Genomic DNA, 115,343 nt, shown 5'->3' on the forward strand with positions numbered 1-115,343 from the left:
TGGCTTTGGTTGAATTTGCTACACATTTTTAGTGGATAACTTGTAATAAAACGTTTGCTTCATAGAGTTGACAGAATGCAAGCAAAACAGGAAAGAGGAGTGAATACATCAAGGGGAACAAGTATTCACTGAGGCGAGTTCCCATCGCTAAGCCTTACTCATTAACGGCGAGCTACCTTTACCTCATACAATCGTAGAACTCGGAACTGCACTGTTCAATGTTTTTTCTGTCGTACGTTAGAGCATTTCTGATGTCACCAGCACAATACCAGTTTCAGATACGGTGTAGTGCTTTTCATCTTCTTCTCTGTCGTAACCGATAACACTCCCATCGGGGATAACACAGCCTTCACCAACGATGACTTTTTTTAGTTTACAGCGTTTACCAATATGGGAGGCAGGCAAGAGAATGGAGTCTTCTACGACGGTTTTTTCATTTATGTAGACGTCAGATGAGACTAATGTTCGAATAATGGATGCGCCTGAAATAATGGCTCCGGCACATGCGACGGAGTCAACGGCGCTGCCTTGACGTTCAGGATCATTAAATAGAAACTTAACACCAGGACGTTGAACTTGATTAGTCATGATTGGCCATTGTTGGTCATAAAGATTTAACTCTGGCGTTGGTGATAGTAGATCCATAGAGGCTGTGTAGTATTCCTCAAGATTACCCACGTCTCTCCAATAACCGTTGCCTCCAGGGTGCCCTTTATCCGTGAAAACATAACCCTTGAGTTTTGCTCTCCCAATTAAGCTAGGGATGATATTGTGGCCAAAATCATGTTTGTATTCTGGGCTTTCAAGCGCTTGTTTTAGCTCGCAATCTAGTACATCAATATTGAAAATGTAGATCCCCATTGAGATAAGAGCTTTAGAGGGGTCATTAGGCGTGGGCGTAGGGTTAGTCGGCTTTTCGACAAAATTAATGATGTCAGCCTCAGAGTTGAGTCCCATCACCCCAAATTCGGATGCTTGCTCTATTGGCTTCTCAATACAGGCTACGGTGACATCTGCACCACTTTCGACATGAAAGTTAACCATTCGAGAGTAATCCATTTTATAGATGTGATCGCCACCTAAGATAAGCACGCGCTCTGTTGATTCTTGGCGCTTCAATAAATCTAAGTTCTGATAGATGGCATCTGCCGTTCCTCTATACCAACTTTCTCCAACTCGCTGTTGTGCAGGGATAATGTGTACACCTTCTCCTAAAGCGGAGTAGCTTGACTGCCACCCAAATTGGATGTGGCTAATGAGATCGTGTGCCATATATTGAGTTAGAACACCAACTCGACGAATACCAGAGTTAATACAGTTCGATAGGGCAAAATCAACAATTTTAAATTTGCCACCAAATGATACTGCCGGTTTAGCGACACTTGACGTTAACCCTTTAAGTCTTGTCCCTTTACCTCCGGCCAGTATCATGGCCGTCGTATTTCTCAATCGTGCGTTACTCGAAATGTGAGAGTAGTTATTTCCTTTATTCATTTTCAATCCATTAAATTAGTGAGGGAGAGTCGGAGCAGTGTATCCATAACAATGTGGAGGGAGAGCCCTGGGCAATACGTTATCTAGCAATGTGGCCTTCATTGATAACAAGCTCGTAATCATTACAGAGCTGTATCAGTATTTGTCTTGCCCTTGGGTTTAACATTTTAACTCGACGGCTGGTCCAGTTTTCTGCAATGTATTTTCCTACTTCAACACCCGCCGCAGGGAAGTCACAGAAATATTCCATTAAGTAGGCTTCTGCTTCTTTTAAAGACAGTCCATTCTTATCCCAGTCGACCATTCTTTGCCCGGTGAGGCTATACCAATCGTTAAATGAATGAGAAGTGGCGTTCATCATATTTTCCTAATATTCAAAGCACTAAAAAGGCAGAGTCCTACTGCCAATATATCAATCTTATCGAGCATAAAGGTGTTGGTTCATTTCTTTTTTTGATTGACAACTAATGCAGTGTGTACACGTGACATCAAAGGCTAAGCGAGCCGGTTCGATGTCGTCACCACATGCCTGACAATACCCGTAATCATTCAAAGATACTTTTGCTTTAGCGAGAGTTAATGCATTTGCGCGTGCATTCAAACGACCCATAATCGTGTTGAGTTGGTAGTGGTGTTGCAATTGGTCAGCCGTATCGCAGCAATCGCTTGATTGAACGGCGGATTGGCTTAATTGTGTTCGGGTATCGTCGATACTCGCTAGAGCAAGACTAAGCTCTTCTTGAATACGAGCTTGAATGTGATTCAAATCCATGTGTTGTTTTCCTTTTATGCGCAAAAAGCTATTTGTCAAAATAAAGTAGCCCCGAGAAGTAAAACCATCATCGGGTCTAAATTGACGCAGTAGCCCCCATGCTACTTATGTTGCTCAATGCAAATCATCCTTAATGAGCGGGCTGTTATCGTCCAGCTCCTGGCTCCATTCGCTGTCCTAGCGTTGTCCTATGATTCCGTTCTGGTTTTTCTGTCCTCAAAAACCATGTCCGTCCCTAAAGGCATTCTTTTTAACTCGACTAGCCCCGTCGATGAGAGATATTTTACGTGCTCAGGAATTGAAATGGGTGTTAACGCTAGGTAAAGAATGATTTAACAGAGCAATGTACGGGTTGGTGGAACAATAAAACAAAGGGTTATGCGTATGGGCAAGTAGGTTTAGCGATGAATCCAGATGCATTATGTCCATCGCTATGGACGATCTCTTACAAGTTTTGCTGACACTATGCTGACATTGAGACTATAAGCAACTTATTTATGTTAGTCATAATTCACACACCCAATGATTTGAATTCAATGCATAGGAACAAGGCTTAACACCGAGTTGAGTTAATGATATTACCCTACTGATTAACGGTTCGGTAATAATACTTCCGCTGACCTTTGACATTAATGTAAGTCTCATTGATCAGCCACGAAGCAGCCACAGGCTTCTTTTTTCTGGGGGGGTGGGAATGAATGATTTCGCAGACCACTAGCTGGCGTGATTGCTATTTGTTTTTTGTATGATGCGATACAGGCCTTTAACTGCAAAGTGAGATATTTACCCTAAGGCTTGTGAGATAACGCTTACATTTGGAGTGGTTTTTCAGCGGTTGAGTATTGTTTTTTGTAAGCTAAAAATTACTAACTTACTAATAGTTATAGGTATGTTCATTGTTGGCGGTATTTTGTTCCGTTTTTTACATTTTTATGTCATTTATTCTAACTCTTCTCCTTTTATTATGTTGCGGTATCAAAGGACGAGCATTTTTTCGTTCTATTACTTGTACACCAATGGGCAAGATGCCCGAGCAAGATACTTCTTTTACCAATTTATTATATGGAAATGATGAATGGACTTCACTACAGCCAAAAATATTACTTGCTCTGAGTTAGCGCAAGTTACGCAAGACCTTTCAACATCCAAAGCACTATTAAGTGCCGTAACGGAAAGAGTCACTGATTCATGCGATGTTGCGGGCATAGCACAACAGCAAGCCGGTATTGAACAAAGGATGAGACGTTTAGTCACTCGTCTATCTGCGCTTGAGCAAACACTTATTAGTATCGACAACTATGATTTTGGGCTTTGTCAAAATTGTGGAGAAGCCGTTGAGTTAGCTCGGTTGCAATTTGACGTTACTTGCCGTTGTTGTGTGACTTGTCAGGGCATTATCGAGAAAAAAAGTCATCTATACGTAGACTAGCATTAGTCCGTTAATATCAGGCGAGATGTCAGGTGACAACAAAGACATTCAGCCCATTATATAATTATTATAATCTAATGAATACGATCTGATATTATCTTTCATACTTTAAAAGGAATATAAAAATGAGCGCCATAATTTTACCATCTACTAATTTAATTGGTAGGGGTTGCCTAGTTCAAGCGATGGATATCATTAAGAACCAGGAGTTTAAAAAAGTGCTAATAGTCACTGACTCAGTATTAAGTGAAGTTGGTCTGGTCAAGAAAGTAACGTGTGAACTTGAGAAAAGGGATATTGAGTTTCATGTCTTTGATGGAACTCAGCCGGATCCAACGATTAATAACGTAGAACAAGGGTTGGATGAGTTATCTAAACATCGCAGTGATTTAATTGTGTCAATTGGTGGTGGTTCGCCACATGATTGCGCAAAGGGCATTGCCTTGGTGGCGACAAACGGTGGAAGCATCCGTGATTATGAAGGATTGAATATTGCTTCAAAACCAGCAATGCCTTTAATTTCGATTAATACGACCGCAGGAACGGCGTCTGAGATGACAATGTTCTGTGTCATTACTGATCCTGTAAGGGGAAAGAAAATGGCGATTATAGATCAGAAAGTAACGCCATTAATTTCAGTTAATGACCCTCAATTGATGCTAGCGATGCCTGCTTCGTTGACAGCAGCAACAGGGATGGACGCTTTAACTCATGCTGTCGAAGCTTATGTATCAGTGGCGGCGAACCCAATAACGGACACTGTTGCGTTAAAAGCGATTGAAATGATTGCAACGTATTTACCTAAATGTGTTGATAATGGGAATGACATTGAAGCAAGAGAGCAAATGGCTTATGCCCAATTTATGGCAGGGGTAGCTTTCAATAATGCTCTTTTAGGTTATGTTCATGCAATGGCTCACCAAGTCGGCGCTACCTACCACCTGCCACATGGCGTATGCAACGCTATACTTTTGCCGCACGTACAGCGCTTCAATGCTCCTGCAAATCCAACAAAGTTTGCAGAAATTGCTAAGGCTATGGGAAAAGATATCGATGGCGTTGATATTGAACAAGCCAGTTTGTTAGCAGCAGATGCGATGGCTGAGTTGGCGCAGCGTACAGGTATTCCAGCAAAGTTGAGTGACTTAGGCGTGGATGGGAATGACATAGAAATGTTGGCTTCAAAAACTCTGGAAGATGTTTGTTGTATGACTAATCCTAGGCAAGCCTCGAAGAAACAGATTAAAGAGATATTTGAAGCGGCGCTATAGCACCCCGAAAGCTCTAGGTAAGATCTCTTTCATGCTTGATGCAGCCAATACGCTACATCAAGTATGAAAGGTATAAAAATATCATTTACATTAAGACCTCAATTACATCGTTCCATATAAGGAAGTGTGGTGAGTATATGTATCGAAGTCAACGGCTCTTAGCTCTTAGTCCTATCCACCCATCAAACCTATGGGTACGACCAGAGTGTGGTTGTACTGGCCGGGGGCGTATCGATGACGTATTTGACTATTTTTATGAGTGGAAAGTAGCCTGTATTATTTTTAGTAGTGGTAAATATGAGTAAAACAAGAAAAATAGCAAGTATTGAGATGGCTAGGCTAATAGCGTTTTTAGCAGTAGTCTTGATTCACGGTCAATTTCTTATGAGTATTGAAGTTGGTACTGCCGGGGAGCCTTGGCTAGGTTACATCGGAAATCAACTCGCTCGTTTTGCTGTACCGCTCTTTTTCTTGATGTCTGGTTATCTTATACAGCCGAAACTGTATTCAAAGCCTTTTGAAACTGCATCTCAATATTCTATACCTTTGATACGCTTGTGGTTGATATGGTCGGTTATTTCACTGGTGATGCCTTTTAACTTGGGCACAGTGATGGAACAAGGCTATCTCACCGAGAGGCAGGGATATTGGGATTCATTAATGATTAACCCTCTGAATTCAATCCTAGAGGGAGGGCTGGTCCATTTATGGTTCTTGCCTGCTTTGGTGATGGCAGTTTATATCATTGCGTTTGCCGTTAGCTTCAAAAATGTTCAATGGATTTTGGTGTTTGCTTCTTTATTATACTTGTATGGCTTGTTGGGGGGGAGCTATCAAGTAATGAGTGGCCATGAAGCGCCAGTGTTTACAAGAAATGGTCCATTTTTTAGTCTGCTGTTGGTCAGTCTTGGTTGTGAGATAAGACGTCTCAATATAAAGCTAAACTCGCGAGATGCGATCAAGGTAATGTTAGTTGGTTTAATGGTTCACTTTTTCGAGGCTAGCGTTTTACATCAGCTAGGCTATGAGTTTAGTTTAAACGATTATCTGGCCGGTACCGTACCGTGGGCGGTTGGCTGCTTTTTATGGTTGCTGGCTAATCCAGATTGGGGTAATTATCCTTTTGTATCTAAAATCTCAAATCGAATATTGTCACTCTATGTAGTGCATCTTCTTGTGATTATCGTCATGTTTAATGTATGTGGGATTTTAGGTCTGAATGGGTTGTCAAAGGACATTGTTGTATTGGTTGGGACATTAGCGTTGTCCTATAGCCTTGTCTGTTTACTCGAGCGAACGCCGTTATCGTTTATGGTAAAGCGTTAATTGCTATTATTGGAAAGAGTCATTATGACGCTATGACGTTTGTATGAACTATGTGGTTTGCAAAGACATCTACCTGCTGGTATACAAGTGATGGAGTTGGTTTTGCAATAAAAACGCCCTTTGCTGACAACAGAAAAGGGCGTTTTCGTTGGAGAATCAGTCTACTTTCGTTCTTATTCCTCGCTGTTCTTCATCCAAGATATTTTCTGATAGGAATTGGTCTATATAAGTCACGAAAATGTTTTAATGACCGATTTTTCAGTATCTTACTTCCTTACTTGAATTTGGTATTGAAGCTTGCTCGTGTGCAATTAGTTTTTTTATTGCCTGATTGATAACGATGATGTCGTCTAGATCTGTCACATTGTCGACGGCATCGAGTAACGACTCTTTACTGCAAGGTGGGATCCTTTCGATATTTTTTATTTTTCCGCGAGTGGTATTTTTAAGAAGAGCGAATGTTGAATGATTCATGTAATAAGCCTGTAAGACGTTGTTGTAGTATTAGGAGAACGTTTGCGCGAAATATATACATGTTCGTCAGATACTTCAAATACCGTTTGGGAATGTCTTTAAGTCTAGTATTTGCGCCATGAATGCTTTCTGGCTGTGTTTTTCGAGTGTGAATGTTAAGCCTATGAAGAACAAGAACTAATCAATGCTCTGTTTCGATATTTGTTTACAGACTTACTAAGTAATGAACTTATTATTGTGAACTTGTACTAGTTTTATTGGGATTGATGAGCCGTAGACGTAGGGTGGATAACTTGTAATAAACCGTTTACTTCACTGAGTTGATCGGTTGCAAGCAAAACAGCAAAGAGCAGTGAATACATCAAGGGGAACACGTATTCACTGAGGCGAGTTCCCATCGCTAAGCCATACTCATTAACGGCGAGCTACCGACTACCTTTCTTAACTTTAGTTTATGTGCAGAGAACTTCAAGGCATAAGCGGTCGTTTGGCATTTTCATGGTGACAGCGAGGCAATATGTTATCTAGTAATGTGTCCTTCAATGAGAACAAGCTCGTAGTCATTACAGACCTGTATCAGTATTTGTCTTGCTCTTGGGCTTAACATTTTAACTCGACGGCTGGTCCAGTTTTCTGCAATGTATTTTCCTACCTCAACACCCGCCGCAGGGAAGTCACTGAAATATTCCATTAAGTAGGCTTCTGCTTCTTTTAAAGACAGTCCATTGTTATCCCAGTCGGCCATTCTTTGTCCGGTGAGGCTATACCAAACGTTAGATGAATGAGAAGTGACGTTCATCATATTTTCCTTAATATTCAAAGCACTAAAAAGGCGAGTCCTACTGCTAATATATCAATCTTATTGAGCATAAAGGTGCTGGTTCATTTCTTTTTTTGATTGACAACTAATGCAGTGTGTACACGTGACATCAAAGGCTAAGCGAGCCGGTTCGATGTCGTCACCACATGCCTGACAATACCCATTATCATTCAAATCCATGTGTTGTTTTCCTTGGCTTGTTTGCCTTCCTTGTAACTCGTCTAGCCCCGTCGATGAGAGATGTTTTACGTGCTCAGGAAATGAAATGAGTGTTAACGCTGAGTAAAGATTGATTTGATTGATTAATAGAAGGGCTGGTAGAACGAAAAAACTGAGGATTATGTGTAAGGGCAAGTAGGTATGACTATAAATCCAGATGCACTATGCCATTGCTATGGACGATCTCTTACAAGTTTTGCTGACAATAGGCTGACATTAAGACTATGAACATCTTGCTTATGTTACCAGTGATTCACGCACTCAATAGCTTGGATTTAATGTATGGGCATGAGGTTTAACATCAAATTGAATCACGCGTCTATTGAATTAGGCAAATCACGCACGGTTCAATGCTAGCGCGTTACAGTGTATGATGAAATCTTGTCAGCGAGATCTTGATTAATATTGTTGCAGTGCTTGCTGAGGAATTGGCGTTCAGCGAAGGTTGCGTGATGAGATAGGTCAACATCACCATAAACGAACCAAGAATCTACGTTTAATTGATGAGAATGAGCTAATAAGCGTCTGACTGGGTCTGCATCATCAAGCCTCATTCTTCCTACCCAGTCGATATCCGGTGCTAAAGTATCATCAGGAAATACGAGGCTATTGATGAGATCTCTATATATGTCTTGGTTGTCGATAGGATAAAGTAAATATCCATGCTCTTGTGCTGCTGTGGTTAGTGCATTTACAGCCTTAACGTCGAACGGTATGGTTTTGAACAATTGAGGCTGAGTTAATCCAATGGTAGTCGCTCCAATTTCCGTCAGGTAGCTATAAGAATATAGAGTACGGCGGGCCATAAAGTATAGAATTCTCATAATGTGTACATCCTTAGTTTGAGTAGGCCATTGCCTTGGCAATGTCAGCGATTTTTTTTAGTTCTTGCAGTCCTCCGGTAAGCATCAAATCAAGAGCACTTGAACCACTTAGAGTGGGGTGAAGGTTCTTTTTTGATACCCAGCTGTAAACACTTTCCTTGCTCGAAAAAAAAAGACTTAATGATGAATGGATCGACAAAATGTAGCTGGCTCGTATCAAGCTGTCGTTTTCAGGCTTTTCGAAATGGTTTGTGTTCAGTAGTCGATCCACCTGATGTTGTGTACACCCCCATTTTTCTAAGATTTTGGTCGCTACTTTGAGTGATGTACGTCTTTCGGTGTGATGGATTTTAGCAAACATTTCAAAGCCCTTAGGTGGGTTAAACACAACTTGAGGTTAGCATAGGGCAAAGGGGGCCTCTAATAATATTGTGTTTCCAGCGTTAGATTGAAAGTTATATAAAAGTTAACTTTTTCATTTGGTTATGTATAATTTAAGGTTGTTTCGACACTGGTTGTTCTCTACTATTTCTACTAATCGTCGTTAAATTGGCTCAAGTGATAGAAATTAACAGTTGGTGTATGAAAAACGCGCACTCGCATTAAGCAGTATTTGCATTAACTCGCAGGCTTAGACTTTCTTCTGTTGAATTTAAAGGGGCATTCTGTCAGCATCTCGATTGAGCGATGTTGCTAGCTTTGGTTGAGTTTTGTACACATTTTTAGTGGGCAACTTGTAACAAACCGTTTGCTTCAAAGAGTTGATAGATTGCAAGCAAAACGTGAAAGAGCAGTGAATACATCAAGGGGAACACGTATTCACTGAGGCGAGTTCCCATCGCTAAGCCTTACTCATTAACGGCGAGCTACCGACTACCTTACTTAACTTTAGGTTACCAATAGCGAACTTCAAGGGATACGCGTTCGTTTAGCGTTTTCATAGTTACATCGAGGTGGCTTGTGAGTAGGGTATCGTAGATACTTTCAGTATATAGTTGTCGTTATATCAGCAATTAACGGCAGCGTGACTTGTGACCATTAATCAACTTAGGAAGACGTTTTGTTAGTATTCAATTGCACTAAAGCCGCTTCGGACTTTTTTACTGTTTCTCGTCGAGGTCAAAAGCAAACTCCTATTGAAGATAAACCCACCGAATCCATTTCCGACGTAGGTACTGCTCTTGAGCCCATTTCACAGTGGCTTGTGCATGTCATCAAGGTCCAGCGAAAAAATGTGATTGTAGCGATGCATGTAGATACGCGTTATGCGATGGTATTTTGCGGTGTGAAGAAGGGTGATTGGCTTGAATTTACGAACTTACTTGTAGAGCGCCTGTTTAACAATCTTCACTTTTTTATGGGGGAGTTTGAGTGGGGCGATGATGACAGCTTTCTTGAGATGTTTAACTGCTTCCTTACTCATCATCCACGTCCTTATTTCTGCCAGCGAGGCGACCGCAGCGTGCAAAGCCATGTCAATGATGTAGCCTGGCAATTTGAAGACCGTGTTTATCAAGTGGGCACGCTACCTGATAATGAGCTTGAATCCGCTTCGTTTGACGAGTGGGTGAATAGCTTGCTTCGCAAAACTAAAGCAAGTAAAGATTACTTTTATCCCGATGAAGAGATGTTCTTGCAGTGGGCAAGCCATTATGGCCAGTTGCACGACAATGAGTTGGAGCTCGTTCGTCCACTTTTCTCCTCCCTACGTTGTCAAATGATAGATAATATTCAAGATGAAGCAAAAATAGCGGAAATCCAGGCACAAATGGAAATGGTCGCGGCATCGATGACGAATGAAGCGTCACAAGAGAAAGCGACCATCCCAGATAACGTGGTTGATCTCTTTGCTTTCAAAAGTGACGTTAAGCATTAAGTAGAGACCTAGCATCTTAAATAGGTGTTCCTTTTAGGACTCCGATTCATCCCCACTATTTAGATTCATCATCATAATGCCCATCATATGGAATAAATGCAGCAAAAGCGGGGATGATTGCTTGGTCTTTGACTCATTATTCATTCGTGAACTTGGGTGTACTAATTCCAATCTAACCGCACCTTGTGCTTTTTTACTTCGACCTGATGGTTTTCTCTCCTTGTAAGTTTTAATACCTTTGAGGGCATCGAGCCATTCCGGTTTTTTTATGCTGCTATCGAGGTACTGCGTTGCTGCGCGCCAGTGAGCTTTGGGGATAAATAAGTGGGTGGTCTCCAGAAACTTGTTCAATTCAATGGGCGAATTGAAATGGATACCTGAGCGAGAAACACTCGCGTGCATGAGGGCATAGGTAATGGTATCGACGATAGCTGCATGGTGATGTTGGTAGTGTTCTTTTAACTCTTTTATGTATTGATTCTGCGTTTTGATTTCAATGGAAGTTTTGAGTGCTGAGGGAAGAAGCTTCTTCGAACGAGCATTAGAAAAGTGACGGGAGTATTGCTGACCAGCCGACTCCGTAGAGAATGCTTTGATGTGTTTGGCATTGCTGATCCACTTGTTGAGTGTTGCCTCGGTGATTCTTAGCCTCGAACAAATGTCGTCATGACTAAAGCCTTGCTGATAAAACTCTAAAGCACTTCGGCAGATTGGAACGGAACGGATTTCTTTATCCTCTTTGATATGGATCGTGGGCACAATACCATTGTCTATGTTTGTTGATAGCTCTTGAATAGTGAGTGTTTTCATCAAGTAAGGTAGGACATATCGTTTGAGTCTTTTCTCCACAGGGACTCTTTGAGGCAATAAGCCCACTTGGCTCATCGCGCCTTCAGGAAGTGAAAAGTCGATATTTTTCAATTTTTGCGCAACGATCCAGTCAGAAAAATGGAAATAATGCTCAAATGTCATCCGTGGCGACTCATGACCCGCCATTGCGGCAATGGCATCGTAGCCGTTCATAGCTGATCGTCCAAACACGATGCCTTTAATTTTCTTGAGCTGGCTTCGAGCGTACGGGGATAACTGTTGGGGTAGTGTGCTTAAGTTATCGATTTCCAAGATAAGCTGAAGTCGGCTTAAGCAGCTATGGCGCAGGTGATGAAACACAAAATAGTTCAACTGGGACAGGGATTTGAGTAGCTCCCCTACGAGCATAGACACTCGAAAGTTATCTACTGGAAGCTTTGCGTCGGCCCCAAACGAAAAGAAGGGGTGCTTTTCCCCAAGTTGTTGTTCCTGTTTGAGATGGTAATAGTCGTTGATGATTTTGGTTTCATGCTTAAGCAACATTGGGTAGAGCGGTACTTTACGTAAACTCGCCGCGGTTTTGTTTGTACCAAGGTGATTATCTCGGACGGATAGCCAGCCAATGTTGGAAGGCTCAATGTCCTTGATTCGTAACTTGGCCAACTCATTGAGCCTTAGACCGCATCGATAGGAGAGGATACACATTGATTTAAGGCATAGTTTATCGGCTTCACCAAGTCCTTTAGCAGAAGAGAAGCCGTTAAGTAGACCTGTTAATAGAGCTTCATCGACAAACGCGGCGCGAGTGTGGGCTTGAGTAGGGTCAGTGTGTAAATAATCGCTCGAGATAGGCGTAAGTACATTGGTTTCCACAGCAGAAGCGTGCAAGTCTTTGAGTCGACCTGCAAAGTACTTTTTCGACTTGTCGGTCGTGTGGTTGTCGATGGTTTGCTTATAGATCTGTTCTAACTCTTCACCGTTGAGTGCATTCAGTGGATATCTTTCGCACAGGTAAAGCCATTTTCGAGTCAGACTCGAATGGTACGCTTTTAATGTACCAACACTGCAAGTCTCTAGCTTATGGCGATACCACTGGATGAGTAAGCGTTGGTTTATTGCTTCTTCACTCGATATTTCCGCTATTAACGTTTCCAGGCTTTGCTTGAGTGTTGCTTTGCTGACTGGTTTGAGGGTTCCCTTGGGGCGCAAACAATCTTTTAGTTTGTCAAAGAGTTCAAGATGTTGTGACTTTGGTTTCGCATTCTTTGCGCTTAACTCAGAATCTGAGGAAGCCGAAGCGGGGGTAACGTCGATATCCGTCAATGAATAGACCATTGGGTGAATCAAGCGGGCAAGATTGCTCGTCGGAAGACCGTAAGATTTTGTTTTGCTCACTTGGTATTCAATGAGCGCCTGGCTGATTGCTAAATCAGATTGGTTTTCTGCCACGTATACCGAGGTTTGGCAAAGTTGACTCAAAGTCAGGTCGCATTGATTTCCTGTCAATATGGTGCCCAACTCTCCTTTATCTCTAGGCGCCTGCCAACTATGGCGCCGCCACCGTTTCCATAAACGCAGTAAGCCAAGTGTAATAGGGTGAAGGTAGCAATGAAATTGGGTAACTTTATTTCCCGCGACATCAACATTGGTGTTAAACCGTTCAGAGTCGATGGTCACGCTAATAAAAGGCGAGTAATTCCAATGGTTCACTTTGACGTTTGAGCTAACAATTAATCGTTGGAAGGCGTCTACAACATCAGGATTCGCTTTGCCGCTATGATAGATGAGCGAAAGGATTAGATTCCGAAAAGCTTGCTCTTTGGATTGAGCGGGTGACTTTAGTAGCTCACTGAAGTACCAATGTTGATAGAATTCATAGCCTTTCCATGCACTCTGCATCCAATCGAGTGTGCGTAGTGGCTTGGGTGACTTTTTTGGTGACAATGTAACTTGGAGGGTTGACCTTCCAGTTATGGCGTTTTTGATAACTGAGGACGTTTTTTACACCGATGTTAAAAGCGCGTCGGTAATCGCCAATTCGCCCAAATATGTTGGTGATGTCATCGATGAACTTCGCCCAGTCTTTATAAAAACGCTCTTGCTTGGGCACTATGACTGGGTTTGGGAAATATTTCTCATATACTTGCTGTGCTTTTTGATTGACTCGCTCTATCTGGTTCAGTCGATTTTTACGGCGAGCCTCGACACCAATCTCAGTCATAGGTGGCCTCCACGCCAATATCTAACAGATGTTCGTTAAGGATGTTTGAGATCGTCACCATATGTTGGCGGGTGAGAGTACTAAACTCGTGAAAACTGCGCTTAGATTGATTCATGTGTCCCATCCAGGCGTTAATGACTGAGGTGTCAACGCCCTTTGCCGTTAATAGTGACCGAGCGTGATGCCGTGCCCAATTAGCTTGGAGAGGGAAGACAGAGTCAATGAAAAATGTGTAGTTTGATGGTGTACACGGTTCATACTGACTTTCTCTTAAGTAGAAAAAGAGATGCGCCTCCCCTGCGAGTAAGCGTTGATATTCGAGTGATAACTCCGGTTGAGTGTTGGCGAGTTGTAATACTCGTCGCTTGCAATAGCACAAATAGTTGTCGAGGATTTTAATCGCGATGTCTGGAAGCTTGATGACGCGGCTATTATCGCCAATACCGGACTCTTTGTCCGAAATCCAATAGTCGCCTGTTTGCAGTGATAAGTGCGTGATTTTTCCAAACCAACCGGTGACGGGGCGATAGCCTGATGCAATCGCAAGAACAAGCTGAGTGTAAATTGTGATGTTGTTATGGAAGTATTCATCTTTTGGCTGCTTTGAGTTCAGCTTTGACTGAAGGTGGGAAAACATTGAAGACAATACATCCGTTTCAATAAATAGGGGTGAACCAAGCGATGAAGGGCTGGGAATTTCATCGAACAGAGTTAAGGCGGAGGGAGCTGGGGTTAAGTGTGACAGGAAGTCCAAGTAACGGTTGTAGGTTTGAAGCAGGTATCCATGAGAAAGCTGCAGGTAAAACACAGCAGGTATGGTGTTGATTACCTCACCTGTAAGCAAAGCAATAATGGTCGAGTCAACATTTTCATGCGACAGCTTCTGTCTGAGATAGGATGTTACTTTTCTCAGTGTTAGATGTGTATCATGCCGTTTGTTAATGTAACTGAGCAATCCACTTCAACAGTAATATAGGAATCTGACTCAGAGCCCTCTAGCGCCGTTAGTCTAGAATCGAGTTGTGAGAAGTTTTCGTTCACTTCACTTGCTAGAGCTGGTGAACCTGCGCTGAATGTGTTGGGTACAGCGGCGAAAGCGCCAACTGCGATGGTGTGACTGAACAGTGTTGCCAACATAAGTTTGTTTGAAGTTTCCATGATACTTATCCTTAAGGTTTCTAATCTTGTTTTGTCGCTACTGCCAGGTTGCGTCGTTCCAATTGGTTACGTTCCACGTGAGGTCAACGTTGTTGTCACAGGCATCACCGAGTCCATCTTGATCAAAGTCCGCTTGGTCTTGATTGGCGACAGTTGTACAGTTGTCGGTGTCATTTGCGATGGCATCATTGTCGGTATCATTGAGTGACTGATCATCTTCGTTGTCACCAAGCCCGTCGTTGTCATCATCGAACCATTCCGTAGCGTCGTTGGGAAAGCGGTCGATGTTATTTGCGTAACTGTCGTTGTCACTATCGTTGGGGTAGGGATCATCTTCGTTGTCACCGAGATTGTCTTGGTCGCTATCCACCCACTCTGTTGGATCTTGGTCAAAAGCGTCGATGGAATCGGGAATCCCATCGCCATCACTATCGGTTGGCGGGACCTGTGGTGGAATCGCGGCCAAATCCTGCTTGATCTCTTCGACCGTTTGTGAGTCAGAGACCGTATCGAGGATCTCTTTTATATCTTGATTCACAGCGGTCACGACGAGCTCAAATTTTGAGGATTCAGTCGAGGTCTGGTCTGCAGCTTCGGCAAGGTCATCTGGTGATTCAGGTAGCGCTCCCATACTGACGATTTGTTCTGCTGCATACGCTGCTTTTGGTTTACCTTCGCCTGCAATAAAGTCTCCTAAAACATCGTCAGACTCTATTCCCAACTCGTTAGCAAGCTTTTGAACCGCATCTTCTTTACTAAGTGAAGGATCTTTCTTCATCGAGTTATGAACAATGGTGGTCAGAGGCGTTACCGCGCTTTCTCCTGCAGGTGCTGACATCACAAAAGGTTCGGTTACTTCACCTTCTGTTTCATCGATGGCAGTGACGCTGTAAGCGTCTCCTGCACTAACATTACCGGTAGAATTGTTGTTGTCGCTATTACAGCCATAAATAGAGACGGTGAAGAATAAGCCTAAACTGACCTTGAATATTTTCTGCTTAATATCGTTATCCAGTTTGTTGTGGCAATATAAGTGATTAGTACAATTGATCAGTTTGTCAATAAGGAGGGGAATTGCATACGGTTTGAGTTTGTAAATTGTTCCAAAGATCACATTCGGTGCAGTTCTAAACAGCAGCTCGATTAAATAATCAGGTAGAAAATTTAGAGTAAATTAGTTGTCGTCACGTTATTAAGGTTGAACTGTTCGTGATATTCCTCGTTTATACGTTCGAAGAAGTGCGTTAACGGTTTAAAAGTTGCATGCAAGGATAAAAGAACGGTTATCGTGTAAAATAACTTCTGGATATTAACTCGCGAAAACAGAGAGATTGACCTTATTGATGGGGCTTCGATTTCAACAGCGCTTTTATCTCCTCTAACTCTTGATGCAATGATTGTACTTGTTGGTGAGTAGCAAATATCTGTCTTGTTTGGTGATCGGCTGTGAGCTGCGGTAGTTCGGATTCATTGTCTTTTTCAGCTAGTGCATGTTCTGCTGTCATAGTCTCAATGACAACACCTATCATCATGTTTAAAAAAACAAATGCGGTCAGGAAAATAAATGTTAGATAGTAGACCCAACTGATGGGGTAGACCGCCATAGTTTCGTACATGACATCTGTCCAGTCTTCAAAAGTTGCAATACGGAAAAGGGTGAGCATGGATATGGATACATCCCCCCATAGTTCTTCGTTGATGTCGGAAAATACCAAGCTACCGATGACAGCATAAATGTAGAAGATGATAAACATTAGAACGGCGATATAGCCCATTTTTGGGATCGCCTTAAATAATGCGTTAATAAGTAATTTAAGCTGCGGTACGGCAGAGACTAAACGTAATACTCGAAATACACGGAGGAGGCGAGCGATTAAAATGCCTTGTCCCGCCGTCGGTATTAAACTGCCGATAACAATAACGGTGTCAAAAAGGTTCCAACCACTTTTAAAAAAATTGAGCTTGTTTTGGTATGAGAAGAACTTGATGATTATTTCAATCAAGAAGAATAGCAATATGAAAACATCGAGCCATTGAATTGCTCCGCTTAAAGCATCGGGTAGCTCAAACGTTTTAGCGCCGATGGTCAACGCAGCAAGTATGATCACAACTACAGTAAATGCTTGGAAGTACTTATTGTTGTTAATCGCGTTTAATTTTACATGCAAAGAGGAGAGCATAGATATTGCTCCTTCATATCTGATTATCACTTGTTACGTAAATGTTATGCCCAACACTGCGATTTTCGCTAGAAAATAATTGCGACATTTTATTAACAATTTGAAACTGACGTCAGATTAGAAGAGAAAAAAGGGAAGCCGAAGCTTCCCTAAACGTGCGACTGACTCACACTTAACCAAGAGAAGAACACAACCATCTCCTCTCGATATTCTTATCAGTCTTATTGCTCCAAAAAACTGATCCAAGGGCTGACTGTTGGACGTAGCTCCTTTGAGCTTGCGGCCTTTTTCATTGAGTTGAGCGCGAGTTTTGGCTGTTTCATCTCAAAGTGTGCCATTCCTTTTATGTATTGCAGCTCTGCTACTTGATCCTTAGTTGCGTTAGGCGCATAAGTCTTAGTGTATTCAGAGGCGACCTTATACTGTTTGTCTTGAAGCATAAGACGAGCAATACGGATTTGACTCTTGGCTGTTGGGCTCATCTCGTACGCTTGTTGATAGGCCAAGATCGCTTGATCTACTTCTTGCGCTTGATGATAAAAAGACGCGAGCTTTTCAACATGCTTTTGCGTTTGCTCTATATTCCCTTGTTCCATCGCAAGCTTAAGTGTTTTCGCTGCTCGATAAGGGATGCCCTGATAAGCCATAAAGTTTACAAGCCTTAGGTACTCCTTTTCACTTTCCAGTAGGTTGAGCTCATAAGCAGCTTCGAGTGCTGCTAGTGAGTTTCGATCCTGGTTCATTTCCATGTAGATCCCAGAAAGCTGCATCCAATAACGCTTCTTCTGTGGATATTTGGAAGTGAGTGTCTTGAGTACACCTGCGGTGCTTTTGTACTGCTTGAGTTCATAATGAGAAGCAAGCAGTAACAGATACCAAGACTCACTTGGATCTTTAGTCATCGAAATGGCTTTTTTGGTCGGTGCAATGGCGTTTTTGTAATCCCCCATTTGCACATAAGCACTTGCAAGCGTGATGTAAGCGTGAGCGTTAGGCTTGTCTTCAGTGGTTTCTGCCACCTTAAACCAAGCCTTCATGGTATTAACCGACTTTTGATACTGCTCCTCGGCGAGATAAAGCTGAGCCAAACTGTAGCGAACTTGCTGCGCTACAGGCACGGGGAGAGCATTGACCTCGAGTGCCTGAGCAAAGTAGTTCGCCGCTTGTTTGTAGTCTTCGCGAAGTGAGTACAGAAACCCCATCTGTTGCAGCAACACGGCTCGGTCATACTTTTTCTTCTTGGTGGATTCAATGGCGCTTTCTAGCTTTTCTATGGCGTAAGCGTATTTTTCTTCAGCTATCCACTTTTGTACCTTATTGACGGTGCGAAAGGTCTTGTCGGAAAGCTGAGGTGGATCCTGAGCGATAGCTGGGCTGCTCAAACAGCCCGCTATAAGCAACACAGAAGCCATTTTTTGGAACGTATTCATGTTCGACTCCTTAGTTGGTAGAAAACTCAATTTCTTGTGACATACGAGTACTGACCGCCTGACCATCGACTTGCTTAGGCTTGAATGTCCATTTAGCGATGGTCTTCTTAGCCGCTCGGCCAAGGCCAAGTTTGCGTGGGCTCTCTTTGAGGACTTTGACATCTTCAACAGTACCGCGCTCGTTCACAGTAAACTCCACCAACACCAAACCTCTCTCAATTCCAGATCGCGCTGCTTTACGTGGCAATTGCGGCTGGAAAGTAGCCAGTGGTACAGGACCGTTATTGCCAAGCACTTGAGCTCCACCACCTTGGGTGTAGTGACCTAACACAGAACCCCCTGTGACATTCACAGGCAGATTAAGGTTAGGCATATCCATAGCGATCTGCTCCATCACCGGCTTGACCGTCGACGCCACTTTCATTTCTGGTGGCGGTGGTGGACGTTTCGGTGGTGGTGGTTTTGGTAGCTCTCGTTTTTTCTCCTGTACATTTTCTTGCGGTTTAACGCGAATGAAATCGACCATACGAAGATCGTCACTCGACGCTAACTCGTGGCGCTCTTTGTTTACCAGCTTGTCCATCCCCCAGAAGAGTCCGAGGGCGACAATGAGCGCCAGTGCTACAGAGGCCAGATAACGCATAGGTTACCCCTTATCTGTAGCGGCGATGGAGATGTTTTCTACCCCAGCCATTTTTATTTGATCCATCACTTTCACCACGACACCGGCACTGGCTTCCTGGTCTGCTTGGATCACCACGGCACCTTCCGGGCTTTCGGCTTTGAGTCGTTCGATGTTGGCACGTACGGCATCGACTTCGATACGGCGCTTATCTACCCACACATCGCCTGCCGCGCCAATGGCGACCATAATGTTGCCGTTTTTCACCACCTGCGCCGTGTTAGCGCTTGGTCTACTCACTTCGATACCGGCTTCTTTTACGAAAGAAGTGGTAACAATGAAGAAAATCAACATGATGAAGACAATGTCCAGCATTGGCGTCATATCGATCGCTGCTTCTTCATTGCTTTCGCTGCTATAGCGTCTTTTCATGACCTATATCCTTATAATTCCGTTTACTAAGCGACGTGTTTCAGCTGATCTTCCAGCTTTTGCGTGGTCACTTTGGCAAGATGATCCAATCGTGTACTAAAGAACAAACCAGACAGAGAGGCGACCATTCCCGCAAGGGTTGGTATGGTTGCCTTCGAAATACCTGATGCCATGGCTCGTGGGCTTCCTGTGCCTACCACTGCAAGGATGTCAAACACGTGAATCATGCCGACAACCGTACCCAGTAGACCCAGCAGCGGACACAGTGCGATAAGCACTTTAACGACCGGTAGCCCTTTTTTGTTCTCAATATCCTGAAGAGAAACAAGCTCTTGGCGGATCATTTTTGCATTCCAGCTTTGGTGCTCAGAGCGTGCAGTCCACTCTGCGAGTGTTTTCTTGGTCATGCGCGGAGCAACGGCTAAGAAATAGAACCAGCGTTCAAGTAGCACGCTCCAAAGCAAAAAGCTGAGAATAAAGATGGCGAATAGGACATCGCCCCCCATTCCTAAAAAGCGTCTTATCGACTCAAATTCTTCGACTAACCACCACATAGCCGCTCCTTATGCCTCTGATGAGTGCAGTTTTTCTTGGTAGCGAGCAATAAACCCAGCGCTTTGCTCTTCCAGAGTCTGAACCAGTCGACGTGCTTTGCTATGGACAAGGGTGTAGAAAAACAGCAGTGGAATGGCGACAACTAGGCCAAGCATGGTGGTCACGAGAGCTTCTGAAATACCGCCTGCCATGAGCTTAGGATCTCCAGTACCGAATAACGTTATGGCTTGGAACGTACCGATCATACCCATTACTGTACCAAGCAGGCCGAGTAGGGGAGCAACGGAAGCAAATAGCTTAATAGAGCCAACAAAACGTTCGATTCGCGGCGCATTGCGCATAATGATCTCATCCAGTTTCGCTTCCAGATCTTCAAGGTTGCTGCCTTTATGAGATTGGTAGGCTTCGATAACTTCGCCAAGAGGGTTACTCTTGAGTACTTGGTCAGATTTGGCTTGTTTGCGCATTTTTCCACCGATAACTATAAGGCGTAGGTAACAAGCGATCGCAATTAAGGCGCCAATAAGACCCATACCCAAAATGATATAACCGACGATGCCACCTTGGTCGACGCGCTCTTTAACTGTAGGGCTTTGCACTAATAGTGAAAGGATCACACCACGTGATGGGTCAACAAACAGCGGTTGATAACTGTCTGCAGTGCTTTCAAACGGTGATACAAGGGTAGTGATGTTGGTAGATGGCTGACGAGATAGCTCTTCAAACTTGCCCGTTTGTGGAACGTACGTGACGTACTTACCGTCAGCGATAGCATTGAACTCACCCACTAAAGTGATTTCAGTTTGTGCTTCGTTGCCTTCACCATAAACCACGGTGGCGTTAGCCTTTGATGTTTCACCAGAGGCCACAATTTGCTGAAGAATGGTGTACCAGAAACCTTCAAGCTCGGCTGTCGATGGGAGCTCTTTACTCTCAGCTAGCTTTGTCAAGAGTGCACCACGCTCTGGGAACTTAACCGCGTTTTGAGAGGCGTTAAATAGCCCTTTAAACTCACCCGCGTACTGTCTAAGGACACCAAACATTTCACCGAGAGTGCCTGAACGTTGGCGAAGAGTTTCAGTGAGCTCAGTGAGGAGGACATCGTTGTTATCAAATGTCGCTTTAAGTGTGTCGCCGCGAGTCGTTTCTTGCGCGAGTTGAGCTCGGGCTTTTTCAAGTAGCGCCTGCTGGTTATTTCGATCGGCTAAGAACTCTGCTTCACGCTCTTTGTTCTCTTTAGATTCTAGCGAGCTTTGCGATTTAACCGTTTTTAGAAGCTCGTTCATGGAAATCGGTTTGGTTTCTGCGCTCGCGACGCACGGCAAAAGCAATAGGCCAGAGAGCACAAGTGAGGCCATAGATTTAAATGCAGTCATTATTGTTTCTCCCCGGTGTAGATTGGTAGCTTGATCAGTGCTGGTGGCGCTTGCTTCTTAGCAACGCGTAGACCTTGTTGAACTGCGCCGCGATATTGCTCTGGGAGTGCCTCCCATTCGCGAGTTTGCTGATTCCACATGCCTGTTTCTAGACCGTCTGGAGATTGATAAAGAAGCGCTGTGCGACCGATGCGTAAGAAGTCATAAGTGACGACTTCGCCATCGCGCTCGAGGCTGGCTTTGTAAGATTCGATTGAGCGCGAGAAGCCTTCTTCAATTTGGTAGGCTTCCATTACCTTACGGTATTTCTCTGATGTCGTAACATCAGCACGATCCATTAGGCGTTTAAGCTCGGCAACACGTTTGCCACGCTCTTCGATTTGGAAGGGGAGGTCGAGCTCTATGAAGTCTTCGAGTGCTTGCACCATATTCAGCGTAAGCGGGACGACTTCCATTGCGGTTTGGTCAATCTGGGAGATCTGACTATTGAGTGAGTCAATCTCGACTTGTTGTGAGTTCACCATCTTTTCGATTTGCTGGTTATACGCTTTCATGCTGTCGATTTGACGCAACAAACCCTTGTATTCTGCTAGCATCGAGTCGGTATTCTCCGCGTATTTGTCGATTTTTGCCTGCGATGTTTGCGCGTTTTTGTTCGCTTTTGCTTGTGTAGCGACGACTTGGCCACTATCCGCAGCGTAGCTGGTTCCACCAATAGCGAGCATGGCTATGGTGAGACTACTCAGCGCGATATCCTTAATCTTCATGTGTGCATCCTTGTGTTATGTCAGTCGAAAAAAGCCGGCACGCGAACGTGCCGGAAACAGGAGGAAGGGATTAATTAGAATTTCATGTTTACATTGGCGTAGAAGTAACGGCCAATAACGTCATAGGTTGTGGAGTCTGTGTTACCCGAGATGGTGTCTAGGATAAGCGGTGGTGTTTCGTCAAACAGGTTGTTGACACCGCCAGACAGAGTGAAGCCGTTATCAAACGCGTAGCCAGCGCTCAAGTCATGGTAGAACATGGTAGGTACGCTAAAGTTGTATGTGTCTTGTGGGGCGTCAGCAGCCCCTGACAGTTCGTAGTCAACACCTGCGATCATGCGAGTATTCCAGTTCACACGCCATGCATCGCGAGTTACGCCCAAGTTAAGCGTTGAGCGGTACTTACTGTATAGGCCGATTTGGTCGCTGATGAATTTACCAGCGTAATCGACAACAGAGCCATCCGCTTGTGTGACTTCGTGCTTGAAGTTGTAGGTGTTGTCCCAGTTAGCTTTGAAGACGACGACGTCAAAGTCATGCACGTAGCGCAAGTTGAAGTCGATACCGTTTTTCTCAAGCTTACCTAGGTTTGTGGTACGAGCATCGATAGAAACAATGTCGCCGTTTCCGTCACGGGTGATCTTGTCACAGTACTCACCAGTTTTGGCACATTGATCCAACATCAACTGAGGGTCAACGTTGTCAATTAGGTTCTCAAGCTCTACCTGCCAGTAATCAACCGTTGCAGAGAAACCCTCTGCGAATGATGGTGACAAAACAAAACCAAGTGACGCGGTGTGGCCTTCTTCAGGCTGAAGTTCTTGGTTTGAGCCGTAGAATACAGGGAACTGCGTGCGGCCACTGGTATCTTGACCCGTAGGATCCGATAGAACATCCGCACTTTCTTGCGCCCCGCCGTACAGATCAGCAATTGATGGGGCACGGAATACTTCATTGTAGGTACCGCGAAGCATCAAATCGCCAATCGGTTGGTACAAGAAGCTGTAACCCATAGTGGTCGCGCCACCAAATGTGGAGTATTTATCATGACGAGCGGTGATCTTTGCTTCTAAATATTCTGCCATCGTCACTTCGGACAGAATTGGAACCAGTAATTCGCCGTAGAATGAGTCAACTGTGTAGCCACCCGAGGTTTCTGATTCTGCATTACCCGAAGCGTTACCGAGAACAACTAATGCATCTGGTTGGTTCGCACCTTGCTCATCACGGTTTTGGTAACCGGCAGCAAAAGCAATGGTGCCCATCTCGGTTTCGTAGATGTCGCCCGTTACGTTGAAGTTGATGATTTGCTGTTGGTTAAAGCCGGTATCTTGGCGAGTGAATGTCGCGTAATCCAGTGCTTCTTGGCTTACGTTTCCAAGAATGTCCATGGGCACACAGCCAGCAATCACGTTACCACCCGCATCAAGACATTGACCATTTGCAGATGGACCTACCGCGTTACTCACGCGATCTTTCATAAATACGCCATCTTCAATTTGCTTGGTTTTGGTTTTACCCCAGTTGTAGTTGGCATCCCACGTCCAACCATTTTGGAACTCACCATCTAGCCCTAATACAACACGGCCCGTATCTGACTCGAAAAAGCGGTTACGACCACCAGTCTCAACCATGCGTCGGCGCCAATCAACGATATCAGAACCTGTGTTGTTGAATTCATTGTCTTTTGAGATAGGGTCATAGCCATTGAACTTACCGAAGATAGGTTCAGCTGCAAGTAGATAGTTAGACTCAGAGTTCGAGTAGAGAGCTTCGAATGTCGCCGTTACTGGACCAAAAATACTGGTTTCACCAAGTAAGTAGTTACCTTGAGCAGCAAGATAGCGACGCTGCGCTGGGCGTTTTAAGTAGTTGTCCGGCGCATAGTTGTAGAGATCACCAGGCGCATTGAAGTCACGTAGAGTATCGCTGCCCTCTGGTCCAAATGTCTTACCATCGTAGTAACCCCATGGAGGAGCCGAGCTACCACTTTGGAACTGGCCGCCATAGCCATCATGTTGTTGGTCGGTATTGGCAAAACCACGATCACCGGCCATGATTTCATCTTCTTTGGTCATGCCTGCAGAGAAGGTAATATTACCGCGATCGTTTGATGCACCTGCGAGCATGCTGATGTCGGTCACCTGGCCATCGCTGTTTGATGTGGTGCCGCGCTTAGCATTAAGCTCGAACCCTTCAAAATTCTGTTTAGTGATGATGTTAACTACACCACCGATTGCATCAGAACCGTAGACAGAAGACGCACCATTTTTCAGTACTTCAATACGTTCTACCATTGCAGCAGGAATCATATTCAAGTCAACGGATGCGTCTGCCCCCGTGCCACCATTAACCATACGGCGGCCATTGACAAGAACGAGCGTACGTTCAGCGCCTAAACCACGTAAGTTGACCGTTGCTGCGCCGTTACTGCCGTTGTTTACAGATGTGCTTTGTACCGTACCACCCACGCCAGGTAATTGGTTCAAGACATCACCTATTGCAACTAGACCTGTATTTTCAATGTATTCTGATGAAAGGACTTGAACTGGCTCAGCGCCTTCCATCTCTACACGAGAAATGCGTGACCCAGTCACTTTCATTTTTTGAAGCTTTTCTACGTCCTGTTGTCCCGTTTCTTCAGCAAACGCTATAGGCACTGCGAATAAATTCGCGGTACCAAGCGCAAGACTCACTGCTACCGAGAGACATGTGCTTTTTTTTAACATCCTTGTACTCCGTTTCGCCAGATTTCCACTGACGTCTGTTGTGTATTGCATTTTTGGTTGAGTCGTTAATTCGGTGTTAACAACAAGCGCAACTTATGACGGGTTAAAAAAGTAATGTCAAATCAGCCAGTTAAAACGAATGCTAGTTTGTAAAAAGTATCATGTTCTTTAAATTGTTATTAAAACGGTGTTTTCTTGTAATTAAGTTGCAAAAACTAGTGTGATTTATAAAAATTTCCATTGAATCTAGCAATTGCCGTAAAAGCAGATCATTATTCGATCTTACATTAAACAATTGGTATTTTATTCTATAAATTAACATGAATTTGAACTTATTGGCTAATTGTAAAATTACACAATAATTCATCGCATAGACTCATCGTCTATAATTTAACCATTGGGGCAACAAAGCTTTAATGCATAAGCGATATGAGATTCAATAGTATACTTGGTTCATACTGCTCATCTGAATATTTATGCACAATTAATGGATCGATTCTTACATTTTTATGTAGAGTCAATGCTCTATCTTCCAGTTTGATATATTGGAGAGGGTTTTTTTATGAAATTTTGTTCTTTTTTTAAAATTATGAGTGTTATTAATTAAAAGTGACAGTGTTTGTGGTTTGTGATAAAAACGTTGTCGAAAATAAAGAGTGATAAAATTAATTGTCTGAGCAAGGAAGCCGAGTAATTAATTTTTAGCCAAAAATTAAAGGCTAATTAGTATCGCTATTTAGTGAACAGCAAACATGGAGAAGTTGATAAATGCTGTCTTATTTCCTTCGTCGTCTGGCACTCGTAGTGCCGACATTTATTGGCGTAACAATTCTAATATTTGCGATAACAAGGTTTGTCCCTGGAGGGCCAGTGGAGAGAATGTTAGCGAATATGCATTCTCAAGGAGATGGCGGCGGTTCCCTGTCCATGTCGGGCACAAACTCAGCATTATCTGAGGAGCAAATCCAAGAGCTTAATGCATTTTACGGTCTCGATAAGCCTGTTCATGTGGCCTATTTTGAGTGGCTGAGCAATTTAGCTAGCTTAGATCTTGGTGAGTCGACCCGATATTATGAGCCTGTATCGGATATGATTGCCGAGCGTTTACCTGTATCGCTGTTCTATGGAGGGATGACTTTCTTTATCAGCTATTTTATCTCTATCCCTCTTGGTTACTATAAAGCATTGAAACACGGCTCTATTTTCGATTCAGTATCTTCCGTAGCCATCTTCGTTGGCTACGCACTCCCGGGTTATGTCGTTGGCGTGTTGCTGATCACACTGTTTAGTTATCACCTCGAATGGACTCCCATGGGAGGTTTTACGAGTGATGATTTTGAAGACTATGAGTTATTGTCCGAGCAAGTAAAAGATATTATGTGGCATGCCATACTACCGTTAATTTGTTACTTGATTGGTGACTTTGCGACACTGACAATGACTATGAAAAACAATCTCATGGAGAACCTATCAGCAGACTATATAAGAACGGCAATTGCCAAAGGTTTACCGTTCAAACACGCAGTAAGAAAGCATGCACTTCGCAATAGCCTGATTCCTATTGCCAGTCACTTTGGTAACTCATTGTTATTTTTTATGACAGGCGCATTTTTGATAGAAGTAATATTTAATATAGATGGCATTGGATTGCTTGGTTATGAGTCCATTATGGAACGCGACTATCCGGTCGTAATGGGAATAGTCGCAATTAATGCCATATTATTACTGTTCGGAAATATCATATCCGATATATGCGTCGCGTTTGTTGATCCGCGCGTGAAGTTTGGGAGTTAGTTCATGGTTATTAGTCCTCTTACTAAGAAGAAGCTCATTAACTTCAGGCGAATCAAGCGAGGTTACTGGTCGTTTATTATACTGTCCACAATGTTAGTGTTGTCTTTATTTGCGGAGTTCTTAATAAATAGCAAAGCACTGCTGGTGAAGTATCAAGGTAGTTATTATTTTCCAGTTGTCAGTGATGTGCGATTAGGAATTGAATTCGGTCAAGACAGTGCTGGCGAGGCTAATTATCGCGCGTTACAACTCTCCTTTGAGGCGGAGGCGGGAGAGGATTTTGTCATCATGCCTTTAGTACCTTGGAACCCTTACGAGCAAGATTTTTCTGGCGAATACCCACCTAATGCGCCGAGCGTTGAGTCTAGGCACTTTTTAGGTACGGATGTGATAGGGCGAGATATTTTGGCTCGCCTAGTTTATGGCTTTAGGACGGCTATGGGTTTTGCGCTGCTTACTATGGCGGCGTCATACGCTATTGGGGTTGCTGTAGGCTGTGCCATGGGTTTTCTGGGTGGCAAGTTTGATCTGTTTGTTCAGCGTTTTATCGAGATTTGGTCAATGGTACCGTTCTTGTATGTGATTATGATTTTAGTGTCGATTGTGCAGCCGAGCTTCGCGTTGTTTGTGGCAATAAACGTGATGTTTGGATGGATGGGGATTACTTGGTACATGCGCACCATGACGTACAAAGAAGTCGCACGGGAATATGTATCTGCTGCCAAAGCATTGGGCGCTTCTAATATACGTATAGTATTCAATCATATCTTGCCTAACACCATGGTAATGATTGTCACTTTGGCGCCATTTACCATCGCTGCGAATATTACGGCGCTGACGGCGCTCGATTATTTGGGTTTAGGTCTCATGCCACCAACACCGAGTTGGGGAGAGTTGCTGCAGCAAGGAAAGTCGAATTTAGACTCCCCGTGGATAGTGACATCTGTCGTAACGGCTATTGTAGCGGTGTTGGTCATGGTGACGTTTATTGGAGAAGCAGTGAGAGCGGCCTTCGACCCCAAGAAGTTTACCCGCTATGTTTAAAATACACGGTTTGAATGCGGGCGAGTCTAGGACCGTATTAACCTTTTGAAAAAGGCGTTTGGGGCGTCTTGCGATTGGAAGTAAGGATAAGGATATCTCATGCATAAGAATACATTGTTGACTGCGGCAGTATTGGCTGCACTCTCTTTTGGCAGCAGCGCTAATGAACTCCCGTCCGGATTGACCTGGATTGATAATATGAATGAGCCGCTATTTGCTTCTGATGAAGCAAAGTTCGGTGGGACTTTGCGCACTCATATGTCGAGTTTTCCGCAAACGCTAAGAAGTGTGGGCCCCGATTCTAACTCGGGTTTACGGCACTACTTTATGGACGGTACTCCAAAACTTGCGGCGAGACACCCAAATACAGGTAATTGGATACCTCAATTAGCGGAAGCATGGGCCTATGGTGATGACAACCAAACGGTCTACTTCAAGCTCAACCCCGAAGCAAAATGGTCTGACGGTGAGAAGGTGGATGCCGACGACTACCTGTTCATGCTTACTTACAACCGTTCAAAAGACATTGTAGCGCCGTGGTATAACGACTTTTTCACTAACAAAATTGAAGACGTCAGCAAAATTGATGACTACACCATTGCCATCAAGTCAGCGACGAAAATGAGCCAAGAAGAGTTGATGATACAAATCAACTTGCCAAGCAATGGGCTTCAGCCAAGACCGGAGCACTTCTTTGCCAATCCTAAGAAGGATGAAAATGGTGATGGCATCGAAGACAATTTCGTGCGTAAATTTAATTTCAAGGCAGAGCCAACGACTTGGGCTTATTACATGTCCAATGTGAAAAAAGGCAAGAGCGTGACCTTTAAACACGTCGGTCAAGACTGGTGGGGTTACAGCAATCGCTATTACAAGAATCGTTACAATGTTGAGAAAGTGCGTTTAACGGTAATTCGTGACTCCGATATCGCACGAAAACACTTTGAGAAAGGTGATCTTGATGTGTTTGGTTTAGTGCTTCCAAGCCTTTGGCATGAGAAAGCGGATAGCAAACCCTACCAACAAGGCTATATCCAAAAATTTTGGGGTTACAATCAAACCGCTCAAGGTGCAGGTGGTCTTTGGATGAACACTTCAATGCCGCTGTTAGAGAGTCGTGATGTAAGAGCGGGTATTGTCTACGCCTCTGATTATGACGGCATGCTAAAAAAAGTGCTTCGTGGTGACTATCTTCGTATGCCTCACAGCATGGGGGCCGGTCATGGTGGCTACGACCGACCGAATAATCAAGCGCCAGCTTTCGATCCTAAAAAGGCAATTCGTTATTTTGAAGCCGCGGGCTTTAACAAGGTCGGTGCGGATGGAATTCGTGTCAATGACAAAGGTCAGCGCTTGAGTTTCGATATTACTTACGGCTACCCACCACATACTCCAAGAGTTGCATATCTCAAAGAGCAAGCGAAACAAGCGGGGTTGGAGTTTAATCTCAACCTAGTTGATGGATCGTCAGCCTTTAAGTTCATTTTAGAGAAAAAACACCAGCTTGCTTTCTTACATATGGGCGGTGGCGAAATCCCGGCGTATTGGGAGTATTTACATTCAGACAATGCTAAGCCGCAAACCAATAATCATACCTTCTATCAAAACCCAGACATGGACAATCTGATCGACCAGTATGTGGTTGAGTTTGATGTCGCGAAAAAGCAGCAACTGTCTCATCAGATCCAACAAAAAGTGTCAGATGAGTACTTAATTGTTCCTGGTTATATGGTGCCATACACTCGTGAAGCGCATTGGCGTTGGCTACGGGTACCAGAAAAAGGCATGACTAAGCTGACTGAAACCATGTTCTCGGTAACGGATGTGGCAAATTTTTGGATTGATAGCGATGTAAAAACACAGACCAAGTCAGCCCTGAAAAAAGGCGAAAGCTTTGAGCCTGTCACCATTATCGACGATACCTATAAACTGTGAAGAGTAGCGAGCAGGGAGAGGTAATAATGCAAGATGATGTGATATTAAGTGTAAGAGACCTCGCGGTACGTTTTTATAACGATGAGGGTAATCGTGAGGTACTGCACGGCGTGAGTTTCGATGTAAAAGCGGGGCGCACTTTGGGTATTGTGGGTGAATCTGGAAGTGGAAAGAGTGTTACTGCCATGTCTATTATGGGACTTTTGCCAAAACCATACGGAGAGGTCACAGCAGGACAGATTCTATATCGTGATACTGATTTACTTCAGTTAATACCTGAGCAAATGTACGCGATGCGGGGTGACCGAATATCGATTATCTTCCAAGACCCTATGACAGCGCTAAATCCAGTGCAGAGCGTTGGCAAACAGCTCAATGAGGTGTTGGAGCTGCATCGTCCGGAGCTGAACAAAGTCGAGCGTCGTGCTACGTCATTGGAGATGCTCACTAAGGTTCGGATACCACTTCCGGAAAAGCGTCTTGATGAGTATCCTCACAACCTGTCTGGGGGAATGCGTCAACGCGTTATGATAGCAATGGCGCTCGCTTGTAAGCCTGACATCTTGATATGCGATGAACCTACCACGGCGCTCGATGTCACTGTGCAGGCGTCTATTTTGGAACTTATGCAGGAGCTACAGCGAGAGACTGGTATGTCGATGATTTTTATCACACATGATCTAGGCGTCGTAGCTGAGATCTGCGATGACGTAGCAGTGATGTTCGCGGGGCGAATTGTCGAACAAGCCGATGTCTTTGAGCTCTTTGATCATCCTAAGCATCCATACACCGAACGTTTACTGGGTCTGATACCGAGCTTAGAGAATCCACCAAAACACAAAATTGATATTAAACCGATTACCGAAGACATGTTCCATTAAGGTAATCCTTTGAGTTACAGACTCTTAAGGTATTTAGATGAGTGAATTACTGAAGATAACGGACTTGAAGCAGTATTTTCGATCTGGCAGTGGCATTTTCCGTCGCGGCTACGTGATGAAAGCGGTGGATGGCGTTTCATTATCGATAAAGTGCGGAGAAACGCTGGGACTTGTCGGGGAGTCAGGATGTGGCAAAAGCACATTGGGCAGAACGATTTTAAAGCTGCTTGAGCCGGGTGATGGAAAAATATTCTTTGAAGGCAACGACATTACTAAGCTGTCGCCAAAGGCTATGCGTCCGCTTCGCAAAAAAATGCAAATTGTGTTTCAAGATCCAATGGAGTCATTGAACCCAAGGCACACTGTTGGGATGATTTTGGAAGAGCCGTTTATCATCCATAAATTAGGAAATCCGATCGAGAGGCAGAAATGGGTAAGAGAACTACTTGAGAAAGTAGGCCTGCCAGAAGACGCCATTGATCGATATCCCCATGAGTTTTCTGGTGGGCAGCGTCAAAGGATTGGAATAGCGCGAGCTATAGCGGTTAAACCTAAGCTGCTTATCTGCGATGAATCCGTATCGGCTCTCGATGTATCGGTGCAGGCGCAAATTCTCAACTTGCTGCTCGATTTACAGCGTGAACTCAATTTGGCCATTATTTTCATTTCCCATGATCTGTCGGTGGTGAGACACGTTTCGGATAATGTTGCGGTGATGAAAGCGGGCAGGGTCGTGGAATATGGCACTAGTGATGAGGTGTATCGCACACCAAAGCATGACTATACGAAGACTTTGTTATCCGCTATACCTATTACTCACCCAAAATATCGAAAATCAAGAAGCTAGATAAACTTCATTAATTACACAAAAAAGCTCGGGCAAAAATGACCGAGCTTTATGTATAAAAAGGGCTATTTACAACGCGTTTTCTAAGATCTGACGTGATACATCTATGGTGATGGCTTGATTTTCACCAAGCTTGAGATAGCCGTTGTCTTCGAGTTTCTTAATCACCGCTTCTACAGCCTCAGATTTGTCGCCTTCAACTTCTGAAAGGCGCGTATCTACCTTCAATTTGGCATAGAAAGCCTCGATTGCATTGATGGTGCGTTCGGCTAAATCGTCACTCGACGAGAGACCGAATACGTTTCGACCCATCTGCTCGATTTTTCCTTGCTTAAACTCCATTTGGCTGCGAAGTAGTGACGGCTGAACAATGGCTAGCGAACGTGCGTGATCCACGTGCCAAAGGGCAGTAAGCTGGTGGCCTATCATATGCGTCGCCCAATCTTGTGGCATACCAGTACCAATTAGGCCGTTTAGAGCTTGGTTCGCTGTCCACATTAGATTCGCTCGCCATGCATCATCACGTTGCTCAAACGAGTCTCCGAGCACTATTAGATTGCGAAGCAGCACTTCAGCATAACCTTCTTGAACCATGTGACCTGTTGGCGAGGTGATGTATTGCTCGCAGACGTGTACCCAAGCGTCAACTAAGCCATTGATCAGTTGGCGTTCAGGTAGAGTTTTCATAGCATCTGGGTCTAGAACAGCGAATGCGGGTCTGACAGTAGGCGATAGGAAACCGAGCTTTTCTTGGGTCGCTTTCTTAGTCACAACGGCGCCCATGTTTGACTCAGAGCCGGTAGCTGGCAGTGTGAGTACGACACCTAGCGGAATCGCAGTTTCTGGTTTGTAGACTCCGGTGATCAGATCCCAACTATCGCCATCGTGCAAAGACGCGGCGGCCACGTATTTGGTGCCATCTATGACGCTACCGCCACCCACAGCAAGCAAATACGTGACGTTTTCTGCTTTCACTATGTCGATGGCTTTATCAAGAGTTTCTTTTGTTGGATTAGCCTCAACGCCGGAGAACTCGAGCCACTCATGATCGCCCAGTGCCGCGGTTACTTGGTCATAAACGCCGTTCTTTTTGATAGAGCCGCCGCCGTAGATAACGAGGACTTTTGAATCTTTTGGGATGCTATTGGTGATCTGTTCAATCTGACCTTGGCCAAAGTGAATCACAGTAGGGTTTACGTAGCTGAATTTCATGACTTTGCCTTTTGACTAGTATAGGTAGCTTTGGATGTATTGCTTTGTATGTATAATCTGGAGAATTGATTCCCGGTTAATTTAATGCTGTTACTTATACTTGGGGCAAATAGATCAGGCTTCAAGGGGAAGCCTGAGTCAGATTGGTTTATTTCGAAGAGTGTGATGGTGTCAAATTAGCTACAATTTGGCGCGCTACCTGCGATTTGACGCTCTTGTTGAAGCTCTTTGTGTAAAGCTTCCAACTGGACTTTTGCTTGGTTTACATCGTTCATACTAGAGCTGAGTTTGACGTATTTGCTCACCGCTCTATCAACACCTTCTGTGTTGTCACGGTCGTAATCAATCAAGCCTTGCATGGCGACGCCTGCTTCTTTGTAGGATTGCTGTGACGCTTCCTCAGCTCTTAGTGCAGCACGGTAAGCATCATCATGCTGACAAGCTATCAATGCTGTTACGGAGCTTTCTAAATCGGGACCGAATTCAAGCGTTGGTTTTGCCGGTGGAGGTGGGGCGCTTTCCGACGCTTGCTTGGCTTCTGCCTGTTGGTCTTTGGCATACCCATCCACAGCACCTGCAGTCCCCCCAGCCAGAGCGCCAGCTGTTACGTTGCGGCTCAAACGATATGTATCGACTTCACCATCAACAATGAGGTCAGTTAATGCGCCAAGCATTCCAGCAGACACTGCGCCTACAGCTGCGCCTTCTGCGGCTCCTTGGGTTGTGTTGGCACCGCACCCCACTAGCAAACTAGCTGCGATAGCACTCGCTAAAAGCGATTTTAACTTCATGGTTTCCATCCTATGTAACCGACTGTAATAAAAGCATTATAGGACGATTTTGTTGAAAATAGATCGACAAAATCTGAATTGCTTTTTGACCGACTAAAAAACAGTATTTTTGTCTAGAGCGAAACGCTGTAGATGAAAGGTTATGTAACATTCTTCACCATCGAAAAATTGGGTTGTTGCTGCAAATTAAGTTCTAGTCATTTACATCTAAGTAGCAAATTATTGCGAGGCATTTCTTAATAAAACCTATTAAAAATCTCAATAAGCGCAAATTTCACCCACTTAATTTTCTTGGTAACTAAAGTGTTTGTGATTTATCAATCGGTCGCTAGCTATATATTCTTCAGGTGAATGGGCTTGTTGGGTATGGATGTCTAGTGTTAAACACTGCTTAATGGAAAATAAACCAATGGAAAATTCTATTCAGAAGGAGCTGGTGAATACTGGCAGTAAACTGAGTTTACTGGCTGTTATTTGCGCTGCTACGATCTACTCACCAATTTCAGCTGCAACTACTACGCAGCCTGACTGTCGACCTGATGGTCTCTATCAAACCCCAGGTGTTCAAGTTCCCTACTGCACGATTTACGATGCAGAAGGGCGCGAGATCATGGGAGCCGATCACCCAAGACGAGTGATTGGCTATTTCACCAGTTGGCGTTCTGGTGATGACCCGCAGGCTGCCTATCTTGTTAGTGACATACCTTGGGAGCAGCTCACTCATATCAACTATGCATTTGTCAGTATAGGCTCTGATGGCCAGGTTAATGTTGGTGACGTTAACGATCCGACCAACGTAGCAGTTAATAAAGAATGGTCTGGGGTAGAAATCGATCCCGCTCTTGGCTTTAAAGGACACTTTGGTGCACTGGCGACAGCTAAAAAGAAACACGGTGTAAAAACGCTTATTTCAATTGGTGGCTGGGCTGAGACCGGTGGTCACTTTGCTCCAGATGGTACACGAATCGCCGATGGCGGTTTTTATACGATGACGACCAACGCCGATGGATCTGTAAACACCCAAGGTATCGAGACGTTTGCCAGCTCTGCTGTTGAAATGATGCGAAACTATCAATTTGATGGTTTAGACATTGATTACGAATACCCAACTTCAATGTCAGGAGCGGGTAACCCAGATGATAAAGCCTTTGCCGAGTCCAGGCGCCCGCATTTGTGGAAGTCTTACGAAGTCCTAATGAAGGTGCTGCGTGAGAAGCTTGATGCGGCGAGTGCGCAAGATGGCGTTCATTACATGCTGACGATCGCAGCACCTTCGTCGGGCTACTTGTTACGTGGTATGGAAACCATGTCCGTTAATCAGTACCTCGATTACGTTAATATCATGACCTACGATTTGCACGGTGCCTGGAACGACCACGTGGGTCACAACGCAGCGCTCTATGATACGGGCAAAGATTCTGAACTTGCGATGTGGAATGTTTATGGCACTGCCGCTTATGGTGGGATTGGTTATCTGAATACGGATTGGGCGTATCATTACTTCCGCGGCTCGATGCCAGCAGGTCGAATCAATATTGGTGTTCCTTATTACACTCGTGGATGGCAGAACGTTACCGGTGGTACCAATGGCTTATGGGGTAGGGCACCGTTACCAAGTCAATCAGAATGTCCAGCGGGCACGGGTGAAGGTGAGAAGAACAACTGTGGCTATGGTGCGCTGGGTATCGATAACATGTGGCATGACAAAGATGCCAATGGCAATGAGATGGGCGCAGGCTCTAACCCAATGTGGCATGCCAAAAACCTTGAAAAGGGTATTTGGGGCTCTTACGCCGAGGCGTATGGCCTAGATCCAGTGAATGATCCTACCGATAAGTTTGTTGGTACCTATACGCGTAACTACGACAGTGTTGCAGTGGCTCCTTGGTTATGGAATGCAGAGAAAAATGTCTTCCTTTCCACTGAAGATGTCGATTCTATCAATACCAAAGCGCAGTACGTCATCGACAAGGAGATTGGTGGCATTATGTTTTGGGAGTTAGCGGGTGACTATAACTGCTACGTCCTTGATGCTAATGGTAACCGTGGTGCAGTTGATTTAACGGAGAGTGCGTGTGCGACGGGTAATGGTGAGTACCATATGGGTAACAGCATGACCAAGGCCATGTACGACAAGTTCTTGAGTGCTACGCCTTATGGCAACAAAGTTGCTACAGGAGGGGTGCCTGAAAAAGCGGTGGATATCACGGTTTCCATCAGTGGTTTCAAAGTCGGTGACCAAAACTATCCAATTAATCCGAAAGTGACCTTTACCAACAACACGGGCAGCGATCTTCCTGGTGGTACTGAGTTCCAGTTTGATATTCCTGTTTCTGCGCCAGATAATGCGAAAGACCAATCGGGTGGTGGTTTGAAGGTGATTGCTTCGGGCCACACGAGAGCGAACAATATTGGTGGTCTTGATGGATTAATGCATCGAGTAGCGTTCAGTTTACCAAGTTGGAAGAACTTAGCGGCTGGTGCCACTTACGATCTGGATATGGTGTATTACTTGCCAATTTCTGGGCCTGCTAATTACACCGTGAATGTAAATGGCTTAGATTACGCGTTCGCATTTGAGCAGCCTAATCTTCCGCTTGCAGACCTAAATGCAGGTGGCGGTAACGGTGGTGGTACAGGCGGTGGGGGTAGTGATACTTGTAGTCTTACAGGCGTAAACGAGTACCCGAATTTCCCTAACCTTGATTGGGAAGGCAAGCCAAGTCACGCCAGCGGTGGTGATAAGATGAGCTATCAAGGTGTCGTATATAAAGCGAAGTGGTGGACGAATTCGGTACCGGGAAGTGATGGAAGCTGGGAAAAAGTGTGTGTTATCTAATACACGAGAGTAACGAACACCCATGAACAAAAGCCGCTCGGGGGAGAGCGGCTTTTCTGTATTTTTTTAATTGGGTATTATTCAAGGAGAAACAATAGCTTAACTATTCAAAAACATAGCCTTCAGGGATCACTACAATGCCTTTCTCTGAAATATGAAAGCGTCGAGCGTCTTCTTTCGGGTTCACGCCGATCACTGTGCCATCAGGAATATTGACGTGCTTATCGACGATACAGTTGACCAACTGACAGCCTTCCCCCACCGTCACTTCACCAAACAAGATGCTATCGGCAATGGTTGCGCCATCATTGATACGTACATTGGATGACAAAATGGAATGGTGTACAGAGCCGCCGGAGTTCACCACGCCATTGGCGATAATAGAGTTAATAAAAATACCTTCGTTACCCGTCGCCGAAGGTACAGTGCGCGCTGGTGGAAGCTGAGGCTCGTAGGTGCGAATTCCCCAGTTTTCTTGATATAAGTTCATGGGAGGAACGGGCTCTAGCAAATCCATATTTGCTTCATAAAAAGAATCAATGGTGCCGACATCACGCCAGTAACAATCACGCGCTACACGACCCTTGTCATCACCAAAGTTGTATGCGTAGACTCCTTGCGAGTCGATAAGTTTAGGTATGATGTCCTTACCAAAGTCGTGACTTGAACTGTCGAGCTCCGCATCTTGCTCCAGTGCTTGTTGCAGCGCTTCCATTTCAAACACATAAATCCCCATAGAAACCAAAGAACGATTTGGATCGTCTGGCATTGAGGCAGGATCGCTCGGTTTTTCGTAAAAGTCGGTGACTTGCTTTTGCTCGTTGGTGGCCATAACACCAAAGGCCGTTGCTTCTTCTCGAGGGACGTCCATGCAGGCCACAGTGAGTTTAGCACCACTTTGTTTGTGTTCCTGGACCATGGCTTCGTAGTCCATGCGATAGATGTGGTCGCCGGACAAAACCACCACATGCTTGGCTTCACTTCGCGACAGCAGCCACATATTGTGATAAATCGCGTCCGCAGTTCCTTCGTACCAAGCTCCTCCCTTTCTCATCTGTGGGGGGACTACAGTAATGTATTCTTTGAGTTCTGGGTTGAAGATGGACCAACCATCACGGATATGTTTATGTAAAGAATGGGATTTGTACTGGGTCAGAACCAATATTTGACGAAGGCCTGAATGCAAACAGTTGGTTAGCGTGAAGTCGATGATCCGATATTTTCCGCCAAAAGGAACTGCTGGCTTGGCTCTGTCATCGGTTAGGGGGCTTAACCGTGAGCCCATGCCGCCCGCGAGGACGATGGTAAGAACGTCTTGCATCTTATTTCTCCCTGAAATTGTGCAATTAGAGTAGGTCTAGTCTTTTACCTTTCAAGAAACACGCCAGAGGCTAACGTGTTGAATATCAATGAAGAGCTTAGTTGTTGACGGTGTGATTGCACCAATTTAGGGATGAAGTATGACAGGATGCACGTTTGTTGTGCTTGAGATTTATTGATGTTTCAACTTGGTGCAAAACAAGGCAGATATTGGGGTTATTGCGTTGTGAGCAGCTATTTGTCACCAAACAAGATTAAAGCTGTACAGCACTTGTCTTGAAAGCCAATTGTGTTCTTGTTTTACATTGTAAATTGAAGCGGCGAATCGACACTAAAATTTGCGAGTTAGTGCCGATTCTCTAGATGAGTGATGTGCAATGATCAGTCGTTGAGATGCGCTGTGACTTTATTTAAGACCAGTTTAAACCAGGCGGTATAGGCTTGCGGCTGAGCGATTATTCCCTGTTCAATCGCACTGATCGTTTGCCATTCACACGTTTCTGCCTCGCGGGGGTTGATATCTAATGTGACATCGCTGCTTTGTGCAATCACAATATGATCCAACTCGTTTTCTGTAAGGCCATTGTCGAACTTGGCAAGATAGCTAATAGTACCGATATCGGTAAATGTTAAAGCGTCTCGGATACCGAGCTCTTCTTCTAGGCGACGTTTTGAGGCATGAATGATGTCTTCGTCGGGTCTAGGGTGAGAGCAGCAGGTGTTGCTCCAAAGTCCACCACTGTGATACTTGTTTGACGCACGTTTTTGCATTAGGAACTCAAGTTCACCATCACGATAGCGATACAGCATGACTGAAAAGGCTAGGTGACGAAAGCCCATTCGGTGTGCATCTAACTTATCTTCGGTTCCAATTGGGTTTCCAAATTTATCGACAACAACAACGAGATCTTCAAGCATAGGTACTCTCATGGTGTGGCAACCGCGACATCCACTGTTCGCTGTACCAGTTTAAAAAGCTCACTCAACTCCTGTTGTGAGCGCGAATCATACCACCAAAGATTTAAATAGCACACAGATTGAAAGTACGGCGAGAAAATCAGTAAGATCGTCTACATTCTCCGGTACTTACGGCTCAATTTTTGAACGTCGAATACTTTTACCGTCATATCTTCTGGCCAATAGGTAGGGTGCCAGCCAGCTTTTTGTTTGAGGTGCTGAAGAAAATGAATAGGACTTGGTAGCTGCTCCCAAACCTGAGGAAGAAACAGTGCGGCTTTTTTTTCATCAGACAACGTCAGTCCACATTTGTTATTGGTAAGATAAGCAATGAGTGCGGATTCAGAAACAACATCGAGGGATTTAGGCTCCGTCAGAACCGATATTTCGATCTCCAAACCATCGACTTGCGATTTTTGCAGTGGTAGAAACCGTTTATCCTGACAGCAACTCGCCCAAGCTTTGCGCATCACCTCTAGAACTAATGGCACTTTAGGGACTGTGGTTCCAATGCAGCCTTGAAGCTGGCCATCGACATGTAGACTGACAAAGCACGCGCCTTTTTCTGCTATGGCTTTTGGATAGTCGTCAAGTCGCACTTTAGGTAAAGGCTTTTCCGCCAAATAACAGCTCACGGTGACTTCAACCATATCGAGTAGCTTTGATAGTTCCTGATTGGTTAGCGTTTTATCTTGATATTGCGTAGCTGACATAACCTACCACCTTGTTTCTATCGCCATGAGGGCTGTCTCCTGAATTGGTGCGAGACAGTCGTTTTAATTGGCATCGTTGTTGTTTTATGAGCTTATTTGCTGCATTGATTCCAAGATAGCCGCAGGCTTCTTTACTTGTTAGCGGTTTACCAGCTTCTATTTTGTTACAGCTTTTAGTATCAATGTCGTCACACTCTTCGTAAGGATGGAAATGGCTGAGATCCGAGCTAATGACAAGGAGTGTTGTATCGTCCCAGTAAGGTTCGATTAGGTGAGCGACATCGATGGGATCTACCGTGCCAGTTAGCAAAGGAATCAACTCAAAATCGGACAAGCAATGCTGCAAAAAAGGTAGTTGCACCTCGAGGCAGTGCTCCTCAGCGTGGGCATGATCATTGTAGTGACAGTGAGGGTCGTTGACCATGTGTTCGATCGCCCTAGTGTCGAGAGGTATATTGCCAAGTGGAGTAGAAAAGCTGCGATGTTTCGGTAGCGCACAACCATGGAAGGCGACACGATGATTTGGACCCACTAAGAGTACTCGTTTAAATTGATTTTTCGTATCCTTTAGTAGGCTATAAGCCGCAGCTGCGGTAGAACCCGAGAAGATAAACCCTGCATGCGGAACAATCAGCCCTGACAACGGATGGTTGTCATCGAGTTTTGCGACCTCGTTATAAAGGGATAGCAACTGCGTGAGGTGTTGATGCAGCTGATTGGCATCGGCAAAGTAAAATCGACCCGCGACAGCGGTTGGTCGCACTTCCATGTCGCCTCCATAATCCCTGTAGGGCTAATCTATACTCTAATGAGTATAGATTTTGTGGAGCCTAGGTGCAGGCTGAAATAGCAATGTGATGGTCAAGGTGTGAGATGGGGTCAGTAGGTAGCATGTACCCGACAGAGTATTGGCAGCCGTTACCAGATGGCCGTATTCGTTGTACTTTGTGTCCGCGTTACTGCTCTTTAAGAGAAGGAAAGCGCGGTGCTTGCTTTGTACGTCAGGCACATCAAGGTGAAATTGTACTCACAACCTATGGCCGCTCCAGCGGATTTTGTATTGACCCGATTGAAAAGAAACCACTCAATCATTTTTATCCCGGTAGCTCAGTGCTCTCTTTTGGTACCGCTGGATGCAACCTCGGTTGTAAGTTTTGTCAAAATTGGAATATTAGTAAATCTCGTCAAATGGAGTCATTGAGTCGGCGAGCAACTCCTCAACAGATTGCAAACACCGCTAACGTTCATCATTGCGACAGTATTGCGTTCACCTACAACGACCCGGTTATTTTTTTAGAATACGCGGTCGAAACCGCTATGGCGTGTCGCGAAGTGAATATCCACACCGTTGCCGTGTCTGCTGGGTATATCAATGAAAAGCCGAGAGAGCAATTTTTCTCAGTGATAGATGCGGCTAATATTGATCTAAAAGCGTTTTCAGAACGCTTCTACAAAAAGCTTTGTGGTGGAGCGCTCGCACCTGTATTGGACACACTCAAATATTTGCATCAAGAGACATCTGTGTGGTTTGAGCTGACGACGCTATTGATCCCTGGCGAAAATGATAGTGAGCGCGAAATAGATCAAATGACTCAGTGGGTTGTCGAGCATTTAGGGTGCGATGTTCCACTTCATTTCAGCGCTTTTCATCCTGATTTTAAAATGATGGAAACGCCTCGGACACCTTCGAACACGCTTGTCATGGCGAGACATATAGCTTTGCGAAATGGGCTAAATTACGTATATGTAGGTAATGTCCATAATGAACAGTGCAGTAGCACCTATTGCCCAAACTGCGGTCATAAAGTGCTGAGTCGGAATTGGTTTGAGTTAGGAACTTGGGCGCTTACTGAAACGGGTCGGTGTAGTCATTGCGAAACTCAAATTGCCGGGCGTTTCGCCTCGAATTACAAACCCTTCGGAAGACGACGAATACCCGTTGATATTATTAAGTAAATCATAGAATTATCAGCAATAATTTAGAGCGTCTCAAAGTTGATAATGGAAATTATACTTTAGTCTTAAAGGGTTGATCGTTACCGATTGAGTCGCTAATGTAGTAGTTAAACAGACCGGAGTATCAGGAGATAGACATGGATGTAGTCGTAATGCTAACCAACGGACGTTTTGGTGTTCTTGAAGATTGTGACAAGCTTGAATTAGAAGGTCAGATGGTCGAGTGTTGGGTTGAGGAAGAAGAAGGCTTTGAACTAGCGACAGGTGAAGTGGAACGCGTTCTTTAGATTTTAATACCAACTAAATTAACAATAAAACCCCGCAATTGCGTTCGCTTTGCGGGGTTTTGTTATTTGCGCGTAGTAGTTTCTATTTAGCCGTTGTTGCTTAATAGCGTAATTAAGCTTGCTGTGCTGTTAGGGCACGCTTTTCAAGAAACTTAGCGATAGCAGTAACACCAGCAATGTACATCGCACCACCAAGAAGCGCTACAGCCATCCAAGAGAAACCGTGCTCAACAACGTGATCTTTGTGAAGAATACACATTACTACGTACGCGAATGTGATGTAGCTGAATGCAAAGTGAGCGATAGGACCCATGCCGATAGTGACAAGTACTACACCAGCAACGTAGATGTAGAATGCGTTCTCACCACCAACGACTGGAGCTAGCGCACCAAGTGTTGCTGGGATCAACATACCCATTGCGATACCAACGATACCCGCTGCAAAGATGTTCTTTAGCTTAGATAGGTCGAACTTCGCCTCAAAGAAGAAAATAAGCGCTAGGAAAGCAGGCCATTTGTCGTGGATACCTAGTTTCTGAAGGATAACAGTGCCAGCTACGATCCAGATCGTTAGCATAAGCGTTTTAGTCATGTGCGCTGAGTTGAATACTTGATTCATGATTTGTTCTCATAGGGTGTGTGTAAGAAGTTTGGGCGCGGAGTCTATAGTGTGTTGCGTGTTGGGTCACTAGGGAAAAAATGGCAACCATAGTGAATATTGGAAGTATGAAGGTCTTATTGATAGCTATATGAATTGGTGTCTAAAACTTGAGCGTTGGCTATTTTGGAGCTGAATAAGGCGTAGGCTTGAATTAAGGGCGTCTATTAGAGCAAAAAAACTAATCGTAGGCGCTAACGCAAAAATGGCGCGATGGAATGTGGGTGTTTTGTTTGAGAAATGCCCAATTGAATGAAACTTACCCTCTCAGCCACATTTGGAAACAATGCTTCACGGTTTTACACTAGCTCGAAACGGTTTGATAAACATCTTCGCTACCAACACGCGGGTTAGGGTGATTTAATGAAACCTGTGTTTAGTTGTTCTGTCCACTTCAATTAACCACACACATCCAACATTGTATTGATGTTTGCCCTGCTGTGAAAACAGCAGGGCGTTTTTTTATTTGATTAATGTGTTGCGTAATCGCAGCCTGCTTGGTGGGTCAATGTTTGGCGCTGTGGTTCAGGTAGAATAGTCCAATGAATACCTTCTAATGCTCCAGCTATGCAAAATAGTAGGTTAACTCCAGGGTGTTTGTCTTGACTGATACACACTGCCTTGAAGGCATTGACTGGACCGCGCTCTCTTAGCTCGTCAATAGAATGAATTCCTGCTTTGCGAAGCATACGCTCGGTTTTGTACTGCATGTTTGGAAGGTCTTTGATTCGCGTTGGAGTCTCTTTGCGTACTTTCTCTTTAAGTCCCGCGCTCCAGACTTCTTCGCATAGAGTCGCTACTTGCTTTTGACTGTGCGCGACGGTTTCTGGCAGTGAGTAGTAGTTCGATAGACTAGGGTAGTTACGTGAATGCGCCCGCCAGTTAAACTCATAAGGTGTGCACCCTAGCGCCTTAAACTCTTCCTTCAAACTTGAACTGCTTGCCCTAAGGTAGATATCGTCGCCCTTTATTAGTGCAAACATGATCCCACCAGAGAGCACCCCTTTTCCTCCAAAAACAGAACGAACGCTAATGTCGTCCAGTGCGGTATGAGCTTCGATAGACTCTACAAAGGTTTCCAACATCATATTTCTCTCCTTGAAATGTACTTAGCGTCTTCAAATGACGGCTATCAAACTAAAACTGTGATACATCTTGCATTAAGTGTTCCAACTTTTAGCTTGGTTACAAAATTATGAGAGTTTTGCTGTTTAATCCGCTGGATACAGGTATGAATGTGGCGGCGAGTCATCCTGTCAGGTTCAATGAGAATTTGTTCTGCTTCAAGTATACTATTCCAATTCCAACTCAGATTTTGACATCACAGAACGAGGTGATGTGCCAGGAGTAAAACATGCAGGCCGGAAACATGTTCAGCCAAATTCCATCTCAACTACCCGAAGAGATATTCGAGGATCTCCTCACCACTGACAACCTGAGAATAGAGCGCATTCTTTCTGATGGGCATTTTACCCCAGAAGGAGACTGGTACGATCAAGAGCAAAGCGAATGGGTCATGGTGATGCAAGGTCAGGGGATCATTGAGTATCATGATGGTGCTATGCTGACCCTAAATGTTGGTGACTACGTGAATATTCCCGCGCACATCAAACACCGCGTTAAATCCACCTCTGCTGATGCCGTCACGATTTGGCTGGCTATTTTTTACGGCTAATCCTTTTTTAGACAGACTATTACGCAAAGAGAAAACGGTAACCGAAATGCTTCAGAAAGAAAACTTAATAAAACTAGCCCGTATGCAAATGCCTTTCGGTAAGTACGCCGGGCGAGTACTCATCGACCTACCGGAAGAGTATTTGCTTTGGTTTCGAAAGCAGGGTTTTCCGGAAGGGGAGCTGGGGCTTTTGATGGCGTTGGCCCTTGAGATGAAAATTGAAGGGCTAGATAGTGTCATAAAGCCCCTAAAGCGAATGTAATTTGCCACAGACTTAAATAAAAGACTTACTATGAATTTTGATATCGAAGCATTGAGACTTCATCAACTGGAAGTAATCTGCTAACCCCCCCTTAGTTTCTCCCAAAATAAGTCTTTCTTCTATTGAAAGAGTCAGACCGCGAGGCTGACTCAGTTTTCCCCTTTTGGCGTTAGAGCATATAATCTCTGACCAATCGGAGCGATGTAATACTCGACTTACGCATGCACACTTCTCTGTCTATACTCAAGCTATTCGTTTCGAAGGATATAACGCTATGAGTACTAAACTGAGCATCGTCTTAGTGGTGATTCTGTCTGCATTTGCTCTTGTATCTTGCCGAGATAACTCTGACCCAGAAACAAGAACAGACATTTCTAATTTTATGACATTTTTTCAGTCTATTAGCGCAAAGTACAACCCTCTCGGAGAAGAGATAATACAAGAAAGTTGCACACCCAAAATATTGCAACCCACAGATGCTATGCACACCAGAGGCACAGTCATTATGCTGCATGGATTTACCGCATGTAACCAGCAGTTTCTTGATTGGGCTGAGTAGTTGATGCAAGAGGGATACTATGTCGTTTTACCTTTATTACCCGCTCATGGCATCGATTTTGGAACCAAATACACCGACAAAGAAGGCAGCCTTTTAGCCAAAGAATCAGAGGTTTACGAAGAGTTTGCTAAGGATATGGTCGAACTTGCTGAAAATGCGCCTGGCCCAGATAAGATAATTGTTGGGTTAAGTGTCGGTGGAGCTATAGCCACTAAAGCAACACTCATTGGCGATGGTTTGTTCGACAAATCAATTATTCTATCGCCTTTCTTGGCTATTCCGGACACATATTCCAGTAACACCAACGATGAAGAATTATTACTAACATTAAATGAAGAGTTATCAGTTCTGGAAAGTGCTCTTTTAGGTTTAGCTGATGTCAGCGCATTGGATATGTCTACTATTTGGCAAACGATAGAAGCTGGAATGCTCTCAGTGGTTGGCAAAATCGGTAGAGATGCAGTAAAAGTACTACGAGCAGCAGCTGTGGTTCCTACGATAGATGTTGGATGGGGAGACGCGTGCGAATTAGAGAGAAATAGTGGCCGGGCTGGATATTGTAATTTCGAAGTGCAGCATATCTTTGCGGTAGATCAATTTGGTGAACGCACGCTATTAGCCCTTGAATCAATAACAAGCCTGAACACTAGAATTCAAATAATAGGAGTCGAGAACGTTGGCGGAGCAGACTCACTCGCAGTCAAAGAGCTAGCTAATTTAATGAACACTCGAACCCCTCAGTCTAGTTTCTGTCTCTACCCAGAAGGAATCGTGCCACATTCCTTTATCTCCAAATACGACAATATTGACCTTGTTGGCGATGTGCACGAAGGCGAAGACGTCCACGAGCTTGCATTACAGGAGATGAGAGAGCGATGGCTGGCCACATTTGAATCCGAAATAATGAGCTTCATCACTTCTGAGGATGCAGATTATTTTGAGGCCATCGATGGAACCCGCATTCTTTAACTTGTTTCTATCTAATTCAGAAAGTGACGTTTAAGTACACCTTAATATAAGGCTGTGCTTTTTTATGAGTGCTGATGTATATATTTACTCAGTTCCACTTCATCAATTTGGCTTTCTGGCAGATACGTTTCCGCGTATCTGAGATAGATCCCGCTAGATAAAAAGAGCTTAAACAAGTCCATGTCAAAATGATCATCCAGTGCCATTCTATACATGATGTCAACTGCAACACTGATAGGTTTGGCTTTTTTGTATGGTCTGTCTGAAGCAGTCAAGGCTTCAAAAATATCTGCAATAACCAAAATACGCTCAGGAATTGAGAGGTCGTCACCTGTTAATTTTCTCGGGTAGCCCGTTCCTTTGAGTGTTTCGTGGTGGGTTGATGCATATCTTGGAACACGACTTAGTTCTGACGGGAAAGGCAATCTTTCGAGCATTTTAATGCCGCTTATCGTATGTTCATTGATTTTAAAGCGATCTTCTTCTGTCAGCGTGCCACGGCGAATCGTTAGGTTATAAACTTCACCCAAGTTATACTGATGCTCTGGTACTTTCACATTGATATTCAACGCGGGATCATACTCTCGTGGACCCGTACGAGGCGTTATATGATCGTCCCTATCTTGAAGCAGTTTTTCTTTGGTTGGAACTGGCGTTGAGGGCTGGGTAATCGCTAACTCTTCTTGAGGGGATAGACCCAGTCTATCATCAAACTGACGCGTCCAAGTCTGTTCGGCAATCTGCTTAATACGCTCTATCTTTTCATCATCCATAAACTCACCGCCAACATTTGCAGTTGCGATAAACTCAAAGTCATCTTTTAGCGCTTGTTGTAGTACAGCGAGTTTTTGACGTAACTGAAGTTCGTCATCTGGTGATTGCATTAACTGTTTCAACATATCAATCTCAGCATCTCTCCACAATACTTCAAACCGCATTCTAACCTCATGAATTCGGTTATAGTTCGCTTCTAGCTTGCTCCCTTTATCGATAATGTGCTCAGGGGTCGTGATTTTTCCACAATCATGTAACCATGCGGCAATTCTAAACTCTCTGCGTTCATCATCATTCGCGAATTTAAAGGTTTTAAACTTGCCATTATCACAAGCTTCAACTGCTTCAGCGAGCATGATTCCAAGCTCAGGAACTCGATTACAGTGTCCGGCAGTATACGGCGACTTGTCATCGATCGCTTCCGCAATAAGTTTAATGATCGCCTCGATTAAATCTTGTTGAGTTTTCTCATGAGCCTGTATCTTGAAGCCCAAATCATGAACTGCGGTTGAAAGATCCCAAATCTCTTTGATCGGAGAGTCAATCAGTTTAAGTTGATCATACTGCCTTGCTTGAATTTTCAACGTTTCCTCGCGTAACAAATTTATTGGACGGACAATTGGACTTCCAAATACCCAGGCTAACGGCAACAATAGCAACATAATGCCTGCTGTAATTGCGATAGACGTTTGCACACGGTCTTTTACTCGGTTGAGAACAATTTCCTCTGATACAACCACAGCAAAGTATTCTTGGATACCACTCGCGCTACCGACCGTTGTGACAAAGAGATATTGCGGTTTTCCACCAATTTCGGCATAGATGAGCTTGTCTAACTCGCTTTTATCATCCGCTACTTGTATCAGCTTTTTATATGGAACCATTGCAGAGAACGCCGCACTTGGCTTGCCAAACTCTGCTTCTAACCATTTTTGACTTAGCGCAGTTCGTTGCTCAGTTGAGATATTGGTAATTGCTTGATTGAGAATAGGCAGCAGAGCCGCATCCGCTTGTTTTAAGACCATATAGAACTGATTAGAAAATTGCTGATTAACATCGCGCAAAGGTGGATGCACTTGCAAATTATAGTCGAATGACTGTGCGGCTTTATGCTTAACAATAGCATCGCTTTCCAATACTGCATCAACATCTCCATTTTTTAGGGCATCAAAGGCGAGGTGAAGCGAAGGAAACGTCATAATTTGTACATTAGGGAAAGCGCGATTCAGATCAGGAATAATGGACCAGCCAGCTAACATGCCCACTTTTTTCCCGGACAAACTTTCAAAATACTCGATCGTTTTTGTGTTGGCTTGTGTCACTAAGCTAAATGGTAATTGGTAAAGTGGTTCAGTAAATACACCGACGTCTTGCGTGCTACTGTTTTTTTGTATGGAGTGCAAGATATCAATCGATCCATTTTGATAATCAGAGACCAGTTCTTCCCAACTGCGGCCGTTGATATATTCAAATTCCAGGCCAGTATCGTTAGCAATTATGTCTAATAAATCAATTACATAACCTTTTGGTTCACCGGCCAAAGTAAAATCAATGGGCGCCCAATCGTTCTCGTTTGAAACCTTAAGCGGTTGGGTAGACTCAATCAGTTGACGCTGCTTGTCCGTTAGCGCGAATGGTTTTGAACTCGGGATGATGGTTTCTGCTTCCAAGATTTGATTTGATGCGACAATTTCTCCATTTTCAGAGTATAGATACACTTCTGCCGCTTCATCTTTATTATTCACTTTAATGTTTTCGGAGAAATTTGCTGCCAGAGATGAGAGAACAATGTCAACACCTATTACAGCCTTTCGACCTTCTATGGGTAAAGAATAAGTTTGTCCTGTCACTTGCCAGTTATGGAACAAATACGGTTCCGTTTTGGTCGGTGTCTCGTTGTTTTGAACTTTGTACCAAGGACGCTTTGTTGGGTAATAATTACTTGGCTCCACTTTTGTATCACGAATCGTAAAATCATCATCTAAAAAATAGGACTTCTTAATGCGATTCCCGGCCTCATCATAAAGGTGTGTCACCATTGCCCACCGATCTTGAGTAATCGCATCGGTTTTATCGCGAATTAATATAGAGGCATCGAGATTGACCAGTTGAAAAAACTCATCTTTTTCATTTGCAACATAAATACTGTACAGATTGTTGTTGGCGCGAAGGGCTTCAGCAAATAACTCAGCTAGCGGAAAAATATCATCTGTTGCTTCAAAATGTTGTTCGGAGATCTTAGCAAACAGCTTGGCGGTGTATGAGGCATCGTAGTCAAGTTTATTAATATACTCAGTTATCGTCGCAGCGGTGCGATTGTATCGTGAGAAAATATGTTCTTTTGAAAGTTCTTTGGCAAAGTGATATTGAAGGAAAATAGCAACCGATCCGGTGAGAAATGTCGCGATGATAAACATCCCACTTACCGTTATTCGAATAGAGATTTTTTTTCTCTGTTTGCGCTGCATTTGTAGCTCCTAGCCTTAAAGTAAGGAAATCCTTTCAATTTTTACAGTGTAGCAAGGGATTATCATTAACCAAGTGCCCTAAGTAAAACGTGACCTTTCCTATACTTCAGCTAATCCGTTATATCCTAATTTAGTAATGTAACTGACAGGCTTTTGTCCAGAGCAGTGCTGACCGAGGCATGTAATACGAACTTGCTTCTTTCCGTGTTTCAAGTCATTCCCTTGCAAAAGGGAGTCTCATTCAGCGCGTTGCAAAGCTGACAGTCACTTGGTCGATGATTTGCAGATATCTACACGCGGTAAGAGAGCCTTACTTTTATGAGGATGACGAATATATTGAAGGAAGATGGTTTGATAAAAAAGGCTTCCCTAATAGTGAACTGGGTGACTTATTGAAACTCTGCTTAGCGTAAAAGATTGAAGGGCTGGATAGTCTGGTTAAGTCCTTAAAACGCATGTAACCTACCGAAGAAATACCATTTATTTAAATAGAAAGAGTGACTATGAATTTTGATATCAATGCATTGAAACACCACCAACTTGTCGAAGACGGCCCACTAGAGGGGTGTTACATTCATCAGCCAGCCAAAGGCAGTCAGCAAGACGACAAAGCGGTTATGGCGGAGCGTGAAGCGCTGGAAAAAATGGGGTTTAAAGTCATGCAGGTTCAAGCCAAGGGCGGAACAACCACCTTTGCCGAGGCGATGCAAAAATTCGCGACAAAGACCGGGCACCAGCCCAAGTAATAATTAAGGGCAGTCGAACTGGTTTTAATTGTTGCGGATTGAGTGCTTTTTGTCTCACATTGGAATCCAAGGGTATTTTCTACGATTTTAATGGCATTTTTCACAACGCTCCGTTCTGTAAATACTATCTTTATATGAAAGACTTAGTATCGAGCGGAGACCAAAGATGGTGCCAGTGCTTTATGTTCAGATGGGTAATGTGGTTTGGAAGGTGTTCCCCAACGGGACGTGGGAGCGCGCTGCGCCTGATGAGCCGTTATTGGAAGGTGTTCAGGTCGTTAATCAACCCATCGTTGAACTGGGTGATGAAGGCACGCTGTCCTCAGAGCAAGTTGCCGCGATTGAAAAAGCACTGTCCGAAACGCTTAACGACCTTACAAGCAATATAGTCAGCCAACAAGGACAAGTTGACCTCAGCTCTGGAGGAAGTAGCGATAGTGCTGGTTTTGTGGTTTCAATTAAAGCCACGCTAGATGAGACAATAGCGCGCGCCGGGTTTGATACGCGGCCTAGTTCGGAGCCAGACGACGAGCGAAATTCAGAACAAGCCTCACTAGATATCCTATCTGATCAAGCCAAATTAACAGTAGACATCCTTGATGGCGGCGACGGCTATGAAAACCAATTCGAAGTTCCCAGTGTCGTTATCCAAGGTACGGCAACAGACGTACGCGATGGGCGTATTGTGCTTATCACCGTCACTGACCAAGATGGCAATACCATTCAGTTGCAATCCATCACAAGCAATCAAGCCTACTCAGTTTCCGATGTTGATCTTTCTTCTTTGGTTGAAGGCCCTTTAACGGTCGATGCCATTATCTCTGATGATTTTGGCAACAGTATTACCGCTCAAGATGCGACGATTAAAGACACGTTAGCCACTATTAACGTTGAACTGGACGGCTTTGGAGATGAGTTTGTTAACGCAGCAGAATCTCCCAATGCAGCATTTACTGGTAAAACCGAATTTGTGGAGCTTGGGCAAACTATCAATTGGGTGGTGACTGACGAACTTGGCGGCACGGTAACAGGAACTGCGTCCGTCACCGAATCTGGTCTTTGGAGCATTTCTAATCTTGATGTTTCTGGGCTCTCTGATGGAGTACTTACGGTTGAAGCCTCCACCATAGACATAGCCGGAAATCCGGCCGTCGCTACAGATACGATTGTCAAAGACACGAAAGCAGACATCACTGTTCAGTTTGAAGATATCGACGGCATTGTGAATGAAGTTGAAATATCGGGTACTACGTTGTCAGGAACAGTGATCGATGTTGAAGATGGTCAAAGCGTCAATATCACCATATCTGGAAGCCAAGGTGACCCAATAAGTCTAACCACAACTGTGGTCAATGGCGGCTGGACAATACCAGACGTTGACTTATCGAGGTTTGAAGATGGTGAGCTATCTGTCACCGCAACGACAACAGACATCGCTGGGAATCCTGCAACGGCGACGGATACGTCTTTGGTCAATACCGTCAAGCCATTCATCGATATCGATACCTTGCAAGGATTCAATATTCTCGCTTTTCGCGGAGGTACCTTAACCAGCTTGCAAGGTACAACCAATCTTGTTGAAGAAGGACTTCCTGTTACTGTCGTGGTCAGTGATGGGGTTTCTACACTTGAATTTCAAAGCGCCGTTGATGCCAACGGCGACTGGCTAGTCGTTGATATAGACGTTTCTAGTTTGGATCTTTCTGTTGAGTGGACTCTGGACGCTAAAGTTACTAATGCGATAGGTAACTCAGCCATAGATGATATGCCGACGATAGTGTTACCTGAGTCGCTGGCGTTCAGTGATACGGTGATTGGTATTTTTGGCAATCAAGAGAAAGAATCGGATGTAAGAATTCAAGATGCTGAGTTTGTGTTCTTTGCTGATCAATCGCTGGTCGATGAACTGACATCTAACGGCCTTTCAATCACGGTTTCGGTATCTGATTATCGAGTTATTGGGACTCGAAGCGATGGTGAAGTGGTCTTTGAAGCTAGTTTGAGCGGCGATCAAGTCGATGTCGCGTTCAAGCAAGTTATCGACCAATCTCCAGATTTAAATTCGATACAGACAGCTCTTTTGATCCAAGGTACCCAAACGGATGCCGATGGCACAACAGAAGTCGTCATCGGGCATCTACCCATCAACATAGCCGATATAGAGCCCCTTATTTTTGACGATTTTGCCTTCATGATCGAAGGCGAAGTTAAGTCTGGTAATGTGCTGAACAATGATATTGATCTTGATGGAGCATTGATTGTTTCTAGGGTGATTATCGATGGCTCGGAATACCCAGTGTCGGGCAGCACGCCTACCTTGATTTCTCTACCTGAAGGTGAGCTAAGCGTATTTGCGAATGGTCACTACAATTTTTCGGCCAATCGAAATTTAGATAACTCTGCTGGAAGGCAGAGAGTGAGCTTTGATTATGTAGCAGGTGATCAAGAGAATGATTTTGGGCAAGGAACCGCGACGATATTTATCGATGATGGCGAGGCGGGGAGCATTGAATCTAGCAGTTACCAATATACCGAGCCCGACAGCAATCAAAGTCCACAAACTTTTGAAACCACCTTTTTAGTATCGCCAGGCTCTGACAATCCCGATCCCAATAGTCTCTATTTCTCGACTTCTACACTCAACGTGCTCGACAGTTTAGGGTTAACCAGCGGTGCCAGCCCAATTCCTCTCACATACCAACTAAACGATGCTGGCAACACCGTTACTGCATCCATCAGTGGCAATACCGTGTTTACTCTAAGTTTATCGGGGCAAGTAACACCGTCGGATGCGACTTCTGTGACCGCTAACCTGACCATTACACAAGAGCGGCCACTCAATCAGCCCAACAAGAACGATTTGCTAAAACTGCCGCTGCTTATTGGTGGTAGAGACACCGATGGCACTGAGCTAGAACAAGGTGAGTTCACATTAATTATCGCTGATGGCTCTGATCCTATTCTAACCAGTATATCGAACGTATCGGTGTCGGAAGCCGAGCTCGCTTTTAATCCGGTTGTCGATATGGGGCTATTTCGCGTGGAGCTCGGCGCAGATGACCTCGATACTAATATGTCTCTCAATCCGTCACTGTTTTTTGATATCCAGGATCAGCCACAGGTTTGGAGTGATGGCCAACTCATCACTTATACCATTGATGCAACAGGGGCGATTCTAACGGGCAGTATCTTAGATGAAAATGACGACAAAATTCCTGTTTTTGAAATCGGCTTTTCACAACCAAGTGCTGCTGTAGGAGGAGACGTTCCTTATACCTTTGTACTGCTACAAAATATCGATAATACCAGCGACCCACTGGAGATCCCCTTTATTGTGACCGCGAGAGATTCAGACGGCGATGAAGCGAAATTGACGCTCAACGTGAGTGTGTCTGATTCTGGCAATGCAACGCTTACAGGTTCTACGTTGACGGTTACCGAACTCCCGCAGAAAACGACAATAACAGAAAGCAACTCTGATACTGCTAGCATTTCGATTACCGCAACGCAAGATGACATAGTGGATATCGATCTCGCTATCACTGCTGCAAGTCTAGTTCTTGATAGCTCAGGCAACGCCATTACGAGTAATGGATTGGATATCTTATGGCGTAATAATGGTGACAACAGCTATGACGCCGTCGATGAGAATGGCATGGTGGTATTTAGAGTCGCACTACCTGCTGAAATCGATATACCTGCTTCTACGAATCAGTCTGTAGACATTGGGGTACGGCTTTTTAGAGAAATCGATCATGGCAGTGTGGGCGATATCGATGAGCTTTCCATCACTCTGCCTATTGTGGTAACGGATTTTGATGGCTCTCAGACCCAGCAAGATTCTACCTTAACCATATTAGACGGGCTTGATCCATCGATTGAAACCATTGCTCTGTCGGTAGCAGAAGCCAACCTCGAAGCTACAGGTGAAGTTGAGGTGATTCAATCGGATACGTTGACCTTTGTTCGTGGTTCAGATTCGATTGTTTCTTTTGACATCAATGTTAGTGATTTTGGCAGCTATCAAAGCGGGGGCGAAACGATTGCTTTGGCCGAGCGAGATATCGATGGCTGGTTTATTGGTTCCACACAAAATACCAACCAAGAAGTCTTTCGATTGCGGTTAAATGTCGATGGCTCTGCGGAGTTTTTGCTGTTTAAACCTTTAGACCATCCGGCAGGTGATGGCGCGAACCTACTCAATTTACAGTTTCCTGTAGTTGCGACCGACAAAGATGGCGATACCTCAAGCCCTACAATGTTAACGGTTGAAGTTACAGATGATATTCCAACGTCAGGTACTGAACAAACGCTAGAAATTACTGAGGGTGACAGCTTTAGCGGCAACCTACTCAGTGCAACTCGCATTGGTGTTGATGGAGGTTCAATTACTGAGGTTCTTTACGAAGGCGTTGATTACGATTTTAGTACCACTGACCTTATCTTCATTAACTTGACTAACGAGAACGACGCCAACTCAATATACGGCACATTGGAGTTAAAGTCGGATGGCAGTTACACCATCACCACAATCACCAATGTCGACGCTGATCCTGCTTTGGAAGATAGGATTCGTTTTACTGTAACGGACGGCGATGGCGATACGGTGTCTAACTTTGCCAACTTAATATTGGACGACATTGGCGGCTTTATCCGTGTCGAGAACACTGAAGTTCGCGAGGATGAGCTGGCTGGCGTCGATATCAAAGTGTTTGTTGGTGATATTGATCAAGGGGAAAATGTCACCGAAATCACCATTTCCAATTTACAAGGTGGAACCCTGTATTATGGTGGTGTTGAGCTCATTCCTGATGCTGGTGGGAGCGTTACCTTGACGGACGCGCAAATTATGCAGCAACCGGGACAAAATTATTTCGTGTCCGCTCTACCAATCACCTATTTGCCAAAACTTAATGAGTCGAATACCACGCTTACCTCAAATGTGGTGGCGCTGAGTGTTGGGGCGACCATTGCCAGAAATGGAATTGCGGATGAGATTGTCAGCAATCAAACTTTACAAGTGTCGGTACTACCCGTTGCCGACACGCCAGAGTGGGGCAGTTCTCAGCTTGAATACGTTTTGACCGAAGATATAGGTCGTACTTTCCCATTAGATATTGATGCGTTATTGGTCGATACCGACAGCTCTGAATCCCTGAGCTACCAAATCACCAATATACCGAGCGGCATCACGATAAAGCTGGATGGAAATAACATAGTCGAAGGCAAATCTTATACACAAAAGCAACTCGACCAAATGACGGTTACAGTGAAGAAAAACCTCGCTGGTGAGTTTAGTTTTGACCTCAAAGCCACCGCGACGGAAAAGGGCAGTGACTTTGCGCAAAGCTCAGATAAAACGGCCGACATTGACACTCCGGTAGTGATTAAAGTATCCCCTGATGCCGATACGCCAGAATTGTCGGTTCGTGACATTCGAGGGCTTGAAGACGTCAACATCGATTTGAGTGATGCGATTTTTGGCAGCTTAACGGATACCGATGGCTCGGAATCGTTGTTTTACGACATTGAAGTGCAAGATGGCTGGTCATTTACAGGAACGGGTTTTGTGCAAACAGGAACCAACTCTTATCGGGTTGAATCTGACGCGATAGCCAATGGCTCAGCGCTGTTAACACCAAAAGCAGACATTAGTTCCGTGACTGAGAGTTTGTTTATTAAAGTGTCTGCGGTTTCTGTTGAATCTACGATTGATGGTTTAACACCAGTGAATCAAGAAGCCAGCAGCGTAGAGAAAACCATCAACATTACCTTAAAAGGTGTCGTGGATGAGCCCATCGCTCAGGATGGCGGTAATGGCCATTGGCAGTATGATGCAGCCAATAGAACCATAGAAACAGCGGCGTCGTTCTACGAAGATGGCTTGGTACCACTCGACTTTCTGTTTGTGACCTCTGATGATGATATATCAGAGTCTTTAAATATCCTCATTACCAATATACCGGATGACATTGCCATTGTTGACAGCAGTGGGCAAGTTGTAGCACTGACAATCGCTGATCTAGACCCAGTAACTGGCCCTGTGTATCAGGTGAGTAATGCTGATTTAGCCAAACTGTTTGTAAAACCAAAATTAGACTTCAGTGGTCGCATTACTTTTGATGCCAATGTGGTTTCCACTGAGCCCGATGGTGATAGCGGCACATTCGACTACAAGGTACAAATTGATTTATTGCCAGAGGTTGACCAAAGCGATGGCGTCACTGTGGTGACAACAGGTCTTGAAGATAGGCAAATCGCTCTGGATTTAGAGCCTAGGATCAGCGGCGATAGTGATGGTAGTGAAACGCTGACAGGCTACTTCATAGACCCGCTGCCAAGTGACCTCACTTTACTGTTTGATGGATCTCCCATCTCTGTCCCAGCTACAGGCCTAGATCTTGAAGGGTTAATTGATAGTACGACACCAACTTTAGATTCATTACTTAACAGTGGGCGCTTAAGTGTGCAAGCCACCCAGGACTTGAGTGGAACCTTTGTTATTCCAGTGCGGTATGAAGTAACTGATACCTCTGAACTTGGTGAAATTACGACTAAAATGATTTCAGGGTCACTTACCGTGGTAGTGGATGCGAAGGTTGAGGGGGACACTCGTCTCGAAACGTCATCGGAGGTCTTTATTAGTGACGATGGCCGTCCGGTTGATGTATCCGCTGCTGTTAGGTTTATTGAAGAAGATATCGATGGATCCGAATACCTTGACTACATCTTACTTCAGGTGCCCCAAGGCTACGATATTGTTGTTAATAGCGGCACAAATGAGGCACAGCAAACGCCAGATGGTAATTGGATTATACCTGCAGCAGGCTTAACCAGTGACACAGTACAAGATGTGGCTGCGTTTATTCTCGACAATGTGACCATATCCAGTAATCAAGATACACCGGTTCTAGATATCGTTGTGCGAGCGAGAGTCATTGATGGCGAAGACTCGCGTTATATTGACGGGGAATTTCAAATTCAGATTACCGGACACAGTGGTGGCGGTACGCCTTGTGATCCCGTTGGTCCTCCTGGGGAGATCGAGTCTGAAGATGACATCACATTCGATGAAGGAACGGAAGTCTTAGATCTAGGGCAATACCTTGATCCAGACATTGCGAGCGATCCGGACAATGAGATTTCGTTCTTTATTCCGTCAGACTCGCTACCTGATGATGTTGAACTAGAAGGTGATGGTGTGATTGCTGTATTTGATAACGATGGCGATATCATCGGCTATTCAATCAGCCAGACAGGCCTGAGCAACCTTAAAATTACGGGTCTTGATGAAGATTTTGCAGGTTGTATTACTTTTGATATTGAAACGACTGAAACCTCAACTTGTAACGGCTCTAGCTTAACGACTACGCAGACAGTTAGCATTGCAATTCGTCCTATCGTCGATGACATTATTCTGTCAACGGCATTTAGCCGCATTGATGAGGACGTGGCTTCCGATCTTGATTTACAGTTGGTGCTTGGCGATTCAATTAAGCTTGATGGCAGTCAAACGGTCATCGGTGAAGGAGAATCGTCAACAGGTAAAGAAACCGCTAACTCGTTTACCATTCGGGTATCTGACGGAGCAACGCTCTCTGGCGACCCAAGCTGGTTAACCGACAACGGAGATGGCTCTTGGACTGTGACAGATGTGACACGTTTACCGGATGTAGTACTCATACCTCCTACCCACTTTAGTGGCGAAATAACGTTAACTGCCGAAGTAAACATTACCGACAAAACCGATTGTTTAGCAGAAACCGATACCCAAACTAAAGTCGTGACAAAGGTCATCGAAATCAATCCGATTGTGGATCCTGCCAGTTTGGTGTCTGCGGACTTCACTGGTGACGAAGATACTTATATTTCGCTGGCAAGTCTTGATGCAGAGCTGATTGACCAAGATGGCTCCGAAAATATGTCACTCAGTCTCTCTGGGGTTCCCGAAGGTGCAGTGGTTGTGGTTCAAGTGGGGTCAAGCTTTGAGTTAGTGCCAAACAACGGAGTGGACGGAGGCAGTTTCAATGGCAAGCCAACGTATGAGTGGCAGTTAGAGGCAAGCCAACTCGATAATACGTTTATATTACCGCCACTTGATTTTAGTGGGGACATTCCGTTGACACTCAAGGCCATTACTCAGGAGCTTGCAACCGGAGATACTAGGATTACAGAGTCAGCATTTACCCTAGGCGTTAATCCTATTGCCGATGAGATTGAGTTCTTTAACGCCCCAGAAAAGGTAAACGGCGACGAAGATGCCGTCATCGATATCCCTATTGATATCGTTTCCCAAGAGACCAATAGTGATGAATCTATCGCGCTATTGGTAACAGCAAAAGCTGTGAATGATTCCAGCTCAATTGATGATATCGCGAGTATTCGAATCGATGGAAAAACTGCACGATTTATCCAAGTTGGTGACAGTGCAACCGCTACTATTATCGTAGCGGCAAGTTCAATTAATAGCATTGAGCTATTCGCTGGCGATGCCTTTGGCGATATTGACCTCACTATTCGTGCAGACGCAAGAGACACGGCCACTGTACTCGGTTCCAATAAAGGCGACTTTGGCCCGATAAAACAAGAAACTATCCGATTAAAAATCACTCCGGAACCGGATGCCCCAATTTTAGATTTAACTCATGACAACATTCTCGCCGAGGCGAGTAGCGATGCACCTTTAGGGTTGAGTTTTAACCTAGTGAATCCTGCTGCCGATGAACAGGGAATGCTAACCATAGAAGGGCTTCCAGATGAGGTAGAGCTTACTGCTGGGCAGCGAGTAGGCGATGATTGGGAGGTCTTACAAGGCGAGATTGCAGACTTGGCGATTAAAGCCGATGACAATCTTCAAAATGATCTCAACTTTACCTTAATTCTAAAGCCTTCAGCAGAGCTCAACGGCAATACCGCGGATGGGGCGGTAGAGACGATAGATGTTGAATGGTTTATCAAAGGCGATCAAACGCTGATCGGAAACTACCAGCGAGACTATATTTCAAGTGGAAGCGGTGATGACACCATCACTGGCGGGCTAAGCGCCGATACATTTGCATTTACTAATGAAGATATTGGTCTGTTGGCGCACACGGATATCATCACAGATTTCAATGCCAGTGCGAATAGCGACAGTATCGACCTCAGCCGAATCCTGTCTGCTACTAATGCTTCAGATGCAGAAAAGCAACTCGACTTAGTTGAGGTTGGCACCGACCTACGTATCGATTTAAGACCAAATGAAGGTCTGATTAGGCATCATATAGTGCTCGAAAACACCACATTGAACGATTTGTATGGCGGGGATGCGGCGGGTGTTTCTGAGAGCGATATTATTCAAAAAATGCTGGATGACCAAAATCTTATTTTGTCGTCAAACTAGTAAGCAGTAAGGATGTGCAGTGGAAGTGTCAAAAAGGGACAATTGGCTAGAAGCGATTAAATGGTTGTGCCAGTACCATGAGGTGCGTTGTCACCCGGTTAAAATAGTCAGTGGACTACCGTTAGATGATGGGCAGCTATCAGAGCCCCTCTTTTTAAGAGCGTTGGAAAGCACGCCACTTCTGGCGCTTGAGCTCAATGCGCGTGAAGTAGCGAAAGCAAGCACGCCATTTGTGATGATAGACAGTAAAAACGAACAGCCTTTGATCATCACCAAAGTAACGGGGCAGCGCGTCACTTTACTTGAAGTCGCTGAGGAGTTTAAACAGAAGGAAATAACCCTAGATGCACTTCGCCAATTGAGTAAAGGGATACTGTGGCAAGTAAGTGGAGATTCCACTATCGATAGCCGAGTTGAGGAGCTTAAACCTTCTACACCCACCAGTTGGCTGTGGAAAACGATAAAGGAAGTTCGCCCTTGGTATCGTGACTTAATGTTGGCATCGTTTGTAATTAACTTGCTGGCTCTCATTGTCCCGTTATTTACCATGAATGTGTACGATCGCGTGGTGCCTAATCAAGCAATGAGTACCCTGTGGGTGCTGGCTGCAGGAGTAATGATCGTTGTTGTGTTTGATTGGATATTGAAAGAAGCTCGAAGCTCTGTGACAGATATGGCTGGGCGCTATATCGACAATAAACTCTCAGCGACACTGTTCTCAAAAACCATCGGTATGAAGTTAGAAAATCGTCCTCAATCAACAGGGGCGTTTGCGCGTCAGTTACAAGACTTTGATGCAGTAAAAGAGTTCTTTACTTCCGTGACGCTGGTGACCTTGGTGGATTTGCCGTTTACCTTTTTATTCCTAGTTTTAATTGGCTGGCTTGGCGGCGCCATGATGTGGATCCCTGTTGTGGTTATGGGATTGCTCGTCGGTGTCAGTGTGCTAATGAAACGTAATGTTGAGAGCACGCTAGAAGAGACATCGCGATTGTCTACTCAACGTCAAGCACAGTTGATTGAAACCCTAAACGCCCTACCTGAAATTAAACAAAACAATGCTCAAAGCTTGCTGCAAAAGCGCTGGGAAAGCGTTATTTCTTCCTTATCGACATGGCAAACGCGCTCGCGTACATATACCAATATAGTCACTCATTGTATTCAATCTAGCCAGCAAGTAGTGACGGTGTCACTTATCGTATTTGGCGTCTATCAGATAGGAGCCGGAGTACTCACCATGGGTGGCTTGATTGCTATTGTGATGTTGAGTGGTCGAGCGGGAAACGCAATTAATCAGTTATCGATGTTAGTGCTGCGCTATCAGCAGTCCAAAACTGCGTTGGTCGGTTTAAATCAAATCATGGAATTACCGCAAGAGGCCAGTGATCAACAAGTGATCGACCGAGGGGAATTTCAAGGCAACGTCAAACTCAGCAATGTGGGCTATCTATACCCGGAAGCAACCTCAGCGGCAGTGAGTGACATTAATGTCAACATTCAAGCGGGAGAGCGCATTGGTGTGATTGGATCTGCGGGTGCTGGTAAATCAACGTTATTGTCACTGCTTCTCAAGCAGGTCGAGCCTAGCAGCGGACAAATCTACTTCGAAGGACTTGATGCCAAATTATGGCCACATAGTGTGGTGCGCAAAGCATCCGGTTGGGTGGCGCAAAGTAGTGTACTGATGTTTGGATCGGTATTGGAAAATATTGTGTTTGGTGAGTCTAGTATTGATGAGCAGCGGCTCGGTTACGCTATTCAATACTCGGGACTAAATGACTATTTATCACGCCTTGAAAACGGCTTAGAAACTCAAGTTGGTGAGGGCGGCCGACATTTATCGGGGGGGCAACGTCAGGCGGTGGCACTAGCAAGAGCGCTCTACCGTCAACCTAAGTTTCTTGTTCTTGATGAGCCGACCAGCGCACTAGATAATCAAGCTGAACGACGCTTCTACCAAGCATTAGCACGTATGCCACGTAGCATGACCATAGTAATGAGTTCACATCGTCAGTCGCTCTTGTCGTTGTGCGACAGAGTTTTAGTGCTTGAGAAAGGCAAACTCGTCATGGACGGTCCACCAAAGTCTATTCTGGAAACACCAAGTAAGCAAAAACACAAAGTGAAGAACATCGCTATCGTCAAAGGAGGTAACGATGAGCACTAGTCATATCGAGTGGAGCAACACCCAGTTAGCGTACCGTTCACGCAGGCTTATTTGGATTATCGCCAGTTTATTTGTCAGTGCTTTGCTTTGGGCATCTTGGGCGACGCTTGAAGAAGTCGTCGTGGGAGAGGGCACTGTGGTGCCAAGCCAGTCGGTACAATCGATACAAAGTTTGGAAGGTGGGATTGTAAAAAACATACTGGTGCGTCAAGGGGACAGTGTTAAGGCTGGGCAAAGCTTAGCAGTATTGGATGACACTCGTTTTCGCGCTTCCTATCAAGAGACAGGCAAGCAATTTGATAGCCTGACTGCTCAGCGGTTGAGATTGGAAGCGGAGCTGGCGAGCGTCAAAGTAACCAGTAGCAACAACTGGCAAACACAAGTTCAAATTGAGCCTCGTTCAATCATCGGTGCAGATAACCCCAGCCCAGCTTTGTTTAATGCTCAAGCTAACTATCTGGAGAGATTGAGTCAGTTATCATCCGAACTTGAAGAATCAAAACTACGAATCGAGCAACAAGCCCAAGCCGTCAGTGATACTCAAACCTCTATTCGAACCTTACAAAGCAGTCTCGCTATTGTGGAAAAAGAGCGCGATTTGCTGCGCGTAGTAGTGGAAAGCGGTGCAGTAGCGGAAGTTGAGTTATTGAAACTAAATCGAGATGTCATTCGTCTTGAGGGCGATTTATCGAGTGCTCGTGTCACCGAGCAAAAGCAACGAGCGGCCTATTCTGAGGCGATTGCGGATCACCGTGGGATTGCTCTGGACTTTCGAACTAAAGCGCAAGGCCAATTAAATGAAATATCCGCCACACTTGCCCAACTGAATGAGAGCCGCCAGGCAATCGCTGATCAATTGAGGCGTACCGATGTCGTTGCTCCAGTAGATGGTACTGTGAAAGAAGTGTTTGTTCGCACCATAGGTGGCGTCGTTCGTCCAGGTGAACCCATTATGGAATTGGTGCCAGAAAACTCGGCACTCATCATTGAAGCTAAGATCGCGCCCCAAGATATTGCTTTTATTTCAGTAGGTTTAGAGGCAATGGTGAAGTTTTCGGCCTATGATTTTGTTATCTACGGCGGACAAAAAGGCAAAGTGACCTATGTGAGTGCTGATGCATTGCAAACTGAAGACGGGACGGCCTACTACCGAGCGCACATAGAATTGAATAATCAACAAGATCAAGAGGCGAACTTTTCTGTAATACCGGGTATGCAAGCCGCAGTGGACATTCTTACTGGCGAAAAAACGGTGTTGCAATATTGGCTTAAGCCAATCTTAAGAGCAAAAGAGAATTCATTGAGAGAAAGATAATAACCATAAGGAAAGCGTATGCGTGTGACAAAACTCGTGCTATCGAGTTGCCTTGCTATCACCCCTCTAGCGTTGACTCCGGCTGCGAGCGCTATTTCTCTGGAACAGTCTGTAGCGTTTGCGATTGATTACAGTCCAGAAGTTTTAGCGCAATATTCTCGATATCAATCCGTTATCAGAGATGGTGATGCTGCTGGTGGTGACCGATTACCACAAGTGAATTTGTATGCCGCAGCGGGTGTAGAGGAAACCCGATATAACAACGGTAACTTCATAGACCCAGACGATAGACGACTTAATCGAACAGAGATGGGTGTGCGTGTTTCTCAGCTTTTGTTTGATGGGTTTGGTACTAGCGCCAATGTTAAGCGTTTGGGCTATGAAGCTGAAGCAGAGCGCTTGACGTTGATATCCCGCGCTGAAAACGTCTCCCTGGATGTCACCAGAACGTATCTTGAGCTTTTAGAGGCTGAAACTCTGTTGCAATTAGCTAACCGCAACGTGCTTGAGCATCAAGAAATCTATAAAGATGTACTCGACAAAAAAGGCCAAGGACTAGCGAGTAATTCGGACTTAGCCCAGATTTCCGCTCGAGTGGCAACAGCACAATCGTCACAAATTGCGGCACAAAATAACCTGTTTGACCTCAAAACCCAATTTCTACGCCAAGTTGGCAAGCCCGGCAGTGACCTAGTCTTTCCCAAATTTGATAGCGCACTACTTCCCAGCACTTTAGATGTTGCTATTCAACAAGCGGTCGACAACCACCCGGAGATTAAAGCGGCCATGATAGACATGGACGCCGCGAGGCAAGAAATACGACGCGAAAAAGGGGACTATTTCCCAGAGGTTAAAATTGAGTTGCATGCCAACAAAAATCGCAACGTGGGTAATGTCATCGGGCCGGATGAAGACATGCGCGCCATGCTGACCTTAGATTATGACCTATTCAACGGCTTTTCGACCGATGCTAGAGTTGAATCTTCCGCATGGCGATTGGAAGAGGCGCGAGCCATACGTGTAAGAACTGAGCGTGAAGTGCGCGAAGGCACAGAACTCGCTTGGAATGCCTATTCGATGCTAGAGCAGCAAATAAGACTTTTGGAGCAAAATGTGGACGCGGCAAAAATAGCCGAGCTCGGCTATATACAGCAGTTCAATGTCGGGCGTCGCAGCTTACTTGATGTACTTGATGCCAAGGTGGAAGTGTTTCTTGCGAGACAAAACTACGTGAGAAGTAAATACGATAGAACCTTTGCAGCTTATCGATTGCTTAATGCGATGGGAGTGTTGACGTACGCGTTGCGCGTCGAGCATCCAGAAGAGTGGCAGAAAGAGGGGGAGTCATAATGAAGCTAACAGTGAAGACTTTGTCTTTCGTGCTAACGCTGTGTTTGCCCTTATCCCTGCTCATCGGTTGTGCTGAAACGCCAAACACACAAACCACTCGTCATCAGATTGATGATTTACGCGATCAAGACAGTGATGGCATCATCAATCAGCGTGATCGCTGCTTGGATACTCCAACTGGTGTTGTTGTCGATAATGAAGGCTGTGCAGAATGGCAGTTTTCAGAGAAGCCTGTTGTGGTTACGGTCAACTTTGATTACGACAAATCGCTGATACGTCCCGATCAAGAGCCAAAGGTATCTGAACTCTCAAATATGCTCAAACAAACTCCACAAGCTAGTGTGGTGTTAATTGGAGATACCAGTTCCGAAGGCACTAACGATTATAACCGCGCCTTAGCTAAGCGCAGAACGGCAGCGATTAAAGAAGCGCTGGAGCAGAAAGGCATTGATAGCATACGAGTCTCAGAGCAGGAGTTTACCGAGGTGACGTTTTACACCGAAAAGCTCAAGCAACGTAAACGCCGAACCATTGCAGTGTTCTATCATCCTGAAATGTCAGCCACTCAGCAGTGGGATATTTTTACTTCAGAGAAAAGTTTGACCAGTTCAAGCAGTGTGGAGGCGCCTCGTGACTAAGACTTTTAAAGCGTTTAGCGCTGCAGCACTCTCTTGTGGGATGATGGCCTCGCCATTGCTATCAGCAGAGACATTAGATGCGCAGCATTCTAAAGTGGCCGTTGAACCCAATCTCGTACCGCTTATGGAAGCCTTGATACAAGCTAGGAAACTTGATATTGATGTCCAGGCCAGTGAAGATATCGCGACAAGTTTAACCAAAGATAATCTGCTACTCGGTATCAGTTCACGTAAATGGCAAGATGATGAAGTGGCAAAGTTTACCCATTTGAGAGGTTACAAACCTACCGAGCTTTTTTTTACCGCTGACGTTATCGCCATTATTGCCAATCAAGACAATCCGGCCAAAGCCGTAACCCTTGCTGAGCTCAAGGACGTTTTTGGTTGCAACCAGCAGCTTAACGTCACTCGCTGGCGTGATAGTCAAGGTACAGAGCTTGGCGCCATGGTTCCATTAGCTATCGACAATCAACTAAAGGGGCATGGTACGTTTGCCAAGTGGGTTGCGTGCGACAATGCTGAGTTTTCGACGACTAATTTTGTTATCGACAAGCCTGCATTGCTAAGTGAAATCTCGGCGCAGTCAGATGCGATTGGTTACTCGGTTTACACCGACGATCTTAACGATCAAAACTTGCTAAATGTCATCAATAACTTTGGTGAGTCGTACGATGTGAATAAAGAAACCATTTTGTCGGGACGCTATCCACTGGCGAGTGTTTACTACATGTACCTTGACTTGCCACCGAACCGAGAACATTTTAATCAGCAGGAAGAATACTTTATCAGTCTGACGTTGTCTGATGAGCCAAAGCCAACATTAAACCAATTTGGCTTTATCAGCTTGCCGCCAGAGGCAATACAGCGCAATAAAGTTCGTCTGCGTTTAACAGAGTCGATGATTGAAGGCGGTTACAAATAATCAATCTGGTTATATTTATCACCGCAGTAAGACTAAGACAGCTTCTTGGATTCTCTCTTCAAGAGGCTGTTTTTGCGTTTAGCCTTCGCAGATAATCACAAAGAACTCTGGTGGCTACATCAATCTCTTTATGGCGTTTAGCCTTTCCAAGTACGCGCATCCCTTGCATTTGACAGATAACAAATTGTCCTATTGCTGTCACATCTTGCTCATCGCTGATTTCAAGGCGCTGCTGAGCGTGGGATAGCGAAGAAACGATAGCTTGCTCTAAGGTATCGAACAGCATGTTGCTTCGCTTCAATACCTCATCATTTTCACCAGCATGTTCAACGACAGCATTCTGAATAAAACAGCCACAGCTGTCTTGCTTTTGTTTGTCGGCAAATGCGCTGAGAAACTGACAGAGGGTGTCAATTCCAGAGTTTGAGCTTCGAAGCGGTTCAAGCTTGGGAAAAGACACCGAGGTTAAGTAGTTATCAAGCGCTTGGTAATAAAGCGCCTCTTTGTCACCAAAGCTGTTGTAAAGACTAAAGCGGTTGATAGCAAGAGTGTCAGTCAAATCGCTAATAGACGTATTGGCATAGCCCTTACTCCAAAACAGCATCATTGCTTGTTCTAGCTTTTCTTGCTTACAAAAATTGGCTTTTCTTGCCATGCGTCCCTCTAAGATAAAAACCGCATCAAACTGCACCTGCTGGTCATTGTACAAGTACTTGCCATTATCCACTAATTAATTCTTGACCGATCGTTTAGTTATTGCATAGAGTATATCTAAACGATCGGTTAGAAATCAAAGCTGATCAAAAAAACTCTCATAAAGATGGTAATTCTCTAAAAACATACGTGCCAAAAGGAATGAACACATGAAATTGTATGATCACTCGGTCACAGTCAGCTCGAAGCGCCTAAATCTATTTCTGAAAGAAATTGGTGTTACCGATATTGAAAGAGTGGAAGTGAATGTTAGGGAAGGGGGAAACCTAGCCCAAAGCTATCAGGACAAAAGCGTAAACGGTAAAGTACCATTGCTTGAGTTGGATGATGGCACTTACCTCAGTGAAACAGTAGCGATCAGTCGCTATTTTGATGAAATTACGCCGAACGATCTCAACTTATTTGGTGCTAGCACGTTAGAGCGAGCCAAGGTTGAAATGTGGAATCGCATTGTTGAAATTGATGGTATCCAAAACGCATTCCAAGCCTTTAGAAATCTATCGGGTATCTACGCCGACCGAGAGAATTGCGTTGAAGCATGGGGAGAAGAAGCGAAGCATCGAGTCGAGTTGTTCTTGCCTAATCTCGACAAGCAGTTGGGTCAGTCTAAGTACGTAGCGACAGACAATTACACCATCGCAGACATCAGTGCCTATATTTTTGTTTTTGTAGCGGTCAATGCGCTCAAGGTTGATGTATTTGAGACCAGCCAGAACATCAAGCGTTGGTTTGATGATGTGTCTTCTCGTCCAGCTCTACAAAACTAAATTTTAGGCCGCACTTTTGGAAAGTGTCCAATGGAAGAAAAAGGGATGAAGATTGCTCATCCCTTTGTATTTGAAAAATCTCAGCATTTCACTAGGTTTATAAAGAGCGCCTAATGGAGAGCAGAGAGTGAGCCAAAAAAAAATTCTGATGGTTCTAACATCACATAGTCGGATGGGAGAGACTGAACATAAAACTGGCTTTTGGCTTGAGGAGTTTGCCGCGCCTTACTATGTGTTCAAAGATGCCGGCTTGCATATCACCTTATGTTCACCCGCTGGTGGCTACCCTCCAATTGACCCAATTAGCCAACTAGACGAGCAGCAAACTCCCGCTACTCAACGTTTCGAAGCTGATGAGGTCGCGAAAACCCATCTGACTAACACCTTACGCTTGGTTGAAGTCCGAGAGGCCGATTATGATGCGGTGTTTTATCCGGGCGGTCACGGCCCGCTTTGGGATCTCACCTGTGATCCAGACTCTGTCACACTGATTGATGACTTTTATAGTGCTCACAAACCGATAGGGGTTGTCTGCCATGCGGCTGGTGTACTCATTAATGCCGCCAATGAAGACGAATCCCCAATGGTTGAAGGTAAACAGGTCACCGGCTTTAGTAACAGCGAGGAGCAAGCCGTTGGATTAACAGATATTGTGCCTTTTTCGCTGCAAGATGAACTTGTAAAGCGTGGTGCGAGCTTCTCTAAAGCACCAAACTGGCAAGAGTACGTTGTCGTTGACGACCTGCTCGTGACTGGTCAAAACCCAGCCAGTTCTGAAGCCGCAGCAAAAGCGCTGATAAAACTACTGTTAACCGACTAAATCTACCTATCATTTTAATTCCACCAAGTGTGATGGCGGCTACGATTCGAAGAAAATATAATGCCGCTATGACAGGATTCTGACATTGTCCTCAATATTACGTTTTTGAATACAAACAGTCCGTAACATTGTTGGAAGAAAAGATGTCGACAAGAACAGAACGAGAAAAAATGCTGGCAGGTGAGCCTTATCTAGCTTGGGATGAAGAGCTATTATCTGCGCGAGTTAAGTGCCGTCATACACTAAAGAAACTCAACGATAGTATTCCGAATACGCCTGAGTGGAAGGAAGCGCAAGAAGCGTTGATCCCAAACCGTAAAGGCAACCTATATCTTGAGCCGCCATTTCGCTGCGACTATGGTGAAAACATCCATGCTGGCAAGAACTTCTACGCTAACTTCAATTGCGTGATTCTAGATGTCAATGAGGTCGAAATTGGAGACAACGTATTGTTTGCACCAAATGTTCAAATATATACGGCAGGTCATCCGTTAGATGTAAAAGGCCGCGTTGAAGAGGAAGTTGAATTTGGCTTACCAATTAAAATCGGCAATAACGTTTGGATTGGCGGAGGGGCGATCGTTTGTCCTGGTGTTACGATTGGCGACAATGCGGTCATTGGTGCAGGCAGTGTGGTCACCAAAGACATTCCGGCTAACACTCTCGCTGTAGGCAACCCGTGTCGAGTTATCAAACAAATCAATAACGATTAGAGTTGCCTCCTAATTACTTTTTTGGCGCTTGCCAACTTGTCTTTTGATCACCTAATGTGGGTACATGTTAGGTGACTTTCTCTTTGGTTATCCAAATTAGCACCAATAGTTTATGGTGCGTCAAAAAACTGTTTCCAAATCATCGACTTTTTGACGTTTTATTTGATGTTGGTTCCATTAAACCCTATCATGTTCGCTTTGTAATACTCGGTAAAACACTAGTTGTAAACATGGCGTTGCATTATATGGATTTTGAATTGTCGTTAGGTTTGATGGAGTCTGCGTTAGAAAGCGCGTCTGTTGCTGTCATTATTACCGACGAACAAGCTCAAATTTGTTTCGTCAACGATCAGTTCGTCAAGCTAACAGGCTATGCCCGCGAAGAAGTCTTGGGCAAAAATCCGAAACTGCTAAAGTCAGGAAAAACCACATTAGCAACCTATGAGGATATGTGGTCGAAGCTGCTTCAAGGTAAAGATTGGGTAGGCGAACTGGTTAACAAAACGAAAAACGGCTCGCTGTTTATCGAGCATGCTCATATCAGTCCTTTCATCTATTTGGGCAAGTCCTATTACATTGCGGTCAAACGTGATGTGACGTCTGAAAAACACCTCAACGATAAGCTGAGCGATCTCGCTTATTTTGATCCGCTTACTCGTCTTCCAAACCGCACCTCTTTCTTTGAGCATCTGCAACGCTTTCTAGTCGAAGAGCAACAAGCGGAGCACCCGTATTCGTTGTTGTTAATCGATCTCAATGAGTTTAAGTCTATTAACGACAGTAAAGGACACGATTTCGGCGATCTGTTCCTTCAAGATGTAGCGAAGCGCTTTAGAGCGGCGGTAGGGGACAACGGCCTAGTCGCAAGGCTTGGTGGTGATGAGTTTGTCGCATTGCTACCCAATTGCTCACAAAGTCGAGCGGAACATTACGCTCAGCATTTGGTCGACGCGATCGCCTTCATAGAAGTTGGTAACAAATCTGAGCGAGGCTCTGCGTCTGTTGGTGTGACTACAAATGTAAGTCGCAACGTTCCAACGAGTTTGCTACTAAAGCAAGCGGATCTTGCGATGTACCGTGCCAAGCAGTGTCAAACTACCTGGATGAGTTATGACGAAGCAATGGGTGAGCAGTGGGGGCGTAAAACGGCGATGGCTCAACGTCTCTCGCAAGCTATCGAATCACACAGGCTAGAGGTCAGCTTCTTACCCGTAGTTGAGATTGAAACGCATCGTATTGTTGCGTTTAAAAGCCGACTAGAATGGAGTGACTCGATGTTCGGTGATGTTGATAGATTCGAGTTCATTCCTATCGCTGAAGAGTCTCAGCTGATCCGCAAACTGAATTTATTCACTATTGAGCAAGCCTGCAAGTACGCTTCGGTCGGTGAATTAAAAACGGTGGCGGTAAAAGTTTCCTCTAAGAACTTTGGTCATGGATTGTTTACTAAGGAAGTGACAGAGATTCTCAACAAGTATCATCTGCCACCTCATTGTTTGGTGCTTGAAGTGTTCGAGGACATGTTGTCTAAGAAACGTTGTGTGGATGAGTTGTACCAATTAGTGGCGCTTGGTTGTCAAATTACCGTGGCAGACTTTGGTATGGGGCACATTTCTATATCCGAGCTTCGCGAGCTACCATTGCAAAAACTTAAAGTTGGCGCGCAGTTGGTGGCAGAAATTGCACAAGATCGCTCGGTGGAGCAGGTGGCGAAAGCGATTGTAAGTCTCGCCAAAGTACTAAACATTGAGACCATTGCCGAAGGTGTTGAAACATCAGGGCAACTAGAGTCTCTAAAAGCTATTGGCTGTCATTATGCCTCTGGTCCCTACATTTCTGCCAATATGTAATTCGCGTAATCTTGTCCAAGTTAATCTCTAGATATCTGTGTCTTGAGATTACTTGGGTATGCTATTCATTACCTTGCATTCTCATCCTTTTTAGCAATCAGTTAAGCCCTATTTGTAGGCTGTGAAGTCGCTTTCATACCCCTTCTATCCAGTCAAAAATCTCGTTGAGTAGGAATTTGAATCTATTCACGAAAAATGCATCGAAACGTTTCGATGGGGCGATCTAAGTCACAGTTAAATGCTACCTCTCTCGATCTTTGTACACGCTACGCTAGGATTGCCATCGAAACGTTTCGATGATTGTTTTATCAACAGTGAATAGGTAGTGATGACCTCTACTTTTGCAACCGTTGTTTGACGGTTATTCAAGCCCTATAGATTTAATAAAGCCGCATGAAGCAGGTATAAAAATGAAAAAAAGTGCCCTAATAAATTCAGAACTTTCTTATTTGGTGTCGACATTGGGCCATACCGATGAGGTAACGATTTGTGACGCTGGCCTTCCGATTGCAGATGAAGTTCAGCGTATTGACTTAGCTCTGACCCATGGCGTTCCAGCGTTCTTGGATACGGTAAAAGTGTACCTTTCTGAAGCTCAGATTGAAGGCGTCATTTTGGCAGAAGAGTTTAAGCAGGTGAGCCCTGAGTTGCATGATGCTTTTTTATCCGTGATTGAGCAGGAGCGAGAAACAAGCGGTAAAGCAATTTCGATCTCCTATATTTCTCACGAAGACTTCAAGACAAAAACTTTGGACTCAAGAGCTGTCGTGAGAACGGGTGAGTGTACACCGTATGCCAATGTGATTTTCCAAGCTGGCGTCGTCTTTTAGAGCGCCACTTATTACGAGTTCAGTTCAGCGAAATATACAGGACATCCTCATGCTGCAACCCATTTTACAACTCAGCGAGATTGAAAAAGCTTTCCCGGGAGTGAAAGCTTTGGATAAAGCCAGCTTAAATGTGTACCCCGGAAAAGTGATGGCATTGCTTGGTGAAAACGGCGCCGGTAAATCGACGCTTATGAAAGTGCTGACGGGTATCTACTCGAAAGACTCTGGCGAACTTCGCTATCTAGACCAAGACGTCTCGTTTAAAGGTCCGCGTGATTCACAGCAAGCGGGCATCAGTATTATTCACCAAGAGCTTAATCTTATTCCTGAGCTCACTATTGCTGAAAACATCTTCCTCGGCCGAGAAAAAACCAACGCGTTTGGTCGCATCTTATGGTCGCAGATGTATGCCGAAGCGGATCGCCTACTGGCGAGGCTTAATGTGAAACACCGCGCGAAAACGCCGCTTGGTGAGCTTAGTCTTGGTGAGCAGCAAATGGTTGAAATTGCGAAAGCGCTGTCATTTGAGTCTAAGGTCATCATTATGGATGAGCCGACTGATGCGCTCACTGATACGGAGACGGAATCATTATTTAGCGTGATCAACGAACTGCGCGAACAAGGCTGCGGCATTGTTTATATCTCGCACCGCCTCAAAGAAATCTTCGAGATTTGCGACGATATTACGGTATTACGTGACGGCAAGTTTATTGGTCAGCGCACAGTGGCTGAAACAGACGAAGATACGTTGATCGAAATGATGGTAGGACGCAAGCTTGATGAGCAGTATCCGCGAATTGATGCCGTTCACGGTAAAACCAGTCTTGAAGTGAAAAACCTTTCAGGTTCTGGTGTCAATGACGTGAGCTTCACTCTGGATCAAGGTGAAATTCTTGGCATTTCAGGTTTGATGGGCGCAGGCCGTACAGAGCTGATGAAAATCATTTATGGCGCGCTAAAACGCCAATCTGGTGAGGTGATTCTCAACGGAAAAACGATCAATCCAGACAGCCCTCAAGAAGGTCTTGCCAATGGTATTGCTTACATTTCTGAGGATCGTAAAGGTGATGGCTTAGTTCTGGGCTTATCAGTAAAAGAGAATATGTCGATTTGTGCGTTGGAGCAGTTGTCGAAAGGCATGCAAATTCAACACAGCGAAGAAGTCATTGCTGTTGAAGACTTCATTAAGCTTTTTAATATCAAAACTCCAACACGCGATCAAATTATTGGCAATCTTTCCGGTGGTAACCAACAAAAAGTGGCGATTGCAAAAGGGCTGATGACCAAACCTAAAGTTCTGATTTTGGATGAGCCAACACGCGGTGTCGATGTAGGCGCCAAGAAAGAGATCTACCAACTTATCAACAAATTTAAAGCAGATGGCATGAGCATTATTTTGGTGTCATCTGAAATGCCAGAAGTACTTGGCATGAGCGATCGAATTTTGGTGATGCATGAAGGGCATATAAGCGGTGAGTTTATGGCTCAAGATGCAGACCAAGAGAAACTACTAGCATGCGCTGTCGGTAAAAATGTAAGTGAGGAAGCAGCATGAACAACAAAACCATCAACAAAGAGATGAGCGTTGAAATGGAAAACAAAAAGCCTCTTTTCAATAAAGAATGGTTGATTGAGCAAAAATCACTGATTGCGCTGATCTTCCTAATTGTCGTGGTGTCTTTTTTAAACCCGAACTTTTTCACCGTCGATAATATTCTGAATATTCTGCGTCAAACCTCTGTGAACGCAATTATCGCAGTCGGTATGACATTGGTCATTTTAACTGCAGGCATCGACTTGAGTGTTGGCTCGGTACTCGCACTTTGTGGCGCGTTTGCGGCCAGTTTGATAGCGATGGAAGTTCCGGTACTGATTGCGGTTCCAACCGCACTTCTTGCTGGTGCAGCTCTTGGTGCTATCAGCGGTATTATCATTGCCAAGGGTAAGGTTCAGGCGTTTATCGCTACCTTGGTGACTATGACACTTCTGCGCGGCGTGACCATGGTGTACACCGACGGTCGTCCAATTTCTACGGGCTTTACTGATACTGCTGACGCATTCGCATGGTTTGGCACGGGTTACGCTCTGGGCATCCCCGTTCCAGTTTGGATTATGGTCGTTGTGTTCGCATCCGTTTGGTATCTACTTAACCACACTCGCTTTGGCCGCTACGTTTACGCGCTAGGTGGTAACGAATCAGCGACTCGCTTGTCAGGTATCAATGTCGATAAAGTGAAGATTGGTGTTTACGCCATCTGTGGTCTGCTTGCTGCACTGGCTGGCATTATCGTTACCTCTCGTCTGTCATCCGCTCAGCCTACAGCGGGTATGGGATACGAGCTTGATGCTATCGCAGCGGTTGTTCTTGGCGGTACCAGCTTGATGGGTGGAAAAGGTCGAATTATGGGTACGCTTATTGGTGCTCTGATCATCGGCTTCTTGAACAACGCACTTAACCTATTAGATGTTTCCTCTTACTACCAAATGATCGCAAAAGCAGTGGTTATCTTGCTGGCGGTACTGGTAGACAACAAAAACAAGTAACTTCGATTAACACTAGATTATTTACAATAACAGGCTCGACAATGAGTTGAGCCGCCCCCTACACAAAGGACTAAAACGATGAAAAAACTAGCCACTTTAATCTCTGCTGCCGTGCTATCTGCTTCTATGTCTACAGCTGCATCAGCACAAGACACGATGGCGATTGTTGTCTCTACGCTTAACAACCCGTTCTTCGTAACGATGAAAGAGGGCGCGGAAGCGAAAGCCAAGGATTTAGGTTACAACCTAATCGTTTTGGACTCGCAAAATGACCCAAGCAAAGAGCTATCAAACATCGAAGATTTAACTGTACGTGGCGTTAAGGCAATTCTTATCAACCCTACAGATTCAGACGCAGTATCTAACGCTATCCGCATGGCAAACCGCTCGAACATCCCAGTACTTACGCTTGACCGTGGCGCTAGCCGTGGTGACGTAGTGAGCCACATTGCATCTGACAACGTAGTCGGTGGCGAAATGGCTGGTCACTACATCATGGAGAAAGTAGGTGAGAAAGCGAAAGTTATCCAACTAGAAGGTATCGCAGGTACGTCAGCAGCACGTGAGCGCGGTGAAGGCTTCATGAACTCAGTAAAAGGTTCTCAAATGGAACTTCTTGCTAGCCAACCAGCAGATTTCGACCGTACTAAAGGCCTGAATGTAATGGAAAACCTTCTAGCAGCGAACCCAGATGTACAAGCGGTATTCGCACAGAACGACGAAATGGCACTCGGTGCACTTCGCGCAGTTCAAGCAGCGGGGAAAGACGTGATGATCGTTGGTTTCGATGGCACTGAAGATGGTATGGCAGCGGTGAAACGCGGCAAACTAGCAGCAACCATCGCACAGCAACCAGACATGATCGGTGCACTAGGTGTGGAAACGGCTGACAAAGTACTGAAAGGCGAGAAAGTAGAAGAGTACATCCCAGTACCTCTAAAAGTAGTCGCTGAGTAATCGGCGAAGCGACGGTAGGAGCCAGCCGTCAGTAGTTCTCCCCCTTAATAAGGGGGAGTTAGAGGGGGTAAAGTGTGCTGTAGTATACCCCAAGTGCATTACTTAATGTGTCGACGGAACTTCAAGAGCACCCCTCCTAACCTCCCCTTATAAAGGGGAGGAACTAACGGATCACAGCGCATCGCCTTACAAAAACCAGATACCTTCGGCTTGCCACTCCAAGGCAACCCCAAGTTATCTATCAAACTGATACTAAAAAATCAGTAATAAACAAAAGAGTTAAAAGGAACAAAGTATGAATAAACTCATTGTGCTGGGTAGTGTGAATGCAGACCACGTTCTGCAAGTTCCTTCTTTCCCTCGACCTGGCGAAACGTTACATGGTGCTAATTACCAAGTCATTCCTGGTGGCAAAGGGGCGAACCAAGCTGTTGCCGCTGCAAGACTGGGTGGTGACACAGGTTTTATCGCATGTGTAGGTGATGATGCATTTGGTATTAATATTCGCGAAGCATTCAAAGCTGATGGTATCAACATCGCGGGTGTTCAATTAGAGCCAGGCACGCCAACGGGTATAGCTATGATTCAAGTAGTAGATAGTGGCGAGAACAGCATCTGTATTTCAGCGGAAGCCAACGCCAAGCTCACGACCGCACGTGTAGAGCCACACAAAGGTCTAATTGAAGGTGCGAACTACTTGCTAACGCAATTAGAAACGCCAATAGAAGGCATCGAATATGCAGCGAAAATTGCTAAGGCGGCAAAAACTAACGTCGTCCTCAATCCAGCGCCGGCTAGAGAGCTTCCTGATTCATTGCTGGGGTGTGTTGATGTCATTACTCCGAATGAAACCGAGGCAGAAGTGCTGACTGGAATAACGGTCAACGATGATGAGTCTGCGCAAGAAGCAGCGAACGCTCTACATCGAAAGGGTATTGAAATCGTCATGATCACTTTGGGCTCGAAAGGTGTATGGCTAAGCCAAAACGGTCGTGGTGAGCGAATCCCGGGCTTCAAAGTAGAAGCAACCGATACCACTGCGGCAGGTGATACCTTTAACGGCGCTTTAGTGACAGGGTTAATTGAAGGAAAGTCTATCGAAGAGGCAATTGTATTTGCTCACGCAGCTGCAGCTATCTCTGTAACGCGATTTGGTGCTCAGACTTCCATTCCAACGCTAGATGAAGTACAACAGTTTTTAGAGCAGCAAGCCTAAGTTGAGAAATTAACGCGCTCAATTATAAGAAGAAGCAGTGGAGACCCTTGCCCAATGGCAACGATGAAGGACATAGCAAGACTTGCGGGTGTTTCAACCTCAACCGTGAGTCATGTCATCAATAAAACACGATTCGTTAGTGAAGAGATTTCTGAGCGCGTTAACAGCGCAGCAAAGGAACTCAACTACGCGCCTTCTGCGTTGGCGCGCAGCTTAAAAATGAATCGTACACGAACAATTGGAATGTTAGTGACTACCTCGACCAACCCGTTTTTTGGTGAAGTAGTAAAAGGGGTCGAACGCAGTTGTTATCATCAAAACTACAACCTTATCCTTTGTAACACTGAAGGTGATACTGAGCGCATGAAAGCTTCCATCGATACCTTGCTTCAAAAGCGTGTCGATGGTCTGATTTTGATGTGCTCTACTTTGGAGGGGGAGAAGCTGGATATTTTCGATCAGTATCCATCCATTCCTGTGGTTGTGATGGACTGGGGACCAATGCATTTTGAAAGCGACAAGATCCAGGACAACTCGTTTCTTGGTGGCTATCTTGCAACGAAGCATCTCATTGAAAGCGGGCACACAGAGATTGGTTGTATCACAGGACCTTTAAATCGGCACCAAGCTTTAATGCGTTATGAAGGGTATAAGAAGGCGTTGAGTGAACGTCATATTGCGATTAATCCAGACTGGATTGTTGAATCGGACTTTGAATGTGATGGTGGCGCAAAATCGCTGGAGACATTAATCAACCGTGGGGCACTGCCTACGTCACTGTTTGTTTGTAATGACATGATGGCTATGGGGGCTATCAATGTTGCCCATGATAAAGGTATACATGTTCCCAACGATCTTTCGATCATTGGCTACGATGACATTCACATTGCCAAGTTCATGTCACCGTCTCTCACTACGATCCATCAACCTAAGTATCGCTTAGGAAAAGCGGCCGTTGAAACCTTACTTGCGAAAATTGAAAAAACCAGTCTTGCTGCAGATGTCGTGCAACTAGAGCCTTCGCTAGTCGTACGTGGCAGTGTCAAAAACCTTAAATAGTGTTTTGTGCGCAGCCTCTATTGAGGCTGAGCAACGCGAAAACCACGAACAATATTACTAAACGTCACCAATGCAAATAGCGTGATCACAATCGATAGGTGCCAAGGCTGACTTAGGCCGAGCTGAACCAACCCCATACTGACTAGCGATGAGACAATCATTTGTCCACCACCCGATAACGCTGCCGCGGCGCCAGCTTGTTTCTTATACGGCAGCATTACCATCGCCTGTGCGCAAGGCAGGGCGATGCCATTTCCCAGAATCATCAGCATTTGCCCTAGCATGATATATAAAGGCTCCATCGGGCAAACGAACAACCAAATAGCCGACGCAATGTGTAGAGCTGGAGTACACAACAGCATCTTCTTAGTACCGATGATAGGGCGAACGCGATTGCAAATAGTCGTGCCGCTGATCATACCGAACGCTGGAATGAGTACCCACAATGCGTATTCGTCTGAGTTCATACCGATTTGGTTTTGCATGATAAACGGCATGACCGATACCGCCGTGATCATCAGACTGAAATTGAGCCAACTGATACTGGCGAAACTGATGAAGTAGCTAGAGCGCAGAAGCTCGCCATACTGGTTCACGACACGTTTGAATGAGGGGATCGGTGACTTTTCAGCGACGGTCTCTTTAAACAGCATGGTGATGACAACCCAGGCAAGAGCGACATAGCTAAATAGTGACACAAACACCATGTTCCAACCAAAGTGAAAGTTAATAAACCCGCCCAAAACGGGTGCTATGACCGGCGTGATGGAAGCGGCCATCGCGATATAAGAGAGGGCAATAGGGAGCTGAGCCCCACTAAACTGATCGCGTGTTGAGGCTCGTGCGAGAACCGCGCAGCAGCCAGTACCAACGCCTTGCAGAAAACGGCCAAAAACCATGCCTTCAAACGAATGGTTCATAGTAATAATCAAGATAAGGCCGAGCAGGGCGATAACTAGACCAGCAAGCAGCACCTTCTTTCTGCCGATAGCATCAGAGATAGGGCCGTAAATGAATTGCGAGGGACCAAAACCCAGTAGATAAATACCGACGAGCAGTTGCGCTTGATCGAGGCTAATACCAAAATCTTTCGCTATCCAAGGCAGCGAAGGTAGCACTAGCCCCATACTGAGCTGACCGATACTGATAATGAGACACGCGAGAAGAATGACTTTGTAGCGAATTCCTTGAGCCATTAATAATCCATACTTAGAGAGGCGAATGCGAAGAACCCAAGATTTTGGCTACCTTTAGCCAATGCCCTTAGGTTGTTTAGGGTAAATCTAAATGAATCAAACTATATCATAAGGTTATTGGGCTTTATTGAGCTATCTTCGTATCATGACAACAAAATCACGCATCATTGCACGGAGTAGGATTGACGATGAGCGAACCAAAATCACCAAAGACGCTTAACTCAATAACCAATATGGATGAGTTTGCAAACACGGCAAGTTACTCGCTACTAGAGGCGCTTAATGCGGATCCTGGGGCAACAGATAGTGGTGAAGATTACTGGCCGCGACAAGTGTTTTCGGGTCACTATGTACCGGTGAAACCAACGCCTATCCGAAATCCTGCTTACATCAGCCACAGTGCAAGCTTATTTGATGAACTAGGGGTTGATCCTGCGTTGGCGCAAGAGAAACACTTTGCAGAAATGTTTTCGGGTGATTTGTCTGGAGTTCCCACTCCAATAAACCCGTTTGGCTGGGCAACAGGCTACGCGCTTTCCATTTATGGTACGGAGTACAACGAGCAGTGCCCTTTCAAAACAGGAAATGGCTATGGCGACGGCCGTGCACTCTCCGTCTTTGAAGGTGTACTGAATGGCAAACGATGGGAAATGCAGCTCAAGGGCGGCGGCACGACGCCATATTGCCGTGGCGCTGACGGCAGAGCCGTATTGCGCTCCAGCGTGCGCGAGTTTCTAGCTCAAGAGTTCATGCACGCGCTTGGTATTCCATCGACGCGCTCGTTATGTTTATTTGCTTCACAATCAGAAACCGTTGACCGCCCTTGGTATCGAGAAGGTTCGCATTCTGAAAACCCCGATATTATGGTTCCCAGCCCTGTTGCCATTACGACCCGAGTTGCCTCTTCCTTTTTGCGTGTTGGTCAAATTGAGTTATTCGCACGCCGAGCGCGCAGTCAAGCCCATTCCACGGCGATGCAAGAGCTTGAGCATATTGTCGAATACGCGATAGAGCGAGAATATAAACAGCAGATAGACCGAAGTTTACCCCTACCAGAAAAAGTAATCACGCTCGCCACCGAGTTTAGAGAGCGCTTGACCACATTAGTGACACACTGGATGCGCGTTGGTTTCTGCCAAGGAAATTTTAATAGTGACAACTGCGCCGTTGGCGGCTTCACCCTCGATTTTGGGCCGTTCGGTTTTTGCGAACGCTTTGAGCCATACTTCCAGCCTTGGACTGGCGGCGGCCGTCACTTCTCGTTTTTTAATCAGCCTTTGGCCGCAGAGAAAAACTTCGAGTCCTTTTGCTCTGCATTGATGCCCCTTATCGTAAAGGACGAAGCGGCGTTAGAAAAACTTGGTCTAATTCAGGATGAATTTTCGACAGTGATGCAAGCCAAACTCAAACATATGTGGTCGAGAAAGCTCGGCTATGAAGAGTTTGATAGCGACTTGCTACAAAACCTGTTCAAACTCATGATGATGACGCACGTTGACTACACGATTTTCTTCCGCGAACTGTCTCAACTACCTGACAATGCCTCTGCGCTTGCTGCAAGCTTTTACACCGAACCTGATGAAGACACGATGATCGAGTGGCAAGCCTGGCTAAATGAATGGCGTGAAAAGCTTCCATCTGCAAACACAGAGAAAGAAATTATGTCAAAAATGAAACAGGTTAACCCCAAGTACACGTGGCGTGAATGGTTAGTGGTACCGGCTTATAAGCAAGCGGAGCGGGGAGAATATTCTCTCATTCATGAGTTGCAGCAGGTGTTTGCTGATCCTTATGGCGAGCAAGGGGCAGAGTTGGAAGGTAAGTATTATCAGCTTCGCCCGTTGAAGCTTTTCGATGTAGGTGGGGTGACACATTATAGTTGTTCGTCGTAACTTCGAGTATTGGTTAAACGGTGTGTAATTGTGCTTATAAGCACAACTGCACACCGTGGTTAAGCTACTCCAAAGCACATACCAGTTGCTCTGATTTAATCCTTGTTCATCAAGTATTCTGCAACCGCCTGATAGGCAGGTAGTGAGGTAGGGTCGATTTTACTGTTTTTGGCACTTGGGAATGAGGAATAACGAACGATCACCATCTCAGCGGTTGGATCTATATAAATTGTCTGACCATGAACACCACGTGCAGCTATCGCGCCATTAGCGTTGTGAAAAATCCACCACATACTCTTATAACTACCACCAGGCAGAGTTGTGTATCCAGCTTTCGCAAAATCCTCTTTATCACCACCGGCCATGATGTTTTCAATCACTTCACTTGGGAAAAGGGATTGCCCCTCAAACTTGCCTTTATTGAGCACCAGTGACCCAATGCGGCCAAGATCACGAAGACTTGCGCTTAGACCACCCCCAGCGAATGGCATGCCTTTGGCGTCGACGGTCATATAACCATCTTGCTCCATTCCAATTTTCTGCCAGATTCGCTCAGACAATAGTTCAGCAACGTTTTTTCCGGTCGCTCTTGCGATAATCCAGCCCAGTGCATCTGTATTGATTGTCTTGTAGCCAAAAGCTTCACCATGAGCGCCGCTTTTGCCCACGGTTTGTAAGTACTCAAGATAACCATTTGGACCATCGTAGCCCTGCGGTTTTGGAAGCGGACTCGCTGCCTTAGAGTAGATCCAGATATCAGCATTTGGGTCGGCGTAGTCTTCGCTGTAATCAAGTCCTGTAGTCATATCCATTACCTGACGTACGGTGGCACTTCCAAAAGCGCTATCCTTGAGCTCTGGGACAATTGAAGTAACTTTTGCGTTTTCATCAAGAGTACCTTCAGCAAGCAGAATTTCAGCTAAAAGCCCTGTCAGAGATTTGGTCATCGACATAGCAGCATGCTGACCTAGTTCATCTAGGCAGCCTAGGTAACGTTCGTAAACGATCTGGCCTTTATGAAGAATAAGAATGCCATCGGTATAGTTTGCTGATAGCGATTCTTGCCATGTCATTTCTCGTTCGTTGTTGAGAGGCTGGAATGTAATGGCGTCGATATTGTCATCTTTGGCATACGTAAAGGGAGTGGGTGCGCCAATCCCACGGGTGACCTGCTTGGTAGGCATCAATTCGCGAATATGACACACAGTCCAACGCATTTTGGGGAAACTGAAAAAGTCGGATTCTGGCTGCATAATCAGCTTATCTTTTGGTGGCGGAAAGCCAACCATCCACTTCATCTTAACCGGATCTGAAGCTTCGGCATTTAAAGTGGCAGAAGGGATGCTATTAGCATAGCTGAGACTGCTTATCGCCAAAGTTAATAATGTAATCGCGATTCTCATTTTGGTCTCTCTTCAATTTTCGTTATGGCAAAGACACGAATTTAGGAATGTAACTTGCTAGGAAGTCTGATTTATACACGCCTAATCATTGTTTGAATAGTCCTTAAAGATAATAGCATTTCATACCAATTAGGTTATGCATTAAGTGAGTCTGAAAAGCGTTGTTTATTATTGATAGTTTAAGCTTATGTGAGTGGTGCAACACATTGTGCGGTTTGATCTATGTATATTTAGCCCCCGGGTAGGAATGGACTTACTCAAAAAAAATAATAGCGATATAGGTGTTTATTCAAATGAATATGAGAAAGCTGGTGCTTTGTGGTCTCGTCTCTGGGTTAGTTGGCTGCGGTGGAGGTAGTGATAGTGGGGGCAATGAAGGTGGTGCAAGTGTTACAAACCTCAGTGGGAAGGTTATTGATGGGTATGTCATTGGTGCGACTGTGTATCTGGATGTCAATTTCAACAATCAATTAGATAACAATGAACCGCGCGTTGTCACACAGGAACAAGGTGATTTTAATTTAGAAGTACCGCCTGTTTATCGCGAGTGCTCAAAATATGTTCCAATCGTGGTAGACGTACCCCAAGGTGCTATCGATACGGATTTCCCAGATACGCCAATTGAAGAAGCTTACACTATGGTGATCGCTCCGAAATATGCCCAGAGTACAGATTCAGATTTGTATAACCTAACACCTCTGACTTCTGTTGTCTGGAATGAAGTGGAGAAAGAGCTATATGAAAATGTCTCAACTGAGCTTTCTTGTGAATCAATACTACAGGAACAGGAGTTGCGAGAGGATATTGCCCAGCGTTTGGCAGAGCAAGAAGTTCGTATTGCTCGCCGTTACAATATTACCGTCGAGGAGTTGTATGGAGACTATATAGATTCAGGGAATAATGAAGTACATCAAATCGCGCAAGACATTGTCCCGGGTCTACAGAAATCTTATTCCGATACTCGCCAGTTGCATAGTCAATATCCACAAGCCAACTTAGCTTGGGTAGAGTACTTTTTAGGAAAGTGGGACAGTTCAAATAACAGCTATGACAACGCTTGGTATCGATATCAGTTTGTGCAAATGTCGAATGGTAATTTTGAATCACAAACCAATGAGATGTCGAATGACTTAACAACTGTTATTGGTCTTTATGATAAAAGCTCCATGATGACTACCGTTCGAGATGGGGTGAACATTGAACAGGTGGTTTCGATGGGTAAAGGCACAAACCAGTACGATTGTTCTGTTAGCGAATGGTTGGAAACCACGGTGCAACTGTCTTCTGGAGTTCGAAACACCGTTTATGGAAATGTAGGGGATTGGAGTGATTGCAGCAACACTGTTCTAGCTAATAGCTATACAACACAAGCATTAGTGACCAAAGATTATCTAGGACAAGACCTTATCAGCTACTCAGAGCATACGTATGAGCCTGGAAATGACAGCGGTTTTTCACATCTTGTGGGAGTGACTGACACAGTAGTTGCATCGGATCTTACTCCAGTTCGCAGTGCCGTTAACACGGATTTCTACAGCGAAGAAAGCCACGGCGCAGATTTCTGGAATAGAACCAAGAATGAGTTTGGTGATGATCCTAGTCAAATAATGACAAGCCATACCAGCGATGGGAAGTGGAAACGTATCATCAACTATAAGAATGGTACGCACAAAACGGAATGTGGTGCTTCTGAAGCTGATTTATCCGAAGCGAACTGTCTGAATTGATTCATTCATATTAAAGAGGTTTTTAATAAAACATTCTTACATAAAAATAGAGCCCAGCATTGAATCCAATGCTGGGCGTCATTTCTGCCTACTTACCACCAATACTCAACCGAGCAAACCTCACATCCGGCGCAAAGAAAGTTCGGCTGTCATTAATCAGTTGGCTATCACCAACTGCATCCACTTCTTGCAACATTTTGTAGAAGTTACCCGCAACCGTAATACCTCGTACCGGTTGGACTCTTACTCCGTCACGACACAAGAAACCGCTAGCGCCAAACGAGAAGTCACCGCTGACTGGGTCGGCACCAGAATGGACGCCTTGCAGTTCAACAAGCTCCAGATAATCGCCTGCTTTGACTTCACTAGCATTGCTTAAGCCAGAGGCGATCACTTTATGGTTGGCGGAAACGTCTAGGCTGGATTTCGCGCCACGTGCTGCACTGGCAGTGGATACTGCGTCTAGATAGCTTGCAGTATGGCTATTATGCAATAGCGTATTGAGCTTTCCGCCTGAGATTAGTACGTTGTCTTGAGTCGCAAAGCCTTCGCTGTCGAAGCTAGCGATTGCCATGCCGTTTGGCATATACGCCATATCTGTCAGAGTAATCAGCTCACTCGCAATTGACTCGCCTATCTTGTTGCCAAGTGGCGTAATGCCTTTCATGGCACTAACACCAGAGAATGCACTGCCAAAGGCTCCGAATAGGCTGCTTAATGCGTTGATATCGAAAATAGCCGAATACTCACCAGTAGCAACCGGAGCACCGTCGAGTAAGTCACGCGCAAGGTTGTAGCCTTGCTCGATACAGTAGCTAGGATTCAGCTCATCAAAGCGGCGCCCCACCGAGACTTTGCCCGCCATAGATTGCTTGCCTTCTTTCTCAAATAGCGTGTAAGCGTAACAGCTAAATGAGCGCTCAAAATGCTGGCAGAGTGTGCCTTGTGTGTTGGCGAGAATAAACTGAGTCTCTCCATCGGCATAACCGTTGTAAGGTGCGCTTGATGCGTGGGGTAGGGAAATAACCCCTTGCTCTAGCGCGAGTGAGAGCTCAATCTTCTCATCGACGGAAGCGGTATCTTGCTGAGCAATTTCTGCAAAATCTGTGGTGATTTTGCTATCGATACAGCTAATCGTTTGATGTTCGTCTTGCTTAGAAAAACGTGCGCTTTGAAGGGCGTTTGTCAGCATGAGGTCGAGACTAGCGGTCTCTAATGACTCCGAGTAGCTGGTGGCAATGCGTGCATCTTTGACTACGCGAACCCCAAGAACCTGGCTTGAGCTCACTTTGTACTCATCCAGTTGTCCTTGGTTCGCTTTCAGCGAAAAGCTGTTGCTACGATTGACAATGACATCAGCTTCAGCACCTTGGCGCTTGGCTTCAGAAAGGACGTAATCGACGGCATCAAGAAGTTGTTTGTCTTGGCTCATTAGTTACCACCTCCCACAAGAATGTTATCTACTTTTAACGAAGGCTGACCTACCGTTGTCGTGACAGCACCACTTACGGAACCACACATACCAGGGGCAAGTGCCATGTCTTTGCCAACCATGCTGATTTCCTTAAGCACCTTTGGCCCAGTACTAATTAGGGTTGCAGTTTTTAGAGGTTTGGTGATTTTTCCGTTTTCAATCAAGTAAGCTTCTCGAACGGCAAAGTTGAATTCACCTGTACCTGGCTGTACTGAGCCGCCGCCCATTTTCTTAGCATAAATTCCACGTTCAACACCGGCTAACATATCATCGAGAGAATGTTCACCTGTCTCAATGAAGGTATTACGCATACGTGACGTGGGCGCAAACTTGTAGTTTTGGCGACGACCAGAGCCCGTTGGTTTAAAGCCTGTCTTCATTCCGCCCATTTTGTCGACCATAAAGCTGGTCAGCTTGCCGTCTTTAATGAGTTGCGTTCGTTGAGTTGCCATGCCTTCGTCGTCAACATGGATAGAGCCCCATTCATTGGTCATAGTGCCATCATCAACGGCACTCACTGCTGTATGAGCAATCATCTCGCCCATTTTGTCATGGAACACAGAAGCCTTTTTAGCCACTGATGTGGTTTCAAGCAGATGACCACACGCCTCGTGGAAGATGACACCGCCAAAGCCATTACCAATGACTACCGGCATTTCGCCGGAAGGGCATGCATCTGCGCCGAGCTTGATCAATGCTTGCTGGGCAATAGTTTGACCAAGTTCCTGAGCATCAAGCTGTTCGCTAAACTCCCAGCCTTGCAGCGCACCAGGGCCTTCTGAACCAGAAGATTGCTCATTGCCTTTTTGGGCAACGGTGTTACCAGACACACGAATGTAGTGGCGCGTATCATCAACATGTAGGCCTTCAGAATTGAAGATGGAAACCTGCTGCTCGCGCTGTAAAACATTACCAATAAACTGAGTAATGTATTCGCTTTCGGCGCGTGCAGCTGCATCAGCTTTAAGTAAGAATGCGATCTTTGAATCTAGATTGGCGTCTTTGCTAAGTGGTAAACGACAACCATGCTGGATAGGGTAGCGATTAAGATTAAGCGCACCTGCTGTAGCTATTTGCTCACGTTTGTCTTTTGCAGCGAGCAATGATGTAACTCGCTTCAGTTCATTTTCATCCGTGCTATTCGTGTAGCCGTAGAGTACTTTGTGGCCGAAAAATAGGCGGATCCCGATACCAAAATCGATGCCTGAGTTTACTTTGTCCACTTCGCCTGACGCGATTTGGATCGAATTTGTCTGATGGTGCTCGACGAATAGTTCAGCAAAATCTGCCCCTAAGAATAGGGCGTGGTCAATCACTGCTTTCGCCGTTACAGAATTAAGCATGAAATCTCCTTGCTCGTGGAACGTCCGAGAGAGCCTCAATGAAAGTTGAGGCATATCAGAATGTTAACATTTATCAAACAAATGGTCTTGTGGAAAATAATGGCTTTATGTAAGGCTTTTCTTCATTCAATACGAGTAACTCATAGTACGAGCATAGTTATAAGTTTAGAATGGTTTAATGATGAGGAAGAAGGACATACCGTCGATTTTTCTGGTAAATAGTCGAAAAAACTAATCTGATATGTATGCGTGTTCGTAAGTTATTGAAAGCATCGACACGGAGCCCAGTATGTTCTCATTTTTAAAGCGCGATCCTGCTAGAAAACTTAAAAAACGCCATTCCATGTTGCTAGAACAAGCGATGCATGCCCAGAGAAATGGCGATATCAAACTGTACTCAAAATTAACCGCTGAAGCCGAAGAGCTCTTTGAGCAAATCAAAAAGCTTGCGGCTTCGAATAGCTAGGTTTGAGGAGGGGGGAGCTTTATCCTAAATGCCTTTTTGGTATTGTTGGTTGCTCGTGTGTTGGATAAGGTTACCAACGATACTGAGGTCGCCATCTAGAAGTAGTGCTTTGAACGCGTTAATGACTTCAAGTTTGTTACCGTCTACTTTTGTTTCTGTCTGAATATCTCTTAGGTCGATAAACACATCGGTAATAAGGTCGCGATGGTCAGTCAGTACCTCTAGGTTCAAAATATTGTGCTCGCTATAGAGACTGTTGTGCGAGCCTTTTTGCTTTTGAACCACATAAGGGTTGTCTTTAAGGTTGATAATCGACGTACGCTTGCTGCAGCGTCTCAGGCAGCCTTTGTTGACTTTGATTTTCTTGCAGCCTTCCGTTTGTTGGAACAGACACTGGCGACTAGTCAGTAACGTATTCGGATGATACACACTATAGAACGTACGCATGCCACTTGGTCTTCTAACGTAGCGAAGCTGTTTGTTACTCAGTTCATTAGATAGGAATGTACCAGAGGCAGAGTACTCCTCTTGAAGACACTTCAATGTGTACGAGTTGGTGCTATTCATGTGTGGCCCTGCTACCCAATCTAACCCTAGCGTTTGAGCGTGGAAACCGACACCTGAGTTATTGGTAATAAGTAGTGATGGCTTAATAGTTTCTAAGAAGGCTTTAGCCGCTTCAAAATCATCGCCGATGAGAATCGCTGGGAACCAAGGTTTTAGGTTAGGGTTAGATTCAAACAGCGAAATTATAGCGGGCAGTTCTGCACTTAGCCCCATTGGTAGTTGAAAATAGACCTCAACACCGCTTTCCAAACTGAGAACGGCATCTTCAGGGCTTGAAACTAATACTGATAGTGGTTTTTGGCGGTTTAGCTCTGAGTTTTGCGCTAATTTTTCTAACTCTGGCGCTTCAATCGCGCCTTTCAAGCTCGCTGATGGGCGGTCAGCGTTAATATCCATGGCAGCAATTTGTGCGTCAACATGTTGGATGATATCGGTTTTTTTGTCGTAAAGACGCTGCTTAACCGCTTGTACTTGCTCGGTACTGGTGCATTGATACACCTTAGAGAAATGCGTAACCGCGTTGTCTCTTGGGTTGTCGATATACATGCTTTTGCCGTATTCACCTTGTAGAAAACCGTTAGAGAAATCGCGGTTAAATACGGTGTAAAGCTCGCTAGTGTCTTCTGAAAGCGTTTCACCTTCGCACAAGCGATCTATTTGCTTGCGCCAGTTGTCGACAACGGTATAAACGTAATGCGGTTTTTTGATGCGACCTTCAACTTTGAGTGAATAGACACCCGCGTCGGCAAGCGCTTGAAGATCGCCAAATGCTGAGTTGTCTTTCAGGTTGAGTGGGTAGTCGTAGCCTTGCTTGGTGGTTTGGTATTGCTCACGGCATGGCTGACTGCAACGACCACGGTTACCAGAAGCGCCATTACGCGCCGAGCTGATATAGCAAAGCCCAGAAAAACCGATGCAGTATGAACCATGAACGAACACTTCCATTAACACGTCATGTTGATGCCCAAAATGAGCGAGATGCGCAATCTCATCAATGTTAAGCTCACGAGAAAGGTTAACGCGGCTGGCCGTCATCTGTTTGAGAAACTCGATTTGACCCGTGTTGTGAGTGTTGAGCTGCGTTGAAGCATGAACGTCTAAGCTTGGGAAGTGACGTTTAACCAAATACGCTAAACCAAGATCTTGAACGATAACGCCATCAATATCGGTGTTGACCAACTGCGCCAATAAGCGCATTACAGCGGCAATTTCACTTTCTAAGATCAGTACATTAAGCGTCAGAAACACTTGGCACTGATTAGCATGAGCAAGCTCAAGAACGCCCGCAAGGTTGTCGAGTGTTAAGTTCGCTGCACGGTTTCGAGCGTTAAAACGATCCAATCCGCAGTACACCGCATCTGCACCCGCTGCGATCGCTGCTTTGATTGACTCAACATCACCACCCGGTGCCAACAATTCAAACTGATCTCTTGTCACAACCATACCCTTACAAAAAATGAGGGCGTAGTCTACAGCAATTTGCCCCAGATTTCGTCTCAAATTCATATCTATCGATATTTATGTAATTAGTTGACTATGTGATCTTGATTCAAAATTATCAGTCTTTCCTCGACTAGCTTTAATACTAATCGTCAGGGTAAAGGCGTTTGCAGCGGTACTCATTTCAACTCAGAGAGCAAAACTCAATCCAGGCTCTGGCTCATTATTCATAATGGGAGGTCACAATGATCGTTATTTTTGTACATGGATGGAGTGTTACCGACACGAATACTTATGGGCTTTTACCGGAAGCGATTGCCAAACAGGCCGCAGATTATGGTTTAACGGTTGATATTAAGCATGTATGGCTAGGACGGTATATCAGCTTTGATGACGCGGTAGACATGGGAGATATCACACGAGCATTTGATAGTGCGCTGCGTGACACCATACCACAAGGCGACGGGATTGAGGCTTTTTCATGTATCACTCACTCAACGGGTGGCCCAGTCGTGCGTGAATGGCTAGACCGTTATTATGGGAGTGAGGAGCTCGCTCAAAGCCCTCTAAACCATCTTGTTATGTTGGCACCGGCCAATCATGGCTCACCATTGGCTGCACTTGGAAAGCAGCGAGTCGGGCGAATTAAGGCCTGGTTCAATGATATTGAACCAGGGCAACAAGTGCTTGACTGGTTATCACTGGGGAGTCAGCCACAAATAGATCTGGCTAAGGCCTATCTAACCTATCAACCAGCGAGTAATGGCTTTTATCCGTTTGTATTGACTGGGGAGAGTATTGATAAGGCTTTCTATGACTTTATCAACAGTTATCTTACTGAGCCTGGTTCGGATGGCGTGGTTCGAGTATCTGGTGCCAATATGAATTACTCCATCGCAAAGTTTGTTGAGACGGAAGAAAGAGCTGAGGTGAAACATGCCGAAGATGACTTGCCAGTGAGTTTGCTTTCTCTTGAGGGAGCAGTGCAGCGACCTCAGGCAGTACCACTAGGCGTGGTGCCAAAAGCCAGTCACTCGGGTAAGAGCAAAGGTATCATGCGAAGCGTGCTGAGTCCCACTTCAAGCAAACCGCAAGTGAGTGAGATCCTTCAGTGCCTCAAGGTTAATAGTGCGCAAGACTATCAAGCGAGGGTGCAATCACTTGAGACACTCACCGCGACAACACAACAGCGAACCAAACGTTTTATCAACTTAGTGTTCGTGCTCACAGATGATCAAGGGCACGCGGTTACAGACTATGACGTGATTTTTCTGGCAGGTCCCGACCGCGATCCAAAGGGTTTCAAAAAGGGCTTCTTTTTAGACAAACAGAAGAACGCCGCTAACCCGAACCATATTGTTTTCTATGTAAATTATGATGTGATCGCCAAAACAAACCTGACAGGATTTCGTGTAATTGCGCGTCCTAGCGAGGGGTTCAGTTTTTATCACGCCGTGGAGTATCGGGTGGAGAGCTCGGTGGTCGACTCCTTCTTACATCCCAATGAAACCTTGTACATTGAAGTTGAATTGCGCCGAAGAGTAGACCAAGGCGTGTTTTTGTTTGATGAAGCTAGCGATCCAAAGCTTAGAAAAGAGGGAGTAATATTTAAGTCGGAAACACGCTATGACTTTACTCATCAAAAGCCGACGGGCAAAGAAGTAAAATAGGTGGGAGCTATGTTCAAACGAGTATATAGGGATCAACCTGTGAAATGGCTGATCATGAGCGCCCTAATGGTACTGGTTCAGGGGTGTGCAACACAGCCCGCGACGACAGTTGCCAACGCGTCCTCCTGTGAAGGCTCTGTGTTGTTGCCAAGTCCGCTAGCGGGAAAGTTTAAATCAGTAGATGACCCGAAGTTGCTAGATAAAGCGATGGGCGAGCCTCTGGCTGGAGGGCTGTGTCAAGGTGCGGTCTATCAAAGCACGGAAGAGGTAACTATCTATCGCGCTTGGAATAGTACTAATCCTGGGAGTCAATTTGGAAGCTGGTGGGCATTGACGAAACCCGCGGGGAAAACGGCAGACTATCGGAAGGACTATGAGATTTGCTATCAATGGTCTCCGCTCGACAAACTGGTGCAATGTACACTAAAGGTTGGTTCGACGGTCGTAGTAGGGAATGGGCAGAGTGCCAAATGCTCAGACTATCTTGAGTATCCAGTGTCAGAGGCGCAGCAGGTATTTATTGAATCGGCTTCGGATGCCATGTTTGATTGCAGTGGCTTCGATAGCATGATGAGTTGGCAACCGGAATCGCAGGGTTTGGCTAATCAATGAATCAACGATTACTATAGAGAGCCCGCCTCACGAATGAATGATTTGGTGAGGCGGATTTTTTTGCTTAAGACGTCTCTTTCATAGCCGAAACGACGGATGGGTCGTTTAGCAGGTTAAACAGCAAGCTTTTCGCTGAAGATCGCTGAGAGTCAGAGAGTTTCTTGTTCGGGTTTTCACGCGTTTGAGTCAGGATATTTTTGACAAATCGACTGTTGGTACCTGATAGTTCGTACACAAAGCGCAAGGTATTCATCAGTTCGTCTTGAGGTAGGCTGTACACGGCCATCTCACAGCTAAGACCATCCATAGCGAGTAGGTTATTCACGACCTCGCGTCGCTCAGCATTAAACTTTTCTTTGGCGATGTGGCCGTCGATCAATGCCTGTACTCGGTCTGCAATCGCGACCGGTACTTCCATGGTTTTTGTTTCGTAAGTCATCGCTGAATCTACTCCTTCGACTGGGATGTTTTACTCGGCACTAACCTGCTTCTTATCGTTACAAGGGCGGCCGTCAATGCTGTTCATAATGACAGAAAAACATTTTGATTAGTAGGGTAACTCTGGTCTGACGATTTACTTGGTAGTTTCTTGTTCGATTTTGCACTAGCAAGGGCGTACTTTGCGTACCACAATCTAAATACCCCTCCACATGAGAGTCTAATTATGCAGCGAAGACAATTTCTAGCGCTGTGCTCAGCATTTGTTGCTTGGCCGGTGTTAGCGAACTCTCGGATACAGAAAACGCCATCACAGGCGGAAGGTCCATTCTATCCGGTTACTTCGATTCCATTGCGTGAAAGCTTAGTCCTCGATGAATCGAGCCTGATCGGTGAGCCCATGACTCTTACAACGCGTGTAGTCGATGATACTGGTAAACCAATGTCCGGAATACGTGTGGAAATATGGCAGTGTGATGGGCAAGGCGTGTATGAACACCCTCGGCAACCAGAAGTAGAGCGCTTTGATCCAAGTTTTGCGGGTTTTGCCGCACTTGAAACGGATTCAAATGGTCTATGCCAATTCCAAACCTTGTATCCAGTTCCGTACACGGGAAGACCGCCACACATTCACGTAAAACTATGGCACGGTAAGCATGAAATGTTAACTACCCAGCTCTATCTAAAAGGTGAAACGGGCAATGAGTGGTGGGGAGGCAGCGAGCGTGATTGGCTACAAATGGACGTTGCTAAAGATGCAAAGGGAAATCAAATGACTCAGTTTCAATTCGTGGTATAGCGAGTGACTGTTTAGTGGATTTGACAGCATGCAATGAAAAAGGCAAGACGGGAATGTCTTGCCTTGATACCCGCTTATGCGTTGCTTTGAATCGGTTGATAGCGCCCTGGTTTGTGGTTCATCGCCAAAATCAGGTTAGTGGCAATGGCACCCAAGATGGAGAGTCCAATCAGGTAAATGTCGACCACGAACAGTGACAGCACGACGATTGAGCAATCAAGCGCCATCTGAACTTTACCCGCTCGAATGCCAAACCGTTCCTGCAAGAACAGAGCGAGTATATTGAACCCACCTAAACTCATCTTGTGCCTAAAAATGATCAGCATCCCCATACCAATCATGCCGCCACCTATCAAAGCCGCATAAATCGGCTCAATGTGTGAGATTTGAATGACATGGTGTAAATGATCCACCGCAAAGGAGACAATGCTCACGGCAATAAAGGTGTTGATAGTGAAACGCCAGCCCATTCGAGTGACCGATAGAATATAAAATGGCAGGTTAATTGCGAAGAAAACCTGACCAAAACTAAGGGCAGTGATTTTGGTGATAAACAGGGCTAAACCTGCAGTACCGCCTGTCAGAAGGCCAACTTGGTTGAAGAAGATAACGCCAAGAGACACTAAAGCGCTACCAAGCGTGAGGGCGAGCAAATTCTCGCGCAGGCTATGATCTTTATCCATAAAGAAAATTCCAATTTCAAAAACGCCAAAAATAGCGTGTTACAAGAAGTGATTTGCGGCGATGTTAGCTTTCTATGGATACTTATGTCGATAACGAGGCGGATTTTTGATTTTTATTGAGTGTTTCGTCAGATTTACACATGGGTCGCAACGAGTACAAATGATGCTAGAGCTGAGCCCGTTATTTGGATACGCTTGGGCGACTATTGGAGCGGAGAAGAAACGTGTATATCGGTAAAGTGTCGACGTTGACTGGCGCGTCAGAGCGAGCAATCAGACTTTATGAAGAAATGGGTTTATTGAAGGTAGACAGGCAAGGAAAGTATCGAGCCTACACTCAACAAGATGTGGAATTCATTCAACTAATTAAACAGGCACAAGCGCTCGGTGTGCAACTTTCGGAACTGGTTGAGTTAAAAGATGGCAACCATGACTTAGACTGGCGACAGGTGGGAAAGTGGATGGAGCGTAAAATTGCGTTGATTGATGAAGAGATCCAAGCATTAGAGAATCAAAAAGGTCAGATTAAGCAATACAAAAAAAACATTGATGATTGCTATGCCGCCCTTGACTCTGACTCTGGGGTAAGGGTTTAAGCTAGTCCCATTAGTTAATTAGACAATGAGACTCGCCATGAACAAGATCCTTATTATTAACGCCAATCCAAAAGCCAATAGCTTGTGCAAAGCGATAAGCGAGCGTTATCAAGAAAACATCTCTGAAAGTAAGCAGGCAAAGGTTTTGCATATTGGGGACATGGATTTTCAGTTATCTCTCGATATGGGCTACGAAGAAACAATGGCGCTTGAGCCATCGCTCAAAGAGTTCCAGCAATCGGTAGAATGGGCAGACCATATTGTCATTGTTTCGCCCGTTTGGTGGGGCACGATGCCAGCAAAACTTAAAGCACTGTTTGATAGGGCATTTCTACCGGGTTTCGCATTTCGTTATGTCAAAGGCAAAGCCATTCCAGAGAAGCTACTAAAGGGGCGGACGGCAGAACTGATTTTTACCTTAGATACCCCCGTGTTTTGGTATAAGTGGATACAAGGCAACCCAATCTATTTAAACCTAAAACGCACCATTCTTGACTTTGCTGGCATTAAAAATGTGTCAGCCAACTATTTTGGCCCGGTGATCAACTCAACGGATCAGCAGCGCCAGAAGTGGCTGCAAAAAGTCGAGGCCTTAGCGGCGTCGAGGTAGTGGAATCTATCCAGCGTCTACATGAAGAGGAGAAGGTGCATCTAGCTCCTTCTCGCTTCCATACTTCGGAGAATGTAATCTGTCATCCAAGCAGTTGCGAGTAGACACATCCACACGACAACAACTTGATGAGGCACTTCGACTCTCGACCAAACAACGAGGGTCGCAAAACCGACCGCTGGCACTGTCCAGTAGATCAGCTTGTTCCAGCGAAAGCCTTTTAGGTGCGATAGGCTGTCCAGCGACGCGATAATGCCAGTGATGGAAAGAGCCACGACAATGGTTTGCGCTTGACCTGCAAACCACAACGGAAAAATGAGAGCCAGCACCCACCAGTTTTGTTTATGCGATATGCTTCTGCGTGTCGCAGCCCACCAAATAACAAAGATTGAGATCATTTGAACTAGGGTAATTAGTGGTGACCCCTCCAATGTGCCAAGCACTTGACTCACCATGATTCCCGCCTGTAAGGCACTAACAATGCTGGCGGTAATGATTCTGACGTTGCGATTGCTGCGTTTTGAGAATGCCACAAAAAGCAGCGGGAACAGCGTCCATTGAGTCACAGAAAGCGAGATAGACTGATGGGGCAGAGTGAGACCGTAGCACAGCATACCAGCGAGGAGCACAAGTCCACTTGCGCCTTTGCGTGGTAGTATCCACAGCGCGGGAATGGCTAATGCTAAAACGGAGATATCGCCGTCACTCACGCCAATCGCTTTGGCACAGGAAATGGCCAGTAACGTTGTGATGACAAAATGCAGACTAGAAAACATCATATCCTCTCAAGCTTAACAAGAACCCAACCGAAGAGTTGGGTTCTCAATATTCATGGTTAAATCGAGAGCGCAGAGTAGAGTACACCAAACGTACCAAGAGTGAAGATAAGCAATACGACCTTACTCGACATTTCACCGTTGTTCTCTGTCGCTTTACCAAACAGGCCAAACACCAACGGGTGCACCAAGAATGGTGTGGCGAAGATAAAGGTGATCATGCTTGCCGCATTATCACCAAACATTCCACCTTGCGTTGCTGCGAACAAGCCGAAGTGAGACAGACCAGAAGCCGCTGCCATCGATGCGTGCTCAATAGGCATGCCTGCAAAGTGCAGAATCGTAAAGCTGCCGAATACCGCCACAATTTGCCAGCCGAACGAGAACTGCATCAGTCCCTTAACTTCGATTGCGTGGTCACCATTGGCCTTGCGCAGATTTTTGGTCGCAAGGTACACACACGCTAATCCGGCTAATACAAGAGGTAGTGTCCAACCAACAAGTAATGCGCCACGCTCAGCACTTGCGGCAAGAATCGTAAATACAAAAATATGACCAAGGAATGGGATATTGATCATGATAGGTGCACGCGCTGCCGCAGTGTAGCCAAAGTCACCTGCAGTACACGCGCCAGTGAGTCCTGAGTGTGATAGACCACCTGCCATGCCTGGTGCGAGGTTACGAACATGGTTCGCTTTAGCTAGGAAGATAAGGATAGTCAGACCACCGAACATCCAGAACATTTGTCCCGCGAAGCCATATACGATCACGCTTTGTAGACCAGGAATGCTGAACGCTTCCAACATGTGCGAACCACCAACCAAGAAAGTACCAGTTAGTAGCACTGGTATGCCTGCGAACAATAGTGAGTTCAATGTCGGGCCTGCTTTCCATTTAGGTAGCAGCATGCCTAAACCTGAGGAAATGATCATGGCAAAGAAGATTTGTGGCAAGCCAATTACACTGGCGACAAGGTGAGAAAGTCTAAGTGACAGCATCATAATGATAACAATGGTAAGGATCTCTACAGCACCTTTGGCCAAATAAGTGCGCATTTTAGCGACTTCTTTTTTGCTATCGATGAAGATGATCGCTGCACCAATACACAGGTACGCCATGGCTAAATAAGAATCACCCATAGGGTTGGCGCCACTTCGACCTGTTAGTAATGCCGAGATCATCTCAATGCCCATCAGCAAAACGAACGCTCGAATGATGTACACGAACTGAGTGCTAGTAGTGCCAAAAAACACTTCATTCTTTGCAGGAACGGCTAACACATCTACATGGCCTGTTTGCTTGGACAGCAATCGACGGATCTCTTGCCCACCAACAAAGAATGTCGCGATGAGTGCAATAACCGTAGTTTGGCTCAATAGGACGATAGCGGGGAACTCTTGAAGCCCTGGTTGTGCAAGCCCCGTTGTTACAAACAATGTACCCATAAGTAGACCAAGTACAACAATGACGAGAACAGCCGAGTACTTAGTATTAGCGACGATGGTTCTTGAAAGCAGAACCATGATGACCACAGCCACCATTGAAAACAATAAATGATTAAACGAAATCAGATACGAAAAGTGTTCCATTAATTACACCAGAGAGGTCAGTGAAAGCTGCTACGTAGCGAGCCTTAAATTTATGGCGAGGATCCTATAAGAATTTATTTGGACGCTGTACTTCAAAAATGTAACCGCTGAAACATTTCATCATACAAATGATTTCTCATGGATTGATTCGCCTGGCTAATTATTTGGCTTCTGGGTTGAAAATCTTTATAAAACAGAGGGTAATGTGATTTACTTATTTTTGTTGTTTTGGAAAACTTCAGTTTTTTCGAGGTTTTTGCTCGATATAAAGGTTGAATCTATACCTTGGCAGTCCTCTGAGTTTGACGTCTCTGAATTAGCCACTCAAAATAAAGCAAAGCCATAAAACTTAGGGTGCTATGAACTTTCTAGCTCATTTACATATTGCTGAGCATTGTGACAGCAGTTTACTGGGAAACTTGTTGGGGGATTTTGTCAAAGGTGACCCAACGAAGACCTATCAACAGGAAATTGCTGAAGGCATCATGCTGCATCGATTTGTCGATTCCTATACAGACAATCACCCCATTATGAAGCAGTGCAAAACCTTATTTGATGCCGAACTAAAGCGCTTTTCGCCTATCGCGATGGATATGTTTTGGGATCATTGTCTTGCGAAACATTGGACTCGTTTTCATCGCCAACCGCTTGCGCAGTTTGTTGATCATGCAGAGCTGACCATTAAGCAGACTTCAGCCCCATTACCAGAGCGATTTGTTCGTATGAGCACTCATATGTGGCAAGGGCGCTGGCTCGAGTCGTATCAAGATTTCGATAACATCAAGTTTGCCCTTGAGAGAATGTCTCTGCGAAGTATGCGAATGGCACCACTAGCGGAATGCGGAGAGCAACTACAGGAAAACTATCAGCAATTTTCAGAGTTTTTCAGTCAGTTGTATCCAGAGGTGCTAGAAAAAGCGAAACAGCAAACTAACAAATAGAGTCGATAAGAATAGCATTAACCTAGCGCGCGGTTTCTGGTACACTCGCGACCCTTTTGAATACATCCTGTTGGCGACGTTATGACAGACAAGACTTTACTCGATACTGCCAGTGAGCAGTCCACCTTTGATGACTTTGCATTTAGCGACACGCTGATGCAAAACCTTGCTGATCTAAACTATACCTCGCCGACACCGATTCAGGAAAAAGCTATTCCATTTGTGTTGGACGGCAAAGACATTCTTGCAGGTGCGCAGACAGGTACCGGGAAAACCGCAGCATTTGGTTTGCCACTGATTCAGAAACTGCTGGATGTTCCAAAGCCGAGAGAAGCAGACAGCAAAGTCATTCGCTCCCTTATTCTTACTCCAACACGTGAACTAGCGCAGCAAGTGTTTGATAGCTTAGTTCAATATACACAATCGACCGAGCTTAAAGTCGTTGTGGCTTACGGCGGAACTAGTATCGGTGTGCAAACGAAAAACCTGCGCGGTGGCGCGGATATCTTAGTTGCGACGCCTGGTCGTTTGCTTGACCACCAACATACACGCAACCTAACACTTGCTGAATGTGAATACTTGGTACTGGATGAAGCAGATCGTATGTTGGACATGGGCTTTATGCCTGATTTGAACCGCATCTTGAAGCGTCTGCCAAAACAGCGTCAAAACATGATGTTCTCAGCCACGTTCGAGCAACGCATTAAAGCTCTCGCGCACCGTATTATGGAACAGCCAGTAGAAGTGCAAGTGACGCCTGCTAATTCCACCGCAGATACCGTTAAGCAGATGGTCTATCCTGTAGACAAAAAGCGCAAACACGAGCTACTGGCTTACTTGATTGGTTCACGCAATTGGCAACAAGTTTTGGTCTTTACTAAGACTAAGCAGGGCAGTGATGCCCTGGCGAAAGAGCTGAAACTTGATGGTATTAAAGCGGTATCAATCAATGGAGATAAAAGCCAAGGTGCCCGCCAAAAAGCCCTAGACGATTTTAAATCGGGCGCAGTCCGAGCGTTGATTGCAACCGATGTTGCTGCCCGTGGCCTAGATATCCAGCAGCTTGAGCAAGTCGTAAACTACGACTTGCCGTACAAAGCTGAGGACTACATTCACCGTATTGGCCGTACTGGTCGCGCAGGAAAAGCGGGACTTGCGGTGTCGCTAATGAGCCAAGATGAGCAGTATCTACTGGAAGCCATTGAGCGTTTGCTCGATTCGCGTTTACCTCAAGAGTGGTTAGCGGGATTTGAACCTAGCCCTGAATCTGAAATCGAACCCGATCGCGCACCGCGACGACGTGGACGAGGCGCAGACAAGCGCAAGATGAAAGCTAAACTGAAAATCCATGCGGGGCGCGGTAAGAAGCGCTAAAGAGAGCAACAAAGGCAAACCCTAGGGTTTGTCTTTGTTATTTATGGGCTCGACGCTGGCTAACTGCGACCAGATAGGTGAAATTCTAGAATTACCTGAAGGCGTTGTTCCTGTGGTTGGTTATTCATTGGGTTATCCTGCAGAAAACCCAGAAATCCGTGATCGTCTTCCAATGGATGGCTTAGTGCATCACGAGGTATACCAAGATCAGGACGTTGCCACGATAGAGGCCATATACAAACAGCGTGAGACAGACGGTTGGGCGCGTTATATGTCTTACCCAGATCTTAAGAAGATGATCAAAGAGTCCGATGTTGAGAACCTTGCTCAGGTCTACACAAAACTCAAATACACCCGAGAGTCACATGTGAACTTTTCAAAAAGCGTGTTGGGTTACCTTGAGAAGCAAGGGTTTATGAATCACGGATAACCGAACCAATCAAAAAATCGACATCTACCGTTTTAATTATGTGGCTTGTCATAAAGTCGCATATTTCCCTTCTTTTTTGCCATTTAGAACTCAGTTAAGGCTTTAACTTGCCCAACAACGCCCATAGCAGTGCCAGCATCACAATGGCATACAACATTGCCAGTCCAATAGAAAACAGCACAACGACACATAAAACCAGAGATAGAGCAGCGAGCTTTTGACGCCAACCATTGAGTAATCGAACGGCACTCCACATCGCAAATAGATAAATAACAACAAAGATACCGTTGGCTAGGGTGAGAAAGATATCGATATCAATCCCAGACCAATAGCCAGTTATGCATGAAACAGCGAGAGTGACGCCAACGATAAGCGTTGCAACAGTCGGCACACCATTGACGGAGACGCGCGCGGCGGCGCTTGCAGGGCGATACTCTCGTGCGAGTGACCAAATCATGCGTGACAGACTTTGTGTGTAAAGGTTGATAGTGGCAAAACATGCTAAAAATCCCACGAGACTAATGAGCCATTTCGCTTGAGAACCATAGAGCTGCTCTGCAATAAATGGTACAGAGGTGGTGTTTAGCGCTTGTGTTCCATAGGCATGATGCTCAAGCACCACGACCGAGAACGCATAGTAAACCGCGCCAGCCAATAAGCAGCCGACTAATATGGCGACGGGGTAGTCACGCTCAGGCCGTTTAAATTCCTCTCCCATATGAGCAAAGGCTTCGATTCCGACAAAACACCAAAACATCACCGCGATAGCTTGAGTGATAGGCGCTATTTCGATGGAAGGGGTGGTCGACGGCAGAAACTCTGAGCTATTGATGTCGCTACTGGCTACGAAGCTAACCACCAATAGAATAATACCGATGGCGATAACGGTCTGAAGACGACTGGAGGACTTGCTGCCAGAAAAGTTGACCACCATAAGGAGCGCCACCACAAACAGCTGTGAGGCAACAGGGTGAGATAGGAAACTTGGCAAAAATTGCTGAGCAAAACCGCCTGCAATTGCAATAGCAGCGGGCACACCGACGGGAATAACGCTAATAAACAGCAGTGCGATAGCTTTTTCCAGCCTAGAGCCAAATGCCTGACGGACGAAAAACGAAGCGCCACCAGCATTAGGGTAACGCTTGCCGAGCGATGCAAATGTAATGGCTATCGGACAGATGGCGATAAGCAGCGCACACCATGCCCAGAGAATTTGCTCTCCCGCTATACTGGCAGCGATAGAGGGCACCATAAATAGACCTGTGCCCAACAAAGTCGTAGACATTTGTCCTATGCCGCCAAGCAGCGTAATTTCTTGTTTTAATTGCGACATATCTGAACTTTGATTGTTATTTATTGATGACTGAATGACGCTCATAGCTTATTACTCGCCAATAAAATTAACAACTTATTCATCGCTTATGTCGGACACACGTCGCTCTGCTCAGTGTGGCTATTTTGAAGAGTAGAACGCCGCGACGTCACGCAAATCTTGCTCAGTTAAGTTCTGCAACTGCGCTTTCATTAAGGCTGCCATAGCGCCAGAGCGTTCGTTGTTTAGGTAGGCATTCATTGCATTAAACAAATACAAAGGATCTTGCCCATTCAGATTAGGATAGCTAGCTTGGCTTGGAGCACCATTGGGGTTATGGCAAAACACGCAGCTAGGCGCTTTCATCTCGCCGAGCTTGGCATCACCAAACGGAGTAGTGCCAGCTTGGGAGGCGTGTGCATGAACCGTCGAAAGTGACAGAGATAATGTGAGGCCAGTAATGACCTTGAAAAGTGTATTCATAAGGGCTCATAAAAGACTTAACCTAGGCAACAAGATAAACCTTGCCCCTAGGTTAAGCTCAAGCACCTCAGACAGAAATGCGAAGTTGATCAGTATCTTGGCCTAGTATTAAATAATGTTATCACTAACCAAAACTGAGTTAGACCAAAGCTGAAAGCTTCTCTAACAATACATCGATATCTTGGCTGGAAATGTCTTTGTGCGTGACAAAACGAACTGGATTGCTTGGTGAAATCGCAATGTCTTGCTGTGCTAACTCTTTAGCGATCGCATCAATGTCTACGGATTCAGCCAACTTGGCAAACACGATGTTGGTTTGAACAAACTCTGCATTCACACTAAACCCTGGGATGTCATTTAAGCCCTCAGCCAGTTTTTTGGCATTGCTGTGGTCTGTGGCGAGCTGAGCCACTTGTTCGGTTAATGCAAGCTTACCTGCCGCCGCTAAAATACCCGCTTGACGCATGCCACCGCCAACCATTTTACGTAGTCGTCGTGCGCGTTCGATAAATGCTCTAGAGCCAAGTAGTAACGATCCGATTGGTGCGCCAAGTCCTTTGGATAAACAGATGGTCATAGAGTCAAAGTGCTTGGCAATTTCAATCACATCAACGTCCAATGCAACCGCCGCGTTGTAGACACGAGCGCCATCAAGGTGCAGGTTTAGGCCGTGCTCATCAACGAATTTTCTCGCCTCAGCAAGATAAGAAAGGGGCAGTACCTTACCATTGATGGTGTTTTCAAGGCTGAGTAGCTTAGTGCGCGCAAAATGACTGTCGTCGGGCTTAATAGCAGCCTTAAGCTTGCCAAAATCTAGTGTGCCATCTGGGTTATTTTCAATCGGTTGAGGTTGAATTGAGCCAAGCACGGCAGCGCCGCCCGCTTCGTACTTATAGTTATGTGCCTGCTGACCACATAGATATTCGTCACCGCGTTGGCAGTGTGCCATTAACCCAAGAAGGTTTGCTTGAGTGCCCGAGGTAGTAAACATGGCAGCATCAAACCCGTGACGCTCCGCAGCCCAGGCTTCGAGTTCATTTACGGTTGGGTCATCGCCGTACACATCATCGCCGACGGCTGCATTGGCCATCGCGTCGCGCATTGCTTGGGTAGGTTTGGTGACAGTGTCTGAGCGAAAGTCCATTGAATATCTCCTAAATGTATCCGCATAACGAGGCTTTGCTTAAGCACGCTATGGTTTTGGCGTCGGTAATTGTACCGTCGATGATATGTTGTTGTAGTTTTTCTAGTGACATTGTCACAAGTTCGATGACTTCATCGTCGTCACACTGGTATTGATCGCTCGGTGCTAGTTCCTTGGCGATAAACAGATGCTGAATTTCGTCACAAAAGCCGGCCAACGGCGTAACTTGCCCTAGGGAAATCATTATCTTGGCAGCATGGCCTGTTTCTTCAATCAACTCTCTGTGAGCACATTGTGTTGGATCTTCACCTAATTCCATCGTGCCCGCGGGCAGTTCCAGTAGCCACTTTTTTAAAGATGGACGGTATTGATTGAGTAGCAATAGCTCTCCATTCTCGGTCACAGGGAGTATTACTGCAGCCCCTGGGTGCTTGATAGTGGTGTGAGTAATGGTTTGCTGGTTGGGTAGGGTGACTTGCTCCTCAATGAGTGCAATCGACTTCCACTGGTGAAGGGTTTTGTGAGTCATAAAGCTTCCGTGACTTCGATGTTGAACGCCTAATATGAGCATACAAACTATCAAATGTCGATGGGCAAACTGACAGGATTTTTCGGTTTTGGAACAGTATCGAAAATGGAATCTCTGATTGCTCCACTATTTTGATTCAGTAACTTTCTGTATATCAGAGTGTTCGAGCGGTTTTAGTAAAGGTCAGGCGACGTGTTAGGGGCAGACGGGTTAAATTTAGCATTGATGGTGGCAGAATCGGGAATGATCGATTCCGCTGTCCGTGAAATTATGCAGCATACAGAGTTCATGGGGCTTGGTAACGAAGACAGCGTTAAGCAAAGTCTGACTGCCTCTATGGCGAAATGGACACAGAGTGTCAAACGCAAGCTCGTTAAAACCCAGCAAACCGACTCTATTCAAGCTGAGCTGAACCTCTATCAATATGCTGTGTACCTTACTGAGTCTGAATTTGATCAAAACGTTGAAGACATTATCGAAAAGCTCCCGCAAGATTCGCTGTTCCGTGACAAAGCCAATCAGCTTTTGGCCTCCAAGCATACTTACCCTAGTTCTTTGTTCGCCCGTCAGTTCTGCACGCACTGGTATGCGAGTTTAAAAGGTGCGGTGGAAGACAAGCAGCAAGTGACGCTAGAACAGCAGAAATCTCGTTTCTTAAAGCAGCTCTATCAACGTATCGATACCCTGAAAGATATGGAAAACCTCACGCAGTCTGGTGAAAACGCGCAACTTGGGCGTTTGTGGGACTTGGCGGGCGCAGAGCTAACCAAACAAGACTGGAAGTCGATTGAACAGACGGCAGATTACCTTGCGAAACACAGTGAACTCACTTCGATTGCTGATAAATTAGGTCGAATGGCGGAAGAGGTGGATGCGCCAGAGCTCAACCGAGTTGAGAGCCATGATGATGTTGTTGTTGAAGAGAAGTCAGACTTTGCCACTGACGATATCGTTGGCATTCACACCAGCAACGATATCAATAAACTGTTGCCGAACGAAACCATGTACCTAGCCTATCCAGAACTAGAAACGGTGTTCTATCAGCACTTAGTGGAAAAGAGGTTATTAACCTACAAGGCGGAAGGTAAGCAGCGCACTATCCGACAATTGCACGCGCCTACGCAGTCTCATGGAGAAGCGACCAAAGAGAAAGGGCCGATGCTTATAGCGGTTGATGTGTCAGGCTCAATGCAGGGTGCACCTGAGAAATCTGCGAAGGCGATGGCCTACGCTTTGATGAAAATGGCGGCAGAGCAACAGCGTGATTGCCATGTCATTTTATTCTCATCAACCTTCATTACCTATGATTTATCTGGCTCGCAAGGGCTCAAAGAAGCGTGCGATTTTCTATCCTATACCTTCAAGGGGGGGACCGATCTCACTAAAGTGCTCAATTATGCTGTCGACATCATGCAGGGTGAGCAGTATAAGAATGCAGACTTGCTTGTGATCTCCGACTTTATTGCACCTAAACAAGAGCAGGAGACAATTGAGAACATGCTCGTTTTGAAAGGGTGCTACAACCGTTTTCACTCTTTGTGTCTTTCAAAATATGGTAACCCTGAGTTACTGTCATTGTTTGATAGCCAATGGCGTTATCACCCAAGTCTTATGGGTAAAATTGTCAAAAAACCAACCGTGGGTTTTCATCGCGCTAGACAAGCTTTCTCTCATACTTTTGGCTAATATCAACGGCATGACTTGCCGTTGTATTTTTCATAATCTAAATAAAATCAAAGCGATAAGAATAAGTTATAAGATTGCGATTAAAAATCTGTCGCCAAAAGATCTTGTAACAAAATGACAACAAATGTATAAAATTACTATGCATTCCAATTTTGTGCACTGAGGTATTGGCATGATTAAGCCCACAGTAGTTTCACACGCTGACAAAGCGTTGCTTTCAGAACGAATTAACAAACTCGCCTCAGCACTTTCTGATGGTGTATATGAGCGTGAAGAGACCATCAAACTCTGTCTATTAGCCGCCTTGGCTGGAGAGAGTGTTTTTCTTTTAGGACCTCCAGGTATTGCAAAAAGCTTGATCGCCAAACGCCTTATCCAAGCCTTTGATAACAGTAGCTACTTTGAATACTTAATGACGCGCTTCTCGACACCAGAAGAAGTTTTTGGTCCGCTGAGTATTCAAGAATTGAAAGATAACGGTCGCTATTTACGACTCACTGAGGGTTATCTACCTACAGCGCAGGTGGTGTTTTTGGATGAGATCTGGAAAGCAGGTCCTGCAATTTTGAATACCCTACTTACCGTAGTGAATGAAAAGACATTCAAAAACGGTAGCGATATTGAAAAAGTACCGATGCGCCTATTGGTATCCGCTTCCAACGAACTGCCAGATGAAGATAGCGGACTCGAGGCGCTTTATGATCGTATGCTGGTGCGCATTTTTGTTAATCGTATCCAGAACAAACAAAATTTCAAATCCATGCTAACCGTTGGTACATTGGAAGAAGCCAAAATTCCGGAAGGCCTCGCTATAACCGACGATGAGTACCATCAGTGGCAGCGAGAGCTCAATGACGTCAAGCTTAGTGACGATGTCTTTGAAAAGCTCTACCAACTCAAAACCATGCTTGAAGCAGCAGCGGAAGAGCATCGCTCAACCTTATCCGAGGCAGATCTCTACGTATCCGACCGACGCTGGAAAAAAGCCGTTAAGCTGCTTAAGGCGAGCGCTTTTTTTAATGGTCGTGATAGCGTAAATCCTCTCGATTTACTCTTGCTCCAAGACTGTCTCTGGAATAGCCCTGAGTCACTAGAGATAGTGCGCACCGTTATTAAAGAATTCGCGCTGAACCACGCCTTTGACCAACAAGAAGTGTTCCAACAAATTGAAGAAGGCAAAGAGCAACTGGCCGACATTCAAGATGAAATTGAAGCCGAGTTTGCAATGCCACTTTCTATGGAAGCTGGTTCTGGACTGCTTCGCAAAGATATCTACCAATATGACATCAGCAACGCAAAGTCCTACAAAGTTGGTGCTGCTACTGATTTGGTGAAGTTGGTGTTACTTCAAAGCAATATGTCGGTGTCAGAAAGTGAGAAAGGTGACAGTCGCTGGGTCTATATCGCCAAAGATGAGCTCAGCCGCGCGATCAAAGAGGGTGGGAGTGAAGTCTATGGCTACGTTAACCAAAATACCCATCTTTGCCGCCTGAGACTTGATATCAACGCCTCCAGTCATTTGGTTATTAAGGACATCGCCAACCGCTCTGTTTTAGCAACCTTGGTCACAACCAATGGTCTTGATGAGGCAATGCTTCAAGAATGGGTGACAAAGTCTGAACAGGTACTGGTTCAAATTAAACACGCTGAGCATCACCTACGCTCGGTGCGTTCTAAGTTTCATGGCGCGTTACCACACGGCTTTATTCAGCCTGATATTCCAACGGAAATGGAAGTCAGTATTCAAAATGTGACACAAACACTCGAGTCGACCAGTGTGGAAGCTGAAAAAGCAGTAGCTCGAATTAAGGGACTAGAAACCTTTTTTGCTTAATGAGGCGTGACAGCGCCATGGTGAGTTTTGAGGGTTAATATATCGAACGGAGGCAGTAATGCTGGGAGCAGATGGGTTAAACCTTGCGTTGATGGTTGCCGAGTCAGGGCTTATTGATTCGGCGGTGAATGATTTAATGGCGCGCTCACAAGTGCTGGCGGTCAGTGAAAATCGCGGAATGCGTAGCTCCGTTAAAAACCATCTGCTCAAATGGCGTGGTTCAGTGAAAAAACGCATGACGCGGGTCTGTGAAACTGAACGCTTTCAGCAAGAGCTTGCCTTGTATCAAGAGGTGATTCATTGGAACGAAGCGACCTTTTTCGAGCGCATTCCTAGCGTTGTCAAAAAGTTAGAATGGCACTCTGCATTTTATCTCCAAGCCAGAAGACTTCTGGACAAAAACAAATCCGTTAATAACCCCATGTTCCCGCGTTACTTCTGTGATCTCTGGTACAAGAGTCTTGCCGAAGCCATCAAACAGGCGGAAGTCTCAGAGCTTGAAGCCAGTAAAGAGAAGTTCTTGGCCGATTTATATCAACGGATGGAAACCATCAAGGATATGGATACGGTCACTCAGCAGGGCGATGAAGCAACTATGGGACGACTGTGGGATATGGCTGCCGCCAAACTGACCAAAACCGACCTAAAAATCATGCACAGTCACGCGGAGTTTCTCAAAAAGAATAGCGCGTTAAAGCAAATCGCAGAACAACTTGGTCGCATGGCGAGTGAGCAAGATGATCCCGAGTTAAATAAAGCTCAGGCTGACAATGTGGAAATGGTCGAGGAGCAAAGTGATGAAGCAACCGATGACATTGTTGGCATCCACGAATCAGACGATCTTAATAAACTGCTCCCAAATGAAACCATGTTCCTCGCCTACCCAGAGCTGGAAGTCGTGTTCTACAAACATTTGGCTGATAAGCGTTTGATGAACTACAAAACGCAAGGTAAGTCGAGAACACTCAAGAAAGTTCGCACCACAGCCCCCGATAACAGTAAGGTCGAACTTGAGAAGGGACCATTTATCGTCTGTATTGACGCATCAGGCTCAATGACCGGTTTCCCAGAGCAGTGCGCCAAGGGTATGGCTTATGCATTAATGCAAATCGCCTTGGCTGAGGGGAGGGAGTGTTACGTTATCTTGTTCTCAACCACCCATATCACTTATGAACTCACTAAACAGGATGGTCTTCGTGAAGCGGCAGATTTTCTCAGCTATTCCTTTCACGGTGGCACCGATCTGGAGCCTGTAATAGAGAAATCCATCGACCTGATGCAATCGGATACTTATAAAAACGCCGATATGGTGGTGATTTCGGATTTCATTGCCCCAGAGCAGTCGCAGGAACTTGTAGACAAAGTCGATGAGCTGAAATCGCGTAAGAACCGCTTTCACGCAATTAACTTGTCAAAATATGGTAACCCGTCACTGATGAGTATGTTTGACCACTGTTGGTCGTATCATCCTACTTTGGTGGGGCGTTTAATGAAGACGTGGTAGAGAGAGTAGTAGTGATAGTAAGGTGATACATCCTTGTATCAAAAAGAACTCATCCGTGCGTTCTTGAGCCTAGGGTTGTTGGTCTAACCGAGAGTAAGGATTACACCAACGATTGCTGCACTCATAAGGTTGGCGAGCACACCAGCTGCGATGGCTCTAAAACCATAGGTTGAGATGAACTTCTTACGTTCAGGTACAAGGCTGCCTAAACCGCCAATTAACATCGCCATGCTAGAGATGTTGGCAAATCCACACAGTGCAAAGGTAACTATGGCTTGCGAGTGTTCCGATAACTGATCTTTCACCGAGATCATCTGAATAAAGGCGACAAACTCATTCACAACAATCTTATTGCCAAGCAGTGAACCTGCCACGATAGCTTCTTCCCAAGGAACACCAATTAACCAAGCAACAGGCGCAAAGAGATAACCTAGGATGATCTCGAAGCTAAGTTCTGCGCCGAACAACAAACCAACTTGTTCAAGCATGCCATTGAGAAGCGCAATCACACCAACAAATGCCAGTAGTGTAACGCCAACGGCGAAGGCAATTTGCGCGCCCGACATAGCGCCGTCGGCAATGGCCTCTACGACGTTGTTTGCCTTTGGAAGGTCGATATTAGAGTCTTGCTCTTGAGTGACCGAGTCTGTGTCCGCTGGTGGCACTAGGATCTTAGCCATAAGTAGGCCTGCCGGCGCTGACATGAACGCGGCAGCGATCAAGTAGTTGAGTTCAACACCAACCGATGCATAGCCAACGAGAGTGCCGCCAGCAACTGATGCTAGACCACAGGTCATCACCGCGAAGAACTGAGAGTCGGTCATTTTACCAAGGTAAGGCTTGACGACGAGTGGCGCTTCAATCATCCCAACGAAGATGTTTGCGGTGGCAGAGAGTGACTCTGCTTTTGCAGTGCCTAGTAACTTGCTAAGTGCGCCGCCAATCCACTGAATAATACGTGGCATGATACCAAGGTGATACAGAGCTGAAATAACCGCAGAGAAAAAGATAATAACGCCTAGTACGTTAATGGCGAAGATAAACCCAGCGCTTCCTGTTGCTAGGTCTCCGAACAGAAACTGAATACCTTGTTGTCCGTAGTCGATGATGCCGCTCACAACTTGTGAGACACCAAAAAGAGCTTGCTTGCCTGCAGGAACGTAAAGTACCAGCACTGCAAAAAGGATCTGTAGTGACAACGCAAGGGAAACGGTTCTTAAAGGAATGTTCTTGCGATTCGTTGAAAGAAGATAAGCAGTGGTGAGAATCACCACCATACCGAGTATAGAAGTCATAATAGGAAGCCTGTATTGAACTAGGTGGCGAAGTGTATTCACTACAAAGTTCGATGCAACACAGGATTGTTACGCTGGTGTAATGGGATTTTTGTGGTGACTATGTATGGTCTTTATAATCAGTGTCTTATGGCAGTTTCTAGGAGTGTCTTTTCCATAGGGAAAAGATACTTGTCTATTTGGTGGTGTACATTTTGAGCTAAAGCTCCGGTTTATGAGCCCATACCCGTTTACAACAAAGAGATATGTTTGTTTAATCGCATGTCCCAAAACGGAGGTTGGCCAATCTTATTCTTAATGAAATCGATGATAACTCTTGTCTTTCTAGGTAAATGTTCACGTTTAGGATAGACAGCGTAAAAGGGCATGACTTGCCCGAGTTTCCAGTCAGGCATCAGTTGTATTAGCTTGCCATTTTGAAACTCATCTTCAAGAAGGTAAGAGGCTAAGTAGCCGATACCCCAACCACTGATAACGGCATCACGAACCGCCTCTGCCAAGTCAACCTTATAGTTGCCTTTGACTGACACGGTTAGCGTTTCATCTTCTTTGTAAAACGACCAATCATTGTAAACACGATCACGGCTTTGATACGTAATGCAGTTGTGATTGAGTAACTCATTCGGCTCGAGTGGTGTTTGATTCTCAATAAGGTACTCCGGCGAAGCGGCTAGGACAAATTGACAATCTGCCATTCGCTGCGCGACATAACCCTCAGGAATTTGCTCAACATTGGTGATCCAAAGGTCGACATTGTCTTTAAGCATGTCGATACGATAATCAACCAATGAGACTTCCACATCCAGTTTGGGATAGGTTCGTTTTAACTCAGCAATCATCGGAATGATATGCATAGTTCCAAATGATTGGGCGAGGGCAATTCGAACCACGCCAGCCACCTCACTGGAAAAGCTCTGTACCTCTGCGTCAACGTGGTTGAGTGCATCAACGATTCTTTCTGCTTGTTTTAGTGCCGCGTGTCCCGCATCGGTGATGGTTATTTGTCGACTAGTCCGCTGGACTAACTGAACGCCGAGCCGAGACTCAAGCTTGTTGAGATGTTTACTCACATAAGAGACGGAACAATCGAGCGCTTGTGCTGCTTTGCTCATGGAGCCGTGGCTATGGATCGCGTGTAGGACGATGAGTTGATTGGCTTTTTCTAACATAAGGTTCTTATTGAGGCGTATGAGGGTTAACTTTAGAATGGTGGGAGTCTTATGATCAAGTTTTCTCGTTGGGAATGTTTTGAAAACTTATTGGACTGTGATTGAGATTTAGCCACTGCAGACGTAATCTTGTCCATCTTGGTCGGAAAGTCAGCGAACAAACATTTTTTTCTAGTTTTTGTTTGACTAATTTTCTCATATCCGTAAAGTATGCCTCGAACACAGCGAGAGAGATTCTCTAACGTGTTGAAAAGAAGGGCGCCTTGGCAGAGTGGCTATGCAGCGGATTGCAAATCCGTGGACCTCGGTTCGACTCCGGGAGGCGCCTCCATTATTTAGAAACCTCGACTTATGTCGGGGTTTCGTCGTTTATGGGTTTTGGAATTTCCATCGACCTCATACCCTTACCGTTATTGCCACAGAAGTTTTCGCTGGCAGCAAGGCAGCGCTAACCTCAAATATTTGTTTAGAAAGCTACTCGGGTCGAACATGCCGAGCAAGAATTCGCTGTGCCTCTAATTTGACGTCTGCCCGCCGTTTAAAGCTCCATAGCCTGTCTCGTGCAGCCTTCCCCGATTCCTCGATATTGATGATGGGTGATAAGTAGGGGCTGGTTTCGTCAAGTTGATACATTTTTGCCTCAAGTGGCGTGAGTTTCCAAGGTTCAAACAGTAATGGCGGAGGTACAGCTGAAAGTTCAGGTATCCATTGATGGATAAAGTGTCCGTTTGGATCGTGTTCGATGGCTTGTTTGGTTGGATTATAGATACGAATGGTATTAGTGCCAGTAACACCAGCTTGCATTTGAAATTGGGGATAGTGTATGCCGGGTTCAAAATCAAGAAACAGGCGTGCAAGATGCTTGACGCCATGCTGCCAATCGATATCAAGGTGGTGGGTTAAAAAGCTCACCAACATTGCTCTCATGCGAAAGTTAATGTAGCCGCTAGCCCGCAAACAACGCATACAGGCATCAACGAGCGGGTACCCGGTGTAGCCCGTCTTCCATGCCTTCAACTTATTTGCGTCATTCGAATAAGGTAGGTTCAGATATGCTCTATTTACCGGTCGAAACTCCATGTCAGCTTCAGATTCAAATTTTTGGATGAAGTGACAGTGCCAATGAAGACGAGATGAGAGTGCCGCTAAACTTCGCCTAAAGCCTGTCACGTTCCAGTGTGCTAATAGCGCTTGATAGACCTCGCGTAGAGAGATATTGCCCCAAGCAAGATAGGGTGACAAACGGGTGCATGCACTGCGGCTTTCAAGTGGTTTTGATATTTGAAAATAGTACTGCCTACCCCGCTCTTGAAAGAAGCTCTCTAAGGTTTGCCAAGCAAGTGTTGAACCGCCGGTTTGAATGCCTTTCATCTTTGTTCGCCACGAAGCAGGTATTTCATCGTAGTTTTGGAACACGTCTTTTGTCTCAACAAAACAGCCCATGCTGAGATCGGTATCAACGATGGGGCCACGCATTATCTTGCTCCAGTGTTTATCCCATTCGTGTCGATCACTTGCGCCACGTATGACTGCGCCAATAGGGCTTTCATGCCAAGTGATATTTTGTTGGAGAAACCAGTGTGTGAGTTGTCGATCCCGCTGGAAGGTGATTTTTAAACCGATCTCTTGATGGGAATAGACGCTATGTATTCCAAACGCCTGATGAATGTCGTGAAAAACATCCTGCGCAGACATCGACAGAATCGCTAGTCGAGTGTCGAATGCAGATAGTGTTTGATTTATATCTGTGAGCGACTGCCATACAAAGCGCCAGTGACGTTCATCATAGTGCGCATCGGCTAGTAGTTCAGGTTCGAAGAGGTAGAGCAAGAGAGTCGGTCGGCCACTGGTGAGAGCAGCATGCAGCGGTGAATGATCTGTTAGTCTCAGATCACGCTTAAACCAAACTACATTTATGTTTCCCATAACCTCTCCTTCTGTACTTTCAGTGGTACGCAGGTGCCAGGATTTAGTTCAATGATATGCAAAGAGTGGGTGTTGAGACTCGGCACACGTTAGTGGCGTTTAAAGTGTGCATTTATTGCAATTCATAGTGTGGCTACTTAGTCTTGATTGGATAAGTTATGCATGGAGGTGATTATGACGGATGTTCTTGTGGTACTGATTATTTTTGGCGCTATTTTTGGACGGGGCATGATCCGAGCTTTTGCTGCGCATAGAGAAAAGATCCGTATTATCGAGTTAGACAATGCGAGTTCGCAGGCAGAGCGAGCAACTAGTGAGCTATTGGAGAAAGTAGAGCGGCTATCAGGGCGAGTAGAGGTACTGGAAAAGATCGTCACAGATGAAAAATATCAACTTGATCGCAAGATTGCCAACCTGTAGTTTGCTGTATTTATCGGCGAATTGTTCGTGCTTCATACCGCAGAGTTCGCTATTTAATCACTTGATTCATAAAGTGAAAAATACCTGTTGACGCAAAATCTCAATCCGTTAAAGTACACCTCGTTCTCACGGGGAAGCCCAAGAGAAACAAGAGTTAAAAGATGGTGTTTACTTAGACTAAACGGCATCACAAAGAAATTTGTGTGCCCTGGTGGTGGAATTGGTAGACACAAGGGATTTAAAATCCCTCGACGTTCGCGTTGTGCCGGTTCAAGTCCGGCCCGGGGCACCATCTATCATTTGCTATTCAATTAGCACACAATTTAAAGGCGCCTTGGCAGAGTGGCTATGCAGCGGATTGCAAATCCGTGGACCTCGGTTCGACTCCGGGAGGCGCCTCCACTTTTCAGAAAGCCCCGACTTTGGTCGGGGCTTTCGTCGTTTCAACACCTTAAAGCCCCTCGCATAGCCGAATCTTGGCAGTGAAAATGAGTATACCTTGCTAATAAAGTGCTTAATGTTAACAAGAGAGCCAATCGATAAGGCTATTAATTTGCATACAAAAATAAGTATTGCAATATAAGTGATGCTGCTCTCTCATTGCAGGCTGAATTCTACGCCTTTTGTTCTCCACCCCCTTAACTACGCCTGAGACTGGTTGGGCAGAATGTTGTGCGCTTGGTTGCGTTTTGTTGGCTTTTTTTTGCACTATGTGTGAAATGACTCCAACGAGATGGTTATTTTATCCATTTCAATAACTTTAATTACATTTTTCACAGTTTGTATATGGCCGCTTTTCTTACGATAGAGGCAGGTGAAGTCTTTGACGTGTAAGACGACTCTTTTCCCTCTATAACAAAAGGTTTAGAAAGTGGACAATAAAAAACTAAACATGACAGTGGTTGCAAAAACCCTAATTCCGTTGCTCTCAGCAGCGGTTTTAGCAGGTTGTAACTCAAGTAGCGATTCAGGCACGGATGCGGGCGGTAATACTGGCAATATCGAAGGTCTATACAACCCAGCTGAAAATGAGGTCGTTATCTATTACAAGCGCGATGTTGCAGCGCAATCGGGTGCCTCCTACGAGGGGTGGGGGTTGCACCTTTGGAATGGTGATGGTTGTAATAGTACTGATCTCGAAGCTATGGGAATTTCAGGTGAGACAGCGTGGACAGATCCGCATCCATACACAGGTGTGAGCGACACCTATGGTGCTTATTATGTCTTAAAGGTCGATCCCGATGCTGCAGATCCACATGAGTGTATGAACTTCATTCTACATAAAGGTGATGATAAAGCGTTTGGTGGTAACAACCTGAAAGTTGAACTTCGCAATCTTCAAAGTAGCGAAAGCAAAGGTCTTTTTGGTTTCCACGGTAGTAGCAAACTTTACTACGCTCCAATAGAAGAGCGTCCAGTGGTAATTGATGGGCGTGCTGCACACTGGATTGATTCAGACACGATAGCTTGGGAAGCGGCGGGAAGTGCTAGTAAACTTGCTCTTTACCACAGCAGCACGGGCGGCATCGAACTTGATGAAGATAAAAACATCACTGGTGGCGAAAAGCTAGAACTTTCCATCGGCGGTGATCTTAGTGATGATCAGAAGAAACGTTTCAAACATCTTGAAAGCTTAAAAACGGCTACGAATAACTTTACAGCGGAAGAGATCCACGACTTACTCAAAGGCCAAGTGGTTATTGTTGCATACAACAGCAATGATGAAATCATGGCGGCTACAGAAATTCAATCGGCGGGTGCACTGGACGCGATCTATGCTTCAGAAGAAGCGGGTGATGCGATGTCAGAAGTGCTCGGTGCAGTTGTGGAAAGCGGTTCAGCTACATTCAAACTTTGGGCGCCGACTGCACAAAAAGTCGCGCTTGAAATCTATGACGAAGACAAGAAGCTTGAGCAAACGATCGACATGGACGAAAACACAGACAACGGTGTTTGGTCGAGCGATCCGGTCTCTGGTGCTGAAGGCAAATTCTATCGCTATCACGTAACGGTTTACCATCCAACAACGGGCAAGGTAGAAGAGCGTCTCGTCACCGACCCATATTCACTAAGCGTGTCAGCCAATTCTCGTTACTCACATGTTGTGGACCTTAGTGATCCTGCTCTAGCGCCAGCAAACTGGGGTGGTGAGTTTGAAAGCCCAACAAAGAATGACATCGACCACGTATTGTACGAGTCCCACATCCGTGACTTCAGCTTTAGTGATGCAAATGGTACGACCGCAAACAACGGTAAATACCTAGCGTTCACAGAAGCAGAACGTGAGTCAGTGAAACACCTACAAGCACTTAAAGATGCCGGTATGACAACGCTACACGTACTTCCTGCGTTTGACATTGCAACGGTTGATGAAGTTAATCGAGTTGATATTACTGACACGGTTGGCGATCTCTGTGAGGCTAAATCAGACGCAGCAATTTGTGCCACTGGCAATATGGGTGACACCATCGAGTCTGTTCTAGAAGATTACGATACCTCAACGGGTGATGCTCAAGCTCTGATGAATGATCTTCGCATGCTTGATAGCTTCAACTGGGGGTACGACCCGTTCCACTACACAGTGCCAGAAGGCAGCTACGCAAGTGATGCTGACGGCTCGGCTCGTATTAAAGAGTTCCGTGAAATGGTTCAGGCGACTCATGATATGGGGCTGAAATTTGTAATGGACGTTGTGTATAACCATACCAATGCGTCTGGTGTGAACGACAAGTCAGTACTGGATAAGATCGTCCCTGGATACTACCACCGTTTAAACATCAACACCGGTGACGTTGAAATGTCGACGTGCTGTGATAACACAGCAACTGAAAACCTCATGATGGGTAAGTTGATGGTCGACTCGCTGAAAGTGTGGGCTGAGGATTATAACGTTGATGGCTTCCGCTTTGATCTAATGGGTCACCAACCAAAAGCGTTGATGGTAGAAGCACTTGAGGCGGTTAAAGCGATTGACGAAGACACCATCTTCTACGGTGAAGGTTGGGACTTTGGTGAAGTCGCTCAACACGCTCGTTTTGAACAAGCAACACAGATTGCGATGGCCGGCACAGGCATCGGTACCTTCTCAGATCGTCTGCGTGATGCCGTTCGTGGTGGTAGCCCGTTTGATGGTGGTGAAGATCAAGATGGTCGTCGCTCGCTTAAGTATAACCAAGGCTTTGGTAATGCGGCTTACATGAACGATGAGGTTGAAGACACTGCCGCAACAACTAAGGCGATGCTACATAACCAAGACCTAGTACGTTTGGGTATGGCAGGTAACCTAGCAACTTACGTTC

95 protein-coding genes, 3 tRNA genes and 1 pseudogene (1 of these 99 cut by a window edge) are annotated in these 115,343 nt (G+C 45.3%); 53 read left to right on the forward strand and 46 right to left on the reverse strand.

Translation table 11 applies throughout. The features are described 5' to 3' along the window. Positions 1–237: 237 nt before the first annotated feature. The 3 genes from glgC (L4C42_RS05260) to L4C42_RS05270 all read right to left on the reverse strand — a co-directional run bounded on the left by glgC (L4C42_RS05260) (position 238) and on the right by L4C42_RS05270 (position 2,266). Positions 238–1,494 carry a glucose-1-phosphate adenylyltransferase gene (glgC, locus tag L4C42_RS05260; RefSeq protein ID WP_429759660.1) on the reverse strand — a complete coding sequence of 419 codons (1,257 nt, stop codon included), beginning with the start codon at positions 1,492–1,494 and terminating at the stop codon, positions 238–240. Between the two features lie 79 nt (positions 1,495–1,573). Then, positions 1,574–1,852, reverse strand: coding sequence for a hypothetical protein (locus L4C42_RS05265; protein ID WP_429759662.1), 279 nt, complete (start codon positions 1,850–1,852; stop codon positions 1,574–1,576). A gap of 60 nt (positions 1,853–1,912) precedes the next feature. Next, positions 1,913–2,266 (reverse strand): TraR/DksA family transcriptional regulator, encoded by a 354-nt coding sequence (locus L4C42_RS05270; RefSeq protein WP_429759664.1) that lies wholly within the window; start codon positions 2,264–2,266, stop codon positions 1,913–1,915. A 1,075-nt stretch (positions 2,267–3,341) separates the two neighbouring features. On the opposite strand from L4C42_RS05270, the gene L4C42_RS05275 reads away from it, so the two are divergent. The 3 genes from L4C42_RS05275 (at position 3,342) to L4C42_RS05285 (ending at position 6,292) form a co-directional block, all read left to right on the forward strand. After that, positions 3,342–3,695: a TraR/DksA family transcriptional regulator gene (locus L4C42_RS05275; RefSeq protein ID WP_429759666.1), complete on the forward strand. Its 354-nt coding sequence runs from the start codon at positions 3,342–3,344 to the stop codon at positions 3,693–3,695. A gap of 125 nt (positions 3,696–3,820) precedes the next feature. Further along, complete coding sequence (locus tag L4C42_RS05280; protein WP_429759668.1) at positions 3,821–4,966, forward strand: iron-containing alcohol dehydrogenase; 1,146 nt, start codon at positions 3,821–3,823, stop codon at positions 4,964–4,966. 297 nt (positions 4,967–5,263) lie between these two features. Beyond that, positions 5,264–6,292 (forward strand): acyltransferase, encoded by a 1,029-nt coding sequence (locus L4C42_RS05285; RefSeq protein WP_429759670.1) that lies wholly within the window; start codon positions 5,264–5,266, stop codon positions 6,290–6,292. Between the two features lie 994 nt (positions 6,293–7,286). Here the strand turns inward: L4C42_RS05285 and L4C42_RS05290 are convergent. From L4C42_RS05290 to L4C42_RS05305, 4 genes are all read right to left on the reverse strand, one after another. Then, the gene (locus tag L4C42_RS05290; RefSeq protein ID WP_429759672.1) at positions 7,287–7,565 is read right to left on the reverse strand and encodes a hypothetical protein; all 279 of its coding nucleotides are present in this window, start codon (positions 7,563–7,565) and stop codon (positions 7,287–7,289) included. 60 nt (positions 7,566–7,625) lie between these two features. After that, positions 7,626–7,766 carry a TraR/DksA C4-type zinc finger protein gene (locus L4C42_RS05295; protein WP_429759674.1) on the reverse strand — a complete coding sequence of 47 codons (141 nt, stop codon included), beginning with the start codon at positions 7,764–7,766 and terminating at the stop codon, positions 7,626–7,628. Between the two features lie 392 nt (positions 7,767–8,158). Further along, complete coding sequence (locus tag L4C42_RS05300; RefSeq protein ID WP_429759676.1) at positions 8,159–8,629, reverse strand: alpha-amylase family protein; 471 nt, start codon at positions 8,627–8,629, stop codon at positions 8,159–8,161. Between the two features lie 13 nt (positions 8,630–8,642). Then, entirely contained in the window at positions 8,643–8,990 is a 348-nt protein-coding gene (locus L4C42_RS05305) for a hypothetical protein (protein ID WP_429759678.1), read from the reverse strand. A 699-nt stretch (positions 8,991–9,689) separates the two neighbouring features. On the opposite strand from L4C42_RS05305, the gene L4C42_RS05310 reads away from it, so the two are divergent. Further along, positions 9,690–10,505, forward strand: coding sequence for a DUF6933 domain-containing protein (locus tag L4C42_RS05310; RefSeq protein WP_429759680.1), 816 nt, complete (start codon positions 9,690–9,692; stop codon positions 10,503–10,505). Positions 10,506–10,538: 33 nt separating this feature from the next. Here L4C42_RS05310 and L4C42_RS05315 read toward each other — a convergent pair whose 3' ends face one another. The 13 genes from L4C42_RS05315 to L4C42_RS05375 all read right to left on the reverse strand — a co-directional run bounded on the left by L4C42_RS05315 (position 10,539) and on the right by L4C42_RS05375 (position 24,785). Further along, positions 10,539–13,214 carry a tyrosine-type recombinase/integrase gene (locus L4C42_RS05315; RefSeq protein WP_429759682.1) on the reverse strand — a complete coding sequence of 892 codons (2,676 nt, stop codon included), beginning with the start codon at positions 13,212–13,214 and terminating at the stop codon, positions 10,539–10,541. Then, positions 13,189–13,536, reverse strand: coding sequence for a hypothetical protein (locus L4C42_RS05320; RefSeq protein ID WP_429759684.1), 348 nt, complete (start codon positions 13,534–13,536; stop codon positions 13,189–13,191). Before L4C42_RS05320 ends, L4C42_RS05315 begins: the two co-directional genes overlap by 26 nt. Further along, positions 13,529–14,173, reverse strand: coding sequence for a hypothetical protein (locus tag L4C42_RS05325; protein ID WP_429759686.1), 645 nt, complete (start codon positions 14,171–14,173; stop codon positions 13,529–13,531). The genes L4C42_RS05320 and L4C42_RS05325 overlap by 8 nt, the downstream gene beginning before the upstream one ends. Before the next feature lie 278 nt (positions 14,174–14,451). Next, positions 14,452–14,694 (reverse strand): hypothetical protein, encoded by a 243-nt coding sequence (locus L4C42_RS05330; RefSeq protein ID WP_429759688.1) that lies wholly within the window; start codon positions 14,692–14,694, stop codon positions 14,452–14,454. A gap of 37 nt (positions 14,695–14,731) precedes the next feature. After that, positions 14,732–15,808: a hypothetical protein gene (locus L4C42_RS05335; protein WP_353499102.1), complete on the reverse strand. Its 1,077-nt coding sequence runs from the start codon at positions 15,806–15,808 to the stop codon at positions 14,732–14,734. A gap of 223 nt (positions 15,809–16,031) precedes the next feature. Then, entirely contained in the window at positions 16,032–16,874 is an 843-nt protein-coding gene (locus tag L4C42_RS05340; RefSeq protein ID WP_353499103.1) for an ion transporter, read from the reverse strand. 221 nt (positions 16,875–17,095) lie between these two features. Next, on the reverse strand, positions 17,096–18,304 hold the full coding sequence (locus tag L4C42_RS05345) for a tetratricopeptide repeat protein (RefSeq protein ID WP_429759690.1): 1,209 nt from the start codon (positions 18,302–18,304) through the stop codon (positions 17,096–17,098). Positions 18,305–18,314: 10 nt separating this feature from the next. Continuing rightward, complete coding sequence (locus L4C42_RS05350; RefSeq protein WP_429759692.1) at positions 18,315–18,947, reverse strand: energy transducer TonB; 633 nt, start codon at positions 18,945–18,947, stop codon at positions 18,315–18,317. Between the two features lie 3 nt (positions 18,948–18,950). Then, the gene (locus L4C42_RS05355) at positions 18,951–19,358 is read right to left on the reverse strand and encodes an ExbD/TolR family protein (RefSeq protein WP_042497468.1); all 408 of its coding nucleotides are present in this window, start codon (positions 19,356–19,358) and stop codon (positions 18,951–18,953) included. 26 nt (positions 19,359–19,384) lie between these two features. After that, a complete protein-coding gene (locus tag L4C42_RS05360) occupies positions 19,385–19,912 on the reverse strand; it encodes a MotA/TolQ/ExbB proton channel family protein (protein ID WP_429759695.1) in 528 nt (175 codons plus the stop codon). Positions 19,913–19,921: 9 nt separating this feature from the next. Then, positions 19,922–21,289: a MotA/TolQ/ExbB proton channel family protein gene (locus L4C42_RS05365; RefSeq protein WP_429759697.1), complete on the reverse strand. Its 1,368-nt coding sequence runs from the start codon at positions 21,287–21,289 to the stop codon at positions 19,922–19,924. After that, a complete protein-coding gene (locus L4C42_RS05370; RefSeq protein ID WP_429759699.1) occupies positions 21,289–22,056 on the reverse strand; it encodes a DUF3450 domain-containing protein in 768 nt (255 codons plus the stop codon). The genes L4C42_RS05365 and L4C42_RS05370 overlap by 1 nt, the downstream gene beginning before the upstream one ends. 74 nt (positions 22,057–22,130) lie before the next feature. Beyond that, a complete protein-coding gene (locus L4C42_RS05375) occupies positions 22,131–24,785 on the reverse strand; it encodes a TonB-dependent receptor (protein ID WP_429759701.1) in 2,655 nt (884 codons plus the stop codon). Positions 24,786–25,553: 768 nt separating this feature from the next. On the opposite strand from L4C42_RS05375, the gene L4C42_RS05380 reads away from it, so the two are divergent. From L4C42_RS05380 to L4C42_RS05400, 5 genes are all read left to right on the forward strand, one after another. Then, on the forward strand, positions 25,554–26,579 hold the full coding sequence (locus L4C42_RS05380) for an ABC transporter permease subunit (RefSeq protein WP_353499109.1): 1,026 nt from the start codon (positions 25,554–25,556) through the stop codon (positions 26,577–26,579). 3 nt (positions 26,580–26,582) lie between these two features. Beyond that, positions 26,583–27,623 (forward strand): ABC transporter permease, encoded by a 1,041-nt coding sequence (locus L4C42_RS05385; RefSeq protein ID WP_418642338.1) that lies wholly within the window; start codon positions 26,583–26,585, stop codon positions 27,621–27,623. Between the two features lie 99 nt (positions 27,624–27,722). Continuing rightward, entirely contained in the window at positions 27,723–29,558 is a 1,836-nt protein-coding gene (locus tag L4C42_RS05390; protein WP_418642337.1) for an extracellular solute-binding protein, read from the forward strand. Positions 29,559–29,584: 26 nt separating this feature from the next. Continuing rightward, the gene (locus L4C42_RS05395; RefSeq protein WP_353499112.1) at positions 29,585–30,439 is read left to right on the forward strand and encodes an ABC transporter ATP-binding protein; all 855 of its coding nucleotides are present in this window, start codon (positions 29,585–29,587) and stop codon (positions 30,437–30,439) included. Between the two features lie 37 nt (positions 30,440–30,476). Further along, on the forward strand, positions 30,477–31,286 hold the full coding sequence (locus L4C42_RS05400) for an ABC transporter ATP-binding protein (RefSeq protein WP_353499113.1): 810 nt from the start codon (positions 30,477–30,479) through the stop codon (positions 31,284–31,286). A 69-nt stretch (positions 31,287–31,355) separates the two neighbouring features. Here L4C42_RS05400 and L4C42_RS05405 read toward each other — a convergent pair whose 3' ends face one another. Together L4C42_RS05405 and L4C42_RS05410 are read right to left on the reverse strand one after the other, a co-directional pair. Then, positions 31,356–32,498, reverse strand: a complete 1,143-nt coding sequence (locus L4C42_RS05405) for an iron-containing alcohol dehydrogenase (protein ID WP_418642336.1) — start codon at positions 32,496–32,498, stop codon at positions 31,356–31,358. Between the two features lie 176 nt (positions 32,499–32,674). Continuing rightward, positions 32,675–33,289, reverse strand: coding sequence for a hypothetical protein (locus tag L4C42_RS05410; RefSeq protein WP_429759705.1), 615 nt, complete (start codon positions 33,287–33,289; stop codon positions 32,675–32,677). Positions 33,290–33,725: 436 nt separating this feature from the next. Here L4C42_RS05410 and L4C42_RS05415 point away from each other — a divergent pair, with 436 nt between their 5' ends. Then, the gene (locus tag L4C42_RS05415; protein WP_429759792.1) at positions 33,726–36,128 is read left to right on the forward strand and encodes a chitinase C-terminal domain-containing protein; all 2,403 of its coding nucleotides are present in this window, start codon (positions 33,726–33,728) and stop codon (positions 36,126–36,128) included. Positions 36,129–36,231: 103 nt separating this feature from the next. Here the strand turns inward: L4C42_RS05415 and glgC (L4C42_RS05420) are convergent, their stop codons facing one another. The 4 genes from glgC (L4C42_RS05420) to amrB form a co-directional block, all read right to left on the reverse strand. Beyond that, on the reverse strand, positions 36,232–37,449 hold the full coding sequence (glgC, locus tag L4C42_RS05420) for a glucose-1-phosphate adenylyltransferase (protein ID WP_353499116.1): 1,218 nt from the start codon (positions 37,447–37,449) through the stop codon (positions 36,232–36,234). A 380-nt stretch (positions 37,450–37,829) separates the two neighbouring features. Beyond that, positions 37,830–38,366 carry an isopentenyl-diphosphate Delta-isomerase gene (gene idi, locus L4C42_RS05425; protein ID WP_353499117.1) on the reverse strand — a complete coding sequence of 179 codons (537 nt, stop codon included), beginning with the start codon at positions 38,364–38,366 and terminating at the stop codon, positions 37,830–37,832. 152 nt (positions 38,367–38,518) lie between these two features. After that, a complete protein-coding gene (gene amrA / locus L4C42_RS05430) occupies positions 38,519–39,118 on the reverse strand; it encodes an AmmeMemoRadiSam system protein A (protein WP_353499118.1) in 600 nt (199 codons plus the stop codon). Beyond that, on the reverse strand, positions 39,093–39,887 hold the full coding sequence (gene amrB / locus L4C42_RS05435) for an AmmeMemoRadiSam system protein B (protein ID WP_429759708.1): 795 nt from the start codon (positions 39,885–39,887) through the stop codon (positions 39,093–39,095). The genes amrA and amrB overlap by 26 nt, the downstream gene beginning before the upstream one ends. A 122-nt stretch (positions 39,888–40,009) precedes the next feature. On the opposite strand from amrB, the gene amrS reads away from it, so the two are divergent. Together amrS and L4C42_RS05445 are read left to right on the forward strand one after the other, a co-directional pair. Beyond that, positions 40,010–41,074 carry an AmmeMemoRadiSam system radical SAM enzyme gene (amrS, locus tag L4C42_RS05440; protein WP_429759710.1) on the forward strand — a complete coding sequence of 355 codons (1,065 nt, stop codon included), beginning with the start codon at positions 40,010–40,012 and terminating at the stop codon, positions 41,072–41,074. Positions 41,075–41,211: 137 nt separating this feature from the next. Beyond that, on the forward strand, positions 41,212–41,361 hold the full coding sequence (locus L4C42_RS05445; protein WP_239670984.1) for a hypothetical protein: 150 nt from the start codon (positions 41,212–41,214) through the stop codon (positions 41,359–41,361). Between the two features lie 112 nt (positions 41,362–41,473). On the opposite strand, the gene L4C42_RS05450 is transcribed toward L4C42_RS05445, so the two are convergent. Both L4C42_RS05450 and L4C42_RS05455 read right to left on the reverse strand, forming a co-directional pair. Then, positions 41,474–41,980, reverse strand: a complete 507-nt coding sequence (locus tag L4C42_RS05450) for a hypothetical protein (RefSeq protein ID WP_112462838.1) — start codon at positions 41,978–41,980, stop codon at positions 41,474–41,476. 509 nt (positions 41,981–42,489) lie between these two features. After that, positions 42,490–43,107 carry a TfoX/Sxy family DNA transformation protein gene (locus tag L4C42_RS05455; RefSeq protein ID WP_353499122.1) on the reverse strand — a complete coding sequence of 206 codons (618 nt, stop codon included), beginning with the start codon at positions 43,105–43,107 and terminating at the stop codon, positions 42,490–42,492. 266 nt (positions 43,108–43,373) lie between these two features. Between L4C42_RS05455 and L4C42_RS05460 the strand changes: the two genes are divergently transcribed. From L4C42_RS05460 to L4C42_RS05475, 4 genes are all read left to right on the forward strand, one after another. Then, entirely contained in the window at positions 43,374–43,694 is a 321-nt protein-coding gene (locus L4C42_RS05460) for a cupin domain-containing protein (RefSeq protein ID WP_353499123.1), read from the forward strand. Positions 43,695–43,740: 46 nt separating this feature from the next. Beyond that, the gene (locus L4C42_RS05465) at positions 43,741–43,956 is read left to right on the forward strand and encodes a DUF3820 family protein (RefSeq protein ID WP_353499124.1); all 216 of its coding nucleotides are present in this window, start codon (positions 43,741–43,743) and stop codon (positions 43,954–43,956) included. Between the two features lie 274 nt (positions 43,957–44,230). Beyond that, a complete protein-coding gene (locus tag L4C42_RS05470) occupies positions 44,231–44,515 on the forward strand; it encodes a hypothetical protein (RefSeq protein WP_353499125.1) in 285 nt (94 codons plus the stop codon). A 3-nt stretch (positions 44,516–44,518) separates the two neighbouring features. Next, positions 44,519–45,484: a hypothetical protein gene (locus L4C42_RS05475; RefSeq protein WP_429759714.1), complete on the forward strand. Its 966-nt coding sequence runs from the start codon at positions 44,519–44,521 to the stop codon at positions 45,482–45,484. A gap of 62 nt (positions 45,485–45,546) precedes the next feature. Here the strand turns inward: L4C42_RS05475 and L4C42_RS05480 are convergent, their stop codons facing one another. Continuing rightward, on the reverse strand, positions 45,547–48,726 hold the full coding sequence (locus L4C42_RS05480) for an HD domain-containing phosphohydrolase (protein WP_429759716.1): 3,180 nt from the start codon (positions 48,724–48,726) through the stop codon (positions 45,547–45,549). A 344-nt stretch (positions 48,727–49,070) separates the two neighbouring features. Between L4C42_RS05480 and L4C42_RS05485 the strand changes: the two are divergent. The 8 genes and pseudogenes from L4C42_RS05485 to L4C42_RS05520 all read left to right on the forward strand — a co-directional run. After that, a pseudogene (locus L4C42_RS05485) lies at positions 49,071–49,139 on the forward strand (putative quorum-sensing-regulated virulence factor); the annotation flags it as partial. 90 nt (positions 49,140–49,229) lie between these two features. Next, positions 49,230–49,472 carry a hypothetical protein gene (locus L4C42_RS05490; RefSeq protein ID WP_429759718.1) on the forward strand — a complete coding sequence of 81 codons (243 nt, stop codon included), beginning with the start codon at positions 49,230–49,232 and terminating at the stop codon, positions 49,470–49,472. Between the two features lie 166 nt (positions 49,473–49,638). Next, positions 49,639–58,854, forward strand: a complete 9,216-nt coding sequence (locus L4C42_RS05495) for a T1SS-143 repeat domain-containing protein (protein ID WP_429759720.1) — start codon at positions 49,639–49,641, stop codon at positions 58,852–58,854. A 19-nt stretch (positions 58,855–58,873) separates the two neighbouring features. After that, positions 58,874–61,021, forward strand: coding sequence for a type I secretion system permease/ATPase (locus L4C42_RS05500; protein ID WP_353499129.1), 2,148 nt, complete (start codon positions 58,874–58,876; stop codon positions 61,019–61,021). Beyond that, positions 61,011–62,336: an HlyD family type I secretion periplasmic adaptor subunit gene (locus L4C42_RS05505; RefSeq protein ID WP_353499130.1), complete on the forward strand. Its 1,326-nt coding sequence runs from the start codon at positions 61,011–61,013 to the stop codon at positions 62,334–62,336. Before L4C42_RS05500 ends, L4C42_RS05505 begins: the two co-directional genes overlap by 11 nt. An 18-nt stretch (positions 62,337–62,354) precedes the next feature. Further along, on the forward strand, positions 62,355–63,686 hold the full coding sequence (locus L4C42_RS05510; protein ID WP_418642331.1) for a TolC family outer membrane protein: 1,332 nt from the start codon (positions 62,355–62,357) through the stop codon (positions 63,684–63,686). After that, a complete protein-coding gene (locus L4C42_RS05515; protein ID WP_429759723.1) occupies positions 63,686–64,324 on the forward strand; it encodes an OmpA family protein in 639 nt (212 codons plus the stop codon). The genes L4C42_RS05510 and L4C42_RS05515 overlap by 1 nt, the downstream gene beginning before the upstream one ends. Then, complete coding sequence (locus tag L4C42_RS05520; protein WP_429759725.1) at positions 64,317–65,246, forward strand: PstS family phosphate ABC transporter substrate-binding protein; 930 nt, start codon at positions 64,317–64,319, stop codon at positions 65,244–65,246. Before L4C42_RS05515 ends, L4C42_RS05520 begins: the two co-directional genes overlap by 8 nt. Before the next feature lie 58 nt (positions 65,247–65,304). On the opposite strand, the gene L4C42_RS05525 is transcribed toward L4C42_RS05520, so the two are convergent. Beyond that, a complete protein-coding gene (locus L4C42_RS05525) occupies positions 65,305–65,901 on the reverse strand; it encodes a TetR/AcrR family transcriptional regulator (protein WP_353500190.1) in 597 nt (198 codons plus the stop codon). Between the two features lie 208 nt (positions 65,902–66,109). On the opposite strand from L4C42_RS05525, the gene L4C42_RS05530 reads away from it, so the two are divergent. The 10 genes from L4C42_RS05530 to L4C42_RS05575 all read left to right on the forward strand — a co-directional run bounded on the left by L4C42_RS05530 (position 66,110) and on the right by L4C42_RS05575 (position 76,716). Further along, positions 66,110–66,727 carry a glutathione binding-like protein gene (locus L4C42_RS05530; RefSeq protein WP_429759727.1) on the forward strand — a complete coding sequence of 206 codons (618 nt, stop codon included), beginning with the start codon at positions 66,110–66,112 and terminating at the stop codon, positions 66,725–66,727. Between the two features lie 127 nt (positions 66,728–66,854). After that, positions 66,855–67,547 (forward strand): type 1 glutamine amidotransferase domain-containing protein, encoded by a 693-nt coding sequence (locus tag L4C42_RS05535; protein ID WP_429759729.1) that lies wholly within the window; start codon positions 66,855–66,857, stop codon positions 67,545–67,547. 143 nt (positions 67,548–67,690) lie between these two features. Next, positions 67,691–68,260 (forward strand): sugar O-acetyltransferase, encoded by a 570-nt coding sequence (locus L4C42_RS05540; RefSeq protein ID WP_429759731.1) that lies wholly within the window; start codon positions 67,691–67,693, stop codon positions 68,258–68,260. A gap of 245 nt (positions 68,261–68,505) precedes the next feature. Beyond that, complete coding sequence (locus tag L4C42_RS05545) at positions 68,506–70,110, forward strand: sensor domain-containing protein (protein ID WP_353499136.1); 1,605 nt, start codon at positions 68,506–68,508, stop codon at positions 70,108–70,110. Between the two features lie 410 nt (positions 70,111–70,520). Next, positions 70,521–70,940 (forward strand): D-ribose pyranase, encoded by a 420-nt coding sequence (gene rbsD / locus L4C42_RS05550; RefSeq protein WP_353499137.1) that lies wholly within the window; start codon positions 70,521–70,523, stop codon positions 70,938–70,940. Positions 70,941–70,989: 49 nt separating this feature from the next. Then, complete coding sequence (gene rbsA, locus L4C42_RS05555; protein WP_418642330.1) at positions 70,990–72,495, forward strand: ribose ABC transporter ATP-binding protein RbsA; 1,506 nt, start codon at positions 70,990–70,992, stop codon at positions 72,493–72,495. Further along, positions 72,492–73,484 (forward strand): ribose ABC transporter permease, encoded by a 993-nt coding sequence (rbsC, locus tag L4C42_RS05560; protein WP_042497513.1) that lies wholly within the window; start codon positions 72,492–72,494, stop codon positions 73,482–73,484. The genes rbsA and rbsC overlap by 4 nt, the downstream gene beginning before the upstream one ends. A gap of 78 nt (positions 73,485–73,562) precedes the next feature. Beyond that, positions 73,563–74,441, forward strand: coding sequence for a ribose ABC transporter substrate-binding protein RbsB (rbsB, locus tag L4C42_RS05565; RefSeq protein WP_042497516.1), 879 nt, complete (start codon positions 73,563–73,565; stop codon positions 74,439–74,441). Positions 74,442–74,736: 295 nt separating this feature from the next. Beyond that, the gene (gene rbsK, locus L4C42_RS05570; RefSeq protein WP_429759735.1) at positions 74,737–75,657 is read left to right on the forward strand and encodes a ribokinase; all 921 of its coding nucleotides are present in this window, start codon (positions 74,737–74,739) and stop codon (positions 75,655–75,657) included. A 54-nt stretch (positions 75,658–75,711) separates the two neighbouring features. Next, entirely contained in the window at positions 75,712–76,716 is a 1,005-nt protein-coding gene (locus L4C42_RS05575; RefSeq protein ID WP_353499139.1) for a substrate-binding domain-containing protein, read from the forward strand. Between the two features lie 17 nt (positions 76,717–76,733). On the opposite strand, the gene L4C42_RS05580 is transcribed toward L4C42_RS05575, so the two are convergent. Beyond that, positions 76,734–77,912 (reverse strand): multidrug effflux MFS transporter, encoded by a 1,179-nt coding sequence (locus tag L4C42_RS05580; RefSeq protein WP_429759737.1) that lies wholly within the window; start codon positions 77,910–77,912, stop codon positions 76,734–76,736. 188 nt (positions 77,913–78,100) lie between these two features. On the opposite strand from L4C42_RS05580, the gene L4C42_RS05585 reads away from it, so the two are divergent. Then, on the forward strand, positions 78,101–79,804 hold the full coding sequence (locus tag L4C42_RS05585) for a protein adenylyltransferase SelO (protein WP_353499141.1): 1,704 nt from the start codon (positions 78,101–78,103) through the stop codon (positions 79,802–79,804). Between the two features lie 95 nt (positions 79,805–79,899). Here L4C42_RS05585 and L4C42_RS05590 read toward each other — a convergent pair whose 3' ends face one another. Continuing rightward, positions 79,900–81,207, reverse strand: a complete 1,308-nt coding sequence (locus L4C42_RS05590) for a serine hydrolase domain-containing protein (protein ID WP_353499142.1) — start codon at positions 81,205–81,207, stop codon at positions 79,900–79,902. A 293-nt stretch (positions 81,208–81,500) separates the two neighbouring features. On the opposite strand from L4C42_RS05590, the gene L4C42_RS05595 reads away from it, so the two are divergent. Next, the gene (locus tag L4C42_RS05595) at positions 81,501–82,934 is read left to right on the forward strand and encodes a hypothetical protein (protein WP_353499143.1); all 1,434 of its coding nucleotides are present in this window, start codon (positions 81,501–81,503) and stop codon (positions 82,932–82,934) included. A gap of 88 nt (positions 82,935–83,022) precedes the next feature. Here L4C42_RS05595 and L4C42_RS05600 read toward each other — a convergent pair whose 3' ends face one another. Together L4C42_RS05600 and L4C42_RS05605 are read right to left on the reverse strand one after the other, a co-directional pair. Next, complete coding sequence (locus tag L4C42_RS05600) at positions 83,023–84,366, reverse strand: TldD/PmbA family protein (RefSeq protein WP_429759740.1); 1,344 nt, start codon at positions 84,364–84,366, stop codon at positions 83,023–83,025. Further along, a complete protein-coding gene (locus tag L4C42_RS05605) occupies positions 84,366–85,751 on the reverse strand; it encodes a TldD/PmbA family protein (RefSeq protein ID WP_353499145.1) in 1,386 nt (461 codons plus the stop codon). The genes L4C42_RS05600 and L4C42_RS05605 overlap by 1 nt, the downstream gene beginning before the upstream one ends. A 289-nt stretch (positions 85,752–86,040) precedes the next feature. On the opposite strand from L4C42_RS05605, the gene L4C42_RS05610 reads away from it, so the two are divergent. Next, complete coding sequence (locus tag L4C42_RS05610; protein WP_353499146.1) at positions 86,041–86,217, forward strand: DUF6435 family protein; 177 nt, start codon at positions 86,041–86,043, stop codon at positions 86,215–86,217. A gap of 24 nt (positions 86,218–86,241) precedes the next feature. Here the strand turns inward: L4C42_RS05610 and L4C42_RS05615 are convergent, their stop codons facing one another. After that, positions 86,242–88,221: a peptidase U32 family protein gene (locus L4C42_RS05615; protein WP_353499147.1), complete on the reverse strand. Its 1,980-nt coding sequence runs from the start codon at positions 88,219–88,221 to the stop codon at positions 86,242–86,244. Positions 88,222–88,469: 248 nt separating this feature from the next. Here L4C42_RS05615 and L4C42_RS05620 point away from each other — a divergent pair, with 248 nt between their 5' ends. Together L4C42_RS05620 and L4C42_RS05625 are read left to right on the forward strand one after the other, a co-directional pair. Next, entirely contained in the window at positions 88,470–89,894 is a 1,425-nt protein-coding gene (locus L4C42_RS05620) for an esterase/lipase family protein (protein WP_353499148.1), read from the forward strand. 9 nt (positions 89,895–89,903) lie between these two features. Then, positions 89,904–90,506, forward strand: coding sequence for a hypothetical protein (locus tag L4C42_RS05625; RefSeq protein WP_353499149.1), 603 nt, complete (start codon positions 89,904–89,906; stop codon positions 90,504–90,506). 64 nt (positions 90,507–90,570) lie between these two features. Here the strand turns inward: L4C42_RS05625 and L4C42_RS05630 are convergent, their stop codons facing one another. Continuing rightward, the gene (locus tag L4C42_RS05630; protein WP_112480284.1) at positions 90,571–90,945 is read right to left on the reverse strand and encodes a hypothetical protein; all 375 of its coding nucleotides are present in this window, start codon (positions 90,943–90,945) and stop codon (positions 90,571–90,573) included. A gap of 225 nt (positions 90,946–91,170) precedes the next feature. On the opposite strand from L4C42_RS05630, the gene L4C42_RS05635 reads away from it, so the two are divergent. After that, positions 91,171–91,743, forward strand: a complete 573-nt coding sequence (locus L4C42_RS05635) for a dioxygenase family protein (RefSeq protein WP_353499150.1) — start codon at positions 91,171–91,173, stop codon at positions 91,741–91,743. A gap of 74 nt (positions 91,744–91,817) precedes the next feature. Here the strand turns inward: L4C42_RS05635 and L4C42_RS05640 are convergent, their stop codons facing one another. Then, positions 91,818–92,426: a DUF6198 family protein gene (locus tag L4C42_RS05640; protein WP_353499151.1), complete on the reverse strand. Its 609-nt coding sequence runs from the start codon at positions 92,424–92,426 to the stop codon at positions 91,818–91,820. Between the two features lie 224 nt (positions 92,427–92,650). Here L4C42_RS05640 and L4C42_RS05645 point away from each other — a divergent pair, with 224 nt between their 5' ends. Further along, positions 92,651–93,022 carry a MerR family transcriptional regulator gene (locus tag L4C42_RS05645; RefSeq protein WP_353499152.1) on the forward strand — a complete coding sequence of 124 codons (372 nt, stop codon included), beginning with the start codon at positions 92,651–92,653 and terminating at the stop codon, positions 93,020–93,022. A 37-nt stretch (positions 93,023–93,059) separates the two neighbouring features. After that, entirely contained in the window at positions 93,060–93,632 is a 573-nt protein-coding gene (locus L4C42_RS05650; RefSeq protein WP_353499153.1) for an NAD(P)H-dependent oxidoreductase, read from the forward strand. A gap of 41 nt (positions 93,633–93,673) precedes the next feature. On the opposite strand, the gene L4C42_RS05655 is transcribed toward L4C42_RS05650, so the two are convergent. Together L4C42_RS05655 and L4C42_RS05660 are read right to left on the reverse strand one after the other, a co-directional pair. Next, entirely contained in the window at positions 93,674–94,411 is a 738-nt protein-coding gene (locus L4C42_RS05655) for a VP0952 family biofilm-associated protein (RefSeq protein ID WP_353499154.1), read from the reverse strand. A gap of 56 nt (positions 94,412–94,467) precedes the next feature. Beyond that, positions 94,468–95,997, reverse strand: a complete 1,530-nt coding sequence (locus L4C42_RS05660) for a hypothetical protein (protein ID WP_353499155.1) — start codon at positions 95,995–95,997, stop codon at positions 94,468–94,470. 359 nt (positions 95,998–96,356) lie between these two features. On the opposite strand from L4C42_RS05660, the gene L4C42_RS05665 reads away from it, so the two are divergent. The 3 genes from L4C42_RS05665 (at position 96,357) to L4C42_RS05675 (ending at position 98,742) form a co-directional block, all read left to right on the forward strand. After that, positions 96,357–96,938, forward strand: coding sequence for an acyl carrier protein phosphodiesterase (locus L4C42_RS05665; protein WP_353499156.1), 582 nt, complete (start codon positions 96,357–96,359; stop codon positions 96,936–96,938). Between the two features lie 81 nt (positions 96,939–97,019). Further along, complete coding sequence (locus L4C42_RS05670; protein ID WP_418642319.1) at positions 97,020–98,312, forward strand: DEAD/DEAH box helicase; 1,293 nt, start codon at positions 97,020–97,022, stop codon at positions 98,310–98,312. Positions 98,313–98,340: 28 nt separating this feature from the next. Further along, the gene (locus L4C42_RS05675) at positions 98,341–98,742 is read left to right on the forward strand and encodes a nitroreductase family protein (protein ID WP_353499157.1); all 402 of its coding nucleotides are present in this window, start codon (positions 98,341–98,343) and stop codon (positions 98,740–98,742) included. 94 nt (positions 98,743–98,836) lie between these two features. Here the strand turns inward: L4C42_RS05675 and yjeH are convergent, their stop codons facing one another. The 4 genes from yjeH to L4C42_RS05695 form a co-directional block, all read right to left on the reverse strand. Next, on the reverse strand, positions 98,837–100,075 hold the full coding sequence (gene yjeH, locus L4C42_RS05680; protein ID WP_353499158.1) for an L-methionine/branched-chain amino acid transporter: 1,239 nt from the start codon (positions 100,073–100,075) through the stop codon (positions 98,837–98,839). 120 nt (positions 100,076–100,195) lie between these two features. After that, positions 100,196–100,537 carry a c-type cytochrome gene (locus tag L4C42_RS05685; RefSeq protein ID WP_418642318.1) on the reverse strand — a complete coding sequence of 114 codons (342 nt, stop codon included), beginning with the start codon at positions 100,535–100,537 and terminating at the stop codon, positions 100,196–100,198. 139 nt (positions 100,538–100,676) lie between these two features. Then, a complete protein-coding gene (gene ltaE, locus L4C42_RS05690; RefSeq protein WP_429759747.1) occupies positions 100,677–101,681 on the reverse strand; it encodes a low-specificity L-threonine aldolase in 1,005 nt (334 codons plus the stop codon). A gap of 10 nt (positions 101,682–101,691) precedes the next feature. Then, positions 101,692–102,210 carry an NUDIX hydrolase gene (locus L4C42_RS05695; protein ID WP_353499161.1) on the reverse strand — a complete coding sequence of 173 codons (519 nt, stop codon included), beginning with the start codon at positions 102,208–102,210 and terminating at the stop codon, positions 101,692–101,694. 192 nt (positions 102,211–102,402) lie between these two features. On the opposite strand from L4C42_RS05695, the gene viaA (L4C42_RS05700) reads away from it, so the two are divergent. The 3 genes from viaA (L4C42_RS05700) (at position 102,403) to viaA (L4C42_RS05710) (ending at position 107,234) form a co-directional block, all read left to right on the forward strand. Beyond that, positions 102,403–103,896 (forward strand): ATPase RavA stimulator ViaA, encoded by a 1,494-nt coding sequence (gene viaA / locus L4C42_RS05700; RefSeq protein WP_418642316.1) that lies wholly within the window; start codon positions 102,403–102,405, stop codon positions 103,894–103,896. 172 nt (positions 103,897–104,068) lie between these two features. Continuing rightward, positions 104,069–105,730 (forward strand): ATPase RavA domain-containing protein, encoded by a 1,662-nt coding sequence (locus L4C42_RS05705; RefSeq protein WP_353499163.1) that lies wholly within the window; start codon positions 104,069–104,071, stop codon positions 105,728–105,730. Between the two features lie 58 nt (positions 105,731–105,788). Next, positions 105,789–107,234 (forward strand): ATPase RavA stimulator ViaA, encoded by a 1,446-nt coding sequence (gene viaA / locus L4C42_RS05710; RefSeq protein ID WP_429759750.1) that lies wholly within the window; start codon positions 105,789–105,791, stop codon positions 107,232–107,234. Between the two features lie 83 nt (positions 107,235–107,317). Here the strand turns inward: viaA (L4C42_RS05710) and L4C42_RS05715 are convergent, their stop codons facing one another. Further along, positions 107,318–108,529, reverse strand: coding sequence for a NupC/NupG family nucleoside CNT transporter (locus L4C42_RS05715; protein WP_353499165.1), 1,212 nt, complete (start codon positions 108,527–108,529; stop codon positions 107,318–107,320). A gap of 230 nt (positions 108,530–108,759) precedes the next feature. After that, entirely contained in the window at positions 108,760–109,698 is a 939-nt protein-coding gene (locus L4C42_RS05720; RefSeq protein ID WP_353499166.1) for a LysR family transcriptional regulator, read from the reverse strand. Positions 109,699–109,955: 257 nt separating this feature from the next. On the opposite strand from L4C42_RS05720, the gene L4C42_RS05725 reads away from it, so the two are divergent. Then, a tRNA-Cys gene (locus L4C42_RS05725) sits at positions 109,956–110,029 on the forward strand. Between the two features lie 143 nt (positions 110,030–110,172). Here L4C42_RS05725 and L4C42_RS05730 read toward each other — a convergent pair. Continuing rightward, the gene (locus tag L4C42_RS05730; protein WP_353499167.1) at positions 110,173–111,624 is read right to left on the reverse strand and encodes a cryptochrome/deoxyribodipyrimidine photo-lyase family protein; all 1,452 of its coding nucleotides are present in this window, start codon (positions 111,622–111,624) and stop codon (positions 110,173–110,175) included. A 174-nt stretch (positions 111,625–111,798) separates the two neighbouring features. Here L4C42_RS05730 and L4C42_RS05735 point away from each other — a divergent pair, with 174 nt between their 5' ends. The 4 genes from L4C42_RS05735 to pulA form a co-directional block, all read left to right on the forward strand. After that, positions 111,799–112,044 (forward strand): nitrite reductase, encoded by a 246-nt coding sequence (locus L4C42_RS05735; RefSeq protein WP_353499168.1) that lies wholly within the window; start codon positions 111,799–111,801, stop codon positions 112,042–112,044. A 205-nt stretch (positions 112,045–112,249) separates the two neighbouring features. Further along, positions 112,250–112,336 (forward strand) — tRNA-Leu (locus L4C42_RS05740). A gap of 36 nt (positions 112,337–112,372) precedes the next feature. Beyond that, positions 112,373–112,446: transfer RNA gene (locus L4C42_RS05745), tRNA-Cys, on the forward strand. A 469-nt stretch (positions 112,447–112,915) separates the two neighbouring features. Further along, positions 112,916–115,343 carry the 5' portion of a pullulanase-type alpha-1,6-glucosidase gene (pulA, locus tag L4C42_RS05750; RefSeq protein ID WP_353499169.1) on the forward strand. Its footprint extends 1,577 nt past the window's final position, so the window shows 2,428 of its 4,005 coding nt (coding positions 1–2,428); the start codon lies at positions 112,916–112,918; the stop codon falls past the right edge of the window.

The sequence above is a fragment of the Vibrio wakamikoensis genome (assembly GCF_050337275.1).
GTDB lineage: Bacteria > Pseudomonadota > Gammaproteobacteria > Enterobacterales > Vibrionaceae > Vibrio > Vibrio chaetopteri.

What these genes read in the sequence shown, in the direction of transcription:
- L4C42_RS05640 (WP_353499151.1), bottom strand. Translation starts at nt 92,426, where the DNA reads ATGGATAAAGATCATAGCCTGCGCGAGAATTTGCTCGCCCTCACGCTT.
- L4C42_RS05295 (WP_429759674.1), bottom strand. Translation starts at nt 7,766, where the DNA reads ATGGATTTGAATGATAATGGGTATTGTCAGGCATGTGGTGACGACATC.
- L4C42_RS05625 (WP_353499149.1), top strand. Translation starts at nt 89,904, where the DNA reads ATGTTCAAACGAGTATATAGGGATCAACCTGTGAAATGGCTGATCATG.
- L4C42_RS05670 (WP_418642319.1), top strand. Translation starts at nt 97,020, where the DNA reads ATGACAGACAAGACTTTACTCGATACTGCCAGTGAGCAGTCCACCTTT.
- L4C42_RS05330 (WP_429759688.1), bottom strand. Translation starts at nt 14,694, where the DNA reads ATGGAAACTTCAAACAAACTTATGTTGGCAACACTGTTCAGTCACACC.
- L4C42_RS05480 (WP_429759716.1), bottom strand. Translation starts at nt 48,726, where the DNA reads ATGCAGCGCAAACAGAGAAAAAAAATCTCTATTCGAATAACGGTAAGT.
- L4C42_RS05320 (WP_429759684.1), bottom strand. Translation starts at nt 13,536, where the DNA reads ATGACTGAGATTGGTGTCGAGGCTCGCCGTAAAAATCGACTGAACCAG.
- glgC (WP_353499116.1), bottom strand. Translation starts at nt 37,449, where the DNA reads ATGCAAGACGTTCTTACCATCGTCCTCGCGGGCGGCATGGGCTCACGG.
- L4C42_RS05505 (WP_353499130.1), top strand. Translation starts at nt 61,011, where the DNA reads ATGAGCACTAGTCATATCGAGTGGAGCAACACCCAGTTAGCGTACCGT.
- L4C42_RS05685 (WP_418642318.1), bottom strand. Translation starts at nt 100,537, where the DNA reads ATGAATACACTTTTCAAGGTCATTACTGGCCTCACATTATCTCTGTCA.
- L4C42_RS05270 (WP_429759664.1), bottom strand. Translation starts at nt 2,266, where the DNA reads ATGGATTTGAATCACATTCAAGCTCGTATTCAAGAAGAGCTTAGTCTT.
- amrS (WP_429759710.1), top strand. Translation starts at nt 40,010, where the DNA reads ATGTACCCGACAGAGTATTGGCAGCCGTTACCAGATGGCCGTATTCGT.
- L4C42_RS05605 (WP_353499145.1), bottom strand. Translation starts at nt 85,751, where the DNA reads ATGCTTAATTCTGTAACGGCGAAAGCAGTGATTGACCACGCCCTATTC.
- rbsD (WP_353499137.1), top strand. Translation starts at nt 70,521, where the DNA reads ATGAAAAAAAGTGCCCTAATAAATTCAGAACTTTCTTATTTGGTGTCG.
- L4C42_RS05345 (WP_429759690.1), bottom strand. Translation starts at nt 18,304, where the DNA reads ATGAATACGTTCCAAAAAATGGCTTCTGTGTTGCTTATAGCGGGCTGT.
- L4C42_RS05575 (WP_353499139.1), top strand. Translation starts at nt 75,712, where the DNA reads ATGGCAACGATGAAGGACATAGCAAGACTTGCGGGTGTTTCAACCTCA.
- L4C42_RS05715 (WP_353499165.1), bottom strand. Translation starts at nt 108,529, where the DNA reads ATGACTTCTATACTCGGTATGGTGGTGATTCTCACCACTGCTTATCTT.
- L4C42_RS05515 (WP_429759723.1), top strand. Translation starts at nt 63,686, where the DNA reads ATGAAGCTAACAGTGAAGACTTTGTCTTTCGTGCTAACGCTGTGTTTG.
- L4C42_RS05545 (WP_353499136.1), top strand. Translation starts at nt 68,506, where the DNA reads ATGGATTTTGAATTGTCGTTAGGTTTGATGGAGTCTGCGTTAGAAAGC.
- L4C42_RS05400 (WP_353499113.1), top strand. Translation starts at nt 30,477, where the DNA reads ATGAGTGAATTACTGAAGATAACGGACTTGAAGCAGTATTTTCGATCT.
- L4C42_RS05370 (WP_429759699.1), bottom strand. Translation starts at nt 22,056, where the DNA reads ATGAAGATTAAGGATATCGCGCTGAGTAGTCTCACCATAGCCATGCTC.
- amrB (WP_429759708.1), bottom strand. Translation starts at nt 39,887, where the DNA reads ATGGAAGTGCGACCAACCGCTGTCGCGGGTCGATTTTACTTTGCCGAT.
- L4C42_RS05385 (WP_418642338.1), top strand. Translation starts at nt 26,583, where the DNA reads ATGGTTATTAGTCCTCTTACTAAGAAGAAGCTCATTAACTTCAGGCGA.
- L4C42_RS05610 (WP_353499146.1), top strand. Translation starts at nt 86,041, where the DNA reads ATGTTCTCATTTTTAAAGCGCGATCCTGCTAGAAAACTTAAAAAACGC.
- L4C42_RS05665 (WP_353499156.1), top strand. Translation starts at nt 96,357, where the DNA reads ATGAACTTTCTAGCTCATTTACATATTGCTGAGCATTGTGACAGCAGT.
- yjeH (WP_353499158.1), bottom strand. Translation starts at nt 100,075, where the DNA reads ATGTCGCAATTAAAACAAGAAATTACGCTGCTTGGCGGCATAGGACAA.
- L4C42_RS05580 (WP_429759737.1), bottom strand. Translation starts at nt 77,912, where the DNA reads ATGGCTCAAGGAATTCGCTACAAAGTCATTCTTCTCGCGTGTCTCATT.
- L4C42_RS05660 (WP_353499155.1), bottom strand. Translation starts at nt 95,997, where the DNA reads ATGGAACACTTTTCGTATCTGATTTCGTTTAATCATTTATTGTTTTCA.
- L4C42_RS05490 (WP_429759718.1), top strand. Translation starts at nt 49,230, where the DNA reads ATGAATTTTGATATCAATGCATTGAAACACCACCAACTTGTCGAAGAC.
- L4C42_RS05695 (WP_353499161.1), bottom strand. Translation starts at nt 102,210, where the DNA reads ATGACTCACAAAACCCTTCACCAGTGGAAGTCGATTGCACTCATTGAG.
- L4C42_RS05405 (WP_418642336.1), bottom strand. Translation starts at nt 32,498, where the DNA reads ATGAAATTCAGCTACGTAAACCCTACTGTGATTCACTTTGGCCAAGGT.
- L4C42_RS05305 (WP_429759678.1), bottom strand. Translation starts at nt 8,990, where the DNA reads ATGTTTGCTAAAATCCATCACACCGAAAGACGTACATCACTCAAAGTA.
- L4C42_RS05630 (WP_112480284.1), bottom strand. Translation starts at nt 90,945, where the DNA reads ATGACTTACGAAACAAAAACCATGGAAGTACCGGTCGCGATTGCAGAC.
- amrA (WP_353499118.1), bottom strand. Translation starts at nt 39,118, where the DNA reads ATGTCAGCTACGCAATATCAAGATAAAACGCTAACCAATCAGGAACTA.
- L4C42_RS05460 (WP_353499123.1), top strand. Translation starts at nt 43,374, where the DNA reads ATGCAGGCCGGAAACATGTTCAGCCAAATTCCATCTCAACTACCCGAA.
- L4C42_RS05355 (WP_042497468.1), bottom strand. Translation starts at nt 19,358, where the DNA reads ATGAAAAGACGCTATAGCAGCGAAAGCAATGAAGAAGCAGCGATCGAT.
- L4C42_RS05595 (WP_353499143.1), top strand. Translation starts at nt 81,501, where the DNA reads ATGAATATGAGAAAGCTGGTGCTTTGTGGTCTCGTCTCTGGGTTAGTT.
- L4C42_RS05350 (WP_429759692.1), bottom strand. Translation starts at nt 18,947, where the DNA reads ATGCGTTATCTGGCCTCTGTAGCACTGGCGCTCATTGTCGCCCTCGGA.
- L4C42_RS05635 (WP_353499150.1), top strand. Translation starts at nt 91,171, where the DNA reads ATGCAGCGAAGACAATTTCTAGCGCTGTGCTCAGCATTTGTTGCTTGG.
- L4C42_RS05360 (WP_429759695.1), bottom strand. Translation starts at nt 19,912, where the DNA reads ATGTGGTGGTTAGTCGAAGAATTTGAGTCGATAAGACGCTTTTTAGGA.
- viaA (WP_429759750.1), top strand. Translation starts at nt 105,789, where the DNA reads ATGCTGGGAGCAGATGGGTTAAACCTTGCGTTGATGGTTGCCGAGTCA.
- L4C42_RS05600 (WP_429759740.1), bottom strand. Translation starts at nt 84,366, where the DNA reads ATGAGCCAAGACAAACAACTTCTTGATGCCGTCGATTACGTCCTTTCT.
- ltaE (WP_429759747.1), bottom strand. Translation starts at nt 101,681, where the DNA reads ATGGACTTTCGCTCAGACACTGTCACCAAACCTACCCAAGCAATGCGC.
- L4C42_RS05285 (WP_429759670.1), top strand. Translation starts at nt 5,264, where the DNA reads ATGAGTAAAACAAGAAAAATAGCAAGTATTGAGATGGCTAGGCTAATA.
- glgC (WP_429759660.1), bottom strand. Translation starts at nt 1,494, where the DNA reads ATGAATAAAGGAAATAACTACTCTCACATTTCGAGTAACGCACGATTG.
- L4C42_RS05375 (WP_429759701.1), bottom strand. Translation starts at nt 24,785, where the DNA reads ATGTTAAAAAAAAGCACATGTCTCTCGGTAGCAGTGAGTCTTGCGCTT.
- L4C42_RS05735 (WP_353499168.1), top strand. Translation starts at nt 111,799, where the DNA reads ATGACGGATGTTCTTGTGGTACTGATTATTTTTGGCGCTATTTTTGGA.
- L4C42_RS05325 (WP_429759686.1), bottom strand. Translation starts at nt 14,173, where the DNA reads ATGTTTTCCCACCTTCAGTCAAAGCTGAACTCAAAGCAGCCAAAAGAT.
- idi (WP_353499117.1), bottom strand. Translation starts at nt 38,366, where the DNA reads ATGCTTGAAGATCTCGTTGTTGTTGTCGATAAATTTGGAAACCCAATT.
- L4C42_RS05470 (WP_353499125.1), top strand. Translation starts at nt 44,231, where the DNA reads ATGAGTACTAAACTGAGCATCGTCTTAGTGGTGATTCTGTCTGCATTT.
- L4C42_RS05525 (WP_353500190.1), bottom strand. Translation starts at nt 65,901, where the DNA reads ATGGCAAGAAAAGCCAATTTTTGTAAGCAAGAAAAGCTAGAACAAGCA.
- L4C42_RS05585 (WP_353499141.1), top strand. Translation starts at nt 78,101, where the DNA reads ATGAGCGAACCAAAATCACCAAAGACGCTTAACTCAATAACCAATATG.
- L4C42_RS05495 (WP_429759720.1), top strand. Translation starts at nt 49,639, where the DNA reads ATGGTGCCAGTGCTTTATGTTCAGATGGGTAATGTGGTTTGGAAGGTG.
- L4C42_RS05445 (WP_239670984.1), top strand. Translation starts at nt 41,212, where the DNA reads ATGGATGTAGTCGTAATGCTAACCAACGGACGTTTTGGTGTTCTTGAA.
- L4C42_RS05465 (WP_353499124.1), top strand. Translation starts at nt 43,741, where the DNA reads ATGCTTCAGAAAGAAAACTTAATAAAACTAGCCCGTATGCAAATGCCT.
- rbsK (WP_429759735.1), top strand. Translation starts at nt 74,737, where the DNA reads ATGAATAAACTCATTGTGCTGGGTAGTGTGAATGCAGACCACGTTCTG.
- rbsC (WP_042497513.1), top strand. Translation starts at nt 72,492, where the DNA reads ATGAACAACAAAACCATCAACAAAGAGATGAGCGTTGAAATGGAAAAC.
- L4C42_RS05720 (WP_353499166.1), bottom strand. Translation starts at nt 109,698, where the DNA reads ATGTTAGAAAAAGCCAATCAACTCATCGTCCTACACGCGATCCATAGC.
- L4C42_RS05390 (WP_418642337.1), top strand. Translation starts at nt 27,723, where the DNA reads ATGCATAAGAATACATTGTTGACTGCGGCAGTATTGGCTGCACTCTCT.
- L4C42_RS05365 (WP_429759697.1), bottom strand. Translation starts at nt 21,289, where the DNA reads ATGACTGCATTTAAATCTATGGCCTCACTTGTGCTCTCTGGCCTATTG.
- L4C42_RS05530 (WP_429759727.1), top strand. Translation starts at nt 66,110, where the DNA reads ATGAAATTGTATGATCACTCGGTCACAGTCAGCTCGAAGCGCCTAAAT.
- L4C42_RS05395 (WP_353499112.1), top strand. Translation starts at nt 29,585, where the DNA reads ATGCAAGATGATGTGATATTAAGTGTAAGAGACCTCGCGGTACGTTTT.
- L4C42_RS05620 (WP_353499148.1), top strand. Translation starts at nt 88,470, where the DNA reads ATGATCGTTATTTTTGTACATGGATGGAGTGTTACCGACACGAATACT.
- L4C42_RS05650 (WP_353499153.1), top strand. Translation starts at nt 93,060, where the DNA reads ATGAACAAGATCCTTATTATTAACGCCAATCCAAAAGCCAATAGCTTG.
- L4C42_RS05705 (WP_353499163.1), top strand. Translation starts at nt 104,069, where the DNA reads ATGATTAAGCCCACAGTAGTTTCACACGCTGACAAAGCGTTGCTTTCA.
- L4C42_RS05380 (WP_353499109.1), top strand. Translation starts at nt 25,554, where the DNA reads ATGCTGTCTTATTTCCTTCGTCGTCTGGCACTCGTAGTGCCGACATTT.
- L4C42_RS05280 (WP_429759668.1), top strand. Translation starts at nt 3,821, where the DNA reads ATGAGCGCCATAATTTTACCATCTACTAATTTAATTGGTAGGGGTTGC.
- rbsB (WP_042497516.1), top strand. Translation starts at nt 73,563, where the DNA reads ATGAAAAAACTAGCCACTTTAATCTCTGCTGCCGTGCTATCTGCTTCT.
- rbsA (WP_418642330.1), top strand. Translation starts at nt 70,990, where the DNA reads ATGCTGCAACCCATTTTACAACTCAGCGAGATTGAAAAAGCTTTCCCG.
- L4C42_RS05655 (WP_353499154.1), bottom strand. Translation starts at nt 94,411, where the DNA reads ATGATGTTTTCTAGTCTGCATTTTGTCATCACAACGTTACTGGCCATT.
- L4C42_RS05510 (WP_418642331.1), top strand. Translation starts at nt 62,355, where the DNA reads ATGCGTGTGACAAAACTCGTGCTATCGAGTTGCCTTGCTATCACCCCT.
- L4C42_RS05540 (WP_429759731.1), top strand. Translation starts at nt 67,691, where the DNA reads ATGTCGACAAGAACAGAACGAGAAAAAATGCTGGCAGGTGAGCCTTAT.
- L4C42_RS05315 (WP_429759682.1), bottom strand. Translation starts at nt 13,214, where the DNA reads ATGCAGAGTGCATGGAAAGGCTATGAATTCTATCAACATTGGTACTTC.
- L4C42_RS05450 (WP_112462838.1), bottom strand. Translation starts at nt 41,980, where the DNA reads ATGAATCAAGTATTCAACTCAGCGCACATGACTAAAACGCTTATGCTA.
- L4C42_RS05455 (WP_353499122.1), bottom strand. Translation starts at nt 43,107, where the DNA reads ATGATGTTGGAAACCTTTGTAGAGTCTATCGAAGCTCATACCGCACTG.
- L4C42_RS05590 (WP_353499142.1), bottom strand. Translation starts at nt 81,207, where the DNA reads ATGAGAATCGCGATTACATTATTAACTTTGGCGATAAGCAGTCTCAGC.
- L4C42_RS05410 (WP_429759705.1), bottom strand. Translation starts at nt 33,289, where the DNA reads ATGAAGTTAAAATCGCTTTTAGCGAGTGCTATCGCAGCTAGTTTGCTA.
- L4C42_RS05300 (WP_429759676.1), bottom strand. Translation starts at nt 8,629, where the DNA reads ATGAGAATTCTATACTTTATGGCCCGCCGTACTCTATATTCTTATAGC.
- L4C42_RS05290 (WP_429759672.1), bottom strand. Translation starts at nt 7,565, where the DNA reads ATGAACGTCACTTCTCATTCATCTAACGTTTGGTATAGCCTCACCGGA.
- L4C42_RS05275 (WP_429759666.1), top strand. Translation starts at nt 3,342, where the DNA reads ATGGACTTCACTACAGCCAAAAATATTACTTGCTCTGAGTTAGCGCAA.
- L4C42_RS05340 (WP_353499103.1), bottom strand. Translation starts at nt 16,874, where the DNA reads ATGCTCTCCTCTTTGCATGTAAAATTAAACGCGATTAACAACAATAAG.
- L4C42_RS05730 (WP_353499167.1), bottom strand. Translation starts at nt 111,624, where the DNA reads ATGGGAAACATAAATGTAGTTTGGTTTAAGCGTGATCTGAGACTAACA.
- L4C42_RS05265 (WP_429759662.1), bottom strand. Translation starts at nt 1,852, where the DNA reads ATGAACGCCACTTCTCATTCATTTAACGATTGGTATAGCCTCACCGGG.
- L4C42_RS05475 (WP_429759714.1), top strand. Translation starts at nt 44,519, where the DNA reads ATGCAAGAGGGATACTATGTCGTTTTACCTTTATTACCCGCTCATGGC.